General features: G+C 47.4%; 103 protein-coding genes and 1 tRNA gene (1 of these 104 running past the window's edge). 52 read left to right on the top strand and 52 right to left on the bottom strand.

Translation table 11 applies throughout. From position 1 onward, the window contains the following. Window positions 1-775: the 3' portion of a Gfo/Idh/MocA family oxidoreductase gene (locus IXB50_RS06915; protein WP_215608212.1), read on the top strand. It extends 284 nt beyond the left edge of the window; only the last 775 of its 1,059 coding nucleotides appear in the window; its start codon lies off the left edge, out of view; its stop codon occupies window positions 773-775. Here IXB50_RS06915 and IXB50_RS06910 read toward each other — a convergent pair. The 5 genes from IXB50_RS06910 to IXB50_RS06890 form a co-directional block, all read right to left on the bottom strand. Next, entirely contained in the window at window positions 765-1,025 is a 261-nt protein-coding gene (locus IXB50_RS06910; RefSeq protein ID WP_215608211.1) for a hypothetical protein, read from the bottom strand. The genes IXB50_RS06915 and IXB50_RS06910 overlap by 11 nt on opposite strands. A gap of 250 nt (window positions 1,026-1,275) precedes the next feature. After that, window positions 1,276-2,319, bottom strand: a complete 1,044-nt coding sequence (locus tag IXB50_RS06905) for a DUF3326 domain-containing protein (protein ID WP_246564193.1) — start codon at window positions 2,317-2,319, stop codon at window positions 1,276-1,278. Next, window positions 2,316-2,531 (bottom strand): hypothetical protein, encoded by a 216-nt coding sequence (locus IXB50_RS06900; RefSeq protein WP_246564213.1) that lies wholly within the window; start codon window positions 2,529-2,531, stop codon window positions 2,316-2,318. Before IXB50_RS06900 ends, IXB50_RS06905 begins: the two co-directional genes overlap by 4 nt. An 81-nt stretch (window positions 2,532-2,612) precedes the next feature. After that, the gene (locus IXB50_RS06895) at window positions 2,613-2,933 is read right to left on the bottom strand and encodes a 2Fe-2S iron-sulfur cluster-binding protein (protein ID WP_215608210.1); all 321 of its coding nucleotides are present in this window, start codon (window positions 2,931-2,933) and stop codon (window positions 2,613-2,615) included. Between the two features lie 86 nt (window positions 2,934-3,019). Beyond that, the gene (locus IXB50_RS06890; RefSeq protein ID WP_215608209.1) at window positions 3,020-3,202 is read right to left on the bottom strand and encodes a hypothetical protein; all 183 of its coding nucleotides are present in this window, start codon (window positions 3,200-3,202) and stop codon (window positions 3,020-3,022) included. Window positions 3,203-3,391: 189 nt separating this feature from the next. Here IXB50_RS06890 and IXB50_RS06885 point away from each other — a divergent pair, with 189 nt between their 5' ends. Continuing rightward, on the top strand, window positions 3,392-3,937 hold the full coding sequence (locus IXB50_RS06885; RefSeq protein ID WP_215608208.1) for a DUF2854 domain-containing protein: 546 nt from the start codon (window positions 3,392-3,394) through the stop codon (window positions 3,935-3,937). A 48-nt stretch (window positions 3,938-3,985) separates the two neighbouring features. Here IXB50_RS06885 and pgeF read toward each other — a convergent pair whose 3' ends face one another. Both pgeF and cimA read right to left on the bottom strand, forming a co-directional pair. Then, on the bottom strand, window positions 3,986-4,798 hold the full coding sequence (pgeF, locus tag IXB50_RS06880) for a peptidoglycan editing factor PgeF (RefSeq protein WP_215608207.1): 813 nt from the start codon (window positions 4,796-4,798) through the stop codon (window positions 3,986-3,988). A gap of 30 nt (window positions 4,799-4,828) precedes the next feature. Then, complete coding sequence (cimA, locus tag IXB50_RS06875; protein WP_215608206.1) at window positions 4,829-6,493, bottom strand: citramalate synthase; 1,665 nt, start codon at window positions 6,491-6,493, stop codon at window positions 4,829-4,831. A 499-nt stretch (window positions 6,494-6,992) separates the two neighbouring features. Here cimA and IXB50_RS06870 point away from each other — a divergent pair, with 499 nt between their 5' ends. The 4 genes from IXB50_RS06870 to IXB50_RS06855 all read left to right on the top strand — a co-directional run bounded on the left by IXB50_RS06870 (window position 6,993) and on the right by IXB50_RS06855 (window position 11,505). Beyond that, window positions 6,993-7,319, top strand: coding sequence for a 2Fe-2S iron-sulfur cluster-binding protein (locus IXB50_RS06870; RefSeq protein WP_215608205.1), 327 nt, complete (start codon window positions 6,993-6,995; stop codon window positions 7,317-7,319). 183 nt (window positions 7,320-7,502) lie between these two features. Further along, window positions 7,503-7,970, top strand: coding sequence for a hypothetical protein (locus IXB50_RS06865; RefSeq protein ID WP_215608204.1), 468 nt, complete (start codon window positions 7,503-7,505; stop codon window positions 7,968-7,970). 51 nt (window positions 7,971-8,021) lie between these two features. Then, complete coding sequence (gene thiO / locus IXB50_RS22605; protein WP_215608203.1) at window positions 8,022-10,025, top strand: glycine oxidase ThiO; 2,004 nt, start codon at window positions 8,022-8,024, stop codon at window positions 10,023-10,025. A gap of 79 nt (window positions 10,026-10,104) precedes the next feature. After that, window positions 10,105-11,505 carry a pentapeptide repeat-containing protein gene (locus IXB50_RS06855; RefSeq protein ID WP_215608202.1) on the top strand — a complete coding sequence of 467 codons (1,401 nt, stop codon included), beginning with the start codon at window positions 10,105-10,107 and terminating at the stop codon, window positions 11,503-11,505. Window positions 11,506-11,511: 6 nt separating this feature from the next. Here the strand turns inward: IXB50_RS06855 and IXB50_RS06850 are convergent, their stop codons facing one another. The 4 genes from IXB50_RS06850 to IXB50_RS06835 form a co-directional block, all read right to left on the bottom strand. Then, window positions 11,512-13,203 (bottom strand): hypothetical protein, encoded by a 1,692-nt coding sequence (locus IXB50_RS06850; RefSeq protein ID WP_215608201.1) that lies wholly within the window; start codon window positions 13,201-13,203, stop codon window positions 11,512-11,514. Between the two features lie 172 nt (window positions 13,204-13,375). Beyond that, complete coding sequence (locus tag IXB50_RS06845; RefSeq protein ID WP_215608200.1) at window positions 13,376-13,849, bottom strand: QcrA and Rieske domain-containing protein; 474 nt, start codon at window positions 13,847-13,849, stop codon at window positions 13,376-13,378. 78 nt (window positions 13,850-13,927) lie between these two features. Continuing rightward, a complete protein-coding gene (locus IXB50_RS06840; RefSeq protein ID WP_215608199.1) occupies window positions 13,928-15,643 on the bottom strand; it encodes a cytochrome c biogenesis protein in 1,716 nt (571 codons plus the stop codon). Window positions 15,644-15,732: 89 nt separating this feature from the next. Further along, a complete protein-coding gene (locus IXB50_RS06835) occupies window positions 15,733-17,532 on the bottom strand; it encodes a cytochrome c biogenesis protein ResB (RefSeq protein ID WP_215608198.1) in 1,800 nt (599 codons plus the stop codon). A gap of 694 nt (window positions 17,533-18,226) precedes the next feature. Between IXB50_RS06835 and IXB50_RS06830 the strand changes: the two genes are divergently transcribed. From IXB50_RS06830 to IXB50_RS06800, 7 genes are all read left to right on the top strand, one after another. Beyond that, the gene (locus IXB50_RS06830) at window positions 18,227-19,234 is read left to right on the top strand and encodes a globin family protein (protein ID WP_215608197.1); all 1,008 of its coding nucleotides are present in this window, start codon (window positions 18,227-18,229) and stop codon (window positions 19,232-19,234) included. A 21-nt stretch (window positions 19,235-19,255) separates the two neighbouring features. Continuing rightward, the gene (locus IXB50_RS06825) at window positions 19,256-19,897 is read left to right on the top strand and encodes a cytochrome c3 family protein (protein WP_215608196.1); all 642 of its coding nucleotides are present in this window, start codon (window positions 19,256-19,258) and stop codon (window positions 19,895-19,897) included. Continuing rightward, window positions 19,894-20,703 carry a cytochrome c3 family protein gene (locus IXB50_RS06820; RefSeq protein WP_246564191.1) on the top strand — a complete coding sequence of 270 codons (810 nt, stop codon included), beginning with the start codon at window positions 19,894-19,896 and terminating at the stop codon, window positions 20,701-20,703. The genes IXB50_RS06825 and IXB50_RS06820 overlap by 4 nt, the downstream gene beginning before the upstream one ends. A gap of 61 nt (window positions 20,704-20,764) precedes the next feature. Next, window positions 20,765-21,433 (top strand): Tll0287-like domain-containing protein, encoded by a 669-nt coding sequence (locus IXB50_RS06815; RefSeq protein ID WP_215608195.1) that lies wholly within the window; start codon window positions 20,765-20,767, stop codon window positions 21,431-21,433. A gap of 163 nt (window positions 21,434-21,596) precedes the next feature. Further along, on the top strand, window positions 21,597-22,190 hold the full coding sequence (locus tag IXB50_RS06810; RefSeq protein WP_215608194.1) for a hypothetical protein: 594 nt from the start codon (window positions 21,597-21,599) through the stop codon (window positions 22,188-22,190). 9 nt (window positions 22,191-22,199) lie between these two features. Next, window positions 22,200-22,700, top strand: a complete 501-nt coding sequence (locus tag IXB50_RS06805; RefSeq protein ID WP_215608193.1) for a thioredoxin domain-containing protein — start codon at window positions 22,200-22,202, stop codon at window positions 22,698-22,700. An 8-nt stretch (window positions 22,701-22,708) separates the two neighbouring features. After that, window positions 22,709-22,927, top strand: a complete 219-nt coding sequence (locus IXB50_RS06800; RefSeq protein ID WP_215608192.1) for a hypothetical protein — start codon at window positions 22,709-22,711, stop codon at window positions 22,925-22,927. 20 nt (window positions 22,928-22,947) lie between these two features. Here IXB50_RS06800 and IXB50_RS06795 read toward each other — a convergent pair whose 3' ends face one another. From IXB50_RS06795 to IXB50_RS06785, 3 genes are all read right to left on the bottom strand, one after another. Next, on the bottom strand, window positions 22,948-23,781 hold the full coding sequence (locus IXB50_RS06795) for a pentapeptide repeat-containing protein (RefSeq protein ID WP_215608191.1): 834 nt from the start codon (window positions 23,779-23,781) through the stop codon (window positions 22,948-22,950). 69 nt (window positions 23,782-23,850) lie between these two features. Then, window positions 23,851-24,777, bottom strand: a complete 927-nt coding sequence (locus IXB50_RS06790) for a pentapeptide repeat-containing protein (RefSeq protein ID WP_215608190.1) — start codon at window positions 24,775-24,777, stop codon at window positions 23,851-23,853. A gap of 194 nt (window positions 24,778-24,971) precedes the next feature. Beyond that, window positions 24,972-25,841, bottom strand: coding sequence for a LysR family transcriptional regulator (locus IXB50_RS06785; RefSeq protein ID WP_215608189.1), 870 nt, complete (start codon window positions 25,839-25,841; stop codon window positions 24,972-24,974). A 114-nt stretch (window positions 25,842-25,955) separates the two neighbouring features. Here IXB50_RS06785 and IXB50_RS06780 point away from each other — a divergent pair, with 114 nt between their 5' ends. The 3 genes from IXB50_RS06780 (at window position 25,956) to IXB50_RS06770 (ending at window position 27,767) form a co-directional block, all read left to right on the top strand. Further along, the gene (locus IXB50_RS06780; RefSeq protein ID WP_215608188.1) at window positions 25,956-26,459 is read left to right on the top strand and encodes a redox protein; all 504 of its coding nucleotides are present in this window, start codon (window positions 25,956-25,958) and stop codon (window positions 26,457-26,459) included. A gap of 234 nt (window positions 26,460-26,693) precedes the next feature. Continuing rightward, on the top strand, window positions 26,694-27,608 hold the full coding sequence (locus IXB50_RS06775; RefSeq protein ID WP_215608187.1) for a hypothetical protein: 915 nt from the start codon (window positions 26,694-26,696) through the stop codon (window positions 27,606-27,608). 88 nt (window positions 27,609-27,696) lie between these two features. Then, window positions 27,697-27,767 (top strand) — tRNA-Gly (locus tag IXB50_RS06770). Between the two features lie 953 nt (window positions 27,768-28,720). Here the strand turns inward: IXB50_RS06770 and cas12k are convergent. After that, the gene (cas12k, locus tag IXB50_RS06765) at window positions 28,721-30,832 is read right to left on the bottom strand and encodes a type V CRISPR-associated protein Cas12k (protein WP_215608186.1); all 2,112 of its coding nucleotides are present in this window, start codon (window positions 30,830-30,832) and stop codon (window positions 28,721-28,723) included. 99 nt (window positions 30,833-30,931) lie between these two features. Here cas12k and IXB50_RS06760 point away from each other — a divergent pair, with 99 nt between their 5' ends. From IXB50_RS06760 to IXB50_RS22750, 5 genes are all read left to right on the top strand, one after another. Further along, window positions 30,932-31,264: a hypothetical protein gene (locus tag IXB50_RS06760; protein ID WP_215608185.1), complete on the top strand. Its 333-nt coding sequence runs from the start codon at window positions 30,932-30,934 to the stop codon at window positions 31,262-31,264. 83 nt (window positions 31,265-31,347) lie between these two features. Next, complete coding sequence (locus IXB50_RS06755) at window positions 31,348-31,614, top strand: hypothetical protein (protein ID WP_215608184.1); 267 nt, start codon at window positions 31,348-31,350, stop codon at window positions 31,612-31,614. After that, the gene (locus tag IXB50_RS06750) at window positions 31,611-31,913 is read left to right on the top strand and encodes a helix-turn-helix domain-containing protein (RefSeq protein ID WP_215608183.1); all 303 of its coding nucleotides are present in this window, start codon (window positions 31,611-31,613) and stop codon (window positions 31,911-31,913) included. The genes IXB50_RS06755 and IXB50_RS06750 overlap by 4 nt, the downstream gene beginning before the upstream one ends. Before the next feature lie 52 nt (window positions 31,914-31,965). Beyond that, window positions 31,966-32,601, top strand: coding sequence for a hypothetical protein (locus tag IXB50_RS06745; protein WP_215608182.1), 636 nt, complete (start codon window positions 31,966-31,968; stop codon window positions 32,599-32,601). Between the two features lie 191 nt (window positions 32,602-32,792). Further along, window positions 32,793-32,999 (top strand): HNH endonuclease, encoded by a 207-nt coding sequence (locus IXB50_RS22750; protein WP_407658800.1) that lies wholly within the window; start codon window positions 32,793-32,795, stop codon window positions 32,997-32,999. 43 nt (window positions 33,000-33,042) lie between these two features. On the opposite strand, the gene IXB50_RS06735 is transcribed toward IXB50_RS22750, so the two are convergent. From IXB50_RS06735 to IXB50_RS06720, 4 genes are all read right to left on the bottom strand, one after another. Next, a complete protein-coding gene (locus tag IXB50_RS06735; protein ID WP_215608180.1) occupies window positions 33,043-36,390 on the bottom strand; it encodes an HD domain-containing protein in 3,348 nt (1,115 codons plus the stop codon). Between the two features lie 146 nt (window positions 36,391-36,536). Further along, window positions 36,537-37,055, bottom strand: coding sequence for a TniQ family protein (locus IXB50_RS06730; protein ID WP_215608179.1), 519 nt, complete (start codon window positions 37,053-37,055; stop codon window positions 36,537-36,539). Then, on the bottom strand, window positions 37,049-37,957 hold the full coding sequence (locus tag IXB50_RS06725; protein ID WP_215608178.1) for an AAA family ATPase: 909 nt from the start codon (window positions 37,955-37,957) through the stop codon (window positions 37,049-37,051). Before IXB50_RS06725 ends, IXB50_RS06730 begins: the two co-directional genes overlap by 7 nt. A 4-nt stretch (window positions 37,958-37,961) precedes the next feature. Continuing rightward, the gene (locus tag IXB50_RS06720; RefSeq protein WP_215608177.1) at window positions 37,962-39,779 is read right to left on the bottom strand and encodes a Mu transposase C-terminal domain-containing protein; all 1,818 of its coding nucleotides are present in this window, start codon (window positions 39,777-39,779) and stop codon (window positions 37,962-37,964) included. Window positions 39,780-40,108: 329 nt separating this feature from the next. Here IXB50_RS06720 and IXB50_RS06715 point away from each other — a divergent pair, with 329 nt between their 5' ends. From IXB50_RS06715 to IXB50_RS06695, 5 genes are all read left to right on the top strand, one after another. Beyond that, window positions 40,109-41,407 carry an ATP-binding protein gene (locus tag IXB50_RS06715; protein ID WP_215608176.1) on the top strand — a complete coding sequence of 433 codons (1,299 nt, stop codon included), beginning with the start codon at window positions 40,109-40,111 and terminating at the stop codon, window positions 41,405-41,407. Then, complete coding sequence (locus IXB50_RS06710) at window positions 41,404-47,517, top strand: NACHT and WD repeat domain-containing protein (RefSeq protein WP_215608175.1); 6,114 nt, start codon at window positions 41,404-41,406, stop codon at window positions 47,515-47,517. The genes IXB50_RS06715 and IXB50_RS06710 overlap by 4 nt, the downstream gene beginning before the upstream one ends. Window positions 47,518-48,581: 1,064 nt before the next feature. Further along, window positions 48,582-48,962 (top strand): DUF4359 domain-containing protein, encoded by a 381-nt coding sequence (locus IXB50_RS06705; protein ID WP_215608174.1) that lies wholly within the window; start codon window positions 48,582-48,584, stop codon window positions 48,960-48,962. Between the two features lie 5 nt (window positions 48,963-48,967). Continuing rightward, entirely contained in the window at window positions 48,968-50,119 is a 1,152-nt protein-coding gene (locus IXB50_RS06700; protein WP_215608173.1) for a cysteine desulfurase family protein, read from the top strand. A gap of 198 nt (window positions 50,120-50,317) precedes the next feature. Continuing rightward, entirely contained in the window at window positions 50,318-50,701 is a 384-nt protein-coding gene (locus IXB50_RS06695; protein WP_215608172.1) for a single stranded DNA-binding domain-containing protein, read from the top strand. Between the two features lie 25 nt (window positions 50,702-50,726). Here the strand turns inward: IXB50_RS06695 and IXB50_RS06690 are convergent, their stop codons facing one another. The 3 genes from IXB50_RS06690 to IXB50_RS06680 form a co-directional block, all read right to left on the bottom strand. Continuing rightward, window positions 50,727-51,293 (bottom strand): TIGR04376 family protein, encoded by a 567-nt coding sequence (locus IXB50_RS06690; RefSeq protein WP_215608171.1) that lies wholly within the window; start codon window positions 51,291-51,293, stop codon window positions 50,727-50,729. Window positions 51,294-51,353: 60 nt separating this feature from the next. Continuing rightward, a complete protein-coding gene (locus IXB50_RS06685) occupies window positions 51,354-52,415 on the bottom strand; it encodes a type II secretion system protein N (RefSeq protein ID WP_215608170.1) in 1,062 nt (353 codons plus the stop codon). A gap of 410 nt (window positions 52,416-52,825) precedes the next feature. Continuing rightward, on the bottom strand, window positions 52,826-54,124 hold the full coding sequence (locus IXB50_RS06680) for a hypothetical protein (RefSeq protein ID WP_215608169.1): 1,299 nt from the start codon (window positions 54,122-54,124) through the stop codon (window positions 52,826-52,828). 572 nt (window positions 54,125-54,696) lie between these two features. Between IXB50_RS06680 and IXB50_RS06675 the strand changes: the two genes are divergently transcribed. From IXB50_RS06675 to IXB50_RS06660, 4 genes are all read left to right on the top strand, one after another. Further along, entirely contained in the window at window positions 54,697-56,046 is a 1,350-nt protein-coding gene (locus tag IXB50_RS06675; protein WP_215608251.1) for a UDP-N-acetylmuramoyl-tripeptide--D-alanyl-D-alanine ligase, read from the top strand. Between the two features lie 81 nt (window positions 56,047-56,127). Then, entirely contained in the window at window positions 56,128-56,646 is a 519-nt protein-coding gene (locus tag IXB50_RS06670) for a M67 family metallopeptidase (RefSeq protein WP_215608168.1), read from the top strand. A 67-nt stretch (window positions 56,647-56,713) separates the two neighbouring features. Further along, on the top strand, window positions 56,714-57,886 hold the full coding sequence (moeB, locus tag IXB50_RS06665) for a molybdopterin-synthase adenylyltransferase MoeB (protein WP_215608167.1): 1,173 nt from the start codon (window positions 56,714-56,716) through the stop codon (window positions 57,884-57,886). 271 nt (window positions 57,887-58,157) lie between these two features. Next, window positions 58,158-58,619: a GatB/YqeY domain-containing protein gene (locus IXB50_RS06660; protein ID WP_215608166.1), complete on the top strand. Its 462-nt coding sequence runs from the start codon at window positions 58,158-58,160 to the stop codon at window positions 58,617-58,619. 118 nt (window positions 58,620-58,737) lie between these two features. Here IXB50_RS06660 and IXB50_RS06655 read toward each other — a convergent pair whose 3' ends face one another. From IXB50_RS06655 to ndhM, 7 genes are all read right to left on the bottom strand, one after another. Further along, a complete protein-coding gene (locus IXB50_RS06655) occupies window positions 58,738-59,787 on the bottom strand; it encodes a fatty acid desaturase (RefSeq protein WP_215608165.1) in 1,050 nt (349 codons plus the stop codon). Window positions 59,788-60,072: 285 nt separating this feature from the next. Beyond that, window positions 60,073-60,510 (bottom strand): 23S rRNA (pseudouridine(1915)-N(3))-methyltransferase RlmH, encoded by a 438-nt coding sequence (locus tag IXB50_RS06650; protein WP_215608164.1) that lies wholly within the window; start codon window positions 60,508-60,510, stop codon window positions 60,073-60,075. 13 nt (window positions 60,511-60,523) lie between these two features. After that, window positions 60,524-61,114: a glutathione S-transferase gene (locus tag IXB50_RS06645; protein ID WP_215608163.1), complete on the bottom strand. Its 591-nt coding sequence runs from the start codon at window positions 61,112-61,114 to the stop codon at window positions 60,524-60,526. A 196-nt stretch (window positions 61,115-61,310) separates the two neighbouring features. Then, window positions 61,311-61,898 carry a hypothetical protein gene (locus IXB50_RS06640; protein WP_215608162.1) on the bottom strand — a complete coding sequence of 196 codons (588 nt, stop codon included), beginning with the start codon at window positions 61,896-61,898 and terminating at the stop codon, window positions 61,311-61,313. Window positions 61,899-62,082: 184 nt separating this feature from the next. Then, window positions 62,083-63,723, bottom strand: a complete 1,641-nt coding sequence (locus tag IXB50_RS06635) for a CHAT domain-containing protein (protein ID WP_246564189.1) — start codon at window positions 63,721-63,723, stop codon at window positions 62,083-62,085. Between the two features lie 33 nt (window positions 63,724-63,756). Next, complete coding sequence (locus tag IXB50_RS06630) at window positions 63,757-66,147, bottom strand: protein phosphatase 2C domain-containing protein (RefSeq protein ID WP_215608161.1); 2,391 nt, start codon at window positions 66,145-66,147, stop codon at window positions 63,757-63,759. Then, entirely contained in the window at window positions 66,140-66,481 is a 342-nt protein-coding gene (ndhM, locus tag IXB50_RS06625) for an NAD(P)H-quinone oxidoreductase subunit M (RefSeq protein ID WP_215608160.1), read from the bottom strand. Before ndhM ends, IXB50_RS06630 begins: the two co-directional genes overlap by 8 nt. Window positions 66,482-66,615: 134 nt before the next feature. Here ndhM and IXB50_RS06620 point away from each other — a divergent pair, with 134 nt between their 5' ends. Together IXB50_RS06620 and IXB50_RS06615 are read left to right on the top strand one after the other, a co-directional pair. Beyond that, a complete protein-coding gene (locus IXB50_RS06620; RefSeq protein WP_215608159.1) occupies window positions 66,616-67,281 on the top strand; it encodes a histidine phosphatase family protein in 666 nt (221 codons plus the stop codon). Between the two features lie 229 nt (window positions 67,282-67,510). Next, window positions 67,511-68,353, top strand: a complete 843-nt coding sequence (locus IXB50_RS06615; protein ID WP_215608158.1) for a hypothetical protein — start codon at window positions 67,511-67,513, stop codon at window positions 68,351-68,353. 23 nt (window positions 68,354-68,376) lie between these two features. On the opposite strand, the gene IXB50_RS06610 is transcribed toward IXB50_RS06615, so the two are convergent. Further along, window positions 68,377-70,071: an ATP-binding protein gene (locus tag IXB50_RS06610; RefSeq protein ID WP_215608157.1), complete on the bottom strand. Its 1,695-nt coding sequence runs from the start codon at window positions 70,069-70,071 to the stop codon at window positions 68,377-68,379. A 363-nt stretch (window positions 70,072-70,434) separates the two neighbouring features. Continuing rightward, window positions 70,435-71,580: a tRNA preQ1(34) S-adenosylmethionine ribosyltransferase-isomerase QueA gene (gene queA, locus IXB50_RS06605; RefSeq protein WP_215608156.1), complete on the bottom strand. Its 1,146-nt coding sequence runs from the start codon at window positions 71,578-71,580 to the stop codon at window positions 70,435-70,437. A gap of 162 nt (window positions 71,581-71,742) precedes the next feature. On the opposite strand from queA, the gene IXB50_RS06600 reads away from it, so the two are divergent. Continuing rightward, on the top strand, window positions 71,743-72,132 hold the full coding sequence (locus IXB50_RS06600; RefSeq protein ID WP_215608155.1) for a hypothetical protein: 390 nt from the start codon (window positions 71,743-71,745) through the stop codon (window positions 72,130-72,132). A gap of 18 nt (window positions 72,133-72,150) precedes the next feature. On the opposite strand, the gene IXB50_RS06595 is transcribed toward IXB50_RS06600, so the two are convergent. Continuing rightward, complete coding sequence (locus IXB50_RS06595) at window positions 72,151-72,591, bottom strand: YraN family protein (RefSeq protein ID WP_215608154.1); 441 nt, start codon at window positions 72,589-72,591, stop codon at window positions 72,151-72,153. A gap of 111 nt (window positions 72,592-72,702) precedes the next feature. Between IXB50_RS06595 and IXB50_RS06590 the strand changes: the two genes are divergently transcribed. Next, the gene (locus IXB50_RS06590) at window positions 72,703-73,836 is read left to right on the top strand and encodes a C39 family peptidase (RefSeq protein WP_215608153.1); all 1,134 of its coding nucleotides are present in this window, start codon (window positions 72,703-72,705) and stop codon (window positions 73,834-73,836) included. A 138-nt stretch (window positions 73,837-73,974) separates the two neighbouring features. Here IXB50_RS06590 and dnaG read toward each other — a convergent pair whose 3' ends face one another. The 3 genes from dnaG to IXB50_RS06575 all read right to left on the bottom strand — a co-directional run bounded on the left by dnaG (window position 73,975) and on the right by IXB50_RS06575 (window position 77,636). Beyond that, a complete protein-coding gene (dnaG, locus tag IXB50_RS06585) occupies window positions 73,975-75,924 on the bottom strand; it encodes a DNA primase (RefSeq protein ID WP_215608152.1) in 1,950 nt (649 codons plus the stop codon). A 149-nt stretch (window positions 75,925-76,073) separates the two neighbouring features. Then, on the bottom strand, window positions 76,074-76,787 hold the full coding sequence (locus IXB50_RS06580) for a hypothetical protein (protein WP_215608151.1): 714 nt from the start codon (window positions 76,785-76,787) through the stop codon (window positions 76,074-76,076). 171 nt (window positions 76,788-76,958) lie between these two features. Beyond that, window positions 76,959-77,636, bottom strand: coding sequence for a response regulator transcription factor (locus IXB50_RS06575; protein WP_215608150.1), 678 nt, complete (start codon window positions 77,634-77,636; stop codon window positions 76,959-76,961). A 192-nt stretch (window positions 77,637-77,828) separates the two neighbouring features. Between IXB50_RS06575 and IXB50_RS06570 the strand changes: the two genes are divergently transcribed. The 3 genes from IXB50_RS06570 to IXB50_RS06560 all read left to right on the top strand — a co-directional run bounded on the left by IXB50_RS06570 (window position 77,829) and on the right by IXB50_RS06560 (window position 81,884). Continuing rightward, entirely contained in the window at window positions 77,829-79,346 is a 1,518-nt protein-coding gene (locus tag IXB50_RS06570; protein ID WP_215608149.1) for a sensor histidine kinase, read from the top strand. 111 nt (window positions 79,347-79,457) lie between these two features. Then, window positions 79,458-80,768 carry an NB-ARC domain-containing protein gene (locus IXB50_RS06565; RefSeq protein WP_215608148.1) on the top strand — a complete coding sequence of 437 codons (1,311 nt, stop codon included), beginning with the start codon at window positions 79,458-79,460 and terminating at the stop codon, window positions 80,766-80,768. 27 nt (window positions 80,769-80,795) lie between these two features. Next, entirely contained in the window at window positions 80,796-81,884 is a 1,089-nt protein-coding gene (locus tag IXB50_RS06560) for a serine/threonine protein kinase (protein WP_215608147.1), read from the top strand. Here the strand turns inward: IXB50_RS06560 and IXB50_RS06555 are convergent. Beyond that, window positions 81,814-83,115 (bottom strand): ABC transporter substrate-binding protein, encoded by a 1,302-nt coding sequence (locus IXB50_RS06555; protein WP_215608146.1) that lies wholly within the window; start codon window positions 83,113-83,115, stop codon window positions 81,814-81,816. The genes IXB50_RS06560 and IXB50_RS06555 overlap by 71 nt on opposite strands. A gap of 98 nt (window positions 83,116-83,213) precedes the next feature. On the opposite strand from IXB50_RS06555, the gene IXB50_RS06550 reads away from it, so the two are divergent. After that, a complete protein-coding gene (locus tag IXB50_RS06550; RefSeq protein WP_215608258.1) occupies window positions 83,214-83,432 on the top strand; it encodes a hypothetical protein in 219 nt (72 codons plus the stop codon). A 409-nt stretch (window positions 83,433-83,841) separates the two neighbouring features. Here IXB50_RS06550 and IXB50_RS06545 read toward each other — a convergent pair whose 3' ends face one another. The 4 genes from IXB50_RS06545 to IXB50_RS06530 all read right to left on the bottom strand — a co-directional run bounded on the left by IXB50_RS06545 (window position 83,842) and on the right by IXB50_RS06530 (window position 87,289). After that, window positions 83,842-84,480 carry a hypothetical protein gene (locus IXB50_RS06545; RefSeq protein ID WP_215608249.1) on the bottom strand — a complete coding sequence of 213 codons (639 nt, stop codon included), beginning with the start codon at window positions 84,478-84,480 and terminating at the stop codon, window positions 83,842-83,844. A 458-nt stretch (window positions 84,481-84,938) separates the two neighbouring features. Then, the gene (locus IXB50_RS06540; RefSeq protein WP_215608145.1) at window positions 84,939-85,502 is read right to left on the bottom strand and encodes a hypothetical protein; all 564 of its coding nucleotides are present in this window, start codon (window positions 85,500-85,502) and stop codon (window positions 84,939-84,941) included. A 90-nt stretch (window positions 85,503-85,592) separates the two neighbouring features. After that, window positions 85,593-86,786, bottom strand: coding sequence for a Holliday junction branch migration DNA helicase RuvB (gene ruvB / locus IXB50_RS06535; RefSeq protein ID WP_215608144.1), 1,194 nt, complete (start codon window positions 86,784-86,786; stop codon window positions 85,593-85,595). 95 nt (window positions 86,787-86,881) lie between these two features. Beyond that, window positions 86,882-87,289 (bottom strand): hypothetical protein, encoded by a 408-nt coding sequence (locus IXB50_RS06530; protein ID WP_215608143.1) that lies wholly within the window; start codon window positions 87,287-87,289, stop codon window positions 86,882-86,884. A gap of 302 nt (window positions 87,290-87,591) precedes the next feature. Here IXB50_RS06530 and IXB50_RS06525 point away from each other — a divergent pair, with 302 nt between their 5' ends. Beyond that, window positions 87,592-88,767: a TRC40/GET3/ArsA family transport-energizing ATPase gene (locus IXB50_RS06525; RefSeq protein ID WP_215608142.1), complete on the top strand. Its 1,176-nt coding sequence runs from the start codon at window positions 87,592-87,594 to the stop codon at window positions 88,765-88,767. Here the strand turns inward: IXB50_RS06525 and IXB50_RS06520 are convergent. From IXB50_RS06520 to IXB50_RS06505, 4 genes are all read right to left on the bottom strand, one after another. After that, the gene (locus IXB50_RS06520) at window positions 88,740-88,982 is read right to left on the bottom strand and encodes a hypothetical protein (RefSeq protein WP_215608141.1); all 243 of its coding nucleotides are present in this window, start codon (window positions 88,980-88,982) and stop codon (window positions 88,740-88,742) included. The two genes, IXB50_RS06525 and IXB50_RS06520, sit on opposite strands and share 28 nt — an antisense overlap. A 19-nt stretch (window positions 88,983-89,001) precedes the next feature. Next, window positions 89,002-89,388, bottom strand: coding sequence for a DUF2358 domain-containing protein (locus tag IXB50_RS06515; protein WP_326520733.1), 387 nt, complete (start codon window positions 89,386-89,388; stop codon window positions 89,002-89,004). 262 nt (window positions 89,389-89,650) lie between these two features. Continuing rightward, window positions 89,651-90,205, bottom strand: coding sequence for a hypothetical protein (locus IXB50_RS06510; protein ID WP_215608247.1), 555 nt, complete (start codon window positions 90,203-90,205; stop codon window positions 89,651-89,653). A gap of 194 nt (window positions 90,206-90,399) precedes the next feature. Next, complete coding sequence (locus IXB50_RS06505; protein ID WP_407658796.1) at window positions 90,400-91,656, bottom strand: DUF4912 domain-containing protein; 1,257 nt, start codon at window positions 91,654-91,656, stop codon at window positions 90,400-90,402. A 342-nt stretch (window positions 91,657-91,998) separates the two neighbouring features. Here IXB50_RS06505 and IXB50_RS06500 point away from each other — a divergent pair, with 342 nt between their 5' ends. Continuing rightward, window positions 91,999-92,751, top strand: a complete 753-nt coding sequence (locus IXB50_RS06500; protein WP_215608140.1) for an LmeA family phospholipid-binding protein — start codon at window positions 91,999-92,001, stop codon at window positions 92,749-92,751. On the opposite strand, the gene IXB50_RS06495 is transcribed toward IXB50_RS06500, so the two are convergent. From IXB50_RS06495 to IXB50_RS06485, 3 genes are all read right to left on the bottom strand, one after another. Then, the gene (locus IXB50_RS06495; RefSeq protein WP_215608139.1) at window positions 92,748-93,626 is read right to left on the bottom strand and encodes a phosphatidate cytidylyltransferase; all 879 of its coding nucleotides are present in this window, start codon (window positions 93,624-93,626) and stop codon (window positions 92,748-92,750) included. The two genes, IXB50_RS06500 and IXB50_RS06495, sit on opposite strands and share 4 nt — an antisense overlap. A 102-nt stretch (window positions 93,627-93,728) precedes the next feature. Further along, the gene (locus IXB50_RS06490) at window positions 93,729-94,727 is read right to left on the bottom strand and encodes an NAD(P)/FAD-dependent oxidoreductase (RefSeq protein WP_215608138.1); all 999 of its coding nucleotides are present in this window, start codon (window positions 94,725-94,727) and stop codon (window positions 93,729-93,731) included. Window positions 94,728-94,933: 206 nt separating this feature from the next. After that, on the bottom strand, window positions 94,934-95,506 hold the full coding sequence (locus IXB50_RS06485; RefSeq protein ID WP_215608137.1) for a peroxiredoxin: 573 nt from the start codon (window positions 95,504-95,506) through the stop codon (window positions 94,934-94,936). A 283-nt stretch (window positions 95,507-95,789) separates the two neighbouring features. On the opposite strand from IXB50_RS06485, the gene IXB50_RS06480 reads away from it, so the two are divergent. The 5 genes from IXB50_RS06480 (at window position 95,790) to IXB50_RS06460 (ending at window position 100,819) form a co-directional block, all read left to right on the top strand. Beyond that, window positions 95,790-96,203 (top strand): Fur family transcriptional regulator, encoded by a 414-nt coding sequence (locus IXB50_RS06480; protein ID WP_215608136.1) that lies wholly within the window; start codon window positions 95,790-95,792, stop codon window positions 96,201-96,203. A 134-nt stretch (window positions 96,204-96,337) separates the two neighbouring features. Further along, window positions 96,338-98,386, top strand: a complete 2,049-nt coding sequence (locus IXB50_RS06475) for a hypothetical protein (RefSeq protein ID WP_215608135.1) — start codon at window positions 96,338-96,340, stop codon at window positions 98,384-98,386. A gap of 293 nt (window positions 98,387-98,679) precedes the next feature. Further along, the gene (locus IXB50_RS06470) at window positions 98,680-99,450 is read left to right on the top strand and encodes a hypothetical protein (protein ID WP_215608134.1); all 771 of its coding nucleotides are present in this window, start codon (window positions 98,680-98,682) and stop codon (window positions 99,448-99,450) included. A 374-nt stretch (window positions 99,451-99,824) separates the two neighbouring features. Continuing rightward, a complete protein-coding gene (locus tag IXB50_RS06465) occupies window positions 99,825-100,064 on the top strand; it encodes a hypothetical protein (protein WP_215608133.1) in 240 nt (79 codons plus the stop codon). 143 nt (window positions 100,065-100,207) lie between these two features. Then, complete coding sequence (locus IXB50_RS06460) at window positions 100,208-100,819, top strand: hypothetical protein (RefSeq protein ID WP_246564183.1); 612 nt, start codon at window positions 100,208-100,210, stop codon at window positions 100,817-100,819. Between the two features lie 153 nt (window positions 100,820-100,972). Here the strand turns inward: IXB50_RS06460 and IXB50_RS06455 are convergent, their stop codons facing one another. Continuing rightward, complete coding sequence (locus IXB50_RS06455) at window positions 100,973-101,440, bottom strand: type I restriction enzyme HsdR N-terminal domain-containing protein (protein ID WP_215608131.1); 468 nt, start codon at window positions 101,438-101,440, stop codon at window positions 100,973-100,975. Between the two features lie 226 nt (window positions 101,441-101,666). Between IXB50_RS06455 and IXB50_RS06450 the strand changes: the two genes are divergently transcribed. The 4 genes from IXB50_RS06450 to IXB50_RS06435 all read left to right on the top strand — a co-directional run bounded on the left by IXB50_RS06450 (window position 101,667) and on the right by IXB50_RS06435 (window position 103,018). Next, window positions 101,667-101,906, top strand: a complete 240-nt coding sequence (locus IXB50_RS06450) for a hypothetical protein (RefSeq protein ID WP_215608130.1) — start codon at window positions 101,667-101,669, stop codon at window positions 101,904-101,906. Window positions 101,907-102,096: 190 nt separating this feature from the next. Beyond that, entirely contained in the window at window positions 102,097-102,345 is a 249-nt protein-coding gene (locus IXB50_RS06445) for a hypothetical protein (RefSeq protein ID WP_215608129.1), read from the top strand. 86 nt (window positions 102,346-102,431) lie between these two features. Then, window positions 102,432-102,869 (top strand): phage integrase SAM-like domain-containing protein, encoded by a 438-nt coding sequence (locus IXB50_RS06440; RefSeq protein WP_215608128.1) that lies wholly within the window; start codon window positions 102,432-102,434, stop codon window positions 102,867-102,869. Continuing rightward, entirely contained in the window at window positions 102,866-103,018 is a 153-nt protein-coding gene (locus tag IXB50_RS06435; RefSeq protein ID WP_215608257.1) for a hypothetical protein, read from the top strand. The genes IXB50_RS06440 and IXB50_RS06435 overlap by 4 nt, the downstream gene beginning before the upstream one ends. A 260-nt stretch (window positions 103,019-103,278) precedes the next feature. Here the strand turns inward: IXB50_RS06435 and IXB50_RS06430 are convergent, their stop codons facing one another. The 3 genes from IXB50_RS06430 to IXB50_RS06420 form a co-directional block, all read right to left on the bottom strand. Further along, window positions 103,279-103,857, bottom strand: coding sequence for a Uma2 family endonuclease (locus IXB50_RS06430; RefSeq protein WP_215608127.1), 579 nt, complete (start codon window positions 103,855-103,857; stop codon window positions 103,279-103,281). Next, window positions 103,857-104,885 (bottom strand): Rpn family recombination-promoting nuclease/putative transposase, encoded by a 1,029-nt coding sequence (locus IXB50_RS06425; RefSeq protein WP_215608126.1) that lies wholly within the window; start codon window positions 104,883-104,885, stop codon window positions 103,857-103,859. The genes IXB50_RS06430 and IXB50_RS06425 overlap by 1 nt, the downstream gene beginning before the upstream one ends. A 163-nt stretch (window positions 104,886-105,048) precedes the next feature. Beyond that, window positions 105,049-107,424, bottom strand: a complete 2,376-nt coding sequence (locus tag IXB50_RS06420; protein ID WP_215608125.1) for a calcium-binding protein — start codon at window positions 107,422-107,424, stop codon at window positions 105,049-105,051. 316 nt (window positions 107,425-107,740) lie between these two features. Here IXB50_RS06420 and IXB50_RS06415 point away from each other — a divergent pair, with 316 nt between their 5' ends. Beyond that, a complete protein-coding gene (locus tag IXB50_RS06415) occupies window positions 107,741-108,469 on the top strand; it encodes a hypothetical protein (RefSeq protein ID WP_215608124.1) in 729 nt (242 codons plus the stop codon). Window positions 108,470-108,725: 256 nt separating this feature from the next. Here IXB50_RS06415 and IXB50_RS06410 read toward each other — a convergent pair whose 3' ends face one another. Beyond that, window positions 108,726-112,286 (bottom strand): two-partner secretion domain-containing protein, encoded by a 3,561-nt coding sequence (locus IXB50_RS06410; protein WP_215608123.1) that lies wholly within the window; start codon window positions 112,284-112,286, stop codon window positions 108,726-108,728. Between the two features lie 308 nt (window positions 112,287-112,594). On the opposite strand from IXB50_RS06410, the gene IXB50_RS06405 reads away from it, so the two are divergent. Both IXB50_RS06405 and IXB50_RS06400 read left to right on the top strand, forming a co-directional pair. After that, window positions 112,595-113,764 (top strand): FIST signal transduction protein, encoded by a 1,170-nt coding sequence (locus tag IXB50_RS06405; protein WP_215608122.1) that lies wholly within the window; start codon window positions 112,595-112,597, stop codon window positions 113,762-113,764. Between the two features lie 9 nt (window positions 113,765-113,773). Further along, complete coding sequence (locus IXB50_RS06400; RefSeq protein WP_246564181.1) at window positions 113,774-115,279, top strand: putative bifunctional diguanylate cyclase/phosphodiesterase; 1,506 nt, start codon at window positions 113,774-113,776, stop codon at window positions 115,277-115,279. Window positions 115,280-115,343 lie beyond the last annotated feature (64 nt).

Raw genomic sequence — 115,343 nt, 5'->3', positions numbered from 1 at the left:
TTTGCAGGCAGGCGTGCATATGCTGATTGAAAAGCCCATCGCTGCTAGTATTACTGAGGCGGAGTCGTTGGTGAATGCAGCTGCGGAAGCCAACTGTATTCTGCAGGTGGGCCACATTGAGCGGTTTAACCCTTCGTTTCAGGAACTGCACAAGGTTTTAAAAACTGAAAAATTACTGGCTCTAGAAGCGCGACGGATGAGTCCCTATTCTCAGCGAGCCAATGATGTGTCTGTGGTTCTAGATCTCATGATCCACGACATTGACCTGCTGTTAGAACTGGCAGAAGCTCCAGTGGTCAAGCTAACGGCTAGTGGTAGTCGGGCTGGGGATTCTCCCTATTTAGACTATGTGACGGCTACCTTAGGATTTGCCAATGGTATTGTGGCTACCCTGACGGCCAGTAAGGTGACCCACCGTAAAATTCGCAGCATTGCCGCTCATTGCCAAAGCTCTCTGACCGAGGCTGACTTTCTCAATAATGAGATTTTGATTCATCGTCAGACAACGGCTAAGACGATGACTGATTATGGTCAAGTGCTCTATCGGCAGGATGGGTTAATTGAGAAGGTCTACACTAGCAACATTGAGCCACTGCACGCAGAACTAGAGCACTTTGTAAACTGTGCTCGTGTGGGCGGTAAACCCTCTGTGGGTGGTGAGCAAGCGCTCAAGGCTTTACGCTTGGCGAGCTTGATCGAGCAAATGGCCCTAGATGGTCAGGCTTGGAATACAGATGATGAGATGGCGGGCGTGTTGCAGGCGGTTACGGTATAGCTGTAATGACAACGGGTTCGATTGCGATCGCAACCATCTCACTATCCTGGGCGGCGATACCAAAAATCACTTCGCCTGCATGGGCCGTGAAGAAACAGCGGCGAATGCCATCAATAGTACGACATAGGGCAACGGTACCAGAGCGAATGTGCCAAGCCTGCTCGGGGCCATTGAGGGGAATAATTTCATCTTGTTCAATTCGGCACGCCGTTTGCAGTTGTGACTGGGGCGGTGCGCTCAAGATAGACATAGGACGATCAAATTGGCTAATGCTAGTCTTCTAGCATAAGCAAGGAATGGCTCAGCCTAGTCCGTTTCCTTATGTATCTTAGGAATGTTGAAATAAACTTTATGGAAACCTGATAGAGCGAGTTGTTATACCAAATCCGAATTTATTAAGCCTGATTAAAAATAGACAATCCTGTAGGGGCACTCCCTTGTGGATGCCCTTCGATACCGGGTGTTATCAGTCAGGATTTCGTATGAGACAGGGGCATTAGTTACACAAGTGATTGTAACGGCGAGATATGAGGCCTCAGGGTCGATAGCGCAATCCCTGCCCGCTGGGCTGCGATTACCCCCATCGCTTCCAAATAGGACTGTACCGTGATCACATTGAGGGTCAGGGTGGTGGCCTCTACTGAAAGCGCTGTGGTGTTGTCTTGGACGGCAATGATTTGGGTGGGGGTTTCACTCAAACTCAAGACAGTGCTACCCCCTAAGGTGCTGGCTGGCACAACTAAGGCGTCCACATCACTGGCACTGATGCTGTGGGGATGAGCGGTAGAGCTAAACTGAGGCGCTTTGCTCAGACCAGCTAAAACACAGGGTAGAAATGTGTAGCCAATTTCCTCAGCGGCGGAGCGAGGAGAAATGGTTGGATCAAGGGGTAAAGGTTTTAATGCGGGCGCGTGGGCACAGGGGATTTGGAACTGCCGCACGACTAGATGACTAATGATGGCTTCTGCTCCTGCGAGAGGATCTACGCCATTGCCTTGGCGATAGGCGTTTAGCGCTTCGCTGTCCATATCATCAGGAAAGCGAGCGATCACGGCAATGGCGTTACAGCCAGCTTGGAGTAAAGGCTCTACAGCTCGTAGCAGGCTATCAGGGTGTTCCAGGGTTCCCCACGTGGCAGCTTGGGATTGCTTGAGTTTGACGCCCAAGGGCACATCGGTAGTTGCGTAGCCGCGAATATCTAGTCCTAACGTAGCCCTAGCGGCATCGGCAGCTTGCAGATGTCGCCAGCGCAGGTCGTCTTCAATCGCCTGATCAAAGACTATCCCAATGGCATTCTGATGGACTGGCTGTAGATGCCAGCGACCAGCGGCAAACTGGTCCAGACCATAGCCCTCGACATAGGAGGCATTGGATAGGGGCCAGTAGAGCTGGGCTCCATTCAGAACGTTGGGGTGCGTGATCAGATGGTCAGTGATGGTTGCGATCGCGCGGGCCACTGGTAAAGCATCACCAGCATAGCCACCAATCGCTGCTCCTACCCCCGTAGGGATAATCATCATGGTGGTGTGTAGGCGTTTCTTCATAGCGGCTGGGGGTCCACCACTGTGACGACTGCTTCTATATGGGCCGTGATTCCCTCTACTGATGTGATTGCCCATCTCAGGGGCTCACCGTAGGACTGTAGTTGGGCTTCAATCTCGTTTCTGAGATCGATACCGCTAGACTGCAGTTCGACCGTCATCTGTACAAACTTTGTGGTCAGCGATGGGCTGTGATCTGCCGTGCTATTTTTCACCTCTATCACTGATAAGTGTGGTGGGCTATGCCCACCCTCCAGCTATTACATACGGGACGACTACATACGGGACGAGGATGTTTATCCTTGAAATTGGCCAAATTGAGCTTGGTAAACTTCGTCTTCTTTTTCCGTCTCTAGCTTGATGTCAGAGGTGGGATAAGCGACACATAGTAGAGCATAGCCTTGGTCCTGAAGCTCTTGACTGACCCCCATCCCATCTTCCTGGGAGACGGTACCTGCGGTGATCAGTGCGGCGCAGGTAGTGCATACGCCAGCACTACAAGATGTGGGGAGGTCGATGCCAGCAGCTTGACCCGCTTCTAAAATAGTTTGCTTGCCATCGACTGCGATGGTTTGAACCGTGCCTTGATGGGTGATTTCGACAGAATAAGTTGCCATTGTGCAGATTATTTGACAGATACTTTCAAAAGAGTTTTAAACATTAGTCAGTCTGAAACAGACATCCATTAAACATCTGTGGATTTCTAAGCTTGAGATTTTTCTTGAAAGACGCGCTCAAATTCTTCGAGTAAATCATCCATCTCCTCTAGAGCCTGATTGACATCGATACGCAACGTTCCTAGATTAGGCTGCTCTAGTAGCTGCACTAGAGAATTTCGTTTTACTCTAATTTGTTCAATTTGCGTTTTAAGCATCTCTAGGGTCATGGTGCTGTCTTCTCCCAACGTCTACACACTTCAGAATAAGCAAATTTGGGTGATCAATGCCAGAGACAAGGTCTTGGGCATTCCTGGAGCAGAAAGGAGGTTTGTTCGGGGGCTCAAGTCAAATCCCTTTACTATGGGTTTAGTTCGATTACCATACCTCACCACTCACCTTCTTTTTTATTCCTGCATATGCTACGCAAAATTCCTCTCGGTGGTGTTTTACTATCAATCGGCTCTATTCTCACCATTGTTGGCTTTGTTGCTTACTTTAGAGATATGGCTACCTTAAACTTGGCGGGGTTTTTCTATGGAATCCCAATCTTGTTGGGGGGAGCGGCGTTACGAGCGGCTGAGCTAGAGCCGGTACCCTATAGCCAAGAGCCCAGTGATACGGTGATTGACCTCAGAAATAAAACGGCAACCCAAACTCAAAACCAGGTGCGCAAAGATGTGACTCGCTATCGTTACGGTCAGGATGCTCATCTGGATATTGCCCTAGAGCGGCTTGGTCTGAGTCCTAATGACAAGCAGCGACCTGTACTCAGTGGTTTACGGGAAGAACTGCGCGATGGTGCCTATGCTTTAGTACTGGAGTTTGAGTCTCCCTACATGCCTCTGGATACTTGGCAGGAAAAGCATAGCAAAATCGAAAAATTCTTTGGTCCCAATATCCGCGCTGAGATTCAGGCTATGGTTGATGACCAGATGGAGTTGGCGTTGATTGCGATGGCTTAGGGATAATTGATATTACATCCAATTAAAAAAATCGAGTTAGGTAGAGGATTAGGTACTGATAATGCCTGACCATTGTACTTGCTTGAGTTTGGTGCGGCGGTAGGAGAAAAACCGCTCGGGTTCTTGATAAGTACAGTGGGGCGCTGCGGCTACCTGTTCCGCCGATACACCTAGCTGCTCCAGTTGGATTTCGTTGATACGGCGCACGTCGAGACGAACATGGCCAGGTTTTTTGTCTGGTAGCAGGGGAGGATTATCCAGATTGAGTAAATGGTCGATCACAGCTGCTGGATCAGTAAACTGCTCGGTGTCAACAATACTCATGCCAATTTCAGTGGCCACATCTTCGCCGACCTGATAAACTTCACCCGCGATTGCAGGTCCAAGCAGGACCTGTATATCCTCAAGTTGAGATCCTTGGGCCTGGAGTTGAGCAATGGCCACTGGCACAATCTTTTGGGCTGTACCCCGCCAACCAGCATGGGCTGCTGCTACCTGACCTGTGCGCTTGTCAGCAATTAATGCAGGTGTGCAGTCTGCGGTACATACCCACATGGCTTGGCCCGCTTTATCACTAAAACAGCCGTCAGCATGGGGACGCTGAACCTCCTCTTCTGTTGTCGTACTGGCCCCACTAGTTACTAAGGTTTTAGTGCCGGTTCGAATATCTATGGGAGCCAGTACGACGTTGCCATGGACTTGCTTGGTTCTCAAAACTTCGGCCTCTGGATTTAAGGCCGAAGTGAGGGCTTCAGGTCTTTGGGGGGCAAAGGCTGATGTAAAAAAACCGTGAGGTTGTGAAATCAGATCGCAGGTCAAGTAGGATTTACCCTGCCAGGTCTGCCAGGTCCAGTTATTCATGGGAGAGGATGATTTAAAGGGTGAGTAGCATCAAGATTGACACGCTACCAGCTTAGCCTTTACTTGCGATCTCAATTTCAACAGACCATATTCTAGACCTTCAACCACTGCTTGATAGGAGGCTTCCAAGATATTGGGAGATAACCCTACTGTGGTCCAACGAGATTCACCATCACTAAACTCCACAAGGACTCTGGTTTTAGCAGCAGTGCCCGCAGCACTGTCAAGAATGCGCACCTTGTAGTCCGTTAGATAAAATCGCTCTAATTCTGGATAAAATCGCTCCAGCGCCTTGCGGAGTGCGTTATCAAGCGCCTCAACAGGACCGTTGCCTTCAGCGGCATGGAGTAAGTTTTTGCCATCTACAGCTATTTTGACAGTGGCCAATGAATAGCTGCTAGCGGGGGACTCAGGGGAGTGATTAACGGTACCAGTCCCATAGGGCATGCGCTCGCAATGGACCTGGAATCCATGGATATCAAACATGTTAGGACGCTGCCCCAAAGCCTCTCGCATGAGTAATTCAAAACTGGCCTCTGCTGCTTCAAACTGATATCCTTCATCTTCCAGGCACTTAAGCCTTTGGAGTAAATGTCGCGAGGTGGGGTTAGTCCGATCAAGCTGGAGCCCAAAACTACGGGCTTTGGCCATAACATTGCTCAGCCCGGCTTGATCGGAAATCACTATACGACGGCGATTGCCAACAGCATCCGGTTCAACATGCTCGTAGGTACTAGGATTACGTTCCACAGCACTGACATGGATCCCCCCTTTGTGGGCAAAGGCCGATAGTCCTACATAAGGAGCATGGTCATCTGGGGCCAGGTTAACGACTTCGCTGACATAGCGGCTGGTCTCTGTCAAGCTGGCTAGTTTGTGGGCAGGCAGGCAATTATAGCCAAGCTTTAGTTGCAAATTGGGAATTAAAGAACACAGGTTTGCATTGCCACACCGCTCACCATATCCATTGATTGTGCCTTGGATCATGGTGGCTCCTTCGATCGCCGCAGTTACGGCATTGGCGACCGCCATTTCTCCATCATTATGGGTATGAATGCCTAGCCGAGGTAGATTATCCAGGTTGAGTGTGGTTAACCATTGGCTAACTGTCCGCACAACGTCGGTAATTTGATGGGGCAACATGCCGCCGTTAGTGTCACATAACACCAGCCACTCAGCCCCCGCTCGAATCGCTGCCTCTAATGTCTGTACAGCATAGGTTGGATTATTTAAATAACCATCAAACCAATGTTCTGCATCGTAAATGACCCGTCGCCCCTGCTTTCTTAAATAGGCGACTGAATCATAGATCATCGATAAATTTTCATTGAGATCTGTTTTGAGACTTTCAGTGACGTGCAGATCCCAGGATTTTCCAAACAGAGTTACCCAATTTGTTCTGGCGGCTAGCGCTGCGGCTAAGGTGACATCCTCTGCGACCGGACACCTAGGACGTCGGGTAGAGCAAAAGGCAACTATTTCCGCCTGACGTAAGGGTTGTTGCTGTAGTTGGGCAAAAAATTGTCCATCCTTTGGGTTAGCCCCTGGCCATCCTCCTTCAATAAAAGGAATACCTAAATCATCTAGACGGCGAGCAATATTGAGTTTGTCCTCAACGGAAAGGGATAATCCCTCTCGCTGGGCACCGTCTCGCAGGGTCGTATCGTAAATCCAAAGCTGAGTATGGGAAGGCATAGCAACAGAAAACACAATGCAATTAATGAAGCTTGGAAATGTATTGGGCAGGGATGCTCCCTGTAGTAAATGCTGAGTTGCAAAAAATTAACTTTGTTTACTTTTTATCGTTTGGATAAACTGAAATTTAAAGACCCTGTGTACTGAGTTTAGACCTTAGATGAAGCTATCCACAACCTAAAATAAAAAATCTGTTTGGATCAGTACTTCTTTGAGCTAAAGGTGCTTGGCAGCATTTTATACGTCCAGTTATTCCAGTTTTTTTTGATTTATTTGAGAAATATAATGCCACCCCACTTCTGTGTGTTAGAGGAAAGCCATGAGAACGTTCAGTCTATGGGGTAATGGCTCAATCAGCAATCTGAAATATTCGCGATTGGAAAACCTCAGTATTTTGCGCATTTAAACTGTTATTTATCAAACTACTCATGCACGCTTTAATATGTCATATCAAAAGAAATCTACGTTTTAATTTGAAAGTCTTAACTTAATAATTCCCATGCCAAAAGTTATTGCTCAAGGAAAAACCTTTGAATGTGAAGTAGGTGCCAATCTACGACGGGTGCTATTAGGGAATGACATTGCGTTATATAACGGCAAGGCAAGATTGATTAACTGCCGGGGACTCGGTAGTTGTGGTACCTGTGCTGTGATGATTGATGGGGAGGTGTCATCGCCCAATTGGCGAGATCGGGGGCGGCGTTCTCTCCCGCCTCATGTCCCTGAGCGCCCGTTACGTTTAGCCTGTCAAACAAGGGTTCTGGGAGAGATTACTGTGACTAAATACGATCAATTTTGGGGTCAGGGACAAAACATAATTTGGTAATGCCTGATCCTTAGATGCAAATCGGAAGTTCAAATTTGAGCAAAGTTGTTAGAGTTAGTATCGCTGTTTCTAGCGTGGGTGTCTCCATTTGTTAGAAACTGCGCGATGATACAAATTGAATGTTGCTGTTCCTTTGTAAAATCAGCAATGGCAAGTCGGTGGTAGTCAGGAGGGAATAGAGATATGAATAAGTTTATTTTGGGTGGCATTCTGGCTGCGATTTCCTTGATGGCGATTTATGGGACTAGTGCCTCTGATCAGGTGATTTCTCGGGTTGATGGGACTGATCGTGGGTCTAGTCAACCAAATTTTGGCCAGGCGAAACCTACGACTGACAAGTCGGTTTTAGCGATAAATACCACAGAGACTACAGAAACTACAGGGACTGAAAACAATCCGTTTACAGAGGTGAGTGCTCGGACGCCATTGGAGAAGGCTGGCACTTTCCCCCAGCGCCAGACAATTGGTGCTAACCCCAATTTTGGTACGACAACGAATACAACGGGTGGTGATGATACGGATGGAGGGGTGGTTGAAGCGCCTGCTCCCACAACTCAGCCGCCGACTACAACTGGGGGGAATGCCACGACAACACCTCCAGCGACTACGACTCCTGCTCAAACTCCGGAGCCAATCCGAGCCCTTTGGTAGGCGCGTTGTAAGTGTATCTAGTTTTATTAGAGAGGTCGTTAATAGGAATCTATGGGTCAGGCAGATGTACTGGTGGTGGGCGGCGGTATTATTGGGCTTGCGATCGCAACCGAGCTACGTCAGCAAGGCGCTAACGTTACCGTACTCAGCCGTGATTTTAAAGCTGCGGCAGGACATGCAGCAGCAGGCATGCTGGCTCCTAGTGCCGAAGGCTTGACGGGATCGATGTTAGAGCTGAGCCAGCGGAGTCTGGCTCTTTATCCGGACTGGAGTCGCAAATTAGAAGAACTCACGGGCCAAGACACTGGCTATTGGCCCTCGGGTATCCTCACTCCTCTTTTTGACTCAGCATCTGCCTCGCCAACTGTGCTGAGTCAGGCGGCAGTCCATTACTACCAGCCCGATCTTAGTGCTGATGTTACCGGGGGCTACTGGTACCCCGAAGAGGGGCAGGCGGATAACCGTGCTTTACTCAAAGCATTACGCATAGCGGCCCAAGAGTTGGGGGTGGATATCCAAGAAGGTGTGAGTGCTGAAGCCTTTTTACAGCAAAATCACCATGTCACCGGTATTCTCACTACCCATGGCCACCAGCAAGCGGGGCATTATGTGTTGGCTGCTGGCGCTTGGTCACGTGACTTGTTGCCGGTCCCTGTCAAGCCTCGGAAGGGACAGCTGGTGGCTTTGCTCACACCACCGGATTCTCCCTATGCGCTCAAGCGAGTGCTGTATGGTGAGCATATTTATATTGTGCCGCGTAAAGATGGCCGGGTTATTTTGGGGGCGACGGATGAGGATGTAGGGTTTGCTCCCCATAATACGGCCATGGGGGTAGCACAATTGCTGAATGAGGCGACGCGATTGTACCCGCCTTTGGCGGATTTTCCCTTGCAGGAATGTTGGTGGGGATATCGTCCAGTGACACCAGACGAGGCTCCTATTTTGGGGACAAGTCCATGCAACAATTTGACGCTGGCAACGGGACATCATCGCAATGGTGTGTTGCTGACACCGGTGACGGCAAAGCTGATTGTGGAAGCAATTCAGGGTCAGCCGGATCCATTGTTAGACGCATTTGATTGGGAGCGGTTTATCGGGACGGGAGATGCGGTGGGCATGGCCCACCACCCTACTCCTGCGCCCCCTATCTCCCCTGCTCTTCCTGCTGTCGATCCGTTGGGTTGCGCTAGCTCAACCCAACCAACATCGTTTCCCATTCCTACAACAATGCAAACTCTTTCTGCTCCGCCTGTTACTGACGACGATGCCCTGGTCATTGCTGGGCGCTCTTTTTCATCTCGATTAATGACGGGAACAGGTAAATTTGACAACTTTGAGACGATGCGGTCGAGCTTGGCAGCGAGCGGTAGCGAGATTGTGACGGTGGCTGTGCGTCGGGTACAGACAAATGCCCCTGGTCATGAGGGGCTGGCGCAAGCGATTGATTGGACCAAAATCTGGATGTTGCCGAATACGGCGGGCTGTACCAGTGCGGATGAGGCGATTCGAGTGGCACGGCTGGGTCGGGAAATGGCTAAATTGTTGGGCCAAGAAGACAACAACTTTGTCAAACTAGAAGTGATTCCCGATGCCAAATATTTGTTGCCTGATCCAATCGGCACCCTGCGCGCGGCGGAACAACTTGTAAAAGAGGGATTTGCGGTGCTGCCCTATGTGAATGCGGATCCAATTTTGGCAAAATATCTTGAAGAAGCAGGGTGTGCGACGGTGATGCCGTTGGGGTCTCCCATTGGGTCAGGGCAGGGGGTGCGCAATGCGGCCAATATCCAGATCATTGTGGAGAATGCAAAGATTCCGGTGGTGGTGGATGCGGGCATTGGCAGTCCCAGTGAAGCGGCGGAGTCCATGGAGCTGGGGGCAGATGCGTTGTTGATTAATACTGCGATCGCAAAAGCCCAGGACCCGATCAAAATGGGCAGAGCCATGGGCCTAGCGACTGAGGCCGGACGCTTAGCCTACTTAGCTGGCCGTATCCCCATCAAAGCCTACGCCAGTGCTAGTTCTCCATTAACAGGTACCATTACTGGTCAGTAACCTAGATTCATAGAAACTGGCATGATCTCGATGGCATCAACTATATTCGATACGGAATCGAATCCATTGAGGTGTTTTCATGAGATTTGTACAGTTTTTTCCGCGTTTAGGCATTCTTGTGCCTCTGGCCGTGGTGCTTGGACTGAGTGCGATGGTCGGAGTGCAGGCTGAGGAACTCAGTCTGGATGAACTGTACAAGCTCTGTAGCAGTTTTCCGTTTAATTCTCGATGTGAAGGATTTGAAGCGCCTGTGCCCCTGGATGATCGAGATGGCACTCAGGTTAACTGCGGTCTCGATTTATCTCAGGTGGACGCCTCCGGGAACTGTCGTCTCTTAATCGAAGACAATACCCTGGTTGTGTATGCCGAGGAGGGCGATCCTATTGAACCCTTGGATAATCAAAAAGGCAGCCGAGAGATTCGGCTACCTTTTGATCAGATTTTTTCCACGGCTTTACGAATTTGGGATCGTGAGGTGGATGCGACTGCCTTTCTGGTGGGTGGCACGCTCTATATTCAGCGTGATGAGGCTGAATATGATGGGTTTGAACGTGACTATGTTCCGGGAGATGGAGACGAAAGAGAAGGCCGGGGTAAAGAAGATTTTGCGGAGGTTGCCATTAGCTTTGTGGAGTCTCTTGATACTGAGGACCACCGGAGTAATATCTTGCGGATTACAGCAACAGAAGAATTCGGAGCCTATTTGCTTGAGCAGTTAGGAACAGGCGATATTGGTGCTATTCAAAATACACTGACTACGCCACAACTCTCGGTTGCCGATCCTAGACAGCAGTTGATTGATACGGATGCCTGTATCCGCTGTGATCTGAGCGGTGTAGATTTGAGTGAATTGGATTTAGAGAAAGTTAATTTAGAAGGGGCTAATCTAGCGGCAGCTAATCTGGCAGGGGTTGATTTCTCGGGGGCCTATTTGGTCGGTGCCAACTTGAGTGGCGCAAATCTCACAGAAACCGATCTGAGCCGGGCCAAGCTAGGTCTGGCTGATATGTCAGGAGCGATGATGGAATCGGTAGATTTACATGCGGCCAGTTTACCCTTGGCTAATTTGCAGGATGCGGTGATGTCCAAGGCGGAGTTAGGCGGTGTCCATTTAGCCGGTGCCAATCTAACCAATGTGGACCTGAGTGAGGCCGATCTCACAGAGTTTACCTCCACCGGATTTATTCCGTTTTTGGGATTGCAACGCTTTCGGCTCTATGCCAATCTGCGAGGCGCTGACCTGAGTGGCAGTGTTCTTACCCTGGCTGATTTTGACGATGCCATTCTAGCCGATGCTAACCTGATGGGAGCAGACTTATCGGACGCAAATCTCAATGATGTTGCCCTGCGTGGAGCTGACCTGACCGGAGCCATCGTTTCTGAGGAAGCTCTGTCTGAGGCTAAGCTCTGCGGGGCAACGATGCCCAATGGAGAGCTGTTCACAGAGGACTGTGAACCGGAGTCAGACGCTACCGAGTAACGGGGCCTACTCTTGAGCATCTAGCACACAGGCTGTTGCGATCAGCGTTTTACCTTGATCGCTAACTACTGTGCAGGTGGGCGTCAGTTGTTGCAATGCTGAAGGCTGTTGCTGCATCTGATTAATGGCGGTAGTCCATGCTGTTTCAAACTGACGTAACCACATACCAGGCATGGCTTCTGGATTGAATGATTGCTCATCAATTAACCAAAAGTCAATGCCATAGTCAGTAATAATTGACTTGAGTACCGATAGCTCAGGACTGTACTGAGCGGTGATCAGATCTAGGATCCGTGACCGAATTTGATTGTAATATCCCTGGTGATACGCCAAACTATGGCCACGGCTGATCATGACAGAACGCCCTGTAAACGCAGGAATGTTTTCAGATTCATGGGCTAGGGAGGCAATCCGAATGTCTTTAGGTTGTTCCTGGATATATTCGTAAAGTGCTGTGCGATCTGAGTCGATATATACCGAATTCAGAAAGCTATCGAGTAATAAAGGATAGCCGACAGTAATCAAAGTGGTTCCTGCTACCATTGCTAGGGCAATGGTTTGACGCCATAGCTGTTGTGGTTGACGAGACAATCGTCGTAGTCCCGCGTCTAGCAATGTAACGATCACCATAGCGGCGGCTAAAGCCACAATTACTTTTAAGGAATGACGACTATATCGACTGGGTAAATGCAGCCGGAACAGGACGCTATGGGATAGAAAAAACAGGATGATTGAGGCCAATCCCAGTTGCGTAATCAATGCACCATGGCGAGTGACCTTTTTAAGCAGTGGTAGTTTTAGCCATAGTATTAGGGGGAAGAAGAGGGACAGACAAATGGTGGTGGGAACACTGGGGGGCAATAACCCACTGCGTCCTGAAAATAGCCAATATCTAGACCAAGCATCATAGAAAAAAGCATTGCGTCCGCCGGGTTGAAATTCGGCCATGGTTTTGGCTTGTTCCAAGGTAACTACGGGGCCATAGGGCGATGTGGTGAGTACGTAGGGTAAAAGGACCAATGTCGCAACTATGGAGCCAATGATCAAAAATCTCAAACTGCTTCGTCTATCGCTGTGTGGCCATACTGTTCGTAGTGCTAATAACAAGACTGAAATGAACACCAGATGTGGATAAAATAGGCCCTGTAGTCCAATAACAACTACGCATCCCCAAAGTTTTCTCTCCGAGATATAGAACAACAATGCCAAAATTAGCAACACACTAAAGGCTTTTGGTGTGCCAGAGGCCAGCTCATCCCACATCCATAGGGACTGGTTGAGAATTAGGGTATTAATAAAAGCGACTAGGGGAACTGGAATAATGGCTAAAGCCAGGTAGAAAGTATAGACGGTGCCCGCCAAGCCGATAATGGGGGGTAACAGCTTATGGAATATCAGCGGATGGATGCCTAATATCGCCCCTAGGCGATATAGGACTTTATATCCCACGGGGGCTACAGACTGAAAATAGTCGGCAATAATGTCATTGGGAAACAGACTTGGGTCCACATATCGCCACATCCAAAATACATGTTGCCGAGCATCGTCCTGGATCGAGTAGGGATGTTCAAATGCCAGCCGCCAAAATAGAATGCCGTAGAGCATGGCGATTATCAGGCTGGCTGTCAACCAGATGCGTTGATTTCTGGGTGTGGAACGTAGGCCGTACTGATCAAGCCAATGAACGATAGTCTTCACAGTGATACCCCCAACCAAGTCAGGCCCATATTACTAAATACCGGGCTTAGGCTGCGGGAAATGGGATGCTGCTGCCAAGATTTTCGTGACTGACAGGTTTGATACGAAATCCTGGCTGATAGCACCCGGTATCGAAGGGCATCCACAAGGGAGTGCCCCTAGAAGTGGTTAATTAGGATATGGCTTTGACCAGGACTAAATCACCGTCGATCATGGCTTCATAGGGGGCTAAGGGTTCGGTGGCGGGGCCGTTGGCAACACTACCGTCGATATTGAATTTTGATCCATGGCAGGGGCAGGCAAAGGCGTTATCTTTCCATTCGACACCACAGCCTTGGTGGGTGCACATGGAGTTGAGGGCGATCACACCGTCGGCGTTGTCTGGGTCGCGAATGACAATGACGGGACCTGCGATAAAGCCTTTCTTGCCAAGATAACCTTTTGTATCCAGGTCGGTAACGGTACCTAGAGCGGCAAATCCATCTGCTCTAGGGGTTTCATCGATTTTTACTGCTGGAACTTCTGGGGTGCTATCAGCAGGGGTATCGGATATGGTGTCTTCGGATTTACAGGCTGCGATCGCAACCGGCAACGACGTGGCAATTAACCCCAGCCCTACTAGATTTCCAAATTCGCGACGTTTCATGGCAAAAAATCCTCTCTCTCTGTTGTATCAGTGCTGAATATGAGGAATAGTCGATATTCAAATCAACTCACATCATAATTAATGACCAGACGTATGGGAGCTAACGACCGGGCTAGAATCTGTCTCAGCTATCAATAACCGATCTAACCAACCCCGGTGACGCATGACCGCGAGCAATACAAACAACAAATCCAGACCGACAACACTGGCAATCATCATCTCGGATCCTCCAGTGCCAAAACCATAGCTGTGTAATCCGGTACCCAGGACGAAATTCACCCCGTACCAAGCCATCAGCACCGCGTTGAACGCTACGACACTGGCCACACTAATGCCAAAGTTACCGATCCAGCCCACCAAGCGACCATGGAGAGGCACCAGGTAACATAGCAGCGCGATTAATGCCCAGGTTTCTTTAGGATCCCAACCCCAAAAACGCCCCCAGGAAAAGTGAGCCCAAATCCCCCCAAGAATAATGCCTGCGGTCAGTAGCAATATGCCCACCTGGAGGACTCGGTAATTGAGTTGAGACAGGAGTTTGATGCGTGCCTGAGCATTGGGGGTAAACAAATAACTACCCAAGGCCACATGGCCCAATCCCAAGGCTAGGGCAAAGCTAGCATAGCTCAGGGCAATCGTGGGGACATGAATACTAAGCCAGAAGTTATCCCGGAGTACAGGGACCAGGGGTGAAATGCTGGGGTCCAACACTGCCGGTAGGCTATCGGCCAAAATCAAACACACCACAGACAGTGGTGCGGCTGCCAGTAAGTAATACTTCGATCGCTGGCTCAGCTCAAACATAAGGGCGATGGCGGCAATCCCAAAGCCAACCCAGACGACGGACTCGTACATATTGGTAACGGGGGGACGACCAGCTATCTGCATCCGTAGCCAAAAGCCATAGCCTTGTACCGCGACACCCGCAACAAATGTACCAATGGCCGTCCAATAAAGATTAAAGGGCTGCACCCATAGGGCTATCAGCATGAGCACAAAAGCAATGGCATAGAGTTGCCATGCTTTGGCAAAAGGATGAAAGTGGTTAAAAAATACCTCGCGGTGCATGACACCCCCTGTCGGGTAGATATCTGGGCTAAGACTGGCTAAGCCTGCTTTGAGCGATGTGGCTAGGGGGGCCAGCATGGGCAGGTGGTCCGTCCCTGACAGGATGGTCTGCTTGATAATGGTAAAGCTGGCTAGCAATGGGGCGACTGACTCTGCACCATAAAGAGTCTGGGCTTCGGTAATGCCAACCCATTTGCCTTTGATGTCATTAGGGTGGGGGACTATTGCGATCGCATTATCATTCACCATACTTAGCATCAGCTGCAGCCGGTCCTCAATGGTCAGGGCCTCCCGTTCATCCCGTGTCAAATCCTCGTCATCCATTTGCTTGCGATGGGCCAAGCGCACGATATCTCCCAGAGGTTGATTTTTCATCAACGTCTCAAAGGAGAAATGCTTTTGCTCCAGGTCTAAGCCAGCCAACTCTTTGAGGGGGCGATAGCTGACCAGGACAAAGGGTTCCTCATTCCAATTACGATTGTTGAGCCATAGGGACAAAAATGTCTCCAGAGAACTTTCCTCAATGCCATCGTGTTTATAAGTTGTTCCCCCATAAATTTTGGCAACCGTTTCCTGGGCAACCGTATCCAAGGGCTTTTTCCGCCCCCCCTGCTGCACTGTCATGGTCTCCAAACTATCCAGCGCAGACGGCTGGAATTGGCCGATGGGCATCGCAATTAGCAATAACCCTAGACATAACCCAATCGCAAACTTGAGAACTTTCATTGGCGTGATTTGGCTGCAGTGAATAGTAATTAATAGAGAGGCCGAACTCCCTCAAGTCAAAATTCAAGTCAAAAATTAGAAGATTTTCTCTAACGACTAGAGAAAAAGCTCAAAATAGGAATCGCTGTCACCGTCTCCTCCAGATTCTCCTCTCGTTCGCTAGGACCTAAGATCTCACCCATAAACTTAAGCTTTTTAGCAACTGCTCGACCGTAAAACATGGTGGCGACACCGATAGTGACCATGAGCGATCCTAACCACGTGAGACCGGTGACCCACCAGGGTTCGCGTTTAACCTGCAGGGTGGACTGCGCTAAATCCCCTGGATTCCAAGAAGCCTGAGCAATTTTCCAGCCCTTGAACCAAGTTGGATGATTCATCCAGACTCGACGCTCTGACAGTTCTCCTGTCATCGGCTCCATCAGGGTTACCAAGCTCGTCCACATAGCGACAGACTCACTACCTTCGTTACGTTCGACGATAAAGTCATTAAGCTTAAGGGCAAAGGGCAATTGCATCAGTTTTGGGCTAAAGGCTATATACCAGTCGCCCGTTGTTGTCTCAATAGTAGTCGGCTCTCCCCAGGGCACCCATGCCATTTCTCCATCTGCCGTTGCCACCTGCAGGGCAGGCTCGCCGCCCTCAGCTCCATCCGGGAGGGGAACAACATCGCGCTCCACCCGTGCCTGGGGAATATACTCATCCAGCGTGATGGAAAAATCTGCCCAGCCTGGTGTGACGGCTGTCCCTAAAGCTAGCGACCCCGTCTTAACTCCTTTGGACGATTTAGCGACATAGTAAAGATTATCCTCAGGATCTACTAAGACTCTAAAGAATGCGTCTGGCTGAGTATTGGCAGAAATCGTGTAGCTAAACTTGATATCCAGGGGCCTATCACCAGATATCTGAGTACGAATTGGTTCGAATTCTGGATTACCAAAGATAAACCAACGCTCACTGACATCACCCATGGATAACTCTAGCTGTAAGGCCGGGTTGCGCAACTGTTGGGTCACTGTCTCAGGTTTACCATTGCCATCTAAACGAAAATCAGGCCAAAAATCCTTGATAATGCACTCAATGTCTTCTATGACAACAGGCTGATTTAAACCAGATTTAACATCTATAACTTGTGTTTTATTGGCTAGGGAAAAGTTTAATGTCCCCCATGGCGCACTTGCCTCTTGGGAAGGAATAGTTAAGGCTTGCTGCAGCTCTTGGTCAGAGTGCACCTTTTGAATTTGCAACTCGGCAGGGCCGATATCCATACTGCTGTAGGACCTTGGGGCAATGGCTAACCAGCGTTCCAAGGTTTGACCCATGCGGTCACTATGCAAGGAAAGCTTGACGGCAGAGTTAGGAACCGTAGCACCTTCTGTAAAATGGACGGTCTTGATAGCATGGTTGGTATAACCCAAAAGGGATAACTGACCTAACTGATTAGGTACAACAGTTCCATCATCTTTAATGAATAGAGAGGCCTGTTCAATGACCTGGTCTGATGTCGCAATTTCTAAAAAATCCCCTTCCACCCGCAACGTGCTAACGGGACCACCGTCAGTGCGGGCTAACAGCATGCCTTCCACGCTGAGGTGAATAACAGCTGCTGACCCCGCAATGATCACGACTAAGCCCCAGTGAGCGATGGCAAATCCGACTTTGCGAGCACCTTTCCAGGGATAGCGTAGCAATGTGGAGACACTAAGATTCACGGCTAGAAAAAACATTAAAGCCCCAAACCAGGGACTCTTGTAAATCTCTTGCTGGACAACTGACGATCCAACTTCTGCTTCGTAAAATGTGGCTCCTATCAAGATTGAACCGATGACTATCAGGAGAGGAACCGCCAGCCGAATGGAGCCGATAAATTGGATCACTGCAGAAGTCATAAGCAAGGAGTTGTTGAAGTGGCAGCCGCACAGTGGTGAATAACAATGCCAGTCAGCCGACAATATCTGTTTATCTTTACTGTGAACTCAGGTCTTGTTTGTATACATGGGTACAGAAAATCTGTATTTATGATTTAGCACCTTAGAATTATGCAAAAAGCGAATCCAAGTACCGCAATAAGTGCAATTCAGTCATTATTTTCCTGATGTTTTAAGATACAAACCGGCGCTATTAGCCAGTCGATCAAAAGCCTAATAGCCTATGTACCAATAGATTTGGGGTCTATTGATAATGGCTGAATTCTTGGGAGCGGAATTTTATTTATTAGCAATAAGATCGATTCATTTATTGCAATTGTTAAATGCGGCAAGTGAATAAAATTGTTGTTTTGGTATCTGGCGCCACAAAAAAATAGTTGCGATCGCAATACCTTAATACTTGTCATGGGTAGTTCCCGATCCCTCATAAGTGAGACTTATCACTACTGATAGTTCGGTTTTATATGCCCTGATTTGTTGTTGACATCCTCAATTGTCTGGAGCAATTGTGGTGGATGTAATTTTGAACCATCAAATTTTCGTTATTTGTTGCGGTGTCTCGCTATACTTAGGCGTTTTCCCTTCCTAAGACGATTTTGGGGTTTCTTGAAACAAAGCTTGTGGCCAAAAACTTGTTGGAGTGAGACTAGTAGGCATGTCCTTAAATGTTGAGTTGTTAGAGCAAAGTTTCGAACTCGTTAAGCCCAAGGCTGACGAGTTTGTTGATAGCTTTTACAACAATCTATTCACAGATTATCCGGCGGCTAAGCCCCTGTTTGAGCATTCAAATATGACCAAACAGAAGCAGATGCTGAAAGGCGCTCTAGTCATGGTGATTCAGAACCTTAGGAAGCCGGACGTGCTGAGTGATGCGCTTAAAGGATTGGGAGCCCGTCATGTCAAATATGGTGCCTTGCCAGAGCATTATCCCCTCGTAGGCAACAGTTTGCTCAAGACCCTGGAACAGTATGCAGGTGATGCTTGGACCTTTGAACTCAAGGAATCTTGGGCTGGTGCCTACGGCATAATCACTGAGCTGATGCTTGAAGGCGCTGACTATACTCCAGAAGAAGTTGCGCTTGAAGAAACACCTGCTCCTACTAACGCTGCACCTCCTGAAGAGAGTGGACTGAATGTCGAATTGCTGGAGCAAAGCTTTGCGCTCGTGGCTCCCCAGGCTGACGCTCTAGTATCCACCTTTTACGACAATCTGTTTACAGATTATCCCGATGCCAAGCCTCTGTTTGAGCACACCGATATGGCTAAGCAAAAGACTATGCTGAAGGGCGGTCTTGTGATGGTGGTGGATAACCTACGTAAGCCTGATGTTTTGACTAAGGCTTTAAAAGGTCTGGGGGCTCGTCACGTTAAGTATGGAGCGCTACCTGCCCACTACCCATTGGTGGGTAATAGTTTGCTCAAAACACTTGAACAATATGCTGGGTCTGCTTGGACTGCTGATGTCAAACAGGCTTGGGTTGACGCCTATGGAGCAATCACTGAGCTGATGCTTGAGGGAGCTGAGTATGATCAGCAAGATATTCAGCTTGAAACAGCGCCTACGATTGTTGAACCGCCTGAAGGTATTGGGACAGGAGCAACAGCTGGCATCATTGGTGGCGGTGCAGCGGTGCTTGTTGTACTCATGATGATTTTGCTTTAGTGATGGTTGCTTAAGGATCAGATGGCACGCTCTTTCAAGCAACGACTGGGTAGATTATTGTCGCTAAGGACAGGCATTGTCTTAGCGCTTGTTCTCTTGTTGATGTGGGTGTCGGCAGCCTTTGCCCTGGATCAAAAGCAGGTCTTTTTGCCCGGTGAAACCTCTGAGGGACACCATGTATTTGAAGCTTCATGTGCCTCTTGTCATGAAGGATTTAAGCCGGTTAGCAATGAGAACTGTACCCGCTGTCATCAAGCCGAGTTGGTTGACGATGTGCATGGCACTAAAAAGTTTCGCGATCCGCGTTGGGCGGAGTATCGTGAAAGAGTTGATGTTCTCACCTGCACCGCCTGTCATAACGAACATGTGCATATGTTCGATCGGGGTGTAAATCTACAGCCAGATTTATGTATGGCGTGCCATGAGGAGTTAACTCTTACGCAGCTCAAGAGTCATGAAGGATTTGCGGCTGATGGATGTTGGACTGCTGGTTGTCATAACTATCATGATCATCGCACCATATCCACGGGATTCTTGCGTCAGAACATGGGGGCTCCCTCAATGCTGCCTGTTCAGGAAGTACCCGATCGGGTCGTGGCCACGTCACTGGAAACGGCACCTACCCCAGATCTCCAGAAGGAATTTTTGGGAGGTGGTTCATGATGCGTCTAGTTATTAACCCATGGCTACGGTCCCTGGTTTTGGTGGCGTTATGTGTGATGCTTGTCTTGGGAACAAGTCGAACTGCTAAGGCTAGCACCCAAGAGGAGCTGAGCGATATCACAACGCAGTGGCAGACTAGTGTCCATGCACTCAATGATATTAACTGTGCCAGCTGTCACCAAAGTAAAGAAACAAAAGAGTTTTTGGCCGAACCCAACCATGAAACGTGTCAATCTTGCCATGAACAGGCGGTAGATACCTTTTTGTTGAGTAAGCACGGTATTCGTCTGTTGGAAGGGGATGCGCCCCTAACCCCTGCTATGGCCAGATTGCCCATGAGGCAAGATGCTATGCAGCATCAGATGAACTGTAATGCCTGCCATGATGTGCATTCGGTCAATACCGTTGAGGCATCTGTAGATGCTTGTCTGACTTGTCATAACGATAACCATTCTCTCAACTATCAAAATTCCAAGCATGCTGAGTTGTTTGCAGCAAGCAATGAGTTGCCACGTCCGGGGGCTGGTGCTGTCAGCTGTGCGACTTGCCACCTACCTCGTGTCGTTGCTGAATTTGATGACACCCTTGTACATGTAAACCATAACAATACCTATAATCTCAAGCCGCAGGATCGCATGGTGGGTGATGTGTGTATGAACTGCCACGGCATTGAGTATAGCTACAACAGTATTTTCGACCCTGAGCTGGTCGAAGCCAATTTTGACCGGCCTCCAACGCTAGAGTTGCAGTCTTTCGATCTGATGAAGGCTGCTGAACAGCGGAGGACGGGCAATACCTCTGAATAATTTTCATTATTCAGGACTCTCTGTGTGAATAACGCTCTGGATGTACCAGGAGATAACTTAAATGTTGACAAATTGGATGCAGCGCATGCGCGCTAGAATGATCGCATTATTAGGTTTAGCTGCTGCCGTTTGCTTTACAGCTGTTGCCTGTAGCGGTGGTGGTTCTACTTCTGCTGTAGCCACGGCTACTGGACCCAGTATTTCCCCTGATCTTGTTGCTGACTACATTCATACGGTGTTAGCGGCTGATCGTACTGCTTACACCAAGCATGTTGTTAGTCGTGTCAAAAAACTTGAAGGGAAGGAAAAAGAAAAAGGTGTGTTGAATGTTGAGTCTACCGAAGGTTGGCAGCAAACCGATGGTATTCCTCTTCCGGCTCAGATGTTCCGTTTAGGTTACGAGATTGCGAATGAATCAGGCCTATTTACCTATGGTTTAATTTCCCCTTGGTTTATTAATGACAACCATGGTCCTAAGAGTGAATTTGAGCAAACTGCACTAGATGCCATGGTTGCTTCGGGTGAACCTTACAAGGACTATCAGGAAGTGGGGGGGCAAGCCTATTTCTCCGCTATGTATCCTGACAAAGCGGTTGCTGAAGCTTGTGTAAGTTGCCATAATACCCACCCAGTTCACCTAGAGCGCTATCCTGATAAACAGTTTGAGATGGGTGAAGTCATGGGCGGTGTTGTGATCAATATCCCTGTTGAAAGTATGCCTGCTGCTTAGGATGATGTTAAGTACGGCTCTTTTCTCTCCTCAATTAGTTCGAGCTAGTTTCGCTAGTTTTTAAGAGAGGTTTGTAAACATTAGGGATAGTTTTATTGGTAATTGCCCATGACTCTATCTCTAATGTTGCTATTTTTCGATTGCTATTTCCTGTCTAGGAATAATGAAGCCTAAATTTTCCACGCTTATCCTCTTGACGCTCTTGAGTGCTTTTCTACTGGCTCCTTTTGTGGTGAGTCCGATTTATCTCGATGCGCTGCGAGAACGCTCTATCGAGCTGCATCAGTTTATTCGTGGAGAAGTGTATAAGCAGGTAACAGGATATGTCGCCCTGTCATTTGTTGTTTTAGAAATGTTGTTATCGCTGCGCAAACGCGGACGGAAATGGCTTGGCAAGTTTAAACTGCCTGGTTCTGTAATCCTGTGGCGTAGTTTGCATATTTTTTTGGGTGTAGGTTTGTTAGCCGTTGTCGCGATTCATACGATTGGTGCAACAGGTTTAAATTTCAATGCTGTGTTTTTATGGATATTCTTTGCGGTGACGCTGTCTGCTCTGGTCGGGGTGGTAGCAGAGACAGGAGTTTTGGAGTCCCCACGCAAGATCTTTAGTCTGCCAGGGAATAAAGATATAGCAGTGACCAAAGGGCCATTGATTCGCAATATGCGGGCCATATGGCTACCGACTCACATATTTTTGGTGAGTGTCTTTATCCTAATGCTAGGGGTACATGTGTTCCTGGCTTACTACTATCGCTAAGGCATAGGTATGGTTTCTTCTAATCCTAAGGACATGGCAAGTAGCTCTACTAGCACTTCTCCATTGATGAAATTGGCCGGAGTGATCATTGCGGTGGTAGCTGCAGTGATGGTGACGTTACTGATAACCCGACCGGTAGAGACAGCTAGCAGTTTTACCCCTCTTTCGGGGCTGATGACCTTAAAGACGATGGCGGCTGAGTCGATGTCCTATGGGGATGCGATCGCATCCCCCCAGCCCACATTCATTGAGTTCTATGCCGACTGGTGCACCACCTGTCAGGGCATGTCCACCACCATTGCCGACTTACATCAGCAATACGGCGATCACATTAACTTTGTCATGCTAGATATTGACGATCCACAGTGGGCGGCGCAAGTGGCCGACTACGGTGCCTCTGGCGTACCCCAATTTACGTTACTAGATGGGTACCATAGCGAGGTCAAAACATGGGTGGGTAAAGTACCCAAACCCATCCTCGCTAATGTTTTTGACCAGCTGCTTGGGTAGGTAACGTTATGACCCTATTAGACCGATTTCTCAGACTATTAGAATTTTTAGAATCTGCCCAGGAAGTATTTGAGTTTCTGACAGATCCTATGGGACTATCAGGTGTTTTAGCCATTTGCCTCTACTTTCCCATCCAGGCTTTAGGTTGTGATGCCTCGGCAGCCGCTACCCTGGCTTGTACAGCAGCGCTGACATTCTTCTGCTTGGTTGAGAAACCTGACTTTTAGAAAAGAGATAGTCACAACAGTTAAGCACTGCGCGATCGCATGCCAGATACCCATGGCATCGTGATTGAGGGGCTACCCGCTAAAGCAATCTCATTCGTCAACATTGTATTCGTTAAATCTGCGCCCCTCAGATTAGCACCGGTTAAGTTGGCACCGGTTAAATCCGCATTCGTTAAATTTGCCCCACGCAGATCAGCATTTTGCAAGTTGGTATTTTTTAGACAGCTACCTCTAAGATTAGCGGCGGTTAGATCAGCCCTACTAAAGCAGGCACCTGTAAAATTCGCATGACTCAAATTGCTACCTTCTAAATTTGCGGATGCAAAGTTTGCGCCCATAGCGATGACTTGTGAGAAATTACTCCAAGCAGCATCCGCTTCTGCCCACTGAGTTCTAATTAATCTCGCTGTGGCCCAATCAGTCTGATGTAAGAGCGCACCACTAAAATCAGCATCGATGGCCCAAGCACCCCAGCACTTGGCCTTAGAAAAATTAGCATCCTGAGCAGCGACCTCACATAATGTGGCTCCAGTCAGGTTACTTTCGAACCAAGTGGCATGCTCCAGCTTAGCTGCTGTCAAATTGGCACAGCTCCAATCAGCTTGGCGGACATCAGCTCGGGTTAGATCTGTCCAAAGACCCTGTAACCAGATGCCCACACTATGCTGAAGATTTGCGCCTGTAAATAGGGCTCCACTCACGTCAGCCCAGATCAGCCGCGCTTGATGCATATGGCTATAGCTAAAATCTAACCCACTCAGATTGGCCTGATAAAAATCAGGTTGGGTGAGCCGCAAATGGCAAAAATTACGTTCAGTTTGATGATACTTCTGCCAAAAAAGTTCTATGTCCATTGGCTTGAGAGATAGATGACACAATGATTCACCACCTAACTGCACCGTCATTGCCCGTAACTATGGAATCTATCCAGGTACGTTTAAAGCTCCGCTTTTGTTGAGCCAAATAACTTGCGCCTTAGTCAAGCCCTGAACATCAGTAAAGATGGCTCCCGTTACGTCGCTATCAGTAAAGTCCACTGCAGTCAAGTTAGCATTCTCAAAGTTGGCCTGTTGGAGATTAGCCCCAGCAAAGTTAGCACCCGCTAAATTTGCTCCTTCTAGCTGTATCCCCATCATGGAAGCACCGGCCCAATCGGTTTTAATCAAACTGGTGGCATTTAAAGTCGCCCAATCTGCTTGGGCCTGGATCAGGACAGCACCATCTAGTTGTGCGTTTTCTAAGCTGGCATTGAGTAAATTAGCATCGATCAAATTGGCCCCGCTGAGGTTTGCCTTTTCCAAGCAGGCTGATTCTAGATCCGCATTTTGGAACGAGGTACCTCGTAAGGTTGCCCGATGTAAATGGCTACGGGTAAGGTTGGTCCCTTCAAAGATGGCTTCGCTAAAGTCTGCATCGTTTAACTTGGCTCTGACTAAGTTCGCCCAGTGAAATTTGGTGCGATGCCCGATCGCATTGGATAAATCAGCTTGGGTCAAGGTGGCAAACGATAAGTCTGCCTCAGTCAAATGTGCGCCATGAAACTTTGCTTTAGGGGCCTGCAGCTCTCGGAAAATGCCACGTTCCAAGCGGGCACGGGTTAGCTCAGCAGCATCAAAGCGGGCTTTATCAAAGCAAGCGTCTGAGAGTACGGCTAATATTAAAGTTGCTTTAGAGAAGTCCGTACCCTCGCAGGAAGCTCCGGTTAGATTCGCTTGGCGTAAATATGCCTGGGTAAAGTTCCCTCGATCTAAGGCCGCTCCACCTAAATCAATATGGCTCAGCTCAGCTCGACGTAAGGACTGCTGATGACTGACTTTTGAAAGCACTTCGCTGACAGTAAGCTGAGCCATAATCTCAAAATTCCTTGAACGGTATCAGAAGTAACACTTTAATCTTTCTAACTGTATAATACACAACAGTTTTCTGAAATTCCTGTGGATTAAGAATTATTAGAGATTCTTTGTCTTGTTTTGATGACATTGTGAGAATTCTGAAGGAATGCGGATCCTGCATCAATTAGATTCTTTATTTGCATGAATGATACTCAGTTTTTAAGAACTTCCAGGAATCTTGTAACAGCAGGAGATGGGGGAACATTTGCGAGGATGGCCACACCGATGATCCGCTCTAGAGGGACGGGTAAGGATCGGCTTTCTACTGTGTCAGGAATGGGCATGGCGGCTAAACGCGGCAGGATGGCGGCCCCTAATCCCTGGGCGACCATGCTGACAATGGTGGAATCTTCTTTGACGTTGTAAGCCACCTGGAGAGGTTGTTGCCAGCGTGACCAATGTTCTCTCACGGCGGTGGTGCATTCGGCATAGTTCAACAAGATAAAAGATTGAGTAGATAGCTCATCCCAGGTGATGGGTTGTGTGGCAGGACCCTCTGTTTTAGCTTCTGTTTTAGGGAGTAGGACTACATACTCATCTCGGATAATCTCCCAGGTTGTAAAGTCTTCTGAGCGGGGTAATGGTAGCAGTCCTAAGTCGGCATCGCCGTTACGTAGTGCTTGTTCTACGCCTGCTGGATCAAATTCGTCCAGGCTGACATCCACTCGCGGGTATGTCCGTTGAAATTGAGCGATTTTAGGTGGCAGTAGGTGGGTGGCTGCACTGCGAAAAGAGGCAATGCGCAGTCGGCTGTTGTAGAGTGCTTTTTCGAGATTTACTTCGTATTCGATGGATTCTCGTAGTTCTAATATCTGTTGCGCGTGGGCGACGACTCGCTCGCCGACGTAGGTGAGTTTAGCGCCCAGACGGCCGCGTATAAGTAGCGGCACATTGAGTTCGTTTTCTAGGGATGCGATCGCACGACTAACCGCTGATTGGGACATATCCAACTGCAAAGCCGCATCCGAGAAACTACCACATTGGCCAATGGTCACCAGCACCCTGAGTTGAGAAATGTTCATTGATAGAAGCTATTCGGTTAACGCATACATACACACCGCTGGACGATTTGATCCTTCAAATAGACGTCGTTAAGGTTAATCCATCATCACGCTTGATCAGCCACACGTCACCTTATGTTTGCACTCTATTCATTTGAAAAGTTTCGGGACACACCCAGTGTTCAGTTTTTTGATATTACAGTTCCTCACTCCAATGCCCGTGATTTAGTCTTTCACAATGGTCCTGCCATCAGTCCTCACAGTTCGAAAACAGGCGATTGGCAATTTTATTTACACCCTCGTCAAGAAGACAACCTCTTGGCACTATCAGGGGGCCGAATATTTTACTTAGTCAACTTTAACTGGGACTACCCATTTCACCGCGTACGTCTTGAGCAAAATGCAAGAATATTGCGCATTCCACCCGGTACCTTTCACCGGTCAGAATCTGATCCGCAGGGCTCCTTAGTGATTAATCAAGCCGTACGCCAGACCAGTGCAACGGTCCATAGCGAGTTTCGAGTTTACAACAGTGCTGAGATTCCTAAGCTCAAAACCCTTCTCGCCTCCGGCTTGCCGCCCATAGACCATGGCTTCCTGCCAAAGGAGGAATTGGTTCAAGCCCCAATAGCGGCATAATGCCCTGGTTCCTACGATAATAGTGTGATTAGTTTGATTGCGGTAAACGATGCTAACCGATAATTCAGTAAAGCCCCAGTTTGACGGAGGTACTCTAACAGAGCCTCCAGTTGTTAAAGTGGGCCAAACGTCACTAAGTTAAGCGGTGCAACCTTTAAATTAAGAAGGATACCTACCTTCGCACACTGCAGTTGCATCTGTTGCATTGAGCCTGCAGCTAGCTCGGACGCATCTATGGCTAGCCCCAACATTACCAAACTACCGGCAGTACCCTGGCCAACATTAGCGGGTGCATCCTTACTAATGCATGGCATTGCCCTGAGCTTTGGGTTGCCACGTATGATCCAGGTAAGTAACCCTCCCCCCCCGGCTTCGGTTGATATTCCTGTCACACTGGTGGACGATGCCGCTGCTCCAGCCGCGCCTGTGCCAGTCACGGCTGGAGCAGTGACGGCTACGCCGTCAGTCAACCCCTCTAATACTGAGCCAGAAACGCCAACATCTATAGGTGGTCAAAATGCTGATGTTAAGCCATTAGAGCAGCAAGTGGAGCGCTCTCAATCTCCCACACAAAAACCACCTGTATCATCAGACTCAGATCGTCCTGAGCAACCTATCTCCAAGCCAGAAAACATTAACAAACCCTCTCGTGAGACCATCCCTGATCAGCAACCGCCTGCTGCGAATCAGCCTGCCATAGATAGCGGTGTACCCGCCAGTGATGAATCAGGTGGTCACTCCGAGAATGCTAGTCCTGGGCCAACTCAAGTGAGCGTTATTGATGATGTCCAACTCCCCAAAGATTCCGGTGGTGATCAGATTGATCAATATCCAATTCCGATTTTTCAAATGCCGATCACGTTTGACATCCCCAGTAATCATGCTTGTCAAGGCAGTTTGTCCAGGGATGTCATTAATTTGGGTGTAGTGGTCGATGCCGATGGCTTAGTGTCTTCATTCCGACGGCTGCAGCCAGATATTTATGCCCAAGACTCGGATCTGACTCTAGCTGACTGTCTATTCAGCACGGCCCTAGTCGATCCCAATGTTCTTCGTTTTACCCCTGCTATACGTCTGACCAATATTGGCGAGGAAGAAGCTGTGGCAACAGATCGCCTGCAGTTACGCTTACGGTTTAGTAGGAGTTAAAAACTCTGTATCTTATCCGGCTGTTCCACGGCAAACTGTGCTAACCTAGCAAAGCTAGTTGAGTTTAGCTCAATTAGTTGCTCACCTTGCGGGTGTAGTTTAGTGGTAAAACCCTAGCCTTCCAAGCTAATGATGGGGGTTCGATTCCCCCCACCCGCTTTATTAATGTACATTAAAGAGCTATTTGTCCGTTTTAAGGAATTAATGTCCATTCCCACGAATCTATGGGGAATTGAGGTCTTCGTAAAAAAATTGACTTGCTTTTTCCCAGTTTTAAGGAATTAATGTCCAAATACGGCATCTGATCACCGTTCATGTTGGAAGGCTAAGGTTTCTTTCAGTCCGCTCAATATTCACAATTAGTAATTCTTTGATTCAGTTAAAACGGCCTTTACTTAGTGCTCTACACTTAGAGTGTTTTTAGTGAACCTATAAAGACATGGTCCAAGATAGTAGGGGTTTAGATTATCAGTCTCTCTAACCCCAATAGGCTGTTGCTAAGTCTTCATTCAAGCCTTGGAGTAAGGGATTACTTTCAGCTCCTCTACCTCCAATAAGGCTATTGGCAAGACACGACTTGCGCTTTCGACGTGACTCTCTGGCTTCTTTCAGTCCCTCTCCTCCAATAGACTATTGGCAGGTCTGCCAGCTCAAACCATACACGATAGTATCTCAAACTCGACTTCTGGCAAAGCTTGTTCAGCAGCATCAAAAATTTCTTGATTCTGATAAGTATTGTTGTTCGGATGTGATGAAAAGCTCTCAGTGATTGGGTTTGAAATTTTGGCAAACCTCCTAGAAAAGTCAATCTCGCTGGAGGTTTGCCAAAAAATGAGAAGACTCCTCCTTGCTCGGAGGCGATTCAGTAGCTGCCACGCCACGTATACCTGTATCCTTATGACTATGGCGTGAACCATGTCACAAAAACATAGCTCCCTTGATGCTAGGCGCGACCCTGCACCATAGCTGTAAAACAAGTTCTACAGCGGAAGCAGACAACTACTCGGAGCGGAAAGAACTTAAACTGCCCCACACTTATCACTGGTTCTCAAGGAATCCAGCGCGCTATTGAGTCAATATTAAATTTTCTAGGTTCAAAGTTTTTCTCTTTGTTACGCAGCTTCAACTTGTCGTTGAGACAATGCCATCTTTGCAGATTTTTCAACCAAACTGACAGATGACAGTTGTTTGGCAATTACGACTTTAAGCCCATGCTTACGGGCACATGCCTGGATACAAGCGGCTAATTCTTGATAGGGCCAAGCATGGAAGCTAGCTCGATACTCTTTTCGGTATTGTTTCTGCCGATTTTTATCGTTCGGGTACTTGCGGGTTGCGCTGGCTTGAATGTCGCTCTCGACGCTCTCTCGTATACCCTCCAATTTTGGCACTACTATTGTTGCGACTTGGCGATCGCACGCGAGTTCAACTAGCTTTGCTGCGATCAAACGGTTGAGATAAAGGCTGAGATTAGATGCGGATTTAGATACGGATGATTTATGGAAACAACGGTCCTGTTGCTGTGCTTTGGCTCTGAGTCGACGATCTTGCTGATACTGCTGTTGCACTCGATTTACCAGCCGATAGGGCTTAGCTTTTGTTTCAGAGCCAGGCTGTCTGGTGTTGAGTTGACCCTTATTAGGATGATAACGTTCGGCATCATCTTTGCTTACTATTTTCAGTTTTCCATTGCGCCACAGTTTTTTCTGAGGCCCTTGTCTGAGAAGGGCTCGGGTATTGTAGGTTTCCAACACCTGGTCCAATGACACGTCAGCAACAGCCACAGTAACGGGCTCATGACGGCTAAAGCTGATGCCCATTACAAGCTGGGGATTACCTTGATATGTTGATTGACTAGGGCGAGGTGGTGGAGAGTTGTTTTGTAGTCGTTGAAGTTGGGTCTGTTTTCTTTTTAAGTTCCGAGACTGATCAGGGCTGAGATTTGATGTGTTCTGTAACTCGATTGCTTTGCTCACAATCTGTTGAACAGCAGTCTGTTCTTCATGCTGGATTTGTTCTGTCCCTTCAGCTGTGAGAGCCCGTCTATCAATGCTGCAATGGAGGTAGAGGCGGTGAGTATCCCATGGGTCAGTATATTCAGGCTTCCCTTTCTTACGATTAAGTTTGTTGCGGTGCTTTAGCCGCTTGTCTGGTAGCCAGAGTAGTTGAACTGACCTTAGAGTGAAAAGTGCTCCAGAAAACTGTTCTTCTTGGGATCTTGAGCGATTAGTTTGATAGTCAGCAACAAACTGCTTAAAGATAGGCAGTTGGCGGCGATCGCAATTTACGACAAATTCATAATTTGACAGGCCCTTAAAGCTCACTGAAATTTTGTCGCTGTTTTGTTTCCAGTAGAATTCACCGGAGCCTGAGTAACTTACCGGATAAGGAAGCTCATTCCAAAGCGGCATTTGCTGTTGTTGGGTCAGTTGTTCTTCAACAGTAGCCTCATCCACTTCGTCAGGGTTGGTTTCCTCAGGAAGCATGACAGTATCCAGTAGCATTTGGAGATGCCGCTGGCCTGTAGGGTCTCGGCCTTTAGGAAGTTGGCTTTGGATTTGAACCTCCAGGCGCTGCACCTCAATCTTCTTTGCTTCAAGGAGTTCCTGGAGTGTGCGGAGATTAATTTCCTGTGCTGGGACTTCCAGTTTGTTAACCAATAGATGGTTGATAGCACGTTTCCTCAATGGGCTTTTGGTGGCTTCGTGCATCTCCAATAGAATGCCCAGCAATTCTCGTTCTAAATGGATTGAATCATCTTTAGGCTTCTGCTGTGATAGTTTTTTCCTCGCTTTAGAGAGTGCGTTTTGGGCGTTTTGACGAATGTCATCCAGACTGACGAGATGGACCTTTGCCAGTTCAAGCTCTGTTTCAACCGCTTGTATCCATCGCTGTTTGCCGATGATTTGTGCTAGACGTTTGCGATGCGACGCCAGCCAGGAGGCGTAGATTTCAGAGGTCAGCCTTTTGGCAGAGTCATGAAAGCGACCGGGCAGATGAGCGTAGGCTGGCTGGTGCTTCAGAGCATCATGTAAAGGTTTGATGGCTTTACTGTTTGGAATGTACCCCTGCTGTCGCCACTGGCTGAACTCAGGCTGCTGCGGGATTAGCTCTAGCAGATCATTGACCAGCAATGTGTAGGGCTGCATCAATGTCCACAGATGCCTACGTGTCTCTTGGCTGGCAGTTAATGCGCAGCGAATCGTGAAGTAGTCGGCTGACATGGCATCAAAGCCTCCAGAACGAAAATTTTAGGAATTAGCGTTATTGAGGTTGGCAGTATCATACAGAAAATAATTGTCACGGTGACAAGTAGACTGACCATGACTATTGCTCCAAAATATCCCCTTGAAGGACACTGGGAAGCGCTAGATACATATCTTCATCCCAGCGGTGAACGGCAAATGGCGCTTGAGGAGTTTCTGCAGTTTTGGAATGTCTCGCGGGAAGAGCTTGCTTACATCTGTGATTGCTCTCTTACCACGGTGAATCATTGGTTCTCTCAAGGGGAGCACAGGCGAATGCCCAGCGAAAAGCATGAGCAGCGGCTCGCACTAGCTCATCATATTTGGACTACGGTCGAGACGGAACCTGAATATCTGCAGAAACTCAGGGAAATGTATCATCAGAATCGGCGTAGAGCCTCTGAAAAATAGTTTGCCATTTGGCAAGACTTTCTTGTCTGATTGACAACCTGCTAGGTAGCGTAAAGCTGGAATGATTGCTCAAGATACTGAAATTGGAACTGACCGACTTTCCTGCTGTCCAGAGCTTACCGACTGTCTTACCGAAACCACGCTTCCAGTTGGGTGAATCCGTGCGATGGGCCGTCGTTACTGAACCAGATTTTGGCCAGATTGTAGGCATTTTCTACACTGAGGGTGATCACAATCAGGTGAGCGGGATCTACTACTTGGTGCTGTTGGATGCGCAGAGTCCCTCGCACGGTATCTGTACTCAGGATATGGCTCTTGAGGTTGACTTAGAGCAGTGGCATCCAGCATGACAGCTCGCTATCCATCGTCGGAGCAGTGGGCGCTATTTCAACGCTACACAGATTGCCCCCCGCCGCTCAGTCCTGCTCAGTTTCTACAGTATTGGGAGGTGTCATACCTGGAATTGGCTAAGCTTGTGGGCTGTTCTCGCTCTACCGTTGAGCACTGGTTTATTCAGGGGGCTTCTCGCCGTGAACCAACCCTGGCCCAGTGTCGTCGATTAGCGGTTGTGCATCGGCTTTGGCAGCATGCTCAGGTGGTATCGCCACGTTTGGTGGAAATTTATTGCGGGCCTGTTGAGCGTTCCTAGTTTTGTCACAGTGACAGGGTTTGCTTGGTGTTGTGCTGGCTCAAGCGGTTGAATGATTTCAGCACGTTACGAGTCGGCAATGGGTAACAATATCGTTTTTGCAACGGTGGCTATTGAGGGTACGCGCCCTCTTCTACAGCATCATTTCACGCCGGATGCGATCCCACTAAAAAAACGGGAGCGGACTGGGGTGGCGGGTAATGACCCGGAAGAGTGGAAGAAGACGGTGTTGATGACATCTGAGCGGCAGCTGTATTTGCCGGGGAACTACTTCTTCAGTTGTTTGAGGGATGCTGCTTATTTGACGACGCGTAAACGTCAGACGCAACGAGATGTGGTGGCAACCTTACAAATTCAAGATCCGGTTGTTCTGATTCGAGATCGATTTGTGCCAGATGAGCCAGAGCTGATAGAGCAGTATCAGCTCTGCGAGCGGCCAAACGTGTATGTGGATGTGTCGGCAGTTAAGAATCCTGGTAGTGGGGGACGGAATGTGCGCTATCGGGTAGCGACGGTTCCGGGCTGGTGCTGTGAGTTTCAGATGCTGTGGGATCGGACAATTGTAGCGACGCAAGTGATGGAGGCGATTTGTCTGGATGCGGGGACATTGGTAGGGCTGGGAGATGGTCGTAGCATTGGTTTTGGGCGGTTTGTGATTCAGCGGTTTGAGTATGCCGACACGTCGTAAGGTGTGTCGGTTTCAAGGTGGGGCACTACGGGCTCCGGCAGGGATAGGCTAGGCGGGGTTTAGCGAGGCACGGTAGGACAGGGATTTTTATGGTGCAGGTGAGACGGCAACCTTCTGCGATTTGGCGGGTGACGCGACGGCGGGTGTGGCTGAGGGACCAAGGACGGTGTCAGGGACCTTATTGTCAGGATGTGGGGCATTGGTCATTGTCGTTGAGATCGGCACATATTGACCATGTGCAGGAGCTTTCGCAAGGGGGGAGTAACTGTCTTGATAATTTGAGGACTTTATGTCGGCGATGCCACTGTTTGAGGAGTAGTCACGCGCACCGGGCGATGGTGATGAAAGCGCTTAAGGATGGGGTAATTCCTGTGAATTGGAGGGAATGGGTTTGGTAGGGCTTTAATGAGACAAAAATACTCTTTTATTCGGAAAACAAGTTTATTTATTAGAGGAAATACGCTCATGCATCCAAGATGGAAAATCATCTTCTGAGAGCTGAAATGATGTTCCAAAGTACGCATTTATTTTTTCTAGAAAGGGATTTAATCTCCATAAACCTATTCTCTGACCAGCACCAAATTGACTTGGTGGATATGCACTCTTAATAATGTTCATTAATTCATCTAAGAATTGATCAATAGCTTGCCTTAAATTTGTTTCAGAATAGTATCTATCAATATTATTTTCAATGTGTTCAATTAGTGGATGATTTACATTGATATATTCACTTTCTCCAAGTAGTGGAACACTTGTGCATAATGTGTTGTCTTCGAAAGGGATAATTAATGCTCCGCTCTGCCGCAATTTGGATTCATACTCCTCGTGTTGACAGCTAGCCAAAATGATAGAGCAATGCTCAAGATTTAAAATTCGATATCCGAAATCCAAATATGATAGATAGCGCTTGAAAAAAGATGCATTAACAAACGGAATAACAGATATAAAAGGAATTTTTAGCTTTGCTAACTCTTCAATTGGTAAATTGGAATCCGAAGTATCTCTTCGGATATGTATTCCTAAAATATCAAATGACTGTAGCTGATTTAGCTTGATTAAAAATAGTTTTCCTTGAGAGAAAAGTTGAATAGAAAAAATATTTGACATGAATTCAAGTTTTTCTCTTGAGACTTTATGGTTTCCATAGAAATTAAATAGATAGAAGTCGGTGAAAGTATTACTGAAGGGACCTTCCGACTCTTGTGAATTTAATATTTCTTTTAGTAACTCTATCTCAAAATCATCAACTATTTCATATATCGTTTGAGTATCTTCAAAATTTTCACGATCAACCATAAGAGGCAAAGGTGTTTTAAGGTTGATCTCGCCAGAAAAATGAGTCATTTTATTAACATAAACACCGCGCTGAAAAATCTTGAGACTCGTACCCTTTTTGCGGAGATTAAAGCTTTCTGGATCTGAAAAATTAGGAGGTATAAATAAACCTATTGAGCCAACAGCATGCTCTGTTTCAAGGCATATATTTATATAAATATATGCCTTGAACTCCTCCTGATAAGGAAGTTTTACACAACTTTCAATGATTGATTCTTTGCTCAGGCTAAACTCTGTAAATTCAATTGTTTCCTTGGTATTTGAAAATTTAATTCTTATTGGAGAGTATTTAAATGTCCTATTGATATATTCAGATAGACTATTGATAGTGATATAAATTTCAGGCTTGATTGGAAGCCAAACAGTTGTTCCAATCTCTCGATTATCGACCTCATGAAAATAAAAGCCATAAGGCATGTTGTGTGAGATTGTTAGCTTAAAAGTTTGAGATTGATATGTCTTAGTTTCTATAGTGAAGTGGTCGCAAAGCATAAAGTAGGCGTACACACCTACACCGAACTGACCTATTGAGTTTTTAACGTTATTATCTCTATAATAGGAGCGCCCTATTTTTGCAAAGTATTCTTTGAGAATATGTCTATCCATTCCGATTCCGTTGTCTTTGACAATAAGCAAATCACCGTCTAATTCAACAGTAATTTCAGGTTGATAGACTTCTTCTTCAATTGTCTCTCTTAGCAAACAGGCATCAATTGCATTCTGAATAACTTCACGAATCCCAATATATTCATCTTTATAGATTTTTTTGCCTAAAAACGTCGACAGGATATGCTCATATTCAAGACTAAAGCCAAAATTATTTTTAAAAGGTGATGCTATTTCGTTATCAATAAATTTGATGTCGATGGTTTTATTTTTTGGGTTCTTTCTTAAAGTTTCATCGCATTTTGAAATAACTTTTCGAATACTTTCTATACGCTCAGATATTCCTAAAAAAAGGATTTGATTATTTATTTCACCTTGAAACTTTAAACGCCCATTATCGTGTGATGGTGGCGATATTTGAATTAGATTTTCAACTTCTTCCCACAGGAGTTTAGAAGTTAAAAAGTCTGAAAACTCTACGTATTTTTTTAGAATTGTTTCAGTATTAGTAAAATCAATATCCAGCAAGTCACCCAAAATGAGTATGAACGCTAGCAATGGGATACAGATTTTATCCCTTTCAAACTTATCAACTTCAAATTCCCATTGATATTTATAGGAATTAGTAATTTCATTTACAGTTGATAGGCTAACGCTAGATATTAAAGAAATTGCCTCACTATATTTTTCAGGTATTTTGAGTGATCTATACCGTTCAAGTATAAATGCCTGAGATAATTCGTGATGCCGCTCACGTACTTTGTCACATAGTGATTCATGTGGTAGTAAATAATTTAAATCTAATTCATCAAATAGTTTTCTGTCATCTTGGCAAACACCAATATCTGTTAAGTAGCAGCTAGCTGATAGCACAAATAGCTCATATTTATTCAATTCTGACAGTAATTCTCTACTAATAATTGTCCCTGAAACAATGCGAATTAAGCTTTCTTGATGTTCTTTTCTATGATCTGAATATTCAAGGCAATTTCCTGAATATTTATTATATAGCTTTTGCGCTTCAATTTTGATTGATTCGAGTTTCTGGAATAGGCTTTTATCTAGTTCACGAAGCCTGTCTTCCATCGACGTTAACGTTTCAGAGAAACTAATTTCTTTTTGTTGACGACGCTCCAAAACTTCTTCGAAGGTCTCGATATCTATAACTGACTCAACTTGAAAAAACAGCTTTAATATATCCTGTTTTTCATACAGGCGTAAGTCTATCTCTTCTGGATAAACTGGAGTGATATGAATCTTTTTCAGCTTGTCAAAAATATCTTTTTCTATTGCATCAAAACTTAGATATTTTAGGTGTGAATATTCTTTGATTACATCCTTGGACCAATTTGTAATCTCCTCTTTATTAAAGATGTTGCTGTTGAAATCAGAAATATAATTCTGTGCATGTTCATCAATGCCTGTACTTACGGCAATGTGATATTCAAACTTCTCTAGCGATAAACTCATTAAGCTGTGGTCTTTTATGCTATGAAGCACAAATTTAAGAATTTCTTTTGATAATTCGGTCTTTCTTATGGTTTTTTTGTACTTTTTGCACTGGACTAAACCAACACTCTGAGCAGCCCTTTTTAGCCAAATATCACGTCCTCTGTCATGTGTGCCTTGCATGAGCAAGGCTTCATCATAAAAACAGTCTGCTTTCTCTAAAGTTTTTGGATGTGCATATAAACAATAAATTAAGCGCTCAAAATCTCGACTGCTGGGAAGAGCACTATACGGAAAACAATTCTGATTTTGATATTTAGGAGGCCGATTATGACTGTTTAAATGTTCTGATTCTATTGCTTGGGTTGAAACCTTAGCACTAAAGTATGCCTGTGTCATTTTGCTCAGTTGTACGTGTGTGGTGATAATTGAATACCTTAAGAAAATGCTTGAAAACCAATAATGCAACTAACTAGACCGAAGTTAATCTGGCAAAAATTTAGGCATTACTTAAGCAGTACTGATAGTTGCCAATTCATCAAATATCAATAGCACTTCTGCCGCTTCACCATCGACACAAATTTCATCCCACACTGCTTGCAAGCTCCCAGCTCCCAATCTCGCGGCAAAGCAATCTTCGTATCACAGGCCGGACATCGCGACAGCAATCGCAACCGATGCTTCTCACATCCCGCCACTGACTGAAACTGCCACTCCATCCGATGATACGGCGCATCTCGATAACAAGCTGCACATAGCCGAGTTGACCGATGTAATGTCCGCTCCCCTGATGGCGGAAACAGCGCCATCAGCTTCTCCACATCTAAGCTGATCAATTTTGCTATTGCTTCCAACTCAGTCTGTGTAGGTGGCGGATTGAAATAAAACTGCTCCCAACGAGACAGGACAGGCCCCATTTTTGCAAGACGACTTAACCTAGCAGGGTTAGAAATGCTCACCGCAGGCTGACGCCGAAACCTACCAAAATAATGGCTAACACTCTCACCCTCAAACGGTTCCAGATACCAAGCAGGTCGCTGTTCCTCAGAATCGCCCGTCACCATTTGTTTGCCGGAACATCTCGACTATCCAGAATTTTAGCCAGCTCATTCACATCGAGATTCAACGACGGATTATCCAGCTTCAGAATCGCAACCTTGCGAAGCATGTCATAAAGTGCCTCCCCATGCCCACCAGACCTCATATGCAAAAAGCTGACAGCCTGCTCATCCTCGTAGAGCTTCAATGGCTGCGACCATTCCTTCAAAACCTGCGCTTCCCACTGCTTAATAATCCCAGCAGTATCGGCCTTCCTGAATGGAGGAAAATCATGCCGCTCTAGAAACGTATTAGCAATATCTGCATACCGTCTGGTCTTACGGGTCAGAATGTCATTCAGATAGGGAGTACCCACTGGCACAATAGCGATTTTGAGATTGCGTGTCAGTTCAATCAGCTCATTGAATGCTTTGTAACTGAGATAGTCTGCTTTCCCTAGTACTAGCAACCGCACATCGTAGGATTTCAGCGTGCCCCAGGTCCGAGTTCTCAGGTTTGCCAGCCGTCCCACCTCTGCAAATGGGTTACCCAGCTCCCGCAGAATATTCCGATATAAGTCCGTTGGTGTACCATACTGGGTAACTTCCACATAAATGACAGGGGCCGGAACCGTGTAGAGGTGTCCCCGTTTCTGGACGTAAAGTCTTTGATAGAACCGACAGCTTTTGCGTAAGTCTGCATAGCAGCCAGAAATAACGAACCCATTCAGCCGAGCATCGCGCTGGGATGATAACCAGGCAAATAGGGTGCGATCGCGCTGGGCAACATCGAAAATATCACTTTGGCTGATGCGGTCGATTTCTGCCTGTAGCTCTTGTGACCTTACCGGTTCAGCTCCCAGTAAAACTGGCAGCGACTTCTCTGGGCCACTGTCAGCTTGCTTAGTTGCTGGGTTCTGCTGGCCCATGAAGCTATACGTCGTTCATCAACTCATTCCAGTCAAAGGCAATTATCTCAGAAACCTTCTCTGGTTTCTGCTCAGGCACCACTTTAAGAATAGGTTTGTCATAATTAGCGGCATCCTCAATAGTCTCTGGAGCTGGCTCATCAGAAGTTACTGTAGCTGTAGGATGCAGCTCAATCACATTAGTAGGCTTAGATTTCTGGTCAATTCGCTTCTGCTCAGCCTGACGTCGCTGCTTTAGAGTTTTAATTTTTTCCTGAGCAAATTTATTCAGGTCTATCCGCTCAGAAAGGATTGACGCCTGATCAATAGCTTTGCCCTTAGTCCGAATGCCTTTTTTAGTTTCTTTCCAATCCTTGATGTCGAGGTAGTCTCCCTCGTAATCTCTGGCTTTTACAGTACCGAGAAAGCGTGATGGTTCATGGTCAGTTTCTGCGCTGTAAACCAATAACGTTGCAATATTTCTAGGGTCGTATCGCAGAATAACGTGTTGCCCTTTGTACTCCTCCAGCCAGTCGCCCTGATAAACCAAACGCTCAAACAGGACTGATCCGCGTTTCTGCACCTTGCGGGACACTGTTTTCGTGAGACAGATATCGAGACGGCGTTCATCGATTGTTCGGGGTTTCCCTCCACGCAAACCTGCCCACCACCGCTGGTTTCGAGTTTGGTCACGCGCTCTTGGATGGTGGTGGTGATTATAGTGATCAACCAAATACCGGGTCAGAACTTGCTCTAGCTCCTCGTAAGTGACGCAAGCATACTTCTCAGCGTTCTCAGGACGTTTTTGTACATTTGATCCCGTATAGCCAGGGAGAAGCGAAAGCACTTCTTTATTATTCTTATCAAATAGGCTCTCAATCATCCCGCCTTGCTCAGGATAGGCACGATATCGAAGTTTGACATCTAGGTCAGCTGCAACCTGAGTGAGATGCGTTGATTTGAATTCCTTTGCTCGGTCCGTGACGATGTAATCAGGTAAGCCATAGGGCTCCCAGTCTTTCGTTAGCTTATACTCCGGCCCATGCTTTTTTTTCAGGATGGCGTGTCGCAAGGCAATACCCACCTCATGGGAGCCTGCAGACTCAAAGCCCAGATAAAAGCCCAGAGCACAACCTGAATAGGTATCAATGATTGTGGTTAAGAAAGGACTGCCAGCAATTTCATACTGCTCGTCTGTGAGCAAGGTATCCAGACAGGTATGGTCAATTTGCCAGACCTGATTGCTGTACTCGACCTTTAACACCTCTTCCGTCGTCTGGATCATAATCCCCGGTCCCTGACCAGGGTGACGAATTTTAGGCTTATTCGCTAGAGGCTCTAATACTTCGTATACGAAAACGTGTGAGGGGTATTCCTTATCACTGAGGCCCAATTGCAAAGTGGCATGGCCTTTGACCTGGTTATAAACCTGATTTCGGTTCATACGACGGCTATGACGATTGCCGTCTTTATAGGTTTTCTCGATGAACTTGACCCAATACTCGGTACTAGGCTTCCAAGCCTTACTACCTCGGATCTTGCCTTTATCAGAACGAACAGATGGCACAATAGCGCTCCAACCCTCCTGCCGAAAGGCCTGATACCAACGGTCTAACGTTCTGGGGCTTTTACCAAGCTTTTTGGCCCAAGATTTAATGCGGGAGCGCCTCGTATTCCTACACGCTTGACTGATATCTCGTATCGCATCGATCTTGAGGAGGAACTCACGCTTAGCTTCTGCATCCTTCATCTGGGCTGCTATACACTTGCGCTGCTGTAGACTAGCAGCAGCAGAATTGCTAGGCTGAGTGTCAATTAGTGAAGCTTCTAATAATTCCTGCATAACCGGAAGGTTTAACAGGGTTCAGAAAAGGAAGAGTGCTTTATCATAATAAAACATTATACGCATTAAGTGAGTTAAATTGAGCCTTTGTATATCAAGGGTTTCAGGCAACTGAAAAATTAGGAAGTTGGGCATTTTTGACGTATCCACGCCATTTCAGCGATTAACTCACATAAGCCGTATTATCCTCTGCGAAGGAAGAGGAAGCGAGTAGTAAGAGCTTTACTGATGCACAATCATAATCATTGAAGGCAAAAGTGCGTAGAACACCTGCTTGAACCGTATTTATGTTTAGCGGACCGTATGTTTATTGATTAATAACTAAAGCAATGTCAGTTAATCTCCGGGATTTCTTTCGGGCATGCAATCCAGCCAAGACACTTAATTGCAAGCATGAACAAGATCGCAAGTATTACATCGATTTTTCGAAGTTGAGGGGTGCAGAAATTGCTGAGGAGTTGGCGAAAACTATTACTTGGACAGATGGACCTACCTGCCAGCTATTTTCCGGGCATATTGGCTGTGGCAAGTCGACAGAGTTGCTAAGACTTAAAGCCAGTTTGGAAGAAGAAGGCTTTCATGTGGTTTATTTCGAGTCGAGTCAGAGTTTGGCAATGGGGGATATTGATGTCAGCGACATTTTGTTGGCGACTGCCCATCAAGTGAGTACTAGTCTCAAAAATGCAGGAATTAGCCTTAGAGGCGGATATTTCCGTAACCTTTTGCAAGAGTGTGTCACCTTTTTAAACACCCCGATTGATATCAGTGTAGAGACCGAAGTCTCGCTTTGGGGCCTTGGCACGCTGACAGCCAAAGCCAAAGATAGCCCGTCCTTGCGCAATCAACTCCGGCAATATCTTGAACCTCAGACAGAAAGTCTTATTGCCGGGTTGAACCAAGAAATTTTGCAACCAGCGACAGACATTTTGTGTAAGCAGGGTAAAGCAGGGCTAGCTATCATTATCGATAATCTGGATCGTATTGATGATCGACGACTGGACTCAGGCAAAACTCTGCCGGAGTATCTCTTTATTGGTAGAGGCGAACAGTTAGGGCAGTTAGACTGCCACGTGGTGTATACAATTCCCCTGTCGCTGATGTTTTCCAATGAGCAACAAGCCTTGAAAAACCGTTTAGGCAACGGCAGCAGTCCCTTAGTTTTGCCGATGATACCAGTTTATAGGCGGAACGGAGCGGGTTTGGCTCAGTTACGGCAGTTGGTATTGTCTCGAGCTTTTCCAGATTTGGCTCCCGAGACTAGAGAAGCGTCAGTAACGGAATTGTTTGACTCCTCGGAAACGCTAGATCGATTGTGTCAGATGAGTGGGGGGCATGTACGCAACCTACTCGGGTTCACAGTGAGTTGCTTACGCAAAACTAAACAGCTACCGATTCAACGGGACAGTGTAGAGCGAACAATTCGAGAAGCTCGAGATGAGTTGTTGGTTTCGGTGACAGAAGATGAATGGGCACTTCTGGAAAAGGTCACGCAGACTAATGCGGTCACTGGAGAGGATGAATATCATAGCCTCTTGCGTAGTTTATTTGTGTTTGAATATCGCACTGATGACAATGGCCGCTGGTTCGATGTTAATCCATTGTTAACCGAGGTGCCGAAACTACAATGAGCGAAACCGATTGCTCCATCACTCCTAGTCAAGTCAGCGGTAGGAGCCCTGCTGTTAAAACAGACAATGCTGGGATTTTGGAGGAGTTGCTTAGGTCGATTGACCTAGGACAAGGAGAGTTTTCGCTGCTGTTTGCGCGATGTAACTACAGTGACCTGCGTCAGAACTTGCTGGCAGAACTTTGTGAAAAGTTAGAGTTACAAGATATATCTTTGGTGACGCTGACACTGTCTCCGACAGAAACTTCTATGTACGATGCTATTGCTAACCGGAGAGGGGATACTCAGGCCATAGCAGTGTCCATAGTGGGCCTGAATACTGTAGACAAAGTCGATGATGTGCTGGCAGATGCAAACTATCTGCGGGAGTCCTTTCGTCAACACTTTCCCTTCCCGGTGTTGCTCTGGGTCGATGACCATCTCTTAGTTAAGATTCGCAAGCGAATGCCCGATTTCAAAAGCTGGGGAGCCACTACACTTCTTTTCGACTGGGATACGGACACTCTGTTGATGAAGCTTCAGGCTACTTGTGATCGCTATGTAGAAGGAGCTTTACAGCACGCTGCCTTCACACCACTGACTGAAGTGTTAACCCCTCAAGAGGTGCGAGAATCCGAGTTTGCTATGGTTGCGCTTGCCCAATGTAATGTGTCTTTGCCTCCAGATATTCTGGGCAGTGTCGAGCTAAACCGTGGTTCTAGCCTATACGGAGAAACTCCCAGACCCAATCCAAATATTTGTGAAGCCGCTCTGGCCCACTATGAAGCCAGTCTTAGGCACTGGGAAACTGCACAGAACACCCTGGGAGTCGGCTTGGCTCAGTTTTACTGTAGTGTGTGCTACGCCCATCGGGGTAATTGGAAGATTGCCAAAGAAAAACGTCAAGCGTGTTTAGTAGCTTTTGAGGTAGCAGAGCGATCAGATTTATTGGCCCGGTTTGTGGGTAGCTTAGGGTGTGTTTTGGTGGAGCTGGAAGACTGGGACGAGCTGGCCAAACAATTATCAGAGTGGAAAACTCTACATGCGAAACAGCCATTGGAGCTAGCCCGTGATTGGAGCTTGCAAGCAGAGGTTTCTCAACACGAGGAAGACTGGCCCCAGATGCAGGCCCATGCAGAGCAGGCGATCAAAATTTGGTCAGAACACATCTCTTTTCAGACAGTACCCATCAGATTCTATTTGCAACAGGCGGAAGCATTAGCACAGCAAGGTCAGAAAGTCGTTGCGATTGAACATATTGAAACCGTTCGCCGTAGCCGTAGCCCCAGGGCTAATCCTGAGGCCTTTGTACAGTTACTGGAGCAACTGAGGGGACTTTATTCCGAAGCAAAGAAATACCGTCGAGCCTTTGAAATCAAACAAGAACGTCGCGGTATCCAATATCAGTTTCAGATGCGGGCGTTTATTGGTGCAGGCCAGCTCCAAGCCCCCAACGTGGCGGATCCGATGTCAGAAACCCATTTCTCGTTTGTGGCATCGGGACGTCAAAGCGATATTGATACATTAGTGAATGTGCGGGTTAGTCAACCGCGCCATAAGCTGACTGTGTTGTGTGGGCTTTCTGGAGTGGGAAAAAGCTCTCTAGTACGGGCGGGACTAGTGCCCGCACTGCAGGATAAGCAACTGCGTGATCGCCGTGCGTTGACTGTTGTGGTTAGGGTTTATAGCGATTGGGAAGCCGGATTAGGGGAAGCCCTTTATTCAGCCCTAGTGGCTTATCCCGATACTCGTTTGAAATCGATTCCAAAAACTGCAGCTCAGCTCAAGATGCAACTTCGGCAGAATGCGAAGAATCGTCTGCTTACGGTGCTGGTTTTTGATCAGTTTGAAGAGTTTTTCTTTATTTGCAAGCAGCCTGCCCAACGGCAGCAATTCTATGAGTTTTTGCGAGACTGCCTCAAAGGCACTGAAATTCAGTTTGTGAAGGTGATTTTCTCTCTCAGGGAGGACTATCTACATGAACTGCTGGAGTTTGAAGATTATGTCAAAGATCTGGGTTTTGATTTTCTCAGTCGAGAACAGAGGCAGCGCATTGAAAACTTTACGCCATCCATTGCGCGTTCAGTTATTACAGAACTGTCTCAGCGCACCACACCAAAACTGGATAATGACTTGGTAGATGCACTTGTAGATAGCCTTACCAATGAACTAGGACACATCCGCCCGGTGGAGTTACAGGTAGTTGGAGCTCAGCTAGAGGCTGAGGGGGTTGTAACCCTAGCTCAATATCAGGAACTGGGTGACAATCCCAAGCTATTTTTGGCGGAACGTTGGGTTGAGGCTGTTGTGAAAGACTGTGGTCCTGAAAATATGGATGCAGCCTGGCAAGTGCTAGTTGCCCTGACTCAAGAGAATGGCACTCGTCCATTGCTTACCCAAGAGGAGCTTTCAGCCGCTCTGGAAGATTATCAGCAACTTATGGGAACATCAGCGGTATCGCTGGAGCAAGACATTTTGCCTGTGCTAGTGGGGGCAGGCTTGGTCGTGCGTTGGCCTCAGAAGCCTGAAGACCGCTACCAGTTAGTACATGACTACCTGGTAGAGCCAATTCGACGAAGATATAACGCTGATTATCGTCAACAACTTCAGCAGTTGGTACAAGATAAGCAAGCTGCTGAAGAAAGACAACGTCAAGAAGAGGAACGACGAAAGCAATTTCAAAGATGGACTTTGCGAGGGGCATTGGGGGCTACAGCATTATTTGCAGGACTTGCAATCTTTGCATGGCAAGCTGCGATTCAAGCGAATCGGCTAGTTGCTGAATCTGAGCAGGCAAAATTAGTAGCTGTTGCACAACAACTCATGGCACAATCCGAGCGTATACAAACTGATGATTCATCTAACTTTTCAGAAGCTGTTTTGTTAGCAGTAGAAGCTTTTAATCAGCTTAACCGTCTAAAGCATCCAACTTTAGAAACAGAGGCATTATTACGCAGTTACTTAAAACAACTACCGAGCCAGATTAAGATTATCCCATACAGAACTTTTATCCGACGTTGGCAATTCAGTAATGACGGTCGGCTCCTGGTAACTTTGGATGAAGCTGGAACAGTCAAACTTATTGATAGTATTAGTAGCCAAGAACTCATTGTGTTTCGAGCTGAGTCGCCTATCCGAGATTGGGGATTCAGTGATGACGGTCAGTTTCTAGTCACTTTGGATGAGGGAGGTACGGTCAAGCTCATTGATAGTACTAACGGTCAAGAACCTACCACGGTTCAATCTGAGTTACCTATCCGGGATTGGAAATTTAGTCAAAATGGTCAATTCCTGGCCATTCAGGATGAGGGAGGCACGGTCAAGCTCATTGATAGTACTAACGGTCAAGAACCCACCACGGTTCGATCTGAGTCGCCTATCCGAGATTGGAGATTCAGTGATGACGGTCAGTTTCTAGTCACTTTGGATGAGGGAGGTACGGTCAAGCTCATTGATAGTACTAACGGTCAAGAACTCACTACGGTTCAATCCGAGTCCCCTATCCGGTTATGGAGATTTAGTGAAAATAGTCAATTCCTGGCTATTCAGGATGAGGGAGGGACAGTCAAGCTCATTGATAGTACTAACGGTCAAGAACTCACTACGGTTCAATCTGAGTTGCCTATTCGGTTATGGAGATTTAGTGAAAATAGTCAATTCCTGGCTATTCAGGATGAGGGAGGGACAGTCAAGCTCATTGATAGTACTAACGGTCAAGAACTCACTACGGTTCAATCTGAGTTGCCTATTCGGGATTGGAAATTTAGTGAAAACGATCAATTCCTGGCTATTCAGGATGAGGGAGGGACAGTCAAGCTCATTGATAGTACTAACGGTCAAGAACTCACTACGGTTCAATCTGAGTTGCCTATTCGGGACTGGGAATTTAGTGAAAATAGTCAATTCCTGGCTATTCAGGATGAGGGAGGGACGGTCAAGTTCATAAATAGTACTAACGGTCAAGAACTCACCACGGTTCAATCTAAGTTACCTATTCGGGATTGGAAATTTAGTGAAAATGGCCAATTTCTAATCACTTTGGATAACGTAGGAAAAGTCAAACTTATTGATAGTGTCAGTGATCAAGAGCTAGAAAATATCAAATATGATGGGCTTAGCGCAGGCTATTTATATGATGATTGGCCCCACAAGCGTTCAGGATCTAATTATGCTTTAAGCTCTATTGAAAACCGTTTTTACTTTACAGTAGTTGGGAAGACTTCTGTGAGTTTTATTGAGGTATCTAACGACAGTGACGCTAAAACTTACGACTCTAAAGGGCCTATCCGAAAGGTGAAATTCAGTGAGGATGGTAGATATCTTGCAACTTTAAACGTTGATGGAGTTGTTAGCATAATTACGTCGACAGACACAGACACTCAAAAAGTTCTAAAATTTGATTTTCCAGTTACAAGCATTGACTTTAATGCTGATAGCACTAATCTTGTCGTCAGCAGTAGAGACGGTACAGTCTTGTTCGTTGAAGCTTCTACTGGAAAAATGACTAAAGAAATGAACTTTGAAGCGTCTGTCAGAGGTGTTAGTTTTAGCTCTGACGGTCACCAATTTGCTGTTAATAGTTCTGATGATAGTGTTACTTTAATCGAGAGCCGTAGCGGTAGAGAAATTAAAACTGTTAAACATAGTTTATATATAAGAGGCGCAATCTATAGTAACGACAATAAATACCTTGTTACTTATAGTGAAGACAGGCAAGCTAGATTAATAAAAACTTCAAACGGCGAAGAAATAAAGAACTTTAAGTTCAGAGCTTTTATCAAAGATGTTCTCTTTAGTCCAGACAGCAAGCACCTCGCTATGATTAGCCAGGATGGCAAGACTAATTTAGTTAGATCTTTTGACGGTAAAAAGATTAAAACTTTTGAATATAAGAAGCCAATTAAGAATGTTCTCTTTAGCCAAGACGGCAAGTATCTTGCCTTGATTAATGAAGGAAATATTGTAAATATTATAGATGTTTTCAGTGGTAGAGAAATCAGAGCCCTAGAGTATGGGATAGCAGTCGATGAGGCTGTATTCACTGCTAATAGTCAGTTTATTGCTGTAAATAACATAGACGGAACCGTTAAGCTGGTTGAGATTAATAGTGGTCGTGAAATCAGATCTCTTAGAAATATAAGGGATGTCACTAACCTTAGTTTTAGCAGTAACAATCAATATCTTGCTACAGCCAGTAGAAACGGTACTGTTCGACTCATCTTACTTTCTACATTAGAAGAGATTCAGACTCTTACCAGTGATCTTTCTATAGACCGTCTCGATTTTAGTCCTAATGCTCGCTATTTACTTATTCAAGGTGAGCAAAATTTTCAAATTCATCCGATATTAAGCACTGCTGAAATAGTAGATAATATTTGTGAGCGGATACAGCAGAATTTACCAATGAATATTTGGGAGCGATACATTGGTACTCCTAAAACATATGAAAAAACTTGTCCCAAAGTTCATATTCACGCAAGTGCTTTTGCAAAAGCAAGTGAATTAATTGCGAAGGAAACTGCAGCTATAAATGTAGATGCAAAGCGATTTCCTGACGATATAGCAAGTGAATTTCTCGCAAATATAGAAGACCCGAAACACTATGTAGAATCACGTATGCTTCTAGAAAAGTACAGAGTTATTGAACCTAATATTGATCTTTTCCCTCAAACTTCAGAGACTGAGCAGAATCTAGATTTTGTTCTTCAAAAGTGGCTTGCGGCCAATCTTCTAAGTGATGGCCAAGAGGCTCTTGTGGAAAGCTTATTTGAACTTGCATTACTCTATTTTGTGGTTGCTCAGAAGCTTGATTCAGAAATTGATATTTCTACTGATAAGTGGTCCAGGCTTTTTTGGAACAGCCTTTTAGGAAAGGAAGTTGAAGTGTCTCTTCGTACATGTGAGGCAGTTCTTCAATATCAACCTGAAAATGGCGATTATCTCAGTATGTGCGGAATTGCCCGCGCCTTAAACGGGGATTTAGCTGGAGCCATCGAAGACTTCCAGGCCTACATTAACTGGAATGACAGTTCCCCTCGTCGCAAGCGCCAGCACCAAGAATGGATTTATTCCCTGCAAGCAGGCGAAACTATCTTCACCGAAGACTTCCTCCAAGAACTTAGAAAAGAATGATCCACCATGCAGCGGATAAATCTAGTCCTTCAGCCTAGATTTATAGGCAGTGGTGTTTGCTTATTGCTTCTCTATTAGGAGCTCGCAGCTATGGTGACCTCTTAGATAACGTCGTGACTTATTCAAGATGAACTTTACAAAATCCTTAGATTGCCTTTGCTATAGAATTCAGACACGGAAAAAGCAATGGACAAGCAAGCAACTCATTGAATATCCGTGGCGCGGTCCAGTGAATGCAATTTCCTACCATGACAACCAATAGACGGTATCAATTTGCAGCCATAATTTCCGGAAGCCACATCAGGCAACGATTCTTCGATTTGTAGTCTTTCCAGCGCAAAACGATAGCAATTGCATCAGATAGAGCTTTGGCCTAAAGGCCTTATAAATAAGTAAGAAAAGACAACTAGTTCCTGAAAGCTCTGACCGTCCTGAGTAGAAATAGTCAACTAATTCCTGAAAAAATAACGGATCAAAATTTTGTGTAATTTGAGCTGAAGTACTTGCTTGATAAGCAATTTCAACGCTCAAGCCAAATGCCAAGTAATCTTTAAAGGTAGACAATTAACTCTTTAATGTACAATTAAAATGCGTCATGACGCATATTCCACAAGCCTCCGTTCAGAAAGGCTGCAGGTTTTTATGAGCGATTAAATACGCATGCGTGTTTTGCAAGAAGTATTTGCGCGTTTTTATGCGTGATTAAGGAGTGGTGTAAGAAGCACCTCGACTTTTGCTGCGAAGTACCAGCCTCTCTAACCTTCGAGCATGACCGGAATTGACATTGATAATACTCAAATTACCCAGCTAGTAGATATTGGTCTCTCAATGATCCAGCTATCAAATTATTCAATAATGCACTAATATCTGCTATCTTTCATAGCTTTTCTAGTCTAAATCGTGCTTTTCTGGCCATAGAAAAGCTATAGCTGTCTTTTGTTTGTCTGTAGTGGTTATTTGCAATCTGTGTTGGATATATAATTTCTGCTCTGGAATAACCTTGAACCTGCCTATGCTAGAACGGTAAGGCAACTGTAAATTATCGAGGGCATTGCTGCAGGATCATGAAAGTCAAAGCGTTCCTAGGTATGGCAGGATTAAGTGCATTAGCAGTCGCGCTAATCGTTACTAATCCCAATCAAGATCGCTACAACGCCTTTGCAGCAGAAACCCTACAAAATGAAGTCCGTTCATCATTTTGCCAGGCTAAAGAACTAGATAGCTGGCTGGGAGATTTGGGCAAAGCCTTGGGCGACATCTGTGAAACGGCGATTGAACAAGGTCGTTTGGTAGGCCAAGACGATCTGGAAGAGTTTATCGAAGATAACACCCAGCGTCAGAATTTTTGGATATGTAGTCTCTACACTACCGAAATCCCTGCTGTACGGGTGAGAATCCTAGGAATTTTTAATCGATTTATTCCCCTTCAACAAACAATAGGGTAAATCTCGTGGCGGAGTCTCCTATCTATCTCGATTGTCATTCAACTACACCGGTAGATCGGCGTGTTGTTGATGCAATGTTGCCTTTTTTTACAGAATATTTTGGCAATCCTAGCAGTCTCCATGCTTACGGTTGGCAGGCTGACGCCGCTGTCAAAAAGAGTCGTGCAACGATTGCAAACGCCATTAATGCCCAGGCTGAAGAGATTGTTTTTACCAGTGGTGCCACCGAGGCTAATAACCTGGCGATTAAAGGTGTTGCAGAGGCCTATTTTAGCCATGGTAAACATATTATTACTGCCAAGACAGAACATAGTGCTGTATTAGATCCCTGTCGCTATCTGGAGTCCCTAGGGTTTGATGTCACGTATTTGCCTGTGAATCCTGATGGCCTGGTAGACCTGTCCCTACTCAAAAATTCGATCCGACCAGAAACGATTTTAATTTCGGTCATGGCCGCTAATAATGAAATTGGTGTGTTGCAGCCGCTTAAGGAGATTGGGACTCTATGCCAGGAGCACGATATTTTATTTCACACTGATGCGGCTCAGGCTATTGGGAAGGTGCCGCTAGATGTTCAGGCTCAGCATATCCATTTGATGTCACTGACGGCCCATAAGGTCTATGGTCCCAAAGGGATCGGTGCTTTGTATGTGCGACGGCGGCAACCTCGGGTGAATCTTGCGGCTCAACTGCATGGAGGTGGGCATGAGCGGGGGATGCGCTCAGGTACTTTATATCCACCTCAAATAGTAGGATTCGCTAAAGCCATTGAGTTGTCAACGGCAGATATGGTGGGGGAAAGTGAACGGTTGATTGGGTTGCGATCGCAACTCCTCTCCCACCTAAACCAGCTCCCCGACATTTATCTCAACGGTCATCTCCACCAGCGCCTACCCGGTAATCTCAATGTCAGCTTTAGTGGTGTAGATGGCCAACGCTTACTTCTAGAACTGCAGCCAATTGTCGCCCTCTCCTCAGGGTCTGCCTGTAGCTCGATGAGTACGGCTCCGTCCCATGTACTCAAAGCTCTGGGGCGTAGTGATCAGCTAGCCTATGCTTCTTTACGTTTTGGTCTGGGTCGTTTTACCACCGAGCAACACATTGAGCAGGTTGGTTCAGCTGTTGTCAAAACCATCAATACATTACGAACACTGTAATCTTATTTGTAAAAGAATATGTAGCATCTAGCAGATGAGGCAAGACTATTTATAGCTTTGGAAGCCTTGATTTATGTAGCTCAGGTGCTGTGTCGATAGTCTGATGTATAAGAACGTTTGCGATCGCCATATCAACTTAGCCAAATTAGTTGGGCACTTTGAGATAGTTAACTCCATATCATCAAGGGTGCATGAACCATGTCCAATGCCATTTTGAACACATGGACCGTGCGTGGGAATTTAGCCACTGATGTGGCAATCACAACGGTAGCTCTCGATAACGGTCGACAAACAAAAGTTGCAGATGCCACGCTTTATGTCCGTGGATTGAGAGATCGTAATGGGTCGTTTGCGATGAACCTAAATATTTGGGAGGGGTCCGCTGCTTGGCGCAGCTTATCTTTTCTCAAAAAGGGGTCGCCAATCATTTGCATTGGCAGTGCCGAACCTAGCCCGTACATATCGCAAGCAGACGGCATGCCCAAAGCTGGCTTAACTATGGACGTGATTGATGTTGATGTCAAAAGTTGGCTAGACGACAGGTATCCCAGTCAACGAGCTGCCTACAATATCGTGGCTTAAAATCATGTTGTAATTAATGTGAGTATTATCTGCCCATTTGCCGTTTGAGCTCTTCTAGTTCCGCTTCAGTTTCCCAACGCTGAAAGCTTTCCTCTAAAGGATCCAGGGGTTTCGACTGAAACGGTACTTGGTTCCATCCAGTGGTACTCGAATCCTTAGGTGGTGTCTGTGCTGTTGCCTGAGCACTCGCAATTTTTGCTTTTAGCTCTTGGCGTTTGGCATGAATTTGTTGCTGTAGGGTTTGGGTTTCAGTTAGTCGTGCTTTAACACTTTTCATTTGTCCCCACAGATGATTACCCTGACGTAGCAGCGTCGCTTCTCGTTCTTTTGCAGGCTTTACCAAGTCCAACCGTTTGGCAGCTTCTGCTTTGGCAATGCGCTCATGCCAACGCTTAATGTCTTTAGCGGTGTCTAAGACTGCCGTTTCAAGTTCGGCTTCGCGACGTTTGAGCGTGGCTAGGGTTGAGATTGCATCCTCTTCTTGCCCCCGTAACTGTTCTTCAAGGGCCATCATCTCCAAATGGGGATGCGCCTTGAGGAACTCATCTAAGCGAGTCTCTAGAAAGCGGCTGAAATCATCAAATATGCTCATACTATTGCCATACCAATTCCATGCCGTCAATACATGACATGTCTGCCCTAAAACCTGTCCTTAAAACTTTTGGCCAATATATATAGAGCGCACCTCGCCATTGCGACGTACCACAACTTCTTCATTGCTAATGGAGACGATACTCCAACCACTGCCTCCAATGGTTTCCCCAATGTAAACGCGCTGCGATGAGCCGTCTACCTCAAATAGCGCCGCAGAACGATCACCCAACTCTAAAACACCTACCAGTTCATAGGTACTGGCAGTCGCAATATTAGGTACAGTCCCATTGCCATTGGACTGGTTATTGCTGTTTGACTGACCGGCAATAGTAGGTGCAGGCAAAGAGGCTCTAGAGGAACTAGAGGTGCTAGAACTAGAGCCTCTGGTCACTGTAGATGGAGAGGCAGGAGTATTACGAGTAGCCAATGGGTTGGTGGAATTAGGCTGTAGCATAGGCACAAATACACGCTCAATCACCCCGCCACCAGATTGTTTGGGCGCTTGCGTGCCTGCTGGATTGTTGACGGGAGCCGTAGCCAACACACCTGGTTTCTGGCTCTCACGTTGAGCAGTGCGTTCGCCACCAATTACCCGTAGCGAGCGCTGCAGGTACTCACCAAAGGCGGTTTCTTGAGAAACTGCCGGTGCTGTTGGGACAGCTGGAGCCGCTGTGGATTGTAGATACGGTTGCTGTCGCATCCACCAAATACCTAAGCCAGTGCAGGCAGATAAACACACTGCACCCAGTAAAAAATTTCTCCAGTGTCTTTTCTTGGCAGGCTTCTCTGATGCGGCTGTCTTTTTATCAGTATTGGTTCTACCAGGATTAGCCTCTGAGAAGGGGGCTGCTGACCTGGCTTCTACTGATGGCTCCCCAGTGAACGGTACAATCATCGCCGGAACCGTGACTGCTTCAGCGCTAAACAAGGAGGATGAGCCTTCTGAAACAGCCGTAGAGCTAGCATAAATAGCAGACTCGTCACCCGCTAAAATTCGGTCGACATCATCAAAGATTTCATCCATCAAATCTTCAGCATAAGCTTCAACCAGAGTGTCAGCTTCTGGAGAAGTACCTGCAGGGGCAGCCGCTGTGGCATTGGACTGTCTAGATTGGCTCATAACTTGACATGTACGATATGACAGTAGCGACTATGGACAGACAAAAATAGCGTATTGTCCATAAGCAAGCTGCCTAGAAAGTTAGCAGAGTATACAGCAAACTGAAAATAAAAAATTGAATCTTATAGAAAAGTTCTGACTCGCTCACTCTATTGACTGAGGCTATTGCCTTTGTCTGGCAAGGGTTTCAGCAAAAATAGATGATCCCAAAAAATAGAGTCAACAGAATATTAATTTTTTAGGATTTTACAGACTAGCGTCGATGCCATTGTCTAAATGTATTGACAGGAATACCTGTTCGGTAAGACTAACGTCCCCCGATATGTTAGTTCTAGCCATATCACCGTTTTTTTGACACACGCAGCCCTGTCTCGCAATACTGCCGAGCAATGCGCTCAAGATTGATCGCTTTAGGCTATAGCGTGGGAGATATCAAGATGACCAAACGTTAGACTTAGGGCCAGATTTAGCGTTTCCAGAATTTTGACTAACCACCCTACCGAGTCTTGCTTGGCAGCTTCGTAGTGACTAAACAGAGTGGATAAGCGTCGTTCGAGGTAAGGCTTAACTTTTCGACATAAAAGCAGAATTCTTAGCAACAGCCCTGTCGTCAAAGTGGCTCCCAAATTATTGATCAGGTCAATAAACATAAAGTGAGAGTGAGACCCTGCTGGGTCAACCACTAGAAAATTAAACAGGTTGGAGCAGGTGCGTACCAGCAAGAAATCATTGAGACGCTGATTGTCATTGTCAGGATAGATATCCTTCAAATGCTGATACAGTGCATCGTTAAAATGCTGACGGCCATAGGCGGGATCAACACCTGAAACAATGTATTCGTAAAAGTCATCTTTAAATGATTTAAAGGTGACCGACTCGCAACACTGGTTCCGAAAGCGTAGTGCTAGATCGTTATAGGTACGCCCGTAGGCATCTTTCCCTGAAAACTGCTGTAGAGAATCGACTAACTCGCGATCGCTAAGGAGCGTAGGATTCTGTGATGGCCGTAACCACTGCTCTTGTTCTTTTAGCAGGCCTTTACGTTTGAGTCGAGACCGCCGCACTCGATAATTGACATACTGAGACAGGTCAAGTTCTACCTTTCTTTGCGCCTGGTGTTGCATACGGCGCACATGGGTTTTCTGCTCTTTAGGGCTCTCTTCGCTGAGCAAGCAGTGCTCATATAAATATGGGTAGCGGCCAATTAATGTACCTAAAGGCTGGCGAGAACGTACCCTGGGATCACTTTCCCGAGACATGACCTGCACCAGGCGCTTGAGCATGAGGTACTGCTCAGTTTTTCTAAACTGGGAGACGATATCCCGCAAACGTCTTACAGAACGGGCTCTCGATACTTCTCGAACAGCTTGGCTTGGAAAATACTCAAATAAGTTAACCAATTCAGCAATGGCAAACTGGCATTCTCTATTTTTTTGCCATTTGTTTATCAGAATATGGCAACAACGATTCAGGATGTGATGAAAGTACATATCAGCATGACGATCCAGCAGTATCGTATCGAGACTGCTCACTACCTCTGGATCACCATAACCAGTGCCATCAATAAATAGAGCGTTGAAGCGCTGAACTAATAGATCTGGTTGCTCTGAATTAACACAGCTAAGCCAATGATCGTAGAGCACTTGTTCCTGCGGACTAACTAATCGCGCACCATAGTCAGATTGCGAATAGCTTGATTGGACGTTCACCAGTGAAACCTCAGCAAATACACCTTGGATGTAAAGAAACCTCTACAGGGAAAAACTTATGGCGACCACAATCGCAGCCAAACTTTTACAAGTTTAGCTGCTTATGATTACCTAAGACAGCATGAAAACTTACAAAAAACCTTGAAATTACTGAGGGCCTAGCAATTTAGGTATGTAAGCACACAGACAAGCTCAGATTGTCAAAGGTTTAACTGAAGCCGCACAAATTAACGGTAGAAACACTCTTAAATACTTGTGATGCACCGCGTGAATTGCGTGGGGATAGCCTAACACTCCTCTCAATCTATAACAGTGCTCCAATACACATTGGACCTATGCTTTGTTTAGTTTAGCCTACAGGGATTTTCGGATAGTATGCGATTAAAGGAAGCTCTGCTAAAGCTTCTGTAAATTCACTGTTTTGTCTTCATCAAGCTTATACATAAACCACGTCCAAGTTGAAACCTGTCGTTTCTCCCACGGTAAAACGACCGTTCTGGACTTGGACAAGGTTTAGTAGTCCAGCTGAAGCTGATGAGGATGTTGCGCTTAACCTATTTAGAACGCTGATTATGACTAGCTTTGCCACTATGTCCCAGGTTTTAGAAGCCCTTAGTCACGAGCTTGTCAGGCATACCCTCTTACCTAACCAGCTGGAACCCATGGTGGGACATATCAGTACAGATACCCGGACTTTACAGTCTATGGATGTCTTTTTGGCCTTGGAAGGTGAGCGTTTTGATGGTCATCAATTTGTAGGGCAGGCGATGGCGGCAGGTGCGATCGCAGCCGTTACTCGTCAAGGTGTGATCACGGATAACAGTCCCCGCATTGAAGTACCCAATACGTTAGTGGCCTACCAAACCCTAGGGCGTTGGTGGCGGCAGCAGCTGAGGCTACCGGTGATAGCCATTACAGGCTCTGTGGGTAAAACCACCACCAAAGAGCTGATCTCAGCGGCCCTAGGACTCCATGGCACTGTTCATAAGACCCGTGCCAATTTTAATAACGAGATTGGGGTACCGAAAACCTTATTAGAGCTCACCCCTGACCATGACTATGCTGTGGTGGAAATGGGGATGCGCGGCCCCGGTGAAATTGCCCTGCTGGCGCAGATTGCCCACCCCGATGTGGCGGTGATTACCAATGTGGGAACGGCCCATATCGGTCGCCTGGGTTCAGAACAGGCCATTGCTGATGCCAAGTGTGAGCTATTGGCAAATATGCCTGCTGACGGTGTGGCCGTGCTTAATCGCGATAATCCCAGGCTAATGGATACGGCGGCTCGGGTGTGGTCCGGTAAAACAATTACCTACGGATTGACCGGTGGCGATATTCATGGCCAAATCCAGGGGGAAACCATAGCAGTAGATGGTGTGGCTCTACCGTTACCGTTAGCGGGTCAGCACAATGCATTGAACTATTTGAGTGCGATCGCAACGCTCCAGGCTCTTAACCTCGACTGGCAACATTTAGCCCAGGGACTCCAGGTGGAAATGCCTGCAGGACGTGCTCAGCGCCACGTGCTAGACAACGACATCATTCTGTTGGATGAAACTTACAATGCCGGTGCTGAATCTATGGCAGCCGCTTTACGATTATTAAAAGATCAACCCGGCAAGCGGCACATTGCGGTACTTGGCACGATGAAAGAGCTAGGGCACAAATCCGTTGAGTTACATCGGAGCATCGGTGAAGCTGTCCAAGCCTTGGCTATTGACCAATTATTGATTTTGGCAGATCCGGCCGAGGCTGAGGCCATGGCCCAGGGCGCAGGGACTGTGCCACATCAACAATTTACTAACCACCATGATCTGGCACAGCACCTACAACAATTGCTGCAGGCAGGCGATCGGCTTCTGTTCAAGGCGTCGCGGTCTGTGGAAATGGATAAGGTGATAGATCCTTTACTTGCCCGTTAGATGCCCAGGCTTAGACCGTTAAGCCGTGCCACGAAATCTGCTTTACAATAAAAAGTCTGACGCATTTTATACCGTTCTTCTGTGGCTCTGACCCTGACCCAAACGCATATTGATCGCATGCAGGCCCATGCAGCACAAGCCTATCCCCACGAAGGCTGTGGTTTGCTAGTGGGGACGTTTGACGCTGTGACCGATGAAAAAGCACTGGTAGATGTGGTGCTCCTGGACAATGCTTGGGCCACCGATGTTGCTGTTAACTTGGCAGAGCGTGGCCATGAAGGCTCAGATACCATGACGAAGGCGCGTCGTTATTGGATTGATCCCAAAGATTTATTTGAGGCCCAGCGGCAAGCGCGGATAAATGGCTTGTCTATTATTGGGGTGTATCATTCCCATCCAGATGCAAAGGCAGTGCCATCTAATTGCGATCGCGATTTGGCTTGGCCTAGCTATGCTTACATCATTGTTTCTGTTCGTAATGGGACTGCCGTCGATCTCCAAAACTGGCAGTTAGACGGTAGCCATCAATTTCAACCCGAACCCATGAAAATAGTTCCAGCGTCTGCGGCTCGGGATCGAATGCCGCTCTTGTCGTCCTGAAATTAATAAACGCTTCCTATCAGCGTTGTACACAGACTCCTTCCTATTTTTTTGTTCTCAAGGAACCATGCTGAATCCTAATCTGGATGACATCCAACTGACCAAAGAAGACTATGAACGCTACTCCCGGCACCTGATTTTGCCTGAAGTCGGCCTTGATGGTCAAAAACGATTGAAGGCCTCCAGTGTGTTGTGCATCGGCACAGGTGGTCTGGGCTCCCCCCTCATTCTCTATCTAGCGGCAGCTGGTGTAGGGCGAATCGGCCTAGTCGATTTCGATGTGGTTGACTATTCCAACCTCCAGCGGCAAATTATCCACGGCACCTCCTGGGTCAATAAGCCCAAAATTGAGTCTGCTAAAAATCGCATTCTCGAAATCAACCCCCACTGTCAGGTTGACCTGTATAACACACGACTCAGCTCTGACAATGCCCTCAAGATTTTTGAGCCTTACGACATTGTGGTAGACGGGACTGATAATTTCCCCACCCGCTACCTGGTAAACGATGCCTGTGTCTTACTCAACAAGCCCAACGTTTACGGTTCCATCTACCGGTTTGAAGGTCAAGCCACCGTCTTTAACTATGAAGATGGTCCTAACTATCGCGACCTTTATCCCGAGCCACCACCACCGGGGCTAGTTCCTTCCTGTGCAGAAGGTGGTGTGTTGGGTATTTTGCCTGGCATTATCGGTGTTATCCAAGCCACTGAAACAATCAAGATTATTCTGGGTGAAGGTAATACCCTCAGCGGTCGTTTGTTGCTTTACAACTCCTTGGAGATGACCTTCCGGGAACTCAAGCTACGCCCCAATCCAGTACGCCCTGTCATCGAAAAGCTGATCGATTACGAAGAATTTTGCGGCATCCCCGATGCCCAAGCAGCTGAAGCAGAGCAGCAAGCTGCTATCTCAGAAATGAGTGTGACTGATCTCAAGACCCTGCTCGACAGTGGTAGCAATGACTATGTGCTATTGGATGTGCGGAATCCCAATGAGTATGAGATTGCTAAGATTCCTGGCTCAGTGTTGATTCCCCTAGCTGAGATTGAAAATGGTGCCGGAGTTGAGAAAATCCGTGAGCTGGTCAATGGCCATAAGCTCATTGCCCATTGCAAAATGGGTGGTCGTTCCGCGAAGGCTCTTGCGATTTTGAAGGACGCTGGTATTGAAGGAACTAATGTGACCGGAGGCATCCTAGCTTGGAGCCGCGAAGTTGATTCTTCAGTTCCCCAGTATTAAAGTCTAGAATCTGCCTCCCAAAGCCCCTGCCCTAGCTACGGTTACCGTGTACACACACACCTTGGAAGAGAGCTCAGAATCCTGCATTTACCCCCCTCACTCCCCCCTTCGTAAGGGGGGAAGCTCTAGTTCTCCCCCTTACGAAGGGGGAGTTAGAGGGGGTTAGACAACCGCGAAAGCTAGTTTTCAGTACTTGTGTGTACACCGTAGCTAGAGAAGGGGAGTTTTAGCTTTGACTTCTCTACGTTCCTTACGTTTCCTATTCCCCCCTATGTCTCTTAAAGACCGGATCAGCGATGAAATCAAAGCGGCCATGAAAGCTCGCGATAAGATTCGCTTAGAAACTTTACGCAGCATTAAAAAAGTCATTATCGAAAAAGAAAGCGAGGTGCGTCCTCATGGTCAAGACGCCCTCACACCTGAGCAAGAAGTTGAGATCGTTACCCAGCTAGCGAAGCAACGTAAGGACTCCATAGAGCAATACAACAATGCTGGCCGTGAGGATAGGGCTGAGAAAGAGGCTCAAGAGCTAGCAATTTTGCAGGAGTACTTACCTGCACAGATGTCCGATGATGAAGTCGAAGCGGTGATTGACGAGCTGATTGCTAAAACTGGAGCCAGTGGCCCTCGTGACATGGGGAAAGTGATGGGGCCTGCCATGAAACAGATGAAAGGAAAGGCCGATGGTGCAAAAGTTCAGGCGTTTGTTAAAGCAAAGTTAGTGGGTAGCTAGTGCTTAAACAAGGGAGCCATAAACAAGGGAGCCTCAGATACCTAGGCTCCCTTGTTTATGGCTTAAGAGTGGTTTGATGCAGGTGAAGGTGATAGGATGGTGCCTTTAGCTTCGCCTGCTAGCGTCGAGGCTGGTAGTAAATCTTTTGCCCCTCATTAGGTACAAAAATACACTCACGAGCAGAGCGCCAGAAACTGGTCCAGACGGAATCTTTAGCCTCTCGATAATAATCTCCTAAGACTGGTTTGATCGCCTCGGTGGCATCTTTTAAATAATAGTGAGGCATATTCAAAAAGATGTGATGAGCCACGTGAGTGCCAATGTTGTGGTGAATGTTGTTGATCAATCCATAATCACGGTCAATCGTAGATAGGGCACCTTTAAGAAAATACCAACTATCGTTACGATACCAAGGAATATCTGGCTCTGTATGGTGTAGAAACGTGACCAAATCTAGCCACATTACAAATACCAGATAGGGCATGACATAGAACTTGATCAAAAAGACTAAGCCAAACTGTAAGCCAATCCAACCCAGAAATCCTACGAAAAGGGTCCAAAGTGTAGTGCTGGTAATGACATCCCACTTCTCAGAGGCCCTAAATAGATCACTGCCAGGCATAAAGTGAGATCCTTTTCGCCCAGGAGAACGCTTAAATAAATAAAATGGATAGGCTAACAAAAACAGATTGAACCGAATAGCTTTTCCAATCGCGTTCATTTCGTCATACGTATTTTCAGAAATGGGATACCAGCTTTCGTCGGTATCAATATTACCGGTATTAGCATGGTGGGTGCGATGACTAATCCGCCAACCATGAAACGGTACCAAAATAGGTATGTGGCTAAGGTGGCCAATCAGATTGTTTAGCCACATATGTTTTGAAAAAGATCTATGTCCACAATCGTGGCCGACAACAAATAAGGCCCAGAACATGGTGCCTTGCATTAGCCAAAATATGGGAAAAAATAGCCAGGAATTAAGACTATAAGCTATGCCGTAGAGGCCAGCAATAATACCAATATCAAGAAAGAAGTAAGCTAAAGAGCGACCAGTGGAGGGTTCAAAACAGTAGTCTGGAATCGCATCCTTGAGGTCTTTCAGGGTAAATGGAAGCTCGCGCGTAGAGGGGCCTGACGACCCAGTTGGGCGGGTGATTAATTGCACTTATTACCTACGTTTGACGTCTAAAAATCGACTTTTTCGCTCAGATGCCTTGCAGACTGGTAAGGATTGCTCACATCGGACCTTAAAGTTGATTCACAAAGCTTTACAATACTATAGATTGACCTTGGGACGTTAGGCTGGGTAATCAATTCAATAAATGCGGATAAATGTGGGAGTAAAACGCGTCGCTTTTATGAATGTTTAACACATGGGGTGATGAAATATACCCCTCAGCTTTAGTAGAGATGGTTGTGTGCAAATTCAGTGCTGGGAGAAACCGATACTTTATTTGTGATAACTGCCCCCCTGCAAGATAGTTTTGCCGCGATAGAGTTGCTCTAGCAGCAATAAACGCGCTATTTCGTGGGGAAATGTCATGGCCGATAGACTGATGACCTGATAAGCCTTTTTCTTAAGATGTTGGCTAATTCCCGTGGGCCCACCGATAAAAAATACCAAGGTGCCAGAGGCTTCTTGACCTAGCCAATGGCCAAACGAAACTGAGTCAAAGTGCTTACCATCTTCTGAAAGCACCACTAACTTATCGTAGGTTTTGAGTGAATTTAGGACTTTCTGCGCTTCCGTGTCGGGAGCGGTGTCTTTGATTTCTATGACTGCAACTTCAGGCAATCGCTGGGTATAGAGGCCGATGCCGTCTTTGAGCCAACCTTTTTTAACCTTACCCACAGCAATGATTTTGACTTTGGGAAAGCTTTGTCCCATCGGTGTATAACCCCTAGTCTATTGGGGTGGAGATAAAGTCTGGCAATGCTTCGGCCTGGGCAGAGAAGGCGGCTAATCGGGGATATGTCTCAGGGGTAATCACATCCGCTGTATAGAGCTGGGTGAATCGCCAAGCTACTGCTGTGGTGATATCGGTCTGCATCAGCGGATCGCAGGTGAAATTGTGAGCATTTTTTTCTAGTTGTTCATAGGCGGCGTGAAGCTGTGTGGTGACTCGCTCTAACCATGGTTGATGCTGTTTTCCCTGGGGCCGCAGGGTGCGTTCGTAGACAATTTGTACGGTTTTATCGCAGGCCATTAAGGCTAAGCCAATTAGCCGTAGTGTTTGGGGGTGTGACGTTTCAGGCATCAGGCTTGTCGCTGAGATACCTTCGATGTACTGCAGGATGAGGGTGGAGTCCATCAAGATAGTACCGTCGTCAGTGACCAACGTTGGTGCTTTGACGATGGGATTAACCTGACTAAACTCTTCAAAGTCACGAAATACAGATAGAGATCGATGCTCGAAGGTCATACCTAAACGTTTTAGGGAAATCGCCACCCGCCTGACATAGGGGGAATCGAGCATGCCAATGAGCTGCATAAACGTACCAGAAGTAAGTGAACACTTCTGAGGGTAAAAGAGCCCTAAAGCTAGATGTCAGAACTGAGATGTTTCTTTAGCCCCTGACTTGATTGCAAGCCCCTGACTTGATGTCATGACCCTGACTTGATTACAAGCCCCTGTCTTGATTACAAGCCCCTGTCTTGATTACAAGCCCCTGACTTGATTGCAGAGCCTAGTTTTGCTCCGTGACATGATCAATGGCCCATCTCGCTGCGGCTAGACTGATGCGAGCCTGTTCCATAGGGGATAGTTCTGCCCACTCGATATTGCGCACTGAATCGATGGTGGCATCAAGAATTTCTTCTTGACCACGCATGGCGTGGGCCAAGGGACGAGCCATTACCTGAAGATCGGCTTCATCCCAGCCAGTCAGAGTGTCGCGAACGCAGGCAATGAGCTGCTCCGCTAACGGTCTGCCTGTACTCACCACTTGGTTAGCTTTGGCTGTGATTTGGTCGATCATATCCTGGGATAGACGACGGGCAAAACGTTGGGCTAAGGCTATTTGTACGGATGTGGTGGATTCACCCCACAGTGTATTGAGCTGCACTGAAAGTGCTTGCCAACCCAAAGTAGCTTCTTCCTCGGAAAAGGCTAGCTCATCGCCAGCGGCTGTCGCTTCATTAAAATAGTCAGAGGCATCGGCAGGTGCCCATGGATAGGACTGCTGAGGTGACAAAATGGACTGCAGCATTTCCTGCTGAGCATGGTTTTCTGTAGACAAGTTCTGCTTGGACGAAGAATTGTTCTGGTTGACCATGGTAGTCTTACCCTCCCATAAGTTCATTGAGCTGTGACAGGAAGAGGATACAGGCTTGATTCCAAGTGTTCCGCATCTAATTATTGAACTTACGTCAAACTTACGTATTTTGGCGTAAGTTCGTATATCCAAACATCGAAACTTTGTCCGGGTGCAGTTCTTGTTTCTCTAGACACGACGGTGGCTAGCTCTGTGCCGCAGGCTCGATCATGAATTCTAGCAAGCAACCGTCAGAGCTTCCAAAGCGTAGTTGTGTCCCTGATGATAAGGGAACTTCTTGGCGATGAATTTGCTGCCATCCTTGGTCGCTGAGGTAATAGGTGCCGTAGCGTGAGAAGTCACGCAAGAAATAGGTGGGTTCTGAAGATTCGGCGGCGGCGGCTCGACGGTAGAAAATTTCGGCATGTTTGCTCGATACCCAGGGTTCTGCGATCACTAAATCATTGTCGGGGAGTCGCCCTACTCGCATCAGGCCTCGGTAGATGGGCCATACTTTTCCATCGCCGCCGATCTCACGGAGGCTAATGGTGTGGGTATTAGTGCGACCGCCAATGCCAGAATCACCGGGTAGGCGAGTGATGTCGGTGGGCATAGGGGTGAGTAGCTCGCCGTCAAAGTCTGGGTGCATGTATAGGACGGGCAACGTCCAGGCGGGCTGGTTGAATTTGTAAAGGGTCAGGAGATGCTGACGTGCGATCGCAACTGCTTCATCCACCGGCTTGCGCTCAGCCAGGGCTTGGGCAAATACCTGAATAAAGCTGAGGGCCTCTTCATCGGCAATGGAATCTCTCATCGCCAAAACCGCTGGGACACCATGGTGCAATAAGACCTCTGCCAGACTGCTGCGGGGGATCGCTTGTTGCCCACTGCGTTCGGGTTGAGCCCCCCAGCAGGTGTTAAACACAGCAACTTTGACACGACAGCGGGTTAGGACTTGAGCGAGTTCTGTACCGTTGAGGGTGGCCTTGGGCTGGAGAAATAGCAAGCCACCATCAGGAGCAGGGACACCGTGGCCTGCATAGAAGAAAACATTGTAACGATAACGTTCCAAATGCTTAATAAGATCGGCAGGGGACGGTTGTAGGAGGACATCTACCTGACGTACCACCCGTCGGCCTGGCCTAGAGTCGGCTCGGCTTTCAAGGATATTCTTCAGGAGATCAGCTTCTTTTTGCAAGCTTAGAGTAGCAGCGGCCCGATCATCATCTGCTGCTGCTGCGTCATGGCCTACCACCAACAATATTCTGAGCCCATTGTCCAAACCCCAATCAGCTAACGGATCGACAGCACTGGTGGTGCGGCTAAACAAAATCTGTTGGTTGAGGGCAACGGCTGGACGTCCAGGTTGGGACTGCATAATTTCCCAAGGAACGCTAATCAGTTCTGGATCGCGTACTTCTAGCCGCAGGCGCATCACGGTGCTCTGCCCTTGGGCGATCCCCCGACTATGATCCAGACTGCTCTGTACCGGTCCATCAAAGAGCCATTGCCAAAGATTTAACCCCAGGTGCTGCATCAACCGACTACTGTAGCTGTTGGTTTGACTAGAGGCCGATGAATCACCGTTGTCATCTAGCATTAGCTGAGGCACATAGGCCGATGGCACATGGGGAACTTGGGGTAGCCCCCGTAAAGAAAACATCGACTGCCAGGTTTGCCAAGCTTGGGATAGGGTATGGCTCCAAATCCGATCATGGTGCACGTGACCACTGGGGTAGGGAGATTTGAGCACCCAGATAGCATAGTGTTCTGGATCGGCAGCGGTAAGCCGATCCAAAGCAAGCCATAGGCAAAGTGACTCTGAAGATGACATGGAAGCGGTCATAAACGTTTTGCCACAGTACAAATACAATAAAAACTACTGAGATGGACAGTTCAGCTGCTGGGCAGAACTCACAATTTGCGTGAGCTTTGCTTCAAGCACCCAGCCTTCTTCCCCAGAGGTTAGTGACGTTACCCCTGGAGATGTGACAGTTGTATCCAATCTTGGGCCTAATTTGACGTCCCTGTTTTCAGAGCCACTGGTTTCAGGGCCACTGGTTTCAGGGCCACTGGTTTCAAGGGCATTTTCTCCAGGTTCCTTGGGAATGTCCCGATCGCCAGGTTGACTGATGGGACTAATGGCGCAAACCTTTAGTTTGACCCAACGAGACTGCTCACCAGCGGGATCTTGTCTAGTGAGTACCTGGACGATTGCCCCGGTAGGCAGCTGCCCTAGCTGATTGTCTTCGTCGTCATTGCTGGCCTGGGGGGTTGTCACTAGTGAAACTGGTTCAAGCAACTGTAGATAACTGTTTGGTGTGAGTGATGGGCTCGCCAGTTCATCATCGGAAATGCCCACCCTCCCAATATCTTGATTAATTTTATCCTGAATAGTTTCAGGGAGAGGAGGGACAGGATTGGGAGGAGTCGCCACAGGCCTTTCTCCAAAAAACAGCATCGTTAAGGCGGTTGCTCCTCCAAGAAATCCGATTAAACTGATGAGAATAAGCCAAAAGTTACCGTTTTTTTTGATATTAGAAGGATTACTTTGGGGCATGACCGGTAGCTGCTGTGTGGCTACTTGGGGTCTGGGTGATTGGTGATTATGTATTTGAGGCCGAGTTGATGTGGTTTTGGTGACGACTGGCGGTACAGAGGATGGAGCAGATACTATCGGTGGTTTGACGGACTGGATATGGGCCGATACGACACCCACGGTAATGTTGTCATGACCGTTATAGGTATTGGCCAGCTGTACCAGGCTAGTTACTGCTGTGGCGGGTTTTGTTTGTCCCGTGAGCACAGGTAGGAGTTGAGTTTGCCAACTTTGTTCAACCCGATCGTAGTCACTCAAACCATCGGAACACAGGAGTAGGACGATATCTTCGTCGAGAATCAGTCGCTGCACGACGGTATGGAGTGCTGCTGAATTGCCCATACCTAGAGCCTGGATCAAGGCTCCGGTGCCTGGTCGATGAGCAACATCGGCATAAAAACCATAGCCCAGGCGAACTTCACGGGCTGCCACATCATCGTCAAAGGTGATCTGACGACAGCTATTAGAACTGATGCGATAGGCTCGGCTATCGCCCACGTGGCCAATATAAATGTAGACGCCAATAATCAGGGCCATGACGATGGTCGTACCCATGCGATCGCGCGCCTGTCGCTGTCCCTGATCGTTATGATGAGAAATGTTGTCATTGGCCGCCCCAATGGCCTGTTCGATGGCCAGCGTGACTGTGCCTGGATCGTGTAGGGGCTGGTCTGCTAGCCATTCTAGTAATGGCGCTAGCTCCTGTTGGATAGTTGAGATCGCCAGTCGACTGGCCACATCGCCGCCATCGTGACCACCGATGCCATCGCAGACTAAGAGTAATAGCGGTTGCTTATGCTTAGCTTTAGCCTTAGGGCCTAAACTATGGAGCTGTGTGGTTCCGCTAGCTGGATAGCAAGCATCTTCATTGCGTTTGCGACTGGGGCCTTGATCTGTCTTTACGGATAGCCCATAGTCCACTTGATAGCCATCAGCCGTCGCTGCAATGGCTTGATCGAGGTAACCTGTCAAGATCTCTGGATTTGTAATGTCCCCTTCGATCAGGCGATGACAGAGATTTTCTAAAAAGTCACGAATCGCAGGCTGAGTCTCCAGCAGTAAGTTCTTTTTCCAGAAAGCTCCTAAATTACCCAGGGTTAATGTCTGAGAATCGGTCGAAAGTTCGACCAAACGAACAAGAGAGTCATGGACACGTAAATGAGTGCTCAGCAGCAAACTACTGGCCACCTCCTGCTCTAAAAAGTCCGGCCAGAGATCAGTAATTTGCCACAGCCAGTTGAGCTGTCTTAGGGGCGAGGCCGTCTGCCATGAATCTATTAGGGACGGTAAGAGTTGAGGACGGTGATGGCCAGGAGGTCCGACAATGGCAGCTGAGTCTAATAATAGGAGACCATCGTTGCCGCCGTTTTTACCGCTATCACTCAGAAAATCATAGGGCTGGGGGACATGGAGGCCATGGGGAGCCAGCATCAAATAGGGCCAAATATGCTGCGGTACAGGGTCAGGAGAGAGCGGAGGAACCCCAGGCTCTGTGTCCAGTACTACCCGCTGGTGCTGCCAAACGTAGCGTTGACTAAGCTGTTGCGGATCTAACTGTCCTTGACCTACTACCCATAAATAACGGTGAGGCAAAAAGGTCTGACAGGAGGTACATTTTTCGTTCCCCTCCGGATTAATGGCCTGACATTCAATATTTGGACACTTAATCACTCTCAGATACCACGCGGGGTAAGCCCATACTATAGTTGAGCACCCTACTTCTCAGGTTGTAGCTAATTTGTCCCGATTGCAGCAATGTTTTGACAAAGTGCTCCAGATCTGAGCCGATGCGTCGGAGGTTGTAATCGGTTAAAGCTTCTCCAGTGGCAGCCTCAACTAATCGATCAAACTCTTTATAGACTTGCTGCAGCGCAGCATCGGACCAATTAAACTCATTATCAGGGTCAACATCTATGGTGAGCTGATTTTCGCTGGGGACAAGTTCATTATTGTCAATGTCTGCCGCAAAAATATGGATATGGCGTGTGGTGGACTTGAGCAGCATGGATTGGTTGCATGTTTTTAGACGCCTACATTGTAAACGTTTCCCTGCAAACGCTTGGTCGACTCCTATGTAGCTTTGTGCTCAATTTACATAATCCGGTTGATTGAGTTGCCCAACCTAGAAGAATGATAGCGATGGCGACCTATCTCAAGTTATTGCTGATTCGCCATGGTGAATCCCAAGGGAATGTCGAAGGGCGCATGGAAGGCCAGATGTCTACGTCCTTATCAGCTAAAGGCGAGTGGCAATCCCGTCAGTTAGCCACCTATTTGCAACGGCAATCGCCCCCCACTTGTCTGTACAGTAGTCCTCTACAGCGTGCTACCCAGACCGCGTTCTATTTAGAAAAGAGAGTGGGCTGTTCAGTACAACTAGATGTAGAGCTGCAGGAGCTAAACCAAGGAATTTTTCAGGGGTTGATGTGGACTGAGGTTCGTGATCGCTATCCCCAACTATGTTCTGAGTTAGTGGCTACTTTAGACTATCAGCCAGTGCCTGGGGCTGAAACGCTAATGGCAGCAAACCGTCGGGCGGTTAATTGGTATCAAACGCTTTGGCAGCGGCATACTGCGGGTGATGTGATTTGGAGCGTTACCCATGGGGGCTTTATGCAGCAACTGATTCGAGTGATTTTGGGCTGCGATCGCACCTGGCAAATCCCTATTCACCATACTGCATTGTTTGAGTTTTACTTAATCAGCCCAGAGGTGACTCAGGACAATCAGCATAATCCTGAATGTTGGAAAATTGTGCAGTTTAACGAGACGCCACATTTGGACAACAAAACTTATAGAGCCTGATTCTCCATGTCTGGATAAGTAAGCGATCGCACCCCAGGCTAAGTGCTATTTGTGCATTGCCATGTCGTTAAAAATACGGAACTTAGTCAGTGCATTGGAAGCTGATGACAATTTTGCGGTAACCTGTATGCCCAGTCCCGAAACATTTTATGTGACCGTATGTCAACTGTGATTGGGTATTCTACCTTTCTGGGATGATTGCAGCGATAGTCTCTTGGAGACTGTGCCCATGTCTACGACTACACTTACTGATATTAATGATGTCTTTGGGCAAGCCCAGGACGGCAGTGTTGCAGCTATTATTCAAATTCTCAACGATCGATTAGCAGGGAGCGGTATTCGTACCCGTGCTGTGTTTGTCGACAATGTGCTCCAGCTTTTATGCGAAGCTCCCACCAATGAGCAGCTTGAAAAAGCAGTGTTGGTGGAGGACATTCGTAAGATTTTGGAGGGGATCGCCCCGCGACGTATTCGCAGGGTCAAAATTAACAGTCGTTTGGTTCAAGAACAGCAACTGCTGTGGTTTGAAGAAGTCAGTCGCGATCCTGACAGCCAACTGCTGTGGTCTGAAATGATTACCCTTAAGCAACCCCACTGGTTAAAGCGGGTTGCCCGTGATCTAAGGCGTCCCAAACTGCGCGTGGAGATGCCTGAAGGTGCATCCAAGTCTGATTTACGCCAGCGTAAGTCATTTCTTAGCGGCATCATTGGCGGTTTATCTGTCGCCTTACTGGTCATTGGTGTGGGGGTATGGGCCTATCGGCAGCGTGCTGAGCGTGCCACATTTCCAGTAGCGAATTCTGAAAAACCACCGGCTGATCAGCTGCCGTTACCTGAATCCTATGATTCCTTTGCCCGTGCTGTACGGATTGCTGAACAAGCGGCTAAGGATGGAGCGATTGCTGATTCTTCCGATGATTGGTTAGCCTTAGCCGCGCGCTGGCAGCAGGCATCGGATCTAATGGCCGAGGTGCCAGCATCGGATGAACGCTATTCCATTGCTCAAGATCGGGTCAATGCCTATAAGTCTAATAGTGAAAGTCTATTGCAAAAGGCGCGGCAGGCGGATTAGTTCCTTGCGTTTACTCAATACGTTTACTCAATGCTGACACCTTTAAAGGTCGTGGCTTTAGGTTTAGCTGCCACTGGTGCTGCTTGGATTTTTTGGGTACGTAGCCGGTGCTTTTGAAAATAGCCTTGCCACTCATGGGGAGCATTCAGGGTTTCTCCGCCATGTTGGGTGAGTCGTTTGCGGACCTGACAGAGCACTGGTGTATTGACGCAGGCTCCTGAGATAATCACCTGACCTTTAGTCAGAGCCGGTAGCTCCTTAAGTAAGTCACGGCCTGCAGCCTCTACACCATATTTTAAGCTTTCCTGGTCCACTGGGTTGACGATGCGCATTAGAAACTGACTCATACACTGAGACAGCACATCGGAATCCAATTTGCCAGGACGTTGGGTAATTAGGCCCACACCCAATCCAAATTTACGGCCTTCACTGAGAATCGTGCGTAACACGGCTTTACATCGCGATGGTTCCTTCGCGGGGGCAAACCGATGAGCCTCCTCGATCAGTACAAAGACAGGAAAGGGCAGATAGTTTTCATCACCTTCTTCAATTTTGTCGCGGGCCGTATTGATGCGGGCATGGTAGCTCTGTCGCAACACTGCTGCACAAATCACCTGTTGTTCTTCCTGGCTGATTTCATTCATCTGCAGCACAGTTACCTGACCTGGTTCAAACAGATCGCGAGGAGCCATATGATTCATCTGATGAAAGTAGGGTGAGCGGGCCAGACGATCTAGCTTCCATTCCAATGCTGGAGCCGATGAACCGACTTTGTCATTGCCCTCATCATCAGCCGTCGTATCTGCCTCATACACTGCGGCGATCAGGTCATTGACATTCCACCGATAGTCCCCGCGTTTGTGTTTGCCCAAAATGGTAAATGCTTTATTGAGAATGGACTGCTGACGATCACTCATCTCTGGTAACAGGGTGAGAATATCGTAATAGTCCAGGGACGACATCCGAATCTGAATATCATCAGGTGTGAGGATCTGCACCTTGGGTGCATAGCCGTCACTGGCCTGAAATGATGGATGCCCCCGCATTTCTGACAAGGTGTTGTATTCCCCGTGGGGGTCAAAGATCAGGACCGCTGCTCGATTATAGGGTTGCAGAAACTCTTCAATCAGCACGCCTGCGGTGTAGCTTTTGCCAGAACCTGTACCAGCCAAAATCGCCATGTGGGTGCTGACAATTTCTTTGACGTCCAGGGCAACCGGGACTGCCCCACCCGGACGTAGCAGCAGGGAGCCAATCTGAGCCGACCCGATGTCTCCTGGCTGCTTTTTATTGACAACCTGCTGGAGTCGACTATCAGCTGCGATCCGGACTTTTGCCCCTGGATCAGGCGTAATACGAGGATTAATAAAGCCGAGGGCCGGGTGGAAATAACCAATGACATCCACCGTGACTTCATAGATTTCTGGATTGGGATAGGTAAAACCAATGAGGGACGCAATAGTTTCTGGACTAATTTGCGTATCCGCAAAAATGCGATCGGGCAAATGGTCAATCAAGCGACGGTCAGAAATTTTTCCTAAGATCTCCCAGGATTCAGAATTATCGTCTAGCGCATCAATTTCGTAAAAGACAAATTCACCGATTTTGACATGATGATTATCGGCGGTGATAAAGACATATTGGTTGCCGTCTTCACCAGGGCCTTTCACTGTACCAATAACCAGATTGCCTGAGTCTATAGAAGCCGGTGGAGTCATAGCGGTGCCATCTCGTTAGCACTGACCTGTCAACGTGCAAGTCAATATCACCCACTATAGTAAACCTGTATTGCTGAAAGCAATCTGAGATTTTTTAGGGCTGAAAGCAATCTGAGATTTTTTAGGGCTGAAAGCAAAAATTTTTATCTCTAAGCTGAAGGGCAATTGGAGATTTTTATTGCTAAAAAGCAAAAATATTTGTTTCTAAACAGCAAACGTCTCTTTTGCCAATGCCTGCAGTAACATCCTGAAAAGTGCTGCAAACCATGGTAAGAAAGGGAGAACGGCCTCGCAACGATGCTTCCAAAGAAGCACTTACGGACGGCACGTTCTCCATGGGGGACATGGAAGATGACGCATGGGCTATGGCTGAGTTCCCTGGATGTGTTGGTAAGCATCCGGCAAAATGACCATAGCATCACCAAAAGAATAGAAACGATAGGTCTGTTTAATGGCCTCTTGATAAAGCTCCATCAATCGTTGGCGGCCTATGAGGCCACTCACTAGCATCAGCAGGCTAGAACCTGGTAAGTGGAAGTTGGTTATCAACCCATCGACTACTTTCCATTGATAGCCAGGGTAAATAAATAAATTCACAGGGCCCTGGTACGCTTTGAGTTGCCCCTCTTGGGTAGCGACGCCCTCTAGGGTTCGTACCGTGGTCGTTCCCACTGCAAAGACTCGATTCCCTCGATCTTTGGTCTCTCTAATCAGGTCTACGGTGGTTTGAGGTAAATCCACCCATTCTGCATGCATCTGGTGCTGGGTGATCTCTTTGGACTCGACGGGACGAAACGTGCCTAGTCCTACGTGTAAGGTGACCTCAGCCCGCTGAATGCCCTTTTCCTCTAGAGCCTGAAATACCTCTGGCGTAAAGTGGAGACCGGCTGTAGGGGCAGCCACTGCTCCGGGATGCTGGGCGTAGATGGTTTGATACTGGTTGGGATCTGCCTGGGAGTCAGTGATGTAAGGAGGGAGGGGAACCTCTCCTAGGGACTCCATCAGCTGGTCCACGGGGGTATCTGTCATAGACTCAAAGCTCAGAAGTCTGCCGTTGGTGTTGAGATCGCAAGCCTCCACATGAGCTTTCAGGACGGGATGGTCTATATCTGAGCCAAAGTGAATACAGCTACCAGGCTTTAAACGTCTGCCTGGTTTGACCAGAGCTAACCATTGAGGAGGACGAGGTTCTAGTAATAAAACTTCAACTTTAGCGCCGCTTGGTTTGTATCCATACATTCTTGCCGGTATTACTCGCGTATTATTGATGATGAGTAAATCTCCAGGACACAGAAACCTGGGCAAGTCTTTAAAATGAACATGCTGATGTTCTGTCCTGGATGATACAACCATTAATCGAGAATGATCTCGAGGTATGGCTGGTTCTTGGGCAATCAGTTGTGTGGGTAGGTCGTACTGATAAGCCGTCAAAGAATAATCATTGTTCGCTTGATGTTGAGCAGTGGAACTATTTGTAGAATGCGGCGGACGACTGTTAGATAAGGGCATGGGAAAAAGGGACAATAGGCAGATGACCGTTGATTTTTTGATAAAGGCTTTTCATTAGCCTTACTCAGCCGATGGATTTAATGCCAGACTGTTAACTTGAAGTTCTATGGACCGGCTGCCTACATGATTAAACGATCTAGACTGTAGCACCGCTTTATACCTATGGATTACGTTTACTATCTATCCAATGCCAGTCTTGTTCTGCGGGTTGTTGAACGGCTACATCGCCTGACTCAGCTACCCCTAGAATTTGTAAGCGTGATCCATCGTATTGACGGCTGGGTAATTCGAATTAGGCTGCATGAAAGCGTTTCATCTAATACCGCGTCCAATTTTCAATCATTTCTAGATGAAGTAGGTGGTCGCAGTACCCCTGGTTATCGTATTCGTATGGCCCTCTGGGGGTTAGAAACGGGACAAACTCCTGTGGATGTGATGCGCCGCTATCAGGTGGCGGTTGTGTCCCATGGCAAGCCCGATCGTTATGAAATCGAAGAATTTCGTAAGCAGTTTGTACAGGGTTTGGGGTATTGTCCTGAAACCTTGGCTTAATAGGTTCTCTTTTCTTATCTACTTTGCGATCGCATTTACTAAATAATCCTGCAATGCCAGATATCTTTGCCCATCAGGTAGCTCCAGATGGGCTTTAGCTGCTTGGGGGCATGTCGGATGACAGCTAACCAGGGCGACATCCAAGCGACAGGGTAGTTGTGCTAGGTGGGGATGACGAGCTAAAAATAGTCGAGCAGTCCTCCAGAGTTTGTTTTGCTTAGTGGGCGTAATGGATAGTAGTCCATCGAGATCCCAGTTACCTCGACTACGGGTTTTGACTTCGATAAACGCCAGCATCTGACTGCTGAGTTTGCCCCCTTGGGCGTTGTAGCCTTGAGCAACCAGATCTAACTCCCCCCAACGGCAGTGCCAACGGCGATAAAGAATGCTCCAGCCCTGCTGTGTAAGCCAGTTCTCGACCAGCTGCTCGCCATGGATTCCCAAGTCTTGATTCGACATATTTTGCAATGTAAATCCCCTGTTAGATTGCCCTTCTCAGGTAGCGTAAAATCAAAGCACAATCGGGTAACCTGAACGTGCTGGGGCTGAGTAGGCACGCGGAGTGAATTTATGAGCCGGACACTTGAAAAGCTTGGGACAGAGTATAAGCAAGCATTTGACCGCTGTAAGGTCCGGTCAGACGCGATGGGTTTAGCTCAAGGGATTGCCAAGCGGATGGTGGACTTAAAAGCGCACTACGAAGCCGTTGAGAAAGCCACCACGGTACCTTGGTGGTTTTCCGGAATCCTGCATTACAAAGAATGGAATTTTCGTGAGCCTGGTCTGTTTGAAAAGCAAATGGCTAAGGCCCTGATTGCGAAGAAGTATCACCAGGCCAATACCCGGACTTTGGCGGCCTATCTCTGGGGCTTCGACCTTTGGAATGGTTTTCGCGATGGCGAAGGTGATGAGTCTACTTGGGTGTGGGGCAGTACCAATGTCTTGGGTAATCAGACCCAGGAAATGGGGGCGGCTGCCATTTTGAAACACTTACAAACCCAAGGAGTGGTGGATGTAGCTGCGTTGCCTAAGACTGCCAATGTAGCGAAAAGTGCAGCAAAAACTACCAAAGCAGCGGCGACCAAAACAGCGGCGACCAAAACAGCGGCGACCAAAACAGCGGCGACCAAAAAGGCTGCTAAGGGAAGCAAAAAACTCCAGGTGATGTATTTCTCGCAGCGTGACAATGCGGCCCAGGCCCATAGAACCTGCAATACATCTAGCTGCTGGATGGGAGCACTGTATATGAAAACATCCTTGTGGCAAGAATGTGGTGAGGACCAGAATGCAGATCTGAACTTTTATTTGCCAAAAGTAGAAGCCTATGGCGATACCACCGATCACGGAGCCCAAACTAGGGCTCTAGAGAGCATGGGCGTTCAATCTGCATGGCACACGACACTGACTATGGGGGACGTGAGAAAAGAAATTGATGCTGGTCGCCCTGTGGTAATGGGAGTCTTACATAAAGGTCCAGCCAGTTCTCCCCGTGGGGGTGGCCATATGATTTTGGCCGTGGGATATGATGATACTGGTATGTTTATCCATGATCCCTATGGGGATATGGATTTGGTGAATGGTGGTTACCCTGGCTCTACGGATGGTTCCTTTCGCCACTATAGTAATAAAAATCTAGGGGCTCGATTTGAAGTGGATGGCCCCGGTACTGGTTGGGGGCGATTCTTCAAAGGTCGTCGAAAGTAATCTGGATAAAAATGCAATCTAGCAAACTGCTAAATGCATCCAGTAGTGGAAGTGCTCCATAGTCTCACCCCGTTTCTGTTTTTAAAGGGTGTGAGTGATCACTGTTGTCTTTAATGATGGGCGCAAAGCTATCGTCTTCTAGCCTTCTAACTGACCATAAAATTCACCTACCCAAGGTAGACCGGCTAAGTCTTCAAAGGCTACCTGGCGTTCTTGCTCTAATTCAGCAATGCGTTTTTTCTCAGCGTAGCTTTGTTTTTGGTAATAGCTGCATTCTTCAGGATGGGTTTCCAGGTCGGTCTCTTCCCACAGTTTGAGAAAGTAACGATAGCGTTTCTCACAGAGCGTTTTCTCCATGCAGGCCACTGATGCTCGAATGATTAGGGGTGCACGGAGAATATCTCGCTGTGTTTTTTCATCCAGGTAGAGGAGATGATGAACCTGGGAGAGGGGGCCTGTGGATTCTGATGCGAGGTTCCGTAGTTGTTCCAAAAGACTGATGGGATATGATTCAGCTTGGGCTTCATCGGCGACTTGCCACTGTAGCATCATGCGCCAGAGGGCGCGATGGTGAGAAAAGCTCAGTTGTAAATCTCGTTCTTCCAGGGCTTCCTTAACAGCCTGGCGATTGTTGGGTATGTGAATGTAAACCCTCAGTAGCCAGCCCTCTGCCTCTTCCAGGGCACTTTTTTTGATGGCGACTTTGAATGTCTTTTTGGCGTCATCGGGTGAACGACGCTGACGACGTACCTGAGCCAAAAAGTTCTCGGCCAGCAGGGGTACTAGGCGAGCATCCCCCTGGCTAAAGATTTCGGCGCAGTAGCGAATATAGTGGGTGCGGGTGTCCGCGTTAGCGATGTCCGCCAGCAGTTTGACGATATCCTGGGAAGCGGTTTGAAACTGGTCGGCCTGTTTTAGATCTAGGGGCTTGAGGGTTTGCTGGATTTGCCAGTCGAGCCATAGGGGGGCAGCTTCAACCAGGGCGTTGTATTCATCGGAGACATGGGTCCTGAGGAAATCGTCGGGGTCTTTGCCGTCAGGTATGTTGAGAATACGTAGCTGTACATCCCCTCGATGGGCCATTTCGGTCACTTCTCCAATGGCGCGCTGGGCAGCTTTAATCCCTGCGGCATCAGCATCGAAGTTAAAAACGATTTGTTTTGATTCGGTATAGCGCAGTAGCTGACGCACTTGACCGGCATTGAGAGCCGTCCCCAGGGATGCGACAGCATTGGTAATGCCTGCGGCATGGAGGGCTACTACATCAAAGTAGCCTTCGACGACGATGGCACGGTCTTGCTTTGCGATCGCACCCTTCGCCTTGTCTAATCCATACAGAGTCTTACTCTTATCAAATAGCTCAGTTTCAGGGGAGTTTAAATACTTGGGCTTGGCATCCCCTAGACACCGCCCGCCAAAGCCGATAATGCGGCCATTGGGATCGTGGATAGGAACCATGACGCGGTCCCGAAACCGATCATAATAGTTCGTCCCATTCTTGTTAGGAAGAATCAGTCCAGCTTGTTCAACCAGCTTGACCGAATAGTTTTTTTGCTCAACGAGATATCCGTAGAGAGGCTGCCAGCCGTCGGGGGCATAGCCGAAGGTAAATCGTTTGAGGATAGCGTCATCAAATTGGCGTTGCGATCGCAAGTACGCTAGGGCCTGCTGCCCCACACTTTGATAAAGCGCATGCTCATAAAACTTGGCCGTCACCGTGAGAATTTCGAATAGCTGCTCCCGCAGCGTCACTTTGCGTTGATACTCCTGCTGTTTTGCAGGCTCCATCGTCTTGACCGGCACCTGATAGCGGCGCGCCAGGTCTAGCACCACCTCAGCAAATGACTGCTGCCCCAGCTCCATCAAAAACTTAAAGGCATTACCGCCAGCACCGCAGCTAAAGCAGTAGTAGAACTGTTTGGTAGGACTAACGCTAAAGCTGGGAGACTTGTCATCGTGGAACGGACACAGACCGGTAAAGTCCTTGCCCTGTTTTTTGAGGACCACATGTTCAGACACCACATCGACGATGTCTGCTCGCTGGCGGACATCGTCGATGGTATCTGGATGAATACGGGGTGAACTCATTAGGGCATTAATGACACAGCTCACATATGCCTATCATAGGCCCAATCTCATCAGTCCAATGCCTAGAGACAATGAATTTCCTGGTTGAGTCCCCATGAGACTGTGTCAAAACATCCCTCGCTATAGCGCTTCTCCATGGGATCCGCCATCTAGAATTTTTGGTCGGGTTCAGGGGCAGATTCGGGAGCGGCTTCAGGAGCAGCTTCAGGGACAGCGCAAGCTGCTAGATTGTTGTCGATTTGCTGATGTTGTTCATCGGTCAGAATCCCCATAACGTCTTCTTCAAATGCAGCTTCAGCCATCTCAATGCTGGCCTCTTGCTCAGCACTTGGCCCTAATCCTGCTGCGCCTGCTTCCGCATCAAACTCTTCTTCGAGCATGACCACTTGTTGTTTCTGTTCAGAAGTTAAAAGGCTTTGAAAGTATTGATCGTATTGTTCTTCAACTGCATCTAATGCTGCCTCCTGTTCAGGTGTTAATGCTGTTTCTTCCTCTTCTGCCGTTAACAACTCAGGGGCAATGGTGGCGATCCGATCTTCTGCCCAGGCATCTAGTTGCCCCACTTGCTCTTCTTGTTCAGGCGAGAGGAGAGCATTGACTTGGCTATCGAACTCTTCTTCTAATTGAGCCAGCTCCTCTTCTGCTTCAGGAGAATCTGCTTCAGAAGAGGGGGCAAGGATTTCAGCGATTTGATTATCCAACTCTCCTTGTAGTGTTTGTAATTGTGTTCGTTGACCATCACTCAGCTCGATGCCCTCATATTTAGTTGGACAGGCGGCGGTTTCTGCTTGAACTTGACGGGTTAGGGGCAGGACCAAAAGTGAGCTTGCGCCTATTAGCGTTGACAAAAGTTTAAGTTTCATAATCTTTTAGAAATCAGCATTTCCTTGATGCGACATCTCCACCCTAGAAAGTGCCTTGGCAAGATCTGAGGAAAAATTCGGGGAGATATCGGTTAGGTAGGCAAGTCTGAACATTAGGTGTTCAAAAACCTAAGACGATTGCCCAGACTTAAAACAGCTGAAAGTCATCCTCTATGGCTGTTTGAGGCGATAGCCTACACCATGGACCGTTTCGATAAAGTCTGCTGGTGCACCAGCCTTTTTCAGTTTTTGTCGCAAACTTTTGAGATGGGACTTAACGGTTTCCTCATCGGGGAGTGTATGCACAGACCAGCATTGATCAATTAAGACCGATCGGCTCAAGACCCGTCGCCCACTGCGCAAAAACAATTCCAGAAGGCTAAATTCTTTGGGCGTTAGCTGTAGAGAAACACCATTGTAAAAAGCTTCATGGGTGGCTGCATCGAGTTGTGCCTGCTCCCAAGCCAGCATGGTGCCTGCTTCTCCCAGGGTGCTGCGCCGGAGCAAAGCCCTTAGTCGGGCTAATAGCTCTAGTAGGTCAAAGGGTTTAACCACGTAATCATCAGCCCCAGCATCTAAACCTGCGACTTTATCTGTATTGGTATCTCGGGCTGTTAGCATCAAGATGGGCAATCGTCTGCCTGCTTCCCTTAATCGTCGACATAGGTGAATGCCATTAATCTTAGGCAGCATGACATCCAATACCATCAGATCATAGGTGAGATCCGTTGCCTGAATCCATCCCATCTCACCATCTGTTACCCAGTCCACCACGTGCCCCTCATCGGTTAAAGCTTCTGTTAATCCTTCACCGAGCTGCAGGTCATCTTCCACTAAGAGAATGCGCATGGGAAACGTATCCAGTTCATTACTCTGACTATAGCGACGCTTAAATCGAGCTGTCTAGATTATGGTGGATCTTATCAGCTGCCCTTTAGTTCAATGTTGTCCAGGTCCAGAACTGGTGTTTGCCTATATAGGCAACTAGTCTGACCTTGGATGTGGTTGAGCCGATACTTACAATCATCACCTGCCTTTCAGATGCATCGTCCTCGTTCTCAACAATGGCTAACTGTGGGGTTTGGCGTTGCGATCGCCACCCTTTTAGGTACGGCTCTACTGGCCCGCAATGCCATCGTGGATCGAGTTTATCCCCCTGGGCAAGTTGAGAACGAAGGGGAAGCCTATGCTTATTTAAATGGATTATTGGTTGCGATCGCAGAAGCAGAAGTCAGCCATCAATCCTATCTGGATACGGCAGAAGCCAACGCGCTAGAACGTTACAACACAAAACTTGAGATCGTTAATGGTTATCTTGACGAACTCAAGGCAGAGCATGAAGCCGTCGAACAAGAGGCTGTCTTTGAAGAAGCCCTGGTGTATAGAGAAGCATTAGAACGTTTGAGAGCTGCTACTGAAACCCATGTAGAAATTTTAGAAGAGGGCATTGAGCAGTATAAAGTTGGCCAGCTCGATCTGTTGACCCGCTTGGAAATTGCTCAACAGAGTAGTGAGGCCCGAGTCGATGCGCATCTTGCTTTACAGGCATTATTGGATGAGGGCAGTGTCGAACGTCAGTGGGAAATGGCTGATACCACCGTCAGTATTAATAATGAGCTGTGGTTAATGGGACTGGTGGCGGGTCTAGGAAGTATTGTTCTAGGGATTTTATACGGTTGGTTAATGCAAACCCTAACGCAGTATCAGAAAATAGCGAGCTTGCGGCAGCATGAAACTGAACATCTGACTGCAGAATTGCAGGCGAAAACAGCGGATTTGCAAACTACAAAAGAGATTTTGACTACTGAGTTAAATCGTCGTCAAGAAATTGAGACAACCTATAAAGAGATTGAACAGGCTAAAGAATTGACCGATCTAAAGCTAAATTTTTTCTCCTTGGCATCCCATGAACTGAGAACACCACTGAGCGCTATTTTAGTATCAGCTCAACTATTAGATAATCAAAATGTTGCCTGGTCTGAGGCCAAACGTTCTCGTAACCTGAGACGCATCCAGTCAGCGGCAAAGACCATGGCACAGTTGTTGTCCGATATTTTACTACTGACTCGCGCAGAAGCAGGCAAGCTAGAATTTAATCCCCAACTCGTTGAATTGAAAGACTTTTGCCAACAATTAGTGGGAGAAGTCAAGTTTAATACCCAATCACAGCATTACATTATGGTTGAGCAGCAAGGTGCTTGTGATGAGGCCTATCTAGATGAACGCCTTTTACGGGCAATGTTGATGAGTTTGCTCACAAATGCGATTAAATACTCACCTCCGGAAAGTGAAATTCAACTCATGATTTTTGGCGAGCAAGGTCACACTCGTTTTCAAGTCAGTGATCAAGGTATAGGGGTACCCGCAGACGATCAACAGCACCTATTTGACTCGTTTCACCGGGGACAAAATGTAAAGTCCTTTTCTGGCACAGGTCTGGGGTTAGCGGTTGTGAAAAAATGCTTAGAACTGCATGGTGGGAAGATTGAGGTCGAAAGTCAGGTCGGTGTAGGAACAACCTTTTTGGTCGATATGCCTTGGGTTGAAACGGTTGCTTAAGCAACGGCACGACCATAGATTAAGGGGGCATAATCATGCCTGGTTCAATTATGAATCTGCTGCTCATCGGAAACAATCGGTTAAAATTGCCCATAACCTGTAATCTGACCTATGGCTACAGAACAGCTGTTTGAACAAGCCGCTGCCCAGTGGAATTTGGCGCAGCTATACGAGGATTTAGCTAAGGCCAAGGCTGAGCTGATGCCCCACAAGCAATATGGGCTGACGACTGCAGAGCAAACTCGGCTGCGGGGATTGCTCTTGGGCCATAGTCCGGCGGAAATTGCCAAGCAGCAAGTAATTGCGGTGCGGACGGTGGAAGTCGCCTTGAGTCAGGGGCTGTATCGCTATTTGGAGCGACTGACAGGGCGCGATCGCAACTCCTTAGAAAGCTGGCGCGATGTTGCCGATTGGTTAGAAGCCGTCGGTTACCGCTCTACCCAAATAGCGATTAATTGGAATCAAATGCCCGATGTGCCTGCCCTCTATGGTCGTCAGGTAGAGCTAGATCAGCTCAAGCATTGGATGCTGGGCACCTCTGCCTGCCGTTTTGTCTCCATCATTGGGCCAGCAGGCATGGGCAAAACATCCCTAGCGATCACCCTGGCTAAAGCTGTCCAAAAACAATTTGATGGCGTGATTTGGCAATCATTACGTCATCAACCCGCCTTAGACAATGTTCTGGGGCAGTGGCTGAATAAATTGCCAGATGACATTACACCTCATTCAGATGAATGGTATGACCAGCTCAGTGCTCTGATGAACTATTTGAGAGAGCATCGCTGTCTAGTCGTGATTGATAACCTGGAGAGTATTTTCAGTAGCGGCAGCCTGGTGAGTGAATATGCACCCAATTATGCCAACTATCGCGAGCTACTCAAATGCTTAGGAGAACAACCCCACCAAAGTTGCATCGTGGTCACCAGTCGTGAACGCAATCAAGAGTTGGCCGGATCTAAAGCTGTCAATAGCCCTATTCGTTATCTAGAATTAGGGGGATTACAGTATGAGGATGCAGCCCAGATTTTAGCAGCGGAACGCTTACCCACGGCAACAAAGTCTTATTGGAAAAGTCTGATCAGCCAATATCGAGGTAACCCCTTGATGCTGAGGATTGTTGCCATGACTATCCAAGACTTATTTGATGGCGATGTCCGGCGCTTTTTAGGTCAAAAACGCACCGTTGTTGGCAATATTGAGTATCTGATTGACCAGCAGTATGAGCGCCTGTCTGAGGCTGAGCAAGATATTTTGGGAATGCTGGCCGAGAATGCAGAACCGATGCCCATTGAAGCGATCGAACATCCCCGTTGTCTAGAAGCCATTAGTGCTCTACTGCGCCGCTCCTTGATTGAGAAAAGCGCTGTTGGGTTTACCCTGATTCCTGTGGTTATGGAGTATGTGCGTCACCATGTGCCTTAGGAATAAATCATCCTTAACAGTAGCCCCATGACCTATTGCATAAATCCTCGATGCGGGCATCGTGATAACCCAGACGAGTTGTCCCATTGTAAATCTTGTCACACTCCTCTGTTGGTAGAAGGGCGCTATCGTCTGATCCGGCCATTGCGAGAGCTGGATGAGTGGGAGCCTTCGGAGGTATTTGAAATCGATGACCAGGGGCAAACTAAGGTACTGAAAGTCCTCAAAAAGAAAATATTGCAACCGTTATTTGAGCGTGAGGCAGCAACCCTCCAGAAGCTCAATCATTCTGGTATTCCTCAGGTAGAGCCTGACGGTTATTTCTCTCTGGAGATTGAGGGGAGAGAGCTTTACTGTCTTGTGATGGAAAGTATTGAAGGCATTAATCTCGACGACTGGTTGCAGCAGTATGGTCCCATTAATCAGGCAAAGGCTCGTGATTGGATGAAACAGCTTGTGGAATTACTGGCCCAGCTCCACAGGGAAGAACTTTTTCATCGAGATATTAAGCTCTCTAACATTATGCTGCGGCCCACAGGACAGTTAGCTCTAGTGGACTTTGGCACCGTCCGTCCAATGACGAGTACCTACTTTGCCAAGGTAGCAGGCCAGCGTGATATTACGAGTGTTGTGTCGCCAGGGTATACCCCTCTAGAACAAATTAATGGCCGTGCTGTGCCCCAGTCAGATTTCTATGCTCTAGGCCGTTCATTTGTCTATTTGTTAACAGGGCAACACCCGATTGACTTACCGGAGGATGACACGACAGGGCAGCTCACTTGGCGTGACCAGGTTGTCCAATCCATTGATATCGGCTTGGCTCAACTGCTAGATGACATGATGGCTCCTTTTCCGGGACAGCGTCCCCTCAATGCTGAGGTCTTGTTAAGCCGACTGGTCAATCCTCAGGTTGTGCAACCGTCTCGCCAAAAGAAGCAACCTCCTTTGAATTGGTTGCTTGCCGCAAATCTAGGACTGTTGTTATTACAACTATTTGTGGGTTGGCAATGGTGGATGGCGCGGCAGCGTCTTGCCGATCAATCGCTTAACCTCCTGGCGAGACCGACTGAAGTAAGTCTTCTGTCTCAGTCTGGGCCTGTTTCATCGCAGCCTTGACGGATTGCTGTCCGCGCAGAATATCACTGAGGGCAGATTGCAAAATTTTGGAGGCTGCTTCATAGTCTTTGATCACAGGGCGAAAGACAGATGAACTTTCCAAATATTCCAGCATCTGTGGCATGTGTGGGTATTTTTTCACAATGTCTGGATCCTGAAAGAGGATCGTTCGACTGGGTAGGAAACCGGATGCCAGGACAAACTCTCGTTGAGCTGTTTCACTGGTTAAGTATTTAATCGCTTCCCATGCTTCCTCGGGATGGGCTGAATTTTGTGGGATGCCAAATCCCCACCCACCACGGCAGCCAATGCCAGGGTCATTGGTGAAGGCAAAGGGAAGTTCGATTTCAACCTTTCCATTCAAATCTGAGTTTTGTATCTGATTCCAGAAGTATGGCCATCCCCGTAAAAAGATCGTCTGTCCCTCTAGAAATCGTTGGAGGGAATCTTGCTCAATGTAAGTACGTACTTCATCGGGTGAGATGCCTTTTTGAATAAGGTCCTGCAAAAGAGTGGCGGCTTCGATGGCCATGGGGGTATCAAGTTCCACTTTTCCCGTTTCAGGATCAATCCAACTAGCGCCAAAACCTGCCAATACTTCGACAAAATTTGCGACTAATCCCTCATAACGACTTCCTTGCCAGAGATAACCAATGGAGGGCTGTAGGAGCCTGACAGCTTGGGTTAGCTCAGGCAGAGTCTTGGGTAAGCTGACACCCCTCTGTTGTAGAAGATCTTGGCGATAGTATAACAGTCCTACATCTGCCCGCATGGGGATGCGATAGAGGGTGCCATCCAACTCGCCTGCAGATAACTCACTAGCTAAAAAGCCGGAGAGGGACATGTTGTCTTCTTCTACATAGGGGGTTAAATCTTGTAAGCTCTCCGTAAACTGTAACGGCCACATAATGTCCATGTAGACCAAATCATACTGGGCTCTGGGAAACTGAAAATCAGCAGTATAAATAGCCTTACGCTGGTCGGTCGTGTAGTCGAGGTCTGGATCAGTGACTAACTGAATTTGAATGTCTGGGTGACTTTTCTCGAATTTAGCGATCACGGTTTGCCAAGGTTGTACCTCATCTTGAGGTACGACAAACGACAGCTCTACTGGCGGCGATTGGGGCCAAGTCAATCCCCATAGCAGTAGACCTATAATCTGAGCTGCTAGCAGCAGCATCAAAAATTTTAGCGGGTCAAACCATCGTCTTTGCCAGCTTCTAGAACGCACGTCAATATCACTTACCAGATGAGCGTTTCCATCATAAGGCCATGGGGCTGGGCTCTGGCTGGATATATGTCAAGCCTACATAAGTCATAGCGATCGTTATGGCGGGCCTAACTAGTGGCATCTTTACGATTTACGAGTTGATACAGAAAGCCATTATGGAAACGCGATGGAGATTTGCTTTGTTAAAAATTTCTGTTTGGGTAGTCGCAGAGATTGCCTTTTCTATTCTGGGAATGGATACCTTAGCAGACTATAGTGAGTTTGTTTTTGAACGCAATGTATCTGTTGTACGGATCCAAAAACTAGTGACGAAATAATGTTTGGTTGCAGGGTGAGGCTATGCGAACTATTCCAGAGCAGGGACAGAGCCGCGCAGATACATCATCGATTTTGATTCATAACTGCGGTTATGACCTGCATAACCTGCTCTGCTTCTACCGTATATTTATGTAGCCCATAAATGCGGTAACTACCGGTTTATGTAACCTGTCTATGCTTTTGTAGGCCATTGTCTACAGTTAGCATCTTCAAATAACACCTCCGATAACGGTGTCTATCGCCGCCGATAGTTAGCCCTACATTGAGCAAGTGACATTGAGTATGTGGTATCGGGTTTATGACAGGGATATATAAACGCTGGGGCAATTGACAGGTGCTGTCCAGGTTGTCGTTGACATGATAACTGGGCATCGCCTGTTAATTTTCTGATGGGTGTGTAGCTACCTATTATTCAAGCTGGAGGGTATTGCGATCGCGACCCGGTACATTTTCTAATGTCGCCTCTACCGCACGCGCTGCGGCCAAAATATCCCGTTCTGCTCCCCCCAAATACAATCGGCCAAAGCTACCAATGGAGGAAATCTGCAGAATATTAATCTGAGCCGCTTTCTCGGCTTCATTGGCCGCTAGAGAAGCATAGGCAGCAGGCTCTACTTCCATGACGTACAAGGTTTGGCCAGCCAAGATCATGTTGCCTCGACGGGTGCGGTTGATCAGCTGTACATGGTGCGGGTCCAGGTTACGGATGACCTGGCTAGAGACCATGCGCGGTTTTAAGCGATCGCGCATTTTGACCCCCAGTACATCTAAAATTGCCTGGCCTGCTGCTTTGACTTCACCCTGGCTACCGGAATGAATTTCTAGCAACCCATACAGACGTTCTACAATCTGTACACCAGGGGTGACTACGGCAGATTTCAAGGCTACATCGGTAATCCGGTTAATCTCAATTCCTGGCGAAATTTCAACCCATAGGGATGCATCACCTGGTAGGGGCAAAAAACCAATGGAAACGCTGCCCATATAGGCAGCGTGCTGCGGTTGCAAATTGTCGATATATACGTAGCTGCGAAGTTCTACACCCAAGGCTGCATCATAATTAGAACCTGCCGATCTTATCAGGTAACCGTCAGCAAAGTCGTATTGAGGCAAAGCTATAGTAAACGCTTCTCAAATAGAAACATGCCTGTCAAGACACTCATCCCCATGTATCAAAATATACCATCTAAAAATATAAAGACGTACTATTTTTTATGTATTATAAAAAATAGTATAAACCCAAGCATTCTGTAGAACGAACTCATGAATAATGGAGGTTAAGACCATTTAGTTTTTTTAGTTTAGATTCTAGTGATGATGAATATTGTTCATGTAATATATGGAGTCTAATATTTATACGCAACAGCCCAAAGATCTTTTTCCTCCTGTATTTCCGCAGAATTTACATTACAGAACAGCAAAATTGTTAAGCAAGAAGACAGTTTTGATGCCATTTCGCAAAAAGAGTTCTTAAAGATGGCCTTTGGCAATCCTTGGGAAGGCCACTAAGAGAGATTTCGCTGTAAATGTTCCACATAATCCATTGATTTGCTAAGGTCCCAGCCTGTGACAGTGCTGACTCGTGTAATCGCTGCAGATTTTTGGTGGATATCTAGAAAGTGATTTACTTCTGCCTGTAATATATGCAACGCTCCTTGTAAAGCATCCACATATTCTTTGGCTTGATGTAGACGCCAATGGGTTTCTTCTCTCACCAATTTGACTGCAGTGGCCTTCTGATGCTCCGCTAGTAAACGTATCACTGCTTGCCTTAGAGCTGGGGTCGCTTCATAGCTCACTTGGGTGCGTGGCATCGGTGGCGTTTCAGCTTCTAAGTATTGATTAGGGGCTGGTGATGGATCGTTTTGGGGTGGGGATGGTGAAGGCGCTTTTTCTGGAAAAACCGCTGCGACCGCATTGGATTCCTCGTGGGCTTCTCCAGAAGGTAAGGCATCGGGTGGCGTTGGGCTAGGTGCATTGCTTGCTTTTGCTCCTTGTTTGGGCTGCATTAGCTGCCAAATAAAGCAGAGAAGGAGTGCGATCGCAATAATAATCCACAAAATACTCATGGCATTGATCCTCGTTGGGGCGTGGACCAGCTTGATTTGAATTCATAGGAACTATTGAACTCCATCCTGTAATGCTGGAGACCGTTTGGCTCACATGAACGATAGCTGATCGCTGTCCTCATTAGATTCTGGCTTGACCTCAGACTTAACCACTAGAGTGGGTCTTTCAGACACCTCATAACCCAAATGCTGCCAAGCAGCTGGTGTAGCAATCCGTCCCCGTGGTGTACGTTGCAAATAGCCAATCTGCAAAAGATAAGGCTCATATACTTCTTCAATCGTCTGAGCATCTTCCCCAGTGGCTGCCGCCATCGTATCCACCCCGACCGGACCACCGTTAAAGTTTTCAATCATCACCGATAGCAACCGTCGGTCAGTCCAATCAAGACCACAGGGATCTACGTTGAATAGCTCTAATGCCTCTCCAGCAATTTTCTCTGTAATCGGTCCTGATGCTTTGACCTGCACATAATCCCGCACCCGCTTTAGCAATCGGTTGGCAATACGTGGTGTGCCCCGAGCTCGACGAGCAATTTCTATCGCTCCTGATTCCTGCACCTCAGTTTTGAGTACCGTTGCTGTCCGCAGAATAATGCTGGTTAGTTCATCCAACTCGTAAAAGCGCAGCCGTTGAATCAGACCAAATCGGTCCCTCAGTGGCGATGTCAGGGCACCGACTTTAGTCGTCGCCCCCACCAGGGTAAATGGTTGTAGCGGAATGCTTCTGGTTCTGGCACTTTGGCCTTTGCCAATGGTGATATCCAGCCGGGAATCTTCCATGGCAGGATACAAAATCTCCTCCGTAACCCGTGATAGGCGATGGATCTCATCAATAAATAGAATGTCGCCAGCTTTGGCATTAACCAGTAGACCGGCAATATCCCGAGGACGCTCTAAAGCTGGAGCAGTTGTAATTTTGCAATCCACCTTCATTTCTTGGGCCAAAATCAGGGCCATGGTGGTTTTGCCTAAGCCAGGTGGGCCGTAGAGTAGCAGATGATCCAGGGGCTCCTTACGGGCCTGAGCTGCCTGAATCGCAATTTGCAGAACTTCCTTCAGGGCCTTTTGCCCGATGTAGTCATCCAGCGTTTGCGGTCGGATGCCATCGTCATTGCGGCTGACCTCATCCGGACGAGCGGCTGTTTCTAACAGCTGATTTTTCTTGCCCGACGCAGGCTTTTGTTCCCCTGTTTCGGTTTGGCCACTCTTCTTTGACTGGCTACTCTTTTGTCGCTTCTCGGTTGGTTTATCCGACTCTGGCTGCTTAGAAGAAATAATTGCCATGGGCCAATTAAACAATATAAACAGTTGGCCGTTACTAATTCCCTCATCTGGCAAACTCTGGCAAACCAGTAACGGCAACAAATGTACTATATCGTTTAATAAATCATTACGCGCCCGTCGTTAACAATGTGTACCGCACTGTCATTGAAGGCACCGCTGGGCAAGAGCTCAATCTGTAACTTGCCTGTCTCGGGGCGATGTAGCCGGACCTCAATCGGTCGCTGAGCAGCTTCCCAAAACACGACGGATAGATCGCCCATACCAATCTGAGCGTCGATGGTAATGATCTGATCGGGCCACATACCGTACGGCTCAAAATCTAACACCCGTTCCAGGCTGACGCGCCCACCGGTATGGTTGACGACCTCTAGTTTTACAGACTGTCCAGGAGCAAACTGAATTTCATCGGACCCACATCGATAAACACATTCGGCTGCGTGAACAGCTGGTGTTACTGAGGCTATGATTAGGGCAGAGCTGAGAAAAAGTAACTTTTTAAGCATGGTGATTCCTCCATGAGTAGAGGACGGCTCAGACTATATATCCGTTCCATTTGATATAGATAGAGTTGGCAGAAGCATTGCCACTATCCAAAAATGGAGGGTTCTTATCATTTCTAGATTTCCCTCGTTAAAGCAGAGCTAACAATTGCCGATATTTCTTCTAATGCTGTCTATGGCTCTGTTCTAAGTCTTAGAATTAACAGTACTGTGAGCCCATGCCATGGCAGTGGACCCAAAAGAGGTCTGCCGCAATGGTAAAAAAGTCGCTAAAGTAAAACAATGTAAACGTTTCTAAGGTAGGTATGCGCGTACTCCTGATGACGGGTAAGGGCGGCGTTGGTAAGACGTCGGTGGCAGCGGCAACGGGGCTACGTTGTGCTGAGCTAGGCTACAAAACCTTGGTACTGAGCACTGATCCAGCTCACTCTTTGGCCGATAGCTTTGATATGGAGCTGGAGCATACCCCCCGTGAAGTAAAACCCAATCTTTGGGGCGCAGAACTGGATGCCCTACGCGAATTAGAAGGCAATTGGGGTGCGGTGAAGCGCTACATCACTCAGGTTTTGCAAGCTCGTGGTTTAGAGGGTGTGGAAGCTGAAGAGCTGGCTATTTTGCCAGGGATGGATGAAATCTTTAGCCTGGTGCGGATGAAGCGCCACCATGATGAGAATGAGTACGATGTGCTGATCATCGACTCGGCTCCTACGGGGACTGCCCTGCGATTACTCAGTCTGCCAGAGGTCGCAGGTTGGTACATGCGTAAGCTCTACAAGCCTTTCCAAGCGGTATCAGCAGCCCTACGTCCTTTGGTAGAGCCCTTATTCCGACCGGTTGCAGGGTTTTCATTACCGACTAATGAGGTGATGGATGCCCCCTATGAGTTTTATGAACAGTTGGTTGAGCTAGAGAAGGTGCTGACGGATACGGCTACCACATCGGTGCGTTTGGTGACTAATCCTGAAAAGATGGTTCTGAAGGAGTCTCTGCGTGCCCACGCCTACCTCAGTCTTTATAATGTGGGTACCGATATGGTGGTGGCTAATCGGATAATCCCGGATACGGTCACTGACCCATTCTTTAAGCGTTGGAAAGAGAATCAACAGGTTTATCGTCAAGAGATTCATGATGACTTTCGTCCGTTGCCAGTTAAGGAGGTGCCGCTGTTCTCAGAAGAAATGTGCGGCCTTGAAGCGTTAGAACGACTCAAAGAGACTATCTACGGTGATGAGGATCCCACCCAGGTGTATTACAAAGAAACTACGCTGCGGGTGGTGCAAGAGGAGAACAATTATAGTTTGGAAGTCTACCTACCAGGTATCCCTAAGCATCAGGTGGAGCTGAGTAAGAGTGCGGATGAGCTGAATATTCGCATTGGTAACCATCGACGTAATCTAGTTCTGCCTCAAGCCTTGGCGGCTTTACAGCCTTCTGGAGCCAAAATGGAAGATGACTACTTGAAGATTCGCTTTGCATCGTAGTCAGTGGTAGAAAACAAGTTCATAATCTGCATGAGTGGGGCAGTTAAAAACTGCCCCACTTCATTTTGAGGTGATTGGTTGGGCTTAGTAGAGATAGGTGGTGTAGCGAAGAGTAATTGGTTTTGATGGCTGTATTGGTAGCATAGCGATCGCAACGCCTCCATCATCTCTCCATAACCACCCGCATTCTCTTTGGGAGCATAGGAACATGACAATAATCGACCTTAGGATCAGTTATGTAGCGCTAAATAATTGTTTGAGTACGGCCCATCGTGAACAGTTCCAGTAATCGATATGGGAGCAGATCAGGCCTGAAGTATTGAGCTTCAGTTCGCTCCAACCAGGTATAGAAATTCGAGGTTGCCAGGGTATGGGCGCAGTGAAATGGAGGGTCCATCGGGTGATGAATGTATCGGTTGTGGGTTGCTCTACTCCGTGGAGTTCTAGGTCAATGTTACGAAACCACTGCTCGATAAAGCCGATCATGCGTTGGTAACGTGCCACGCCACGAAACTCATTCATCGGGTCTTTGAAGTATACATTCTCGGCATAGAGGTCATAGCTTTGTGCCTGGGGAAAGCGAGCGTAGTCGGCTTTGACTTGTTGGATGACGTGCAACATAGTTGTTGCTGATGGGCTATTATCCATTGCCTGAGGTGGGTACGGTATTTGACTGCACATCCCTAAGGGATAAGGGATTTTATAAGATCCCAAAATTATGCCTGAAGAGGTTGCCATGGCAACCTGTACATCAAAAGATAGAACCTAATTGAATCCTCATTCCTAAGTAGATGGACGTAATTTGTACGTAATTAGCAAAGAGAAAAACAAAATTCTTGCTGGACAAGGGCTCTAGGGTTCGACTTTGTAGGCATCAAACCGGTTAATTGACTTCTGGCCACAGTCTTTCTAGTTGGCCTTGCCATGCTGCGAGAGCACGCTCACCATATTCGCTATCTTGCATGTCCCCCATGATGCCTTCTGCATAGAACCGATTAATAGTTTGCAGGGTGGATTCTAGGGATTGTCCCTGGAGCTTCGCCGCTTGAATCAACTGGCGTACCCGTGCCTCAATGAGAGTGTTGAAAAAAGGTTCTAATCCAGTTTGTTTGAGGGCTATGAGTTGATCAAGGGCTGATGAGAACTCGGCTATTTCTAAAGAGGCTAAATTGTGTTGAAAGACTCCCCAGAGAAGGTTCTCATGGGCTGCATAGTGGATCGTTTGATCAAAGTTAGCGGTGAGGATGTCTGCTAAGAAAGGTTGGGCCTCTGCCATCGGCGCAATGGGGATGAGCAGTCTTAACCAGGTTTGATCTGCCGATAGGAGCACCAATAGCCGCAGTTCAGGGGTTTCTACCTGCCAAGTATGAGACGGTTTTACCTGACAGGCGTTACCAAAGCGAGCCGTTAGATGAGTTGTGATGTCTTGGGGCGTCATGGGTGTATAGGCAGAGGAGGCAAGGGGAGTGAGAGTTGCGCTAATGCGGTTAGCAAATCGCCTTGTCCATAGCACCATAACGTAACGCTGGATATTAGGCTATGGAGGGGATCCCAACCTTAAAGCACAAAAAAGAGGTGTAGTGACCACACCTCTTTTTCAATTCAACGAATTAGTTGATTGCCGAAATCAACCTAAAACGCAAACCATTCTTCAACAGCTTCTGCTTTTGTATTGGTATTGCGCTCAGGAGTTTCACGGGTGAACTTCATATGGATGGAGCGAGTTTGCTCACCATCAGCAGCGACTGCCTTGATGGGGTAGTCAATCAGGCCATCCTGGAAGGACATTTGATACCGGAAGGTACCGTCGGGCTTGAGGTCAATCTTGCGATCGCCAATGGTAACGGTGGCATCCGGCTCGGTAGCGCCGTAAACAATCAGTTCGGCATCAGCAATCAACCAGAACTGACGGGGGCGCATTGGAGGAGCAGAAGCGGAGAAGCCAGCTCCTGACATATTGAGACCAGAGGATGTTGGTAATGCCCACATGCCAACGCCTGATGGGAAGACAAAGGAACTCACGGATTGCTCCGGTACCTGGTGCATGGAACCAAACAAGGAGCCAGCGATGCGCTGAGCTTCTGTGGACTGTGCTTGGGCAAAGATGGCGTCGTAAATGGGGTTACCCTCGGCATCAAAGCCAGTGGCGGCGGCTTTCTTGCTGGGGGGTACCAGAGTCATCACGGTCTTGCCGCGTAGTTCATCATCCCAATTGACGGTAACGAAGTGGTCTTCGATCCAATCGGAAGGATAAACGGGAGGAACGTGGATGGGCGCAGAACGAGCCATCAACAACCAACGACCATCAGCTGCTACGTAGCCAATCTCAGCGATATAGTCGCGATCGCTAACGGGAATTGGCAAGAACCACTCCCGTGCCATTTCGTCGCATTCATACTGCTGCAGGCTGTGGGGAGCAACGGCGTTGATATCAACATCCGTAACATCGTAGAAACGAATAGCCAGACGAATGCCGCCTTGACGACGCAGTTCTTCTTTATGGGCACCAGGAATATCCCAGTAAGCGTAGGCCCACTGAGGATCGCGAGGCATCAGAACGATGCGACTCTCGCCATAGCCACCGGGTAAATCACCAAACCCATCATCTACAGTGGCCAACTCTGCCATGGGCATTGTTGTGGTGCTAGTAGTTGAAGCAGTTGTATCAGCGGCGACTGTCACGCTAGGAGCTGTAGCTGCAGAAACTGCTGCTTTGGTTGCAGTGACTGTACCTGTGGCGCGAGCAGCCTGGGCTGTACGAATTGCATCAACTAACTCAACTTTACGCATACGGCTATAGCGAGATACTTCGTACTCACTTGCTACCAGGCGTAGCTGCCGTAGCGTCATATCTTCTAATGGAATCTTAGAACCGTTACCCATAACCATACCCTTCTCACCAGCACTGCAGGACTGAGAGCTAAATCACCCTGCGGGGATCGCTCTCAAAATTAATCATGCCAGCAAAGACCCTGGGGATCAAGCTGAATGATCCCCAGAGAAATACCTCCCCATCGAGTTTTCAGTACTTTCAGGAAACTTAATGTCATGTTTTCATGACTTATTTACTTCTGCAGGGATCGCGATCCCCTGATTTGTCATGGAAGCATGACTTATTTACTTCTGCAGGGGATCGTTAGTCTGTAATTGCATGATTAATCGAGTCACAGCCGAGGATCTAGGGCTTCAGGCAATATGCAATGATTGGGGCTGAAAGTATGGACAATCGCTATGGCCACATCTTCGTCATCATCCAAAGGCAGTCGTTTGATCAGTCGTATGTTGCCTGTGGCGGTGAAGTTTTGGTTGCAAACGCAGCTGGATGAAATTGGGGATTTGACGTTTGAGATTCAGGCGACTGATCGCCAGGTGCTGTCAGGCAATATTCCTGGCGTTTCGTTATCGGCACAGCAGGCGGTCTATCAAGGGGTATGCATAACGGATGTTACTGTGCAGGCCAGTGATATCCAGATCAATATTGGCCAGGTCTTGCGTGGTAAACCCTTGCGTTTAAAGCAGGCATTTCCCATCGAAGGTCAGGTAGCGTTTGATGGCAATAGTCTGGGGACATCGTCGACAGAGTCTGTGTTGGCCGATGGTTTGTTGGACTTCTGGCAAACGTTATTAGCGAAAGAAGATGTGGCGACTGAAGTGGCTCACCACTATGGTCCTGATATTGCAGTATTTCAGGATCCACAACTGGCTCAATATCAGTCCAGGATGGAAATTTTAGGGACTGATTTGGTGTTGCATCTCGTGCGACAAGGGCAGTCGGACCTTGAGTTAAGAGGGTGGGTTGATGTAGAGCAAGGGCACATGCTGCGTTTAACCACAGCGCGGTGGTGTTTGCCATCGGGCGACCAGGTGCAGAGTGAGGCGCTGAGTGATTTCAGTTGGAACTTAGGTAAGCAGACGGACTTGCGATCGCTCACCATCCAAAACGATCAGCTCACCTGTCAGTGCAAAATTATGGTGCAACCCTAGCTCCCTGGCCAGATCCCTGGGAGGATTGGCAGCAGCATCGTGATGAAGTAAAACACCAGCGGTGCGGTAAAAACGTAGCTGTCAGTGCGGTCTAAAATGCCACCATGACCTGGAATCAGCGTGCCAGAATCTTTAACACCAGCGTCTCGTTTCATCAGGGATTCTGTGAGATCCCCTAGCAGACTAGAGATGCCGATAATGGTGCCAAAAGCGGGGCCAGTGAGCCACCATAGAGGCCATTGCATCAGCCAGGCTCCGGTACAGCCCACAAGTAAGCTGCCGATGATGCCGAAGAGGGCACCTTCGACGGTTTTTTTCGGGCTGATATTCGTTAACGGGGTGCGACCAAAGGTGCGACCAGCTACATAAGCACCGATATCAGCCGCCCAGATACAGGCGAAAGCTAGGAATGTATGCACCAGGCCGATGGGGAGGCTATCTAAACTCCAATCAGTGGGCCAATAACCGCCGAGGGGGAGATTGGCTACATCGCTTTGCCAGTCCCGCAGACGGATCCAATAGCTGGGCAGATAGCCACCATAGAACAGACCCAAAATAGAGGCTGCTACATCGGCAATGGTGGCAAACTTGGGCTGAAACAGGACGTAAAAGCAAATGCAGGTGCCTGCTAGGGAAAGGATGGCATCGGTTAGAGGGGGAGCGATATGGGCTGATATTAACAGCACCTGACTGACGATTAGGGTGGTTTTGACGGCAGCGTTAATACCCTTGGCCTTGGTGAGGGCAAAGACTTCTAGCTGACCTAGGTAGACGATAATGCCGAAACCAAGTGTGAAGTACCACCCTCCTAAGATGATCATCAGTAGGGCAATTGCGATCGCAACTCCACCACTAGCAATACGGATCCACGGCATAAGCGAATAAGTAAACAGGCCCACTAGTCAGCATAGACCGATTCAGAAGCTTGGCACTTGGACATACTCTAATCGCTTATCTTAGCTAGACCAACTCGTATTTTAGACAGGAGCCGACACCAGATTTTCATCCCATTTACGCGGCGCACTCGAGCGTCGGATGTACCGCCAAATTTGGGTAGCTGCCAACGTCCCATCAGCCACAGCAACCGTTACCTGGTTTAGACCTTGCTTTAGATCACCCACTGCAAAAATCCGCTCATGGGTGGTTTGGCCCATATTATTAGTCACCAAATTCTCGCCATCCCAAGTCAGTTCCTCAATACCTTTGAGATACTGATTGTGATAAATCGACCCCATGTTAATCAGACCAGTGGTCGCTTCTACGATGGTGCCATCCTGCAGTTCAACACCGCTCATCTTATGATCCTCTCCCAGAATCTGCGTAATGGGTTGTTCATATAGAGGATAACCATGATTAGCCAGCTTTTGTTTCATTTCATCCCCCACGGTAAACCCATTGGTGAGCACTGAAATATAGGGCGTAAACCAGTTCAGCACAAAGGCCACATTAATCTGAGATTCACGGCTGACCATCACAACCGCCTTCTGATCCCACATATCAAAGCCATCACAGATCATGCAGACATGGAGCGTATAGCCTGCATAATCGTAGACATTTTGCATATTCTCTAGCTCAGGCAATACATCAATCACACCCGAAGCGGCGATTACGTACTTACTCCGCAACGTGTAATGCCTACTATTTTTCTTGCCGATCTTAACCTTGACAGCAAATGCATCGCCTTCATCAGTGACCTCTTCCACAAAGGCTCGGAGATGATCGGCCCCCCAGTCGAGCGCTTGCTTAGCACCGTGGGTCAGAATATTACGCCCAGGCGTATTGGGATCTAAACCTAAATAGTTACGGGTTTCCTGCATCCATAGGGAGCGACCCTTACCTTTTTCAATAACAAGACATTTAAGACCGTATCGTGCCAGATAAATAGCCGCTGATAGGCCTCCCATACCACCACCCACGACAATCGCGTCATATACGGTATCTAGGTGATTTTCAATATTTGCACTGGATAGTTTCATGATCTTCTCACCTGCCTTAGGCGGTTATTACAGTTGAGGATGGGGGATAGGTGTGAGTATAGGGCCACCCAAGCGATGTTATCCCAAGAACTGGCAACGCCTTGAGTGACTAAAGATACAGAAGGCAAAGCAGGACAGCTGACTGATCCTCTTTGCCTTCATTTAGTTTGCTTAACCTATGGGTTCAGCGTTATTTAAGTGTGGGCTTAGCCAACAAACTCTTTGCGAGGATCGGACACACCAGGAGCTGCGACACCCTTGAGGTAAGCCAGCATAGTGTCAGCATCAGAGACCTCAAAGGGGTCAGTGGGGCAGTTATCACCAAAGTCAGGCTCAGCAAATAGCTTCTCAATGGTCATGTCGTTAACGACCATGGAATAACGCCAGGAGCGCATACCAAAGCCCAGGTTGGACTTGTCCACCAACATGCCCATCTTGCGGCTAAATTCGCCGTTGCCATCGGGTAGCAGCTTGACGTTCTTTGCACCCTGTTGTTTGCCCCATTGGAACATAACAAACGCGTCGTTTACAGAGATACAGTAAACGGCATCAACGCCTAGGGCCTTCATCTCGTCATAAAGCTCTTCGTAGCGAGGCAGGTGGTTAGAAGAGCAAGTGGGGGTGAATGCACCGGGAAGAGAGAAGACAACGATCTTCTTGCCAGCAAAAATATCTTGGGTAGTTGTGTCCTGCCAGCGATAGGGGTTAGGACCTTCGACAGACTCATCACGAACGCGAGTCTTAAAAACAACGCTAGGCACTTTTTCGATAACAGCCATGATAATTTCCTGTATTTGGATATTAGGTGGATCAGTAATAAAAACGGGCGTTGCCTCAATGTTCTTTGGATTGAATGGCTGCCTTCTTAAACCAGAATAGTTCTTATTTTACAAAATATCAACACCTAGAATGATTCTGGCCTTGAAGTGCATATCAGATAATGTAAATGCTAGGATACAGATGCTACGCTTGCAGTATACGTTTCCAAGATGCATAGCACTTGTATCGTTGGTTGCTGTTGGCTTATGCACCCTGTATTACATCTTTTAGATTTATTTGGCGATGTCTCAGCAGACAGAAGAAATTGTCAAGCTACTGAAATCGAAGCATCTGCGAGTTACACCTCAGCGCTTTGCAGTGTATTCTAATTTGCTTACCCGTGAGGATCATCCGACGGCTGAGCAAATCCTGCACGATGTAAATAAGGATGTGCCCCGGTCTTCCCAGGCAACTATATATAGTTCGTTGCAGGCACTACGGGATGTGGGTCTAGTGCGCGAGGTGCTCTTAGAGGAAGGGGTGTGTCGCTACGATGCCAATGTGGGTCGCCATCATCACTTTCGTTGCAAGGTCTGTGGCTCGATTGAGGATATTCCTTGGGAGCAGTTCCAGTGTTTAGATACGGCTCAGCTACGGCCTGGGCTGACGGTGGATAACTATGAAGTGACGGTGCATGGTGTGTGCGATCGCTGTTGACAAAAACTTCAGCAGAACTTCGAACTAATTTGAAGTCCGCATCACCATACTCCAGGGCAGATTGACCTAAAACTATAGGGGGGTGTATTCCATACACCTTTTGAGTTGTCCCCTAGACGTTTTTCTCTAAACTCATGACAGCCCTCAATCCTATTCTGAATTTTCTAACTCAGCCTGCTAGTTCTGAAGCTGAGGCGATTTTGCCCTTAGAGCTGACCACTGTAGCCGATGGGCAGGATGCGACATCGTTATTGCAAAGTCTTAATGCGGCCTTTTTGATCGTTTTAGCGGGTGAGGCTCATCCCAGCTTTTCTGAAGCCCAAACTTATCTCGATAAATTATCGACATCACCCGATTGGGGAAAAGCGGCTAAGTTTTATGCCCAATCTGCCCAGCTGATTACTCAAGAACTAGAGCAAGCTTGCCAGCAAGATGCTGAGCTAAAAGCCAATCTGGACCAGATGGCCGCCACCCTAGACGGCACTGCTGGCGATACAGTGGCCGCCGCGAATGCAGTATGGTCTGTCCTATTCCCTGAAGGTACCGGCATTTGGGGGAATGAAGCCGATCGGGTGGCCGAGTTACGGGCAAGGCGTACGGTTTCTATCGATCAGCTCAATCCCACTCCCATCGAAAACCCTGCCAAGCAGGTGTTGTTTACGTCCAATGCGCTGTTGACGATGCCCCTGGGCTCAGCAGATCTGTCCAATTTTGATACTGATTTCCAATCTGAGTTAGCAGATGCCGCAGAGGATCCCCAGCTTTACTGGTACGACCACCCCATTCCCATTGGTATTGCCGAAGAGAGTAACGAAATTCTCTACGGTCTTAAGCATCTAAACCATGCGGTAGCGTTTGAAAATCAGCAATCAGGCCTCACTGATTCGGTGAACTGTGTATTGTCGGTATCCGTCACCCATGAGCGCCTGCAAACCTTGGGCAAAAGCTATTTGAAACAGGTCCTAGCGGCTAGTGAGCCTTTGGATCAGCTCAATATTTTTGCCTTTACTGAAACCGATACCAACCGCCTGATCGATCAAGTGTTGCTGCCTATCCTGGAGCATTCCTCTGCTAGTGAGGGGGCGAAGGAAATGCTCTCCGTGTTTGGCGTGGATGGTCGTTATGGACGGCACTACAGTTTTCTAAAAGCAATTGTGCCATTGTGGAACGTCCTGGTGGATCCTGAGATCAAGGCCACGTTCAAGATTGACCTGGACCAGGTTTTCCCTCAAGCTGAGCTGCTAGAGCAGACTGGTGCGACTGCCTTTGGTCATTTGCAGACGCCTCTGTGGGGCGCTACTGGTACAGATTCTACTGGTCAGCCGATTGAGCTGGGTATGATTGCCGGTGCCTTGGTCAATCAGAAAGATATTCATAAAGGGGTGTTTACACCGGATGTGACGTTCCCTGGTAGCAGTCTTGCCCCGGATGAGTATGTGTTCTTTAGCAAACTCCCCCAGTCGCTATCGACCGAAGCGGAAATGATGACTCGTTATGGGGCGGGGACAGACTTTGATGGTGAGACTCAGGCGATCCAGCGCATTCACGTTACCGGTGGTACCAACGGTGTGTTGGTAGACAGTCTGCGTCGTTATCAAACCTTTACACCCAGCTTTATTGGTCGGGCAGAAGATCAGGCTTACATTCTGTCGGCCCGTGGTCAGCAGCCAAACTTAGGGTATGCCCATGCCTCTGGTTTGATCATGCGCCATGACAAAGAGGGCTTTGCTCAGGAAGCGATTGCTATGGCTAAGGTGGGCAAGCAGGTAGGAGATTATCTGCGGATTTTGTTGTTCTCCGCTTATGCCAATGCTCTGCCTGAGGAGATCGGTAGCATTAAGTCAGACATTGATCCGTTTACGGGGTGTTTTGTCTCTCGTTTGCCCATCACCGTTGCCATGTTGAGATTCTCTCTCAAAGTAGCGAATTTGTTTAATGCAGGCAAGGCGGATGAAGCCACTGAGTTTATCCACACGGGTGTTTTTCAGTTGCAGGAAGGGTTGGACTTTATCCAAGGAGAGCCCAGTGACTTGCAAAAGACCTATGGGCGTGAGCAGGCTGGCTGGCAGTTGTTCTATCAGGCGCTAGAGACTGTTGAGAAGGCTCTACACTCTGGTGAAGCCTGGGCACTTGAGGTACAGAAGGCGACTCAGGAAATTGTTGAAAATTGCCGCGTTAACTAACGTCTTAGTGCAACCAACTGGATGAGATCGCACCCGGTTGGTTGCAAGTTATTCACTCATAAATGTCTTTGCCCAAGAGCTTTGAAGGCTTTTGGGCTTCTTTGTATGGGGTGATCGAAATTCTGACTGATCGCACCCGGTATCGGCAGGTAACCACAAGGGATTGCCCCTATATGATTATCCATTTTGAATCGGGTTTGAGGAATGCGGATTTGGTATGAGAAGCTCATGGCAGTCTGCATGCCGTACAACTTTTTTCTGGGAACACTAATACGGTATAGCGCGGTGCAACAATGCTAGAAAGCTACTCTCTGAGGAGTGTGACCGAAGATGGATTAGAGTATCTCTTGACCAATGAAGGGCAACGGTTAGCGAGTGTCTCAACAATTATCAAAGTCATCTCTCAATATAAAGGACTGACTTTGCCCCGTTGGAAGGCTCAAAGACGGTTAAATCACTGGAAGTTGCAGGTTGGCGAAGAGATGGCGGCTCAAATGCGTAATGATGCTTGCATCAGGGGAACTGAGTTTCATCATCGAGTTGCTAATTATTTAAGGGGTGGGAGGGGCACTCGTTGGCCACCGGAACTATTGCCATTTGGGCAGTCTATCAAACCTATTCTTTTGCAAATAAAGCCCATTGAAGATGTCAAATTAGTAGAGGGATCGGTCTTACATCCAAAACTACACTATGCAGGAAAAGTAGATGCGATCGCTAAATGGAATGACCATTGGTATCTAATGGAGTGGAAGACTGCAAATAAACCTCAACGATATGATTGGATAAGCTCTTATCTCCTCCAATCTGCAGCCTATATTGCCGCTGCCAACAAAACATATAATCTGAATCTACGGCAAAGCTTAATCGTCATTGCACTCCCCAATAAGCAGGCCCAGGTGTTTCGAGTCGATTGGGATGAGCTAAAGATTTATTTTCGTAAATGGTTAAGTTACGTCAAACTTTTCTGGGCCTTACAAGCATCTATCGATATTCAGACAGGAAAAGCCTTAAGAAGAATCATCGTAACTCGCTCAGATGGCAGTCGCTATTCAGAATTTGTGTGAGGTTCGAGTGATATTGGTTCTGGAGAGTTTAGAAGTCTCTTGCTAGGGAAGAAAATTGATTGCTTCACGATCCATCGTGAGGTGGGCGAAACATAGCAAGAGTCCTAGCAATTTGTCTCTTGACTGAGTTCTAAAAGAGACCTATAGTTTTTCGCAGGTCGTCTTTATGGCGACTTTACTACAGAACTGAATATCTGGCGCTGTCGGCAGGTGGTGACGCACCTAACCGACAGCTGACCCACAGCTGATACTAGCAACTGCGGGCTTTGGTTATTATGCCTTAGCATCCTCGGTGTGCATACATCTCGTGAGGTTTGCTCAGGCATTCGGTTCTGGTTTCCTTCGCAACCCCTACGTTTTGGAGATCAGAATCCATGTTTCAAGACACATCCCCAGACACCGAGGTGTCGAAATCTTGGCCTGCGACCTTGCCAGAGCATCAATTTGAAACGGTGCGCCACATTTTGTTTGGCACCCTGACTGCCGTGCGCAACACCATGGCGCTGCTGCACAAACTCAACTACGCCGAACCCAATGATTGGAGTCAGCCCTTACCCACCGGGCGACCCAATGAGGTCATGGCAATTCTGACCAAGCGCATCAGAGTCGATTAAAAACACATGTAGGGTGGATGAGCGATGATTCGCGTAATCCACCGAATTGATGGCAGTTTAGCTGACTGGGTGGGGCGAACTCTGGATGTCAGGCCTGAGTTGATAGAGGCTACCATAATAGAAGCAACTATTGGATGCTAGCCATGTCCCAAGTGACTCAAAACCGAAAGAAAAGCTTCTCTAGCTTTACTTACAAGGAGGCCTTTAAGTACTTGGGGCTTAATGAGCTAAAGCGCTGGACAATTGAGGCTGAACCTGTGCCAGTCAGTGACTTTTTTCAGCAGCGATTAGAACGGCTACAGCGATTTGATCTAGAGAGTTTAGAGGTATCCAAGACCTTATTAATCGATGCGATTTGTGAAGAAGGCTTAGAGACATCTCACCATCTGAAAGTTTGGAAAGGCCCCTATTTAGAGGGTGAAGATGTTTGTGGTAATGCAGATTATTTAATTGCAGAACGGCGAGCGTATTTAGAGTTGCCCTATGTGTGTGTCATCGAAGCGAAGAAGGATAACTTTGAGCAAGGTGCGGCTCAGTGTTTAGTGGAGATGAAGGTTTGTCAGTGGCTGCATCAACAACAAGGAAAAGAGATTGATAGCTATGGCATTGTTACCAATGGTGAAGGCTGGAAGTTTTATCGGTTATTGGTCAATGGTGAGGTAAGTGAGTCGCTGTTGACTGGTGTGGGAGATATGTCGATGTTATTGGGAAGATTACGAGTCTTTTTTGAGCTCTGCGAACGAAATCTGAGTTAAGTATTTGTGTAGGGTGGATTAGCGAGCATTCGCGTAATCCACCAAATTACTCCATAGTAGTTTAGGAAATAATCCTGCTGACACCTAACGGCAGGTAAGTATTGCTAACCATATCGACAACCCAATTTGTTTCCACTAAAACTATGCTGGGTTTCAACTGGCGACTTTGCTCCATCTAGGACCAGCTGCCCGAATTTCCCCAAGCCTCAAAAGGCTAATAGTGGGTTCACTAAAAAGCTGCCTTAAATCACTGGGCAAATTTTCTAAGCTTGGAGCTTGCTTTAATGTCTCAAGCCATTGTTGAATCCGTGCTTCAAACTCCAGATCATAGTGCCCTTTCCATTGCTCATTTGCAGAGGGCAGTAAATGCTCTGGTAGTAATGCTTCACTTACCATTGTAATCGATTCACCATGGGACTTTTCTAGGGAATCGCGGAGCAGCAAAATATGGTCACCAGTTACAGCTAATCCAACTGAGCAACCCATGGAAGCCATTAGACTTTTGAGTTGCTCGATAGCACTTTGACGATGAGACAAATTGTCATTGAGTTTTACCTCAACGATAATTAGATACTCTCCGTCAGGACTTACTATGACAATGTCTGGATGTGCTGTATTCATGGCTATATTGTAGCTTGTGCAAGCTGGCTCAGCGATGATTCGAATAATCAACGAATGTATCGAGGTGTGGCTTTGAATTTATGTATGCATTGCAACGCATCTTACCGGTCTGCGGGCTTGGGTTATTATGCCTTAGCATCTCCGGTGTGCATACGTCTTGTGTGGTTTTCTAGGGCATTCGGCTCTGATTTCCTTCGCAAACGCTACGTTTTGGAGATCAGAATCCATGCTTCAAGACACATCCACAGGCACCGAGGTGTCGAAAGTTCAGCCTGCGACCTTGCCAGAGCATCAATTTGAGACAGTGCGGCACATTTTGTTTGGCACCCTGACCGCCTTGCGCAACACCATTGCGCTGCTGCACAAACTCAACTACGCCGAACCCAATGATTGGATTCAACCGTTGCCCACCGGGCGACCCAATGAAGTCATGGCAATTCTGACCAAGCACATCAGAGTCGATTAAAAACACATGTAGGGTGGATTAGCGATTTTCGCGTAATCCACCGAATCCTAAGCTCAAGGTGGAGCAGCAGAATAATAAATAAATCTGAATAGCACCAACTTTATTCAGGCGAGATGAGTATAATTAATCACCCATATTGGAAGATCAGGAAAACACTGACCGCCATAAATAATCACGGTTAATTAAGACAATGAAAATCTTGCTAATTGTACTGTTTATTTACCTAATCGGTTTTTTCATCAGCTATGCCACGGAGCTTCAGGATCTGGGAAAATTTAGCACGGTTGCTTTGTCACTGACAAATCCAGAAGGGGCTGATCCTAAAACAGAAAAAGTAAGACTAAAAGTAGTCTATGCTATCGTTGCTTTTTTCGGCTCGCTGTTTTGGCCTGTTTCCCTAATGCGTAAAATCAGCAAAAGGGAGGAGGAAGTCGTTTAAATATAAATGATTTCCCTTGTATTTAAGACTCGCACTGGTGATTGGCATCGTTAGGTGAAAAAACATCAAATAGCTGAGTATTGGTCATGGATTCATACGAGAAATACGAAGAAGATTGCAAAACACTGAGGAAGGCTAACAAACGGCTACTGAAAGATTTTGAGGATTGGCTAAAATCATCTAGCCTGTCGGAAAAGACGATAAATAATCATCTTTCAAACATTGATTTTTATATAAACGAATTTCTGCTGTATGACGAGATCATTGAGGCAAAAGATGGCAGTGACATTGTAGGCATGTTTCTTGGATATTGGTTTATAAAAAAGGCTATGTGGGCTAGTCAGTCAAGTATTAAAGGAAATGCAACAAGTTTGAAGAAATTCTATACTTTTATGCATGAGCGAGGTTTGATCAGCAAAGAAGCTCTGATTGATTTAAAGCAAACCATAAAAGAAGATATGCCAGAATGGCTAGCAACTTTGAAGCGCTTTGATGATCCATCTATTGAAGAGGTTTGGTGGTGATCAAGGGTAACAACTTAATCCGTGAGCAACTTGAATTTAAAGCTGTACGCAATACCATCACGCTGCTGTACAAGCTCAACTGCGTTGCCCCCAATGATTGGAGTAAGCCGTTGCCCACCGGGCAACCCAATGAGGTAAGGCAAGTTTGACCAAACGAGTCAGAGTCGCTTAAGAACATATGTAGGGTGGATTAGCGATTATTTGAGTAATCCACCAAATTCAAGAAGCGTAGTCTGTAATGTATCCCATGTGTTTAATACATAGGATGGACGAATCATCCGTATAGGCTAAATAGTTGGGAAGGATCTTTCATCCAACGAGTTATGTGTTTGAGTAGTGTCTACTTCTGACCCAAATCAGACTTTTGACATCTGTACATTTCATTATCAGGGTGACAAAAACGTTCCGTCTAAAGAACTGAATTGTGGATGAAAGTGAATTGCTCGAAAAAGTCCGGCAACAATGGTGATGTCGCCTCATCGGTTGTTATCAGCGTTGCAACTAATGCCAACTGTCCTTGCTGCCGCCGATAAATCTCCAATTGTCGCGTAAACCGATGTTCTACAATCCAATATTCCTGCACACTCTGCACCGAATAAAGCTTCAGCTTTGTCTCACGGTTCCGACGGATATTACTATCACCCGGTGACAGAACCTCAACAATCAGGTCAGGAAAACCCGTCAGGTGTCCCGCCTCATCTTCCAGCACAGCCAGCCGCTGCCTACTAATCCACACCACATCAGGAATCACATTATCCGTATCCGACGGAATAATCCCCGGTGCCAAAATAGCTTCCCCTACCCCCGACGCTTCTGACCACTCATCCAACGCTGCAAAAAATTTGCCACTGACTTGCTGATGTCTACGATGGGGCGAACGAGTCACAAACAGCTCGCCATTAATTAGTTCATAGTTCGTGCCTTCACTTTGAGGCAGCACTTCTAGGTCTCGTATCTTCCATCGAACCCGTTCAGCGGTTTGACTCATTACTCCCCCTTCTCATTACCTGGCTGCTGTTCTAGCCAATCTATCAACCCATCGCTGGTCATATTATCTGTTACAGCGTTTTCCAATAGTCCCAACTGCTCCAAAGTCAGCCCCTCTATCTGCTGTGTCACTAATGACCCTAACGGCCCTAACCGTTGGGTTAGCATATGTAGCACCTCAGTACACTTTCCAGCCAACTGATTTAGCCAAGCATCCAAACCCGCCAGCTCACTAAAATCAAATAATGCCTCAGCTAGATCCTCCAGCTGTATAAACGATAGCCTGTCTACCTGCAATAAGGTTGCTTCAGGCAATTCTCCTACTTTACGTTTGAGCAAGCGAACTACAAATGCCCTTTGCTTAGCCAATGCCTCTTGCTGCCATTCGGCATAAAACTCCTCATAGACTTTGGTTTTTTTCAGATCACTAATGGCAAACATGTTGGCTATTTCCTGGCGCGTAAGGTTTGGAAACTTATAGAGAATAATAGTTTCAAGGATATTCAGGATGGCTTTGGTAGTCAGGTTAGTTGGAGGGTGCTCCCTTGCTTGCTGCATTAACTGCTGGCCCAGAGCAATTGCTGTACTAGCAGGCTCTACGATTAGTTTAACTAACCCCAGAGTCACCGATTGACTTGGAGCCAGCTCATCCAGGAAAATCCGTTGGCATTGATCACTCTGTAGTAAACACCCATAGGCTTCGTTATCATCAGGTTCCAGACTACCCCTTGGATAAATAGCAACCGCACACCACTCCTTTACATCAGGGTGCTTTTGTAAAAACAGAAATACTTCTGCAAATAGACGACGATACAGCAGTGGGTCTTTCTGAAATTGCACCTCTACAAAGTAGACTGGCTGATCACTGCCCTCCGGCGGCAGAAATACCCCATCAATGCGGAAAGCGGTTTGCTTTAGCTCAACTGAGCTAAAGCGATAGCCTGGTGCTAGTGCTGGCTGTCCAATCAGCTCAAACAGAATGCTAGGCGCAGTTTCGAAGAGCAGATAGAATAACGAATCGGTTTTCAATGACGATACAAATTGTGCAGAATCCGCATTCAGTATCCCCGCTTCAAAATAGATAATCCCGTAGGGGCTGGGTGTCGAGGCTCAGGTATATTCAGCAATGAATCTTCCCAATCAGCTCATCCCCTACGCTTGCTAATTTATAGTGCCAACTGGTAGCTCTGCGTCAAACATATTGGAAGTAGCTTGCATCCAGTGTTAAGCCAGAGGCACCCTGGACAAATGAGATTGTATCCGCACTGGCATCATTCATTTGAATAAAGGTGCCCGTGACTCCATCTAACGTCCCGAGAGACAGACTATAGTCAGCACTGCTACCATGCAGGCGAATAATATCTTCGCTAGTGGAGAAGTCCTCAATGATGGCATGGTCGCCAGAAATCAGACCATCATCATAGAACACCTGATTAGCATCTCCCAGCACAAACGTATCAAGACCACTGCCACCATGCATCAGGTCCTTTTCCCCCTGCCCCAGTGTGGGAGATGGAAATACCGCCTCAGCACCTACCCCAATCAAAATGTCATCCCCTGCTTCGCCAAATAAGCGATCATCGCCTACGCCACCCGTCAGCTGATCGTTTCCTTGGCCCCCTAGCAAGGTGTCATCACCTTCTTCGCCGATAATAATATCGTCACCCGTACCACCATCCAGGAAATCATCTCCCTCTTGACCACCCAAAGAATCATCCCCTGCTAAACCAAACAGTTCATCCTTACCTTCACCACTGATCAGGGTGTCATCGCCGTCATCACCAAACAGGCGGTCATCCCCCCCTTCCCCCAGGATCAGGTCATTATCATCACCGCCGATGAGGGTGTCATTGCCGTCATCACCAAATAGGGTGTCATTACCTCCCAGTCCAGCAAGGGTGTCATCACCTGCAGTACCTGTTAAGACATCGTCCTGGTCAGTGGCCGTATTGTTATTCTCATCCGGATCAGGATTCTCGCCATTATCTGGATCGGGAATATTCTCAGAATCTGCATCCAAAATTTTCAAGGTAGTTGTCTTCTGCTCGCCAATGGCATTGATACCAGCATCAGTAATATCAAAGGAAAGCTCTTCAAGACCTTCCTCTAAATCATCCGCTTTGACCAACAGCTCAAGGGTGGCCGTATCTTCATCTACCCCAAAGGATGTTACAAACGTGGGAAATGTATCTGGCAAGGACTGCAAATCATCTGCCGTTGCAGTCCCTGCCGTTAGCTGGATGGTGATATCTCCTGAGTTAAAATCGGTACCAACTCGTTTTAGGGTGACATTAATGGGTATCACATCGCTATCCGGCTCCTGCACTTCGAAGGTTGCTGCCGAGAACTCCACCACGGAGGCCTGACCAAATAGACGGCTAGCAATTCCCTCTTCGGGCTTTTCAGTTTCCCAGGCAACCGCAAACGACTGGCGAGGATTCGTAATATCATTAGAAATCGCGACAACAGGATTATCTTGAGTACTCTCTTTCTCGGTATTGATATGAATTTCATCACCAACCGGGTTGCCGATAGCATCAAAATATCGAGCAAAAATCCCCGAAACAGGATCCCTGGCCCCCGCATCTCCTGCCCAGACAATAACAGCTTCACCGCCAGCTTCCATCGCTACGGAGTGTTTACGAGAGCTTGCTAATTTGGTGGTGGTATCTATCCGCACTTCATCGCCTGTGGGCTGACCATTACTACCAAATCTACGCGCATAGAGACCATGAAGCGCCCTATCTTTTGGTCTACTATCCCAGGTGGCGATAAACTCATTGCCATCGGGTCTAATTGCGATGGAGGGATCTTTTTGTACCCTTTCAGTCACTGAGTTCAGGGCGATAATATCGCCTCCCTCACCAGAGCTATTGAATTGCCGCGCAAAAACACCTAGATTGTCCCCATCATCACTGTCCCAAGCGATGACAAATGCGCCATTATCAGCCATATCCACGGAAATATTGCTTTGATCATCTTCAATGGCCCCTTCATTCACTAAAATTTCTTCTCCAATCGGGTTACCATTCGCATCAAATCTTTGGGCAACAATGTCTGTGCCGCTAAGGAATCCTGCCTGGTTTTGACTTTCCCAAACGATGACAAAACTACCATCATGGGCCATGGCGATTTCTGGCAGCTGCTGATTATCTTTAACAGTTGTATTAACACGGAACTCAGACAAGATGACATCACCATCAGCGTTATATACGCTAGCAAAAACACCCTGTTCACTAGCATCCTCGTCGTCTGGGTTATTGGGATCAGGGTGATCCGTTTCATCGTCCCACGCGATCGCAAAGCGCTCACCATTCCCTGATACTGCCACAGCAGGATTGAGTTGATTGCCTTCGGTTGTCTGATTAACCTGGAATTCAGGCAGGGTAGCATTCCCAAAATCATCAAAACGTCGAGCAAAAATACCTGATTCGCTACCGTCCTGACCAAAACTCTCATAGACAATCACATGATTGCCTACATCATCCATCGCAATATCTAGATTACCTTGGGCTCCCTCAGTCACCGTATTAACAAGTTGCTCTTTTGAAAAGGGTACGATACTCATGATGCCTGTCCTGATTGTTTGTGCGTTTCATTTTTTTGACAGTTACAACCTTAGGCAGGAATCTCAAGATTGTCGTTACAGAAAATGTCAGGTTTGCCAACTGCCTACCAGGAGACAACGGCTAATCATGGCTGGTAATGTCAGGAATTAGCATGACTCTGGTTATGGCTAAATCTTTGAATGGCCTGAAATAAGAGAAGAGCCAGAGATTAGGTGCCATTTACTCCCATAAATCTTCTGGATTCATTGTGCGTAGAGTGAGCCTGCATTGATGTAGTCAGATGAGCCTACTTATGAAAGATGGGGGTGATTTACTATGCGTTCTCTTAAAGGAAAAATTTTATTGGTAAGCAGTATTATTGTTGCTACTTTGGCAATTGCTTGTATGGTTCAGTTAAAGCGGACTGAGCTCTCATATAAAAATTTAGCCGAGTCTGAGGAGGGTCTCACTAAACCGTTATATGAACCTCCGTCACCGCAAATTTATGACAAGATTATGGCAGCTATTGCTCAGGATATGAACACTTCGGTAAAACAGTTCTCGGCGTATCGTTTTAATTATGAAACCTGGCCAAATACTTGTTTAGGCCTAGGAAAACCCGCAGAAGACTGTACCGATGTCCTGACGCAGGGCTGGCAAATAGAGGCTATCAGGAGGGGGGAAGAGAATCCTCAGAGCGTTTTTTACCGCACTGATAGTACAGGTGATACTATTCGACGCTCAACGTTAGACAATAATTTGCCACCCTCTGTTCAGGAGAAAGTTCTGCAGGTTACTGTTGAGCATTTTAATGTACCTCTTAAGAAATTAAGTGTTACGGACGCAGAGGCAGTGGACTGGGATGGTTGTCTGGGGATCTATGAGCCCTGGCATCTGTGCACGATGCAGTTGATTTTTGGCTGGCAAATTACAGTCAGTAATGGTACTAAAACCTGGGTCTATCATACTGATAACGATGCTAGTGTGATTCGTCTAAAACCATCGGCTACAGCTCGTTTATTTCGGTCGATCTCAACAGGCATTCCACTCATTATTGATCGATGACTTTGAGCAGGGTGCTGTTCAGTGTTGAGGAGTGATGAAGGCTTGTTAGGGGTTGAATCAATAGCAGGAACGAGATCTTGACAACTATAGCATTGTTCAGAGTGAGTCATTGTTGACCAGTATTGAAGCTATGCCAATGCTTTTGGTTAGCTCTTTTGCTTGATTAAACCCATGGGTAAGTCTGCTTTTCAGTCGCGAAGATTACATCATTTAGCACTGTGTTAGTTCATAGCCTGTGAGAAGTAAGGCTTCTCTGTTATTCATTTTCGGTAGCACATGGACGTCCGAGTACTAACCGACCATTCTCAAGGGGGTAAGCTCCTTGAGGTTCACTGACTTCAAGGCCTGAGTCAGGGTTGCCAGGGACTGGCTGCACAGTATCCAGGCTGTAGGTACTGGTTGAATTATGAGGCTGTTCACGCAAGCTGTCGCTACCAGTGATGGTAAAACTACTGGCTGTGTTGCTGTCTCGTACGACACAGCTAGTGGCAACTAAGGTTTCCGGGTTAACCAGGTTGTCGGGAAGGTCGGTGAGACTGTTTTGCACAAAGCTGGTATCTGCGAGGGTGATCATACCGGACGCAATCCCCCCTGTAGCATTAATATCCACGCGATCATTGTTGTCGAGGGTGCGAGGGTCGGTGCCAGGTGGTGCAAATTGAAAGTTTTGGCCAAAGAAGGCGGTTTGATTGAGGTTGACGTCGCCACCCCGACCGTCAGCAGCGAAAGCGAGGATATCGCTATCGTCGAGGGCAATTAAGACATTAGCGTTGATGGTAATGTTACCGCCATTATTGTCACCTGAATTGACGAAGGTTTGAATGTCGCTGTCGCTAAAGAGAAAAATGTTGCCAGCGCTGATTTGGATTTGGCCCCCAGCATCCTGGTCAGCAGTGGTTGCGATCGCACCATCCCTAGCAGTTAGGCTGTTGCGTACAGCAAGGACAATATCTCCTGCATTACCCTGTCCGATGCTGCCAGCAAAGAGAGCCGCACCATTGATAATTTCTACATCTGTTGCTTCTAGACGAATGTCACCCCCCTCACCATTTCCACTCGGTTGAATACTGGTCAAGACGCCACTGGGACTGTTATCCCTGGGATCACTGCCCTCAAACCGAGCGGTTTCTTCTATCAAAAGAATAACGTTGCCTGCTATGCCCTCTCCAAGAGTGTCGGCACTCAGCTGTGCCCCTCCCAACACTTGCAGATTGCGAGCGGTGATACGCACGTCGCCACTTTCACCCATACCACCCAGTTCAATATTACTCAAGGCTCCACTGGCAAGATCATTGCTAGGGTTACTGCCCTCAAACCTTGCCGTTTCGTCTATCTCCAGAATGACACTCCCTGCTTTCCCCTCGCCAAAGGTACTCGCAATTAGTAGTGCCCCCTGAAGTACCTGCAGATTGCGGGCGGTGATGCGCACATCACCGCCTGTACCCACACCATTAGGGTCAATACTACTAAAGGCTCCACTAGGACTCCCATTTTCAGGATCGCTTCCTGCAAACCGGGCTGTTTCGTCTATATCCAGAATGATACTACCTGCTATACCTTCTCCTAGGGTGCCAGCACTCAGCTGTGCTCCCCCCAACACCTGCAAATTACGAGCGGTGATACGCACATCGCCGCCTTTACCCGTACCACTAAGTTGGATACTACTAAAGGCTCCACTAGCACTTCTATCTCTAGGGTCACTCCCTTCAAAGCGAGCCGTTTCGTCTATCTCCAAAATTACACTGCCCGCTGAGCCCTCGCCAAAGTTGCCAGCACTCAACTGTGCTCCTTCCAGTACCTGCAGATTGCGGGCGTTGATGCGCACATCACCGCCTGTGCCTGTGCCATTAACGCCAATATTATTCAAGACTCCACTAGGGTTTCCATTACTGGGATTACTGCCCTCAAACCGAGCCGTTTCGTCTATCTCCAAAATGATATTGCCCGCTGTGCCCTTTCCAAAAGTGCCCGCACCTAGCTGTGCCCCCTGAAGTACCTGCAGATTGCGAGCTGTAATGCGGACATCACCGCCGGTCCCCGTACCATTGGGTTGGATACTACTAAAGGCCCCACTGGCAAGACCATTGCTAGGGTTACTGCCCTCAAACCGCGCCATTTCGTCTATCTCCAGAATGACATTGCCAGCCGTACCCTCGCCAATGGTACTAGTGCTCAGTTGTGCGCCCCCTAGCACTTGCAGATTGCGAGCGGTGATGCGTATATCGCCCCCTGTACCTGTAACGTTCGCCGCAATGTTACTAAAGACCCCTGTTGCACGGGTGCCGTCCAGCCCATCAAATTTAACGGTTCCATCAGCTGCTATCACAACATCTCTAACATTTGCTGCTGCTGCTGTAGAAATCACACTATTCAGAATATCGATATTGTTATGAGCATCTAAATAAACCGCTCCACCGAGGCCAGCAAAATTTTGGGCATTGATGCCAAAGCCCAGGTCTCCATCCCCGGTAACAACAACATTGCCCCCTGGTAAGTCCAGGTTGGGTGCATACTGATTTGTAAGCAGTACCACACCATTCACCACTCGTAAGGCTACATCACCAATGGTGATGTTGGCACTGGTCGGGAGTTGATTAGCAACAGAATTGTCGGAGAAATCATCGATACCTCCATTGAATCCAGTCAAGAGATTGAGTGGAGGTGCCCCAATGGCTTCTGGGCGAACACCAGCCCGAACATCCAGCGTTGGCTGGGCATTACCATCAATCTTAACAATGGTTCCATCCGACAGTGTGATTGTTTCTTGTAAAAAATCAACATCTATATTTGTTCCCTCTCTAGCAATAATTTCCGCAGTACCAATGGCAACTGCTCCCCCTGCCAGAATATGTAATGATGAGCCTTCATAGGTGCCAATGGTTACATCTCCCAACGCCCGAATAATTGGATCAATGGGACTAAACAGTTCTCCTACTGAGCCATCTAACTGTTCGACCCGAAAAGCGCCACCACTTAAATAGTGAGTGTCTCCTACAATTCTCTCCGCCGCCCTGAGCACCATATCTCCATAGGAATATAACCCACTGTTCGGATGGTGCAGTGCCACAATATCTACCTGCTGGTTTCCTTGTACCAACAGATTGCCTCCAGCAAAGCCAATAAATGGCAGCTGCGCCGAATCTCGAATCCGCATCGTATCCGTCGCTAGTAATGCGATATCTCCTACGGCTGCGAGCTGTCCTCTCAGATCCAGGCTATTCCCAGCCAGTACTAAGTCGCCACCTATGGCGACTGTTCCTTGGCCGATAATATCACCTGAATCCTCTGTCAAATAATTCCAAAACGACACACTCGGACTTACGGCCAACAGTTGACTCCGTTCGGGCTCGACGGCACTAAACACCCCATCCTCAATCTCAATAGCTGTAGCTGTTGTGCCATAGAACGATCCGTCCACATCCAGCAGGACATTCTCTCCAAAAATCAGGCCATTAGGATTCATCAAAAACAAATCGGCTGGCCCCTCCACCCCCAGAGTGCCAAAAATCTCTGATGGATTGTTGCCTGTTATGCGACTCAAAATAGAGTCAATCCCAGCTGGATTCAAAAAATAAACTCGTTCACTGGCATTGACATTAAATTCGCTAAAGCTATGGAATAAATTACTGCCACGAGTTGCGCCACCTTCGATCAGATCAGCTATGTCCCCTCGAACCATTTGATCAATAGTAAGGCTAGATGCTTCAGTGCCTAAGGTTTGATCAGGAATAATTTGCGCTAATCCTGGTGCGGGGAAGATGGCCAAAGACCCTAGAGTCAGAAGGCAGGAAGGCAGAGACGCTTTAAGAGGCAGCATAGGTACACCGCTGTGCAGTATGGCTTAGATTATATTCAGAAAACATCCAAGTGTTGAAACTGAGCTACCTTGTCCCTTGAGTGGACAGCCCTCAATTAGCGTTGGGTTTTGAACCCAACGTGGGTTTGAGCTTCACTATAGGTTAAATTTTCAGTTTATCCGTCTATTCTGGGTGGATAGACTGAAAATTCACAGTTATAGTATCCCAATAAAAGGAGATAGACTGAAAAAATCGATCCAATCAAGAGTTACCTTAAAAACCGAAGGAAACTTATTCATGGGATCGATTACTTCAGGTATGTTCAGCAATGAGAACAATTTCACATTTAGGTGTAGAAGAACAAACTACCGAGACGTTGATCTATGACCTGGCCACTGGCTGGTCGAAATCATTTCCAAACTTGGATTCTGAAAACACCCTTGTTGCAGTGTTCGCTGCGCATGAATACTGTGACTCGCCGGAGCCGTTAGCAGAACTCCGTAATGCCTTTCCACAATCGAAGATTATCGGTTGCAGTACGCCGGTCGTGGTCTGTGACGGAGCCTTACTCGAAGGAGCTATCTCCGTAGGTATCATCCGTTTCAAGCATACCCAAATTCGACTTTCCTATACATCAGTCCAAGCATTCGAAGAGTCTCGAACGGCGGGTCAATACCTTGGTCAACAACTGGCTGATGACGATCTTAAAGGCGTTCTCATTTTTGCCGATGGCGTAACTACAGAAGCAACAGATTTAGTGCAAGGCTTGCAGGAAATGTTGCCACCGGATGTGACCATTGCTGGTGGCCTGGCAAGCGGTCACACCCTTGACGATACATGGATGCTTTGTGACGGTGAACTCAAACGATTCCACGCTTGTGCAGTGGGCTTCGTTGGTCATACGGTGGAACTGACACGAGCAACCGGAGGAGGATGGCGACTGATTGGAACGGAATGTAAGGCAACACGAACTTCCGGTAGGACATTATTCGAACTCGATGGTGAACCCGCCAAAGATGTTTACCATCGACAGGTTGGCAGCAACGTAGGATTTGGGCTGCGTGAGTCGTCCACTCGCTATCCCCTAACCGTTCGGTTACCGAGTCTCGAAATGCAAATCGTTCGCGACGTCAACAGCGTAGATGAAGAATCTGGCGCGATTGAATTGGCTGGTGACATTCCCGAAGGGGTGATGGTTCAAGTCATGACCACTACAGAAGACGAAATTCTCGATGGTGTCGACGAAGCTATTGAGCGTATGCGTAGCAAAACGATCTTACCGCAGAAAAATGCGTTAGCAGTTTGTGTGAGCTGTGCTGGCCGACGTACTGTTTTACTTGAGAAGACGAGTGAAGAAGCTGCTCTCGCTTACGATGGATTGGGGCATGGGATTCATCAAATCGGGATGTATGCTTTTGGAGAAATCTCAACGACCTCATCGGGGCCCCCGCATGTTCACAATGAGACCCTTACTATAGGTCTAATACGCGAGTATTAGGGATCGACTATGTCTACTCAACCCTTGTCCGACAAAAGTTCTAATGAACTAAATCGTATGCTGAAGCGACTCATGCGTCGGCAAGGCGTAGCGGTTGATGAAGTGCCTAGTCTTGAAGGCTGGAACAACTTCGTCTTAGCCGTAGATCAAACAATTAAGGAGTTCAGTACCAATCGTGAACTCCTGGAGCAGTCGGTGAAATCAACGTCGTTGAAGCTCTATCAGGCATACGAAGATTTAAAGCATGAATCCAGCTTACGCCTTGCCCAAGCGAACTTACACCAGCAGGAACTAGAGAACTTGGTGCAGGAAAGAACCACTGAACTACGAAACGCCCAGCTCCATCTAGAAAAAATAAATAAGCGACTGGAATACGAGGCCACGCATGACGAATTAACTGGTTTAGCCAATCGAAACCAATTAATGAGGGAATTAAACAGGTGCGTAGTTCAACTAGGCACCGATGCAGACTTCGGACTATGTTTTTTCTTCATTGACTTCGACCGTTTCAAACAAATTAATGATAGGTTTGGCCACCTGATTGGAGACAAAGTCTTGATTCATGTGACTAATCATTTGTCAGCACTTATTAGTAATACAATATGCTTTGCTCGATTGGGTGGCGATGAGTTTGTGATACTGATGGAGAAGCTTGAAGAGTCCGAAGCCATCAAACTCGCACAGAGAATTAACGATACATTCACTCACCCTATTCAAATTCATGACACCGAGATACCTATTTCTGCGAGTGTTGGCATTGTCTTAGCTGATATGTCATACCAATCCGCTGATGAAGTAGTCCGTGATGCTGATATTGCAATGTATCGTGCCAAGACAACAGGCAATTGCTATCAACTCTTCGACGAGGAGATGCGTGCGGAACACCTTGAAGAAATTGAGCTAGAGGGAGAATTAGAGATCGCCGTTCGAGAGCAACAGTTCCGCATTAAATTTGAACCAATCGTTGACATCAAAGAGTCCACTATCTTCTCGATCGAGTCTTTGGTGCGATGGACTCATCCAAAAAAAGGTATCATCCCGCCAGATAGATTCATTCCCCTAGCGGAAGAATTGGGACTGATTATAGACATTGATCGGATCGTATTCGCTAAAGCCTGCAAGCAATTTCGCCAGTGGCGAGAGCATGGCATCATCAGTCCCAATCAGAAATTCAATGTGAACCTTTCTTGCAGTCAACTACAAAGATCGGATATCGTACCTTTTCTGCTAAGGATAGTTGATATGTCAGATATCAGTCCCGACGACGTTGTGCTCGAAATCACTGAGAGTTATTTGCTCGCAGACTCTGAGTTAGTCATGAGGAATTTGAACGAAATAAACAAACTCGGATTCAGCATTTTTGTCGATGACTTCGGGACAGGATACTCATCGCTAAGTTATCTAGCCAAGTATCCAATCCATGGCATTAAAATCGATCGCAGTTTTGTGAGAGATTTGGAAGAAAGTACGGAAAGCAAAGAGTTAATACGCTCAATCATAGCTAGTCGTCCCTGAAATACTAGCTCAGGTAAGAGCTGCCGGGGGTTTCATGCGTTGCAATAGGGTATAGAATTGCCAG

Source organism: Leptothoe spongobia TAU-MAC 1115, from assembly GCF_018739885.1.
Lineage (GTDB): Bacteria > Cyanobacteriota > Cyanobacteriia > Phormidesmidales > Phormidesmidaceae > Leptothoe > Leptothoe spongobia.
This window is presented reverse-complemented; position numbering and strand designations above follow the sequence as displayed.

Bases quoted from the DNA above. Each gene is read 5' to 3' on its own strand.
- IXB50_RS06635 (WP_246564189.1), bottom strand. From the start codon at position 63,723: ATGACCGCTTCCATGTCATCTTCAGAGTCACTTTGCCTATGGCTTGCT.
- IXB50_RS06475 (WP_215608135.1), top strand. From the start codon at position 96,338: ATGACAGCCCTCAATCCTATTCTGAATTTTCTAACTCAGCCTGCTAGT.
- IXB50_RS06870 (WP_215608205.1), top strand. From the start codon at position 6,993: ATGCCAAAAGTTATTGCTCAAGGAAAAACCTTTGAATGTGAAGTAGGT.
- IXB50_RS06500 (WP_215608140.1), top strand. From the start codon at position 91,999: ATGGCCACATCTTCGTCATCATCCAAAGGCAGTCGTTTGATCAGTCGT.
- IXB50_RS06530 (WP_215608143.1), bottom strand. From the start codon at position 87,289: ATGCTTAAAAAGTTACTTTTTCTCAGCTCTGCCCTAATCATAGCCTCA.
- cimA (WP_215608206.1), bottom strand. From the start codon at position 6,493: ATGCCTTCCCATACTCAGCTTTGGATTTACGATACGACCCTGCGAGAC.
- IXB50_RS06725 (WP_215608178.1), bottom strand. From the start codon at position 37,957: ATGGGCCAGCAGAACCCAGCAACTAAGCAAGCTGACAGTGGCCCAGAG.
- IXB50_RS06595 (WP_215608154.1), bottom strand. From the start codon at position 72,591: ATGTCGAATCAAGACTTGGGAATCCATGGCGAGCAGCTGGTCGAGAAC.
- IXB50_RS06905 (WP_246564193.1), bottom strand. From the start codon at position 2,319: ATGAAGAAACGCCTACACACCACCATGATGATTATCCCTACGGGGGTA.
- IXB50_RS06800 (WP_215608192.1), top strand. From the start codon at position 22,709: ATGACCCTATTAGACCGATTTCTCAGACTATTAGAATTTTTAGAATCT.
- IXB50_RS06565 (WP_215608148.1), top strand. From the start codon at position 79,458: ATGGCTACAGAACAGCTGTTTGAACAAGCCGCTGCCCAGTGGAATTTG.
- IXB50_RS06785 (WP_215608189.1), bottom strand. From the start codon at position 25,841: ATGAACATTTCTCAACTCAGGGTGCTGGTGACCATTGGCCAATGTGGT.
- IXB50_RS06825 (WP_215608196.1), top strand. From the start codon at position 19,256: ATGGCACGCTCTTTCAAGCAACGACTGGGTAGATTATTGTCGCTAAGG.
- IXB50_RS06615 (WP_215608158.1), top strand. From the start codon at position 67,511: ATGTCTACGACTACACTTACTGATATTAATGATGTCTTTGGGCAAGCC.
- IXB50_RS06415 (WP_215608124.1), top strand. From the start codon at position 107,741: ATGCGTTCTCTTAAAGGAAAAATTTTATTGGTAAGCAGTATTATTGTT.
- IXB50_RS06440 (WP_215608128.1), top strand. From the start codon at position 102,432: ATGGATTCATACGAGAAATACGAAGAAGATTGCAAAACACTGAGGAAG.
- IXB50_RS06560 (WP_215608147.1), top strand. From the start codon at position 80,796: ATGACCTATTGCATAAATCCTCGATGCGGGCATCGTGATAACCCAGAC.
- IXB50_RS06805 (WP_215608193.1), top strand. From the start codon at position 22,200: ATGGTTTCTTCTAATCCTAAGGACATGGCAAGTAGCTCTACTAGCACT.
- IXB50_RS06855 (WP_215608202.1), top strand. From the start codon at position 10,105: ATGAGATTTGTACAGTTTTTTCCGCGTTTAGGCATTCTTGTGCCTCTG.
- IXB50_RS06775 (WP_215608187.1), top strand. From the start codon at position 26,694: ATGGCTAGCCCCAACATTACCAAACTACCGGCAGTACCCTGGCCAACA.
- cas12k (WP_215608186.1), bottom strand. From the start codon at position 30,832: ATGTCAGCCGACTACTTCACGATTCGCTGCGCATTAACTGCCAGCCAA.
- IXB50_RS06450 (WP_215608130.1), top strand. From the start codon at position 101,667: ATGCTTCAAGACACATCCACAGGCACCGAGGTGTCGAAAGTTCAGCCT.
- IXB50_RS06420 (WP_215608125.1), bottom strand. From the start codon at position 107,424: ATGAGTATCGTACCCTTTTCAAAAGAGCAACTTGTTAATACGGTGACT.
- IXB50_RS06685 (WP_215608170.1), bottom strand. From the start codon at position 52,415: ATGAGCCAATCTAGACAGTCCAATGCCACAGCGGCTGCCCCTGCAGGT.
- ndhM (WP_215608160.1), bottom strand. From the start codon at position 66,481: ATGCTGCTCAAGTCCACCACACGCCATATCCATATTTTTGCGGCAGAC.
- IXB50_RS06485 (WP_215608137.1), bottom strand. From the start codon at position 95,506: ATGGCTGTTATCGAAAAAGTGCCTAGCGTTGTTTTTAAGACTCGCGTT.
- IXB50_RS06515 (WP_326520733.1), bottom strand. From the start codon at position 89,388: ATGTTGCACGTCATCCAACAAGTCAAAGCCGACTACGCTCGCTTTCCC.
- IXB50_RS06865 (WP_215608204.1), top strand. From the start codon at position 7,503: ATGAATAAGTTTATTTTGGGTGGCATTCTGGCTGCGATTTCCTTGATG.
- IXB50_RS06640 (WP_215608162.1), bottom strand. From the start codon at position 61,898: ATGGTCAACCAGAACAATTCTTCGTCCAAGCAGAACTTGTCTACAGAA.
- IXB50_RS06780 (WP_215608188.1), top strand. From the start codon at position 25,956: ATGTTTGCACTCTATTCATTTGAAAAGTTTCGGGACACACCCAGTGTT.
- IXB50_RS06675 (WP_215608251.1), top strand. From the start codon at position 54,697: ATGACTAGCTTTGCCACTATGTCCCAGGTTTTAGAAGCCCTTAGTCAC.
- IXB50_RS06525 (WP_215608142.1), top strand. From the start codon at position 87,592: ATGCGCGTACTCCTGATGACGGGTAAGGGCGGCGTTGGTAAGACGTCG.
- IXB50_RS06445 (WP_215608129.1), top strand. From the start codon at position 102,097: ATGAAAATCTTGCTAATTGTACTGTTTATTTACCTAATCGGTTTTTTC.
- IXB50_RS06745 (WP_215608182.1), top strand. From the start codon at position 31,966: ATGATTTCAGCACGTTACGAGTCGGCAATGGGTAACAATATCGTTTTT.
- IXB50_RS06710 (WP_215608175.1), top strand. From the start codon at position 41,404: ATGAGCGAAACCGATTGCTCCATCACTCCTAGTCAAGTCAGCGGTAGG.
- IXB50_RS06820 (WP_246564191.1), top strand. From the start codon at position 19,894: ATGATGCGTCTAGTTATTAACCCATGGCTACGGTCCCTGGTTTTGGTG.
- IXB50_RS06465 (WP_215608133.1), top strand. From the start codon at position 99,825: ATGTTTCAAGACACATCCCCAGACACCGAGGTGTCGAAATCTTGGCCT.
- IXB50_RS06895 (WP_215608210.1), bottom strand. From the start codon at position 2,933: ATGGCAACTTATTCTGTCGAAATCACCCATCAAGGCACGGTTCAAACC.
- IXB50_RS06455 (WP_215608131.1), bottom strand. From the start codon at position 101,440: ATGAATACAGCACATCCAGACATTGTCATAGTAAGTCCTGACGGAGAG.
- dnaG (WP_215608152.1), bottom strand. From the start codon at position 75,924: ATGAGTTCACCCCGTATTCATCCAGATACCATCGACGATGTCCGCCAG.
- IXB50_RS06840 (WP_215608199.1), bottom strand. From the start codon at position 15,643: ATGAAAGTTCTCAAGTTTGCGATTGGGTTATGTCTAGGGTTATTGCTA.
- IXB50_RS06890 (WP_215608209.1), bottom strand. From the start codon at position 3,202: ATGACCCTAGAGATGCTTAAAACGCAAATTGAACAAATTAGAGTAAAA.
- IXB50_RS06400 (WP_246564181.1), top strand. From the start codon at position 113,774: ATGTCTACTCAACCCTTGTCCGACAAAAGTTCTAATGAACTAAATCGT.
- IXB50_RS06600 (WP_215608155.1), top strand. From the start codon at position 71,743: ATGGATTACGTTTACTATCTATCCAATGCCAGTCTTGTTCTGCGGGTT.
- thiO (WP_215608203.1), top strand. From the start codon at position 8,022: ATGGGTCAGGCAGATGTACTGGTGGTGGGCGGCGGTATTATTGGGCTT.
- IXB50_RS06690 (WP_215608171.1), bottom strand. From the start codon at position 51,293: ATGAGCATATTTGATGATTTCAGCCGCTTTCTAGAGACTCGCTTAGAT.
- IXB50_RS06790 (WP_215608190.1), bottom strand. From the start codon at position 24,777: ATGGCTCAGCTTACTGTCAGCGAAGTGCTTTCAAAAGTCAGTCATCAG.
- IXB50_RS06795 (WP_215608191.1), bottom strand. From the start codon at position 23,781: ATGGACATAGAACTTTTTTGGCAGAAGTATCATCAAACTGAACGTAAT.
- IXB50_RS06460 (WP_246564183.1), top strand. From the start codon at position 100,208: ATGTCCCAAGTGACTCAAAACCGAAAGAAAAGCTTCTCTAGCTTTACT.
- IXB50_RS06620 (WP_215608159.1), top strand. From the start codon at position 66,616: ATGGCGACCTATCTCAAGTTATTGCTGATTCGCCATGGTGAATCCCAA.
- IXB50_RS06405 (WP_215608122.1), top strand. From the start codon at position 112,595: ATGAGAACAATTTCACATTTAGGTGTAGAAGAACAAACTACCGAGACG.
- IXB50_RS06510 (WP_215608247.1), bottom strand. From the start codon at position 90,205: ATGACGCCCCAAGACATCACAACTCATCTAACGGCTCGCTTTGGTAAC.
- IXB50_RS06845 (WP_215608200.1), bottom strand. From the start codon at position 13,849: ATGAAACGTCGCGAATTTGGAAATCTAGTAGGGCTGGGGTTAATTGCC.
- IXB50_RS06730 (WP_215608179.1), bottom strand. From the start codon at position 37,055: ATGGTGACGGGCGATTCTGAGGAACAGCGACCTGCTTGGTATCTGGAA.
- IXB50_RS06705 (WP_215608174.1), top strand. From the start codon at position 48,582: ATGAAAGTCAAAGCGTTCCTAGGTATGGCAGGATTAAGTGCATTAGCA.
- IXB50_RS06650 (WP_215608164.1), bottom strand. From the start codon at position 60,510: ATGGGACAAAGCTTTCCCAAAGTCAAAATCATTGCTGTGGGTAAGGTT.
- IXB50_RS06470 (WP_215608134.1), top strand. From the start codon at position 98,680: ATGCTAGAAAGCTACTCTCTGAGGAGTGTGACCGAAGATGGATTAGAG.
- IXB50_RS06540 (WP_215608145.1), bottom strand. From the start codon at position 85,502: ATGAGTATTTTGTGGATTATTATTGCGATCGCACTCCTTCTCTGCTTT.
- IXB50_RS06550 (WP_215608258.1), top strand. From the start codon at position 83,214: ATGGCGGGCCTAACTAGTGGCATCTTTACGATTTACGAGTTGATACAG.
- moeB (WP_215608167.1), top strand. From the start codon at position 56,714: ATGCTGAATCCTAATCTGGATGACATCCAACTGACCAAAGAAGACTAT.
- pgeF (WP_215608207.1), bottom strand. From the start codon at position 4,798: ATGAATAACTGGACCTGGCAGACCTGGCAGGGTAAATCCTACTTGACC.
- IXB50_RS06735 (WP_215608180.1), bottom strand. From the start codon at position 36,390: ATGACACAGGCATACTTTAGTGCTAAGGTTTCAACCCAAGCAATAGAA.
- IXB50_RS06480 (WP_215608136.1), top strand. From the start codon at position 95,790: ATGTCTCAGCAGACAGAAGAAATTGTCAAGCTACTGAAATCGAAGCAT.
- IXB50_RS06885 (WP_215608208.1), top strand. From the start codon at position 3,392: ATGCTACGCAAAATTCCTCTCGGTGGTGTTTTACTATCAATCGGCTCT.
- IXB50_RS06430 (WP_215608127.1), bottom strand. From the start codon at position 103,857: ATGAGTCAAACCGCTGAACGGGTTCGATGGAAGATACGAGACCTAGAA.
- IXB50_RS06505 (WP_407658796.1), bottom strand. From the start codon at position 91,656: ATGGTTATGGGTAACGGTTCTAAGATTCCATTAGAAGATATGACGCTA.
- IXB50_RS06835 (WP_215608198.1), bottom strand. From the start codon at position 17,532: ATGACTTCTGCAGTGATCCAATTTATCGGCTCCATTCGGCTGGCGGTT.
- IXB50_RS06760 (WP_215608185.1), top strand. From the start codon at position 30,932: ATGACTATTGCTCCAAAATATCCCCTTGAAGGACACTGGGAAGCGCTA.
- IXB50_RS06750 (WP_215608183.1), top strand. From the start codon at position 31,611: ATGACAGCTCGCTATCCATCGTCGGAGCAGTGGGCGCTATTTCAACGC.
- IXB50_RS06715 (WP_215608176.1), top strand. From the start codon at position 40,109: ATGTCAGTTAATCTCCGGGATTTCTTTCGGGCATGCAATCCAGCCAAG.
- IXB50_RS06575 (WP_215608150.1), bottom strand. From the start codon at position 77,636: ATGCGCATTCTCTTAGTGGAAGATGACCTGCAGCTCGGTGAAGGATTA.
- IXB50_RS06815 (WP_215608195.1), top strand. From the start codon at position 20,765: ATGTTGACAAATTGGATGCAGCGCATGCGCGCTAGAATGATCGCATTA.
- queA (WP_215608156.1), bottom strand. From the start codon at position 71,580: ATGCCCTTATCTAACAGTCGTCCGCCGCATTCTACAAATAGTTCCACT.
- IXB50_RS06570 (WP_215608149.1), top strand. From the start codon at position 77,829: ATGCATCGTCCTCGTTCTCAACAATGGCTAACTGTGGGGTTTGGCGTT.
- IXB50_RS06490 (WP_215608138.1), bottom strand. From the start codon at position 94,727: ATGAAACTATCCAGTGCAAATATTGAAAATCACCTAGATACCGTATAT.
- IXB50_RS06645 (WP_215608163.1), bottom strand. From the start codon at position 61,114: ATGCAGCTCATTGGCATGCTCGATTCCCCCTATGTCAGGCGGGTGGCG.
- IXB50_RS06495 (WP_215608139.1), bottom strand. From the start codon at position 93,626: ATGCCGTGGATCCGTATTGCTAGTGGTGGAGTTGCGATCGCAATTGCC.
- IXB50_RS06410 (WP_215608123.1), bottom strand. From the start codon at position 112,286: ATGCTGCCTCTTAAAGCGTCTCTGCCTTCCTGCCTTCTGACTCTAGGG.
- IXB50_RS06610 (WP_215608157.1), bottom strand. From the start codon at position 70,071: ATGACTCCACCGGCTTCTATAGACTCAGGCAATCTGGTTATTGGTACA.
- ruvB (WP_215608144.1), bottom strand. From the start codon at position 86,786: ATGGCAATTATTTCTTCTAAGCAGCCAGAGTCGGATAAACCAACCGAG.
- IXB50_RS06580 (WP_215608151.1), bottom strand. From the start codon at position 76,787: ATGAAACTTAAACTTTTGTCAACGCTAATAGGCGCAAGCTCACTTTTG.
- IXB50_RS06720 (WP_215608177.1), bottom strand. From the start codon at position 39,779: ATGCAGGAATTATTAGAAGCTTCACTAATTGACACTCAGCCTAGCAAT.
- IXB50_RS06910 (WP_215608211.1), bottom strand. From the start codon at position 1,025: ATGTCTATCTTGAGCGCACCGCCCCAGTCACAACTGCAAACGGCGTGC.
- IXB50_RS06590 (WP_215608153.1), top strand. From the start codon at position 72,703: ATGAGCCGGACACTTGAAAAGCTTGGGACAGAGTATAAGCAAGCATTT.
- IXB50_RS06810 (WP_215608194.1), top strand. From the start codon at position 21,597: ATGAAGCCTAAATTTTCCACGCTTATCCTCTTGACGCTCTTGAGTGCT.
- IXB50_RS06660 (WP_215608166.1), top strand. From the start codon at position 58,158: ATGTCTCTTAAAGACCGGATCAGCGATGAAATCAAAGCGGCCATGAAA.
- IXB50_RS06830 (WP_215608197.1), top strand. From the start codon at position 18,227: ATGTCCTTAAATGTTGAGTTGTTAGAGCAAAGTTTCGAACTCGTTAAG.
- IXB50_RS06695 (WP_215608172.1), top strand. From the start codon at position 50,318: ATGTCCAATGCCATTTTGAACACATGGACCGTGCGTGGGAATTTAGCC.